The following is a 112,817-nucleotide window of genomic DNA, read 5'->3' on the forward strand; positions in this document are numbered from 1 at the left end:
TTACCGTTCGTCTGGTGCCGGCACCATATAAGGGTTCAGAGAAGGCTTTCAACATCTCTGGAACCCCCGAAAAACCCGCCTTTTGGCGGGTTTTTTCGTTTTTGGAGTTCCGTTGGAATTCAGGAGTGCACGCGACTTAAGGGGCAGTGTTTGGATCAGCCGTCCATTGATCTCCGGCGAGAAATAAATCTGTCCCCTTTTTCCAAATCTGGTCAAGCGATGCCGAGATCTTTCTCGAACAAAAGATTCGAGAACTAGGAGCGCTTGATGAAGAAATCAAGCAAGCTTACGAAAAACAGAAGCTTTCGTTGATAATCAAAGAATTGCAATCTCAGCGCGATAAGCTTTCGGGGGAGCAAAACTCTCTCAACGATACAATTAAATCTCTTGAGCTAGCTCAAGAAAGTCGAAAGCTAGAAGTCGCCAAAGCCGTCGAAAGTAATGTAATTCGACTTCTAAAAAAAGATCTACCACTTCAAGTCGAATTTATAAATACCGAATCAGTAAAATTTGACTTTGAAGAGAATTCTGTTTATGTAAATGGTTCTAGGAACTTTTCGGAAAGCTCAGCGGTAGTTTTACGACACATATTTCACTTAGCCTTGTTAACGACCAGCTTGGAAATTCCTGAGATGAGAGTTCCAAGATTAATGATTTTGGACGGGATTGACGATGGCGGCATGGAAAAAAACAGAAGCCATAATTTACAAAAAATTATTATTGAAGAGTGCGCTAACTATAAATACCAATTCCAACTAATCTATGCGACATCAGAAATCACCCCAGAAATAGAAAGTAGCGCCATGGTAGTCTCACGCGCATTTACTCCAGCTAGCAGATCACTAGATTTGCGATAGAGATGGGCGAGAGTTAATCTGAGACTGGGAGCAGTTTGTGGCCGTCCACCTAAACGGTGGAAGCGAAAAATGATACAAATAGGGATATTCTTCTTTGTACTGGCCAAACTGATTTCTATCAAAGTTTTATAAGCCCGTTCGACTCTTGGTACCACCATATAAGACTCCAGAGAAGGCTTTCAAAATCTCTGCCCCCCGATAAGCCCGCCTTCTGGCGATTTTCTTTTTGGTGCTCCGTCAGATTTCGGTGGCAGCCAGCGCCAATAAGAGTAGCTTAGATGGGCCCATCCCCTTTCTGGTTGTTTCCGGGAGAAAAATAGATCTGTGCTATTTTCTACCTTCTCTCCCATAGCGAAAAAAACCAAAAGTATTTTTGTTGTCCCTTCTTTCTGAGCACCAACTACTGGAATAGCCCCCTATACTCTTTACGTAGGTAACCTCTATAGAAAGGCAGAAGGACGACTATGACGACCGTCTACGTGTTCGAAGATAAAAACAGGACGTTTGGTGCCTTTTGGGAGAACGATGAGGGGGTGCCATTTATGTTTCTGCCTCATTACTCCCGCGTGGCTACAGAGATGTCCAAACTCCATGGGTTTTCGGTCGCAGCCCGTCATAATCTAGATTTGTATGACGTCAATTTTCCAGAACTACACAACCTTGCAAGATGGAATTTTGCGGCACGTGGAATAGAGGTTGATTTAAATTCAGTTTCAGAGCTCCTCACCCCCATTGGATTTTTCAATCCAAGAGTCTGGAGAGGCATTCCAAAATCGCCTGGTTTCGGGGGTTATGAAGGCGCTGTGTCGTCGCCGCCAACTTACTCATCACGCATGCAAGCAACGGTTGCCGCGACTAGCCTCTTCAGCAGTCTGGCCGAGTTTTTTAGATATATCGAGCCTAGCAGCACAAATGATCAGTGCTTCGGGCACCGCGCTCGGGAACTGCTAATTCTTGCGTGCACCGAAGTCGAGTCGCAATGGAAGAGCGTACTGCAACAAAACATGGCAAACCCTCCCGTAAGATTCAAGCCTGCGACGAAGGATTACATAAAGCTTGTCCCAGTCCTACGCCTCAAAGATTGGCGGGTTACCTTAAAGAATTACTTTGGTTATCGAACCATTGCGCCTTTCGAACACTGGGATACGGCTAAGCCATCTCAGAGCCTAGAATGGTATTCCGCCTATAACGCCGTTAAGCATGATCGAGAGGGGAGATTTGAACAGGCCCAACTTCGATTCGTCATAGAGGCAATGGCCGCTGTTCATGTAATGCTCGCGGCCCAATGGGGGCCTGGGATTCACACGGATTCGGTCACAGGTGGCTTTTCGCCGTTCCATATGATCTTGATGCCGACCTATGCTCCAAATGAGCAATATGTTTGTCCATCGATACAAGACAAAATTGTATTGAGCCAGCCGATCCCTTTCGGCATTTGAAGCGTCCCGCTTGACGGTAGCAGTTGCTATTGGCAATAGAGAATTCGTCCATACCCTATCCCCTTTTGCTTTTTGTTCCAGAAGCGATCATTGGCAGCAGATTGAGATTGAACAACGGAGTTAGAAACTAGGCCCCATCAGCCTAGTCGCTGCTGCTACCCATCAAAATCCAACGCTTCCCATTGGCATGAATATCGAAGGAAAACTCCCAGAACACTGGATAAGCCGGATGGCCTTTAGTGATCCTGAATGAAGTAACAACGCTAGCTTGATCGAAGTTAACACGCGTTAATAGAAGCTCTAGAAGCATCAGAATTTCTGAGCGTTTTGCTTCTAATTCTATTGGTCCATAGCCGCCATCTCCCGGATGCAGCAGTTGCTCTGCAATCTCGCTGCGAGCTTCGTTTGCAGTCACGCAAGACTGGCCACCAATAGCTACATCCTTGCCAATGGAATGGGACAGTTGCTCCTCAATTGTTCTGTTTAGGTCAAAAGGTCCGTAGGTATTTATCCAGACGGTATAGTTGAAGCCCTCTAGAAGATGCTCAAGCCTGAGGATTTCGTCTGAGCGAAAATCTTGGACGATACGCATGGTGGCTCCATCGATCAGCGTTTTGGTCAACATCGTGACGGAAATTCTAAAAGAACGGTATGGAGTCCCAAATCTTGCCTCTGTCCCAACCGCTGAGTAGCGCTATTTTTCGGTTTCTGGGGAAAATGGACCGGTACCCTTTTTCCTTGGCATCCACTGACGCTTGCCTTTCACCTCGCCACCAGGGAAGTCACCGGCTATGTCACCGAGGAAGTCGTGATGGTTTTAACGGTGCTCAGGGAGAGGTGAAACGTACTGAGTTACAGCGGTTTGCCTAAGCTGGCGAAAATGGCTTCCACGAAATCATCAGCGAACTTGGCGTTTCAAAGGAGAGGCAGGAGGCTTCGTCGTCCAGTTGGAACAGTTTTCTCCAGCCACTGAACTTGCCTTCTGGCTCCAGCGGCGAGCACGCAGGGCGCTACTTGCTCATCGGTGGCGAGCTTGCCCGCATCGGCTTCTTTCACAGCCCATTCAAGCTGCGCGGTAAGGGTCTTTTCGCGCTCAATGTAATCACGCAGAACACCATCGACAGGCAGCCCATTCTCTCGGGTTTATCGGAACACTCTGCGTTCAAACAAAAAGGCCCACCTCCCGGTGAGCCTTCTTCCTTCACACAGCGCTTTTAACCACTCACCCCCAACCGCCTCATCTCAATCCCGTCCAACACTGCATCCACCAATCCTTTCGCCATTTCCGCCGAATGCATCGGCGCGAGCAGGAGCCCGTTGCTGATGGGCAGGTCTGCGCTTTCAAAGGTTTGCTGGAGGGTGTCGTAGATGCCTTGCATGAGTAGCGAGGCGTGGACCAGGGCGTCTTCTGCGTCTATGTCGGCGCGGACGGTGAACAAGGGAGGATGGCCGGCGTCGCATTGCCCAAAGACCAGGGCGGCCGTTTTGCCGAGGAAGGCCTGCGGTGGATCTGGAACGATCTTCTTCATGATGAATTTCCTTTTCTGTCGATGAAGCCATCACAACCTGCGACCAAACAGATTGGTGACGACCGTACGCGGGTTGGTCGACCGGGACAAAAAGGCAAAACCCAGCAGGCACGAATGCCTCCCGCGCACAGCCGCCATAGCACGGGCCTACGGACGCGAAGCGACCGTATTCGTGAAAGACAGCTTTTGCATTTTTGATAAGCCGGGCGACCAAACCCGATCGCTGATACGCAGCGACCGCGGAAGCCTACAGCCCATCCCCCAGCGAGGCAAGAACACCCTGCCCCCGAACCGTCCCGCTGAAACACGCGGAACTAAATCCCCCACAAACCGGGCTAATCCAGTATCACCCACCAAACCCCACAGGCCCTCGACGTGAGCGATCCCCAAGCCCTTCCCGCCGGTCTGCATTACGTGGACGACACCCTGCCCGGCATCCGCCGGCGCAAGCTGCGCGGCAAGTTCGCGTACTTCGATAGCCAGGGCGAGCGCATCCGCGATGCGAAGGTCGTGGCGCGCATCAATGCGCTGGCGGTGCCGCCGGCCTACACGGATGTGTGGATCTGCGCCGACCCGAACGGGCATCTGCAGGCCACCGGCCGCGATGCGCGGGGGCGCAAGCAATACCGCTATCACCCGCGCTGGCGCGAGGTGCGCGACGCGGACAAGTACGCCAGTCTGCTGGCCTTCGGCAAGGCGCTGCCGGCCCTGCGGGAAACCTTGCAGCAGCACCTCGCCCTGCCGCTGCACAGCCGGGAAAAGGTGCTGGCCACGGTGATCCAGTTGCTCGATGACACGCTGATCCGCATCGGTAACGCCCGGTACGCCGAGCAGAACCGCTCTTACGGGCTGACCACGCTGCGCAATCGTCATGTCGAGGTGAGCGGCAGCACGATCCGTTTTCACTTTCGCGGCAAGAGCGGTATCGAGCATGAGGTCAGCGTGAATGACCGGCGCCTGGCACGCATCATCAAGTGCTGTCTGGAGTTGCCCGGGCAACAACTGTTTCAGTACCTGGATGAAAACGGCGAGCGCCACAGTGTGACGTCCAGCGATATCAACAGTTACTTGCGCGAGCTGACCGGCGCCGAGTTCACCGCCAAGCACTATCGCACCTGGGCCGGCAGCGCCCTGGCACTGACGCTGCTGCGCGAGCTGGAATGGGAGCCTGAAACCACGGCGAAAAAGCATGTGGTGGCGATGGTCGGGGAAGTGGCCGCCGAGCTGCGCAATACGCCGGCGGTGTGTCGCAAGTGCTATATCCACCCGGCGCTGTTTCAGGCGTTTCATGCCGGAGAACTGGCCAGCCTGCGCCAGGCCACGCCGCGCAAGGGGCTGCGCGCTGAAGAGAGCCTGTTGATGCGCTTTCTCGAAAAGCTGTCGGCCAGCGCGGAGCAGGCCGGGATGGTTGAGGTGAGCGGGCCGCCGTCCGCCTCCTGAACCGCCGGTCCGCTTTGTGCGGTCCGCCTCGGCGCAAGGAAATTCACCCCTTGCGCACAACACCCCTCGCCAAGATAATGCGACCGATTACCATTAACGTCCTGGCACCCTCCCCATGTCGGCACTTGATCATTCGGCGCTTCATCGGCTGTACAGCGAGCACAACGGTTGGCTCAAGGGCTGGTTGCGGGTTCGCCTGGGCAACACCGCCGATGCGGCCGACCTGGCGCAGGACACGTTCATCCGGGTGATGACGGCGCGCAATGCCGAGCCGATCCGCGAGCCCCGCGGTTATTTGAGCGCCATCGCCAACTCGCTGCTGATCGACAAGTCGCGCCGTCGCACCATCGAGCAGGCCTATCTGCAAGCCCTGGCGCTGCGGCCCGAGCCGGTGGAGGTGTCGCCGGAGGTACGGCTGTCGATCATCGAGATGCTGATGTCGATCGACGCGATGCTCGATGAGCTGGGCAGCCGCACGCGGGAGATTTTTCTCGCGGTGCAGCTTGAAGGGCTGACCTACGTGGCCGCCGCCGAGCGCTTCAATGTGTCGGTGACCACGGTGAAGAATCATCTGATCCGCGCCATGACCCGCTGCCTGCTGCTGGTCGAACCCGAATGAGCACCGCGCCGGACCTCAAGATTCTCGAGGCCGCTGCCACCTGGTACGTGCAGCTCAATGACGGCGCCCATGACGACGCGCGAACCCTGGCCTGGCAGGCGTGGCTGCGGGCCAGCCCCCAGCACGCTGCGGCGTGGGCCCGGGTGGAATTGCTGCAGCAGCAGTGGACGCAAGTCTCTCCGCACGCCGCCCTCTCCGGCTTGAGCGCGGCGCAGGCTCAGCGGCGGGATGTGTTGAAGGTGCTCGGCATGCTCATCGCCGTCGGCGGCACCTGGCTGGCCAGCGAGCAGGTGCCGTACCGGGCGATGCTCGCGCAGCAGCGCACCGGCTTCGGCGAGCGCCGCGCGCTGCAACTGGAAGACGGCTCGCAGTTGCACCTGAACGTGAATTCCGCGGTGGATATCCGCTTTGACGGGCAGCAGCGGCTGGTGCGGTTGTTCCGCGGCGAGATCATGATCCAGACCGCCAAGGACCCGGCCCAGCGCCCGTTCATCGTGCACACCGACGACGGCAGCGTGCGCGCCCTCGGCACACGCTTTTGCGTGCGGCAACTGGACGGGCGAACGCGGGTCGGCGTGCTGGCGGACGCGGTCGAGCTGCGTCCGCTCGACGAACCCACCCGGGTGTCGCGGCTGAGCGCCGGGCAGCAGGCGAGGTTCGATTTTGCGCACGTCGAGGCGGTCAGCGCGCTGCCCTCCGGCGCCAGCGCCTGGACGCAGGGCATGCTCAGCGTGAACGACTGGCGTCTGGGCGACTTCATCGCGGAACTGGAGCGCTATCGCCCCGGGGTGCTGCGGTGTGCGGCAGCGGTTCGGGACTTGAGCATTTCCGGCGCGTTCCGCGTCGACGACAGCGATACGATCCTGGAAAACCTGGGGCGGACCCTACCGGTACAAGTCCGTTATCTGACGCGCTATTGGGTCAGCATCGAGGCGGTTTGAGCCGCTGTTGCAAATAGTCTGTCCGCGACCTTGCTGATTTTGATTCTCATCCGTCAATGACATACGCCGCGATCACAGCGAGTTTCTGCCATTACAACGGAAGGATCATCCATGCGTCAGTCACCCCTCACCACCACGACCAAGATAAGCCGCGCGGTTCGCCTCGCGGTGCTGGGTGCGTCCCTCGCCACGCTGCCCGGCCTGGCCCTGTTGCCGGCCCAGGCGATGGCGCAAAGCCAGGGCACTTATCAGATCAGCGCCGGCCCGCTGGGCAACGCCCTGACCCAGTTCGGCGTGCAGGCCGGGGTGACGATTTCGTTCGACACCGAACAGACGCGCAACCTCACCACCAACGGGCTCGACGGTGCGTACAGCGTCGATGAAGGCCTGGCGCGCCTGCTCGGCAACAGCGGCCTGCGGGCCGAGCGCCAGGGCAACGGCGGTTATGTGCTGGTCGCGAGCCAGGCGTCCGCGGCGCTGGAGCTGGGCGCCACCGAGGTGACGTCGAACCAGTTGGGCACCATCACCGAAGGCAGCGGTTCGTACACCCCCGGCACCATCGCCACGGCCACGCGCCTGGTGCTGACGCCGCGGGAGACGCCGCAGTCGATTTCGGTGGTGACTCGCCAGGTAATGGACGATTTCGGCCTCACCGCCATCGATGACGTGATGCGCCACACGCCGGGCATCACGGTCTCGACCTACGACACCGAACGTACCAACTACTATTCTCGCGGCTTCTCCATCGTCAACTTCCAGTACGACGGCATGCCGACCCTGCGTGACGCCCAGTACTCGGCCGGGCAGACGCTGACGGACATGGCCCTGTACGACCGCGTCGAAGTGCTCAAAGGCGCCACCGGCCTGCTGACCGGCGCCGGCGGCCCGGGCGGCACCATCAACCTGATTCGCAAGAAACCCACGTCCGACTTCAAAAGCAGTATCGAAGTCGGCGCCGGCTCCTGGGACAACTACCGCACGCAGATCGACGTGAGCGGCCCGCTGACCGACACCGGCAATGTGCGCGGCCGGGCAGTGGCGGCCTATCAGGACAAGAAATCCTTCCTCGACCACTACTCGCGCAAGACCGAGGTCTACTACGGCATTCTTGAGGTGGACCTGAGCCCGGATACCCTGTTGACTCTGGGCGCCGACTATCAGGACAGCGAACCCAAGGGTTCGAGCTGGACCGGCACCCGCACCATCTTCGATGCGGTCGGCAACAAACTCGACCTGCCCCGCGCCTTCAACAACGGCCCGAAATGGAGCAGTTGGGAGCAATACAGCCGCACTGTGTTCGCCACGCTGGAACACAACTTCGACAATGGCTGGGTCGCCAAAGGCCAATACAACCACCAGATAAACGGCTACGACGCGCCCTTGGGCTACATCTCCCAGGATTCGGCCACGGCCAGTTCGATCTACGCCCGCAAGTACACCGGCGAAACCACCAGCGACAGTCTCGACGCTTACGCCAGCGGGCCGTTCGAGCTGTTTGGCCGTGAACACGAGCTGGTGATCGGCCAGTCTCTTTCCATTTCCAAATGGAAGGGCAAGGACTTCTCCAACGCCACTTACTTCGACAACTCCTACGACTTCTACCAATGGCACGGCGAAGCCATCGAACCGCTGTGGAACCAGCCGACCAAGATCAACGACGAGACCACCCGGCAGACCGGTACCTATCTCACCGGCCGCTTCAGCCTGATGGATGACTTGCACCTGTTGCTCGGCTCGCGGATCGCCAATTACCAGGTCACAGGCACCAGCGATACCCAGGAAAGTGGCAAGGTCGTGCCTTACGCCGGACTGGTCTACGACCTCAACGACAACTTCTCCGCCTACGCCAGCTACACCGAGATCTTCCAGCCGCAGACCCAATACCGCGACCGCACACGCAAGATGCTCGATCCCAATGAAGGAAAAAACTACGAGTTCGGGCTCAAGGGTGAATTCTTCGACGGCCGCCTGAATTCGAGCCTCGCCTACTTCGAAGTCCACGAAGAAAACCGCCCGATCGCCGACACCCTGTTCAACTCCACGCCGGGCGCCGAGTACTCCTACGTGGGCACCAAGACCAAGACCAAGGGCTATGAAGCGGAGATTTCCGGCGAGCTCAGCCCTGGCTGGCAATTGCAGGCGGGCTACACCCACAAGGTCAGCCGCAACGATGACGACGACAAGGTCGCGACCTGGGAACCGGAAGATCAGGTCAGCTTCTACACCAGCTACAAACTGAAGGGCAGTCTCGACAAGCTCACCGTCGGCGGCGGCGCGCGCTGGCAGAGCGCCGGCTGGCAGACGGTGTACAACTGGGGCTACGACAACCGCGCCGGACGGTACGAGAAATTCACCCAGGACCCGTACTGGCTGGTGGACCTGATGGCCCGCTACCAGTTCACGGAGAACCTGTCGGCGACCGTCAACGTCAACAACCTGTTCGACAAGAAGTACTTCACCAACATCGGCTTCTACGACTCGGCGTACTACGGCGACCCGCGCAATGTGATGGTGACGACTCGCTGGGATTTCTGATCTCGACGCGTAAAAAGCGGCCTTGTGATTCCGCGTGAGCCGAATACACTTCTTATTCGGCTCACAAAATGAGCCGAATAGATTCCGTATTCGGCTCAGAGGTTTCCCATGACACCCCATTGGATCTGGCAACAACCGCAATGGCCGGCCTTTCACTGGCAGGCGGATCAGCTCGGCGAGTTGCTGCGCCAGTGCGTGCATGAGCAAGGCTTGCTGGCGGGAAAGATGGGGGCGGCGGGCGACGAGCAGAGCCGGCAAAGCATGCTCGATGCGTTGTTGCAGAACATCATCACCTCATCCGCCATCGAGGGCGAAACGCTGAATGCGGGGTCGGTGCGTTCGTCCCTGGCGCGGCGCCTGGGCGTGGATGAGGTAGACACAAGCCAGACCAGCGCGCGTAGCGAAGGTCTTGCCGAGCTGATGCTGAATGCCATCCAACACCCGGAACAGCCACTGACGCAGGAACGCCTGCTGCACTGGCACAACCTGCTGTTTCCGAACCAGGACGCTTCACTGGCGCAGCGCTCGCTGCGGGTAGGCCAGTTGCGCGGCGATGAGCCGATGCAAGTGGTATCCGGCAGACTGGACCGGCCCACAGTGCATTTCGAGGCCCCGCCGCGCGAAGGGCTGGAAACGCAACTGGAGCGTTTCCTCGACTGGTTCAATGGTGACTCGCACGCGCTGCATCCACTGCTGCGCGCGGGCGTGGCGCATTTCTGGTTCGTGACGTTGCATCCCTTCGACGACGGCAACGGCCGGCTGACCCGAGCCCTCACCGACCTGGCCCTGGCCCAGGGCGAACAGCAGGCGATCCGCTTCTACGCCATGTCCGCCAGCATTCTCGACAACCGCGCAGGCTATTACCGCATCCTGGAACAGAGTCAGAAGGGTACGGTGAATATCACTGAATGGCTGATGTGGTTTCTACAAACGCTGTTGGCGGCCATGAATCAGGCGTTGGGAACCATTGATCGCGTGCTGAACAAAGCGCGGTTCTGGCAGGCGCATCGTTTGACACCGCTGTCGGCGGAACAGTTGAAGGTGCTCAATCGACTGCTGGACGGCGGCGCCAAGGGCTTCGAACACGGCATCAGCGCCGCGCAGTATCAGGCGGTAGCGAAGGTGAGCAAAGCGACGGCGACGCGGCATCTGGCGGATTTGCTGGAGAAGGGGTTGCTGGAAAAACTTGAAGGCGGGGGGCGGAGTACGCGGTATCGGGTTGTGGAAGGGTGAGCTATTCAGCGGTCAGGCGCTATCGCATGAGTTGAGCCTCAATTCTGTAGGAGCGGCTGTTAGCCGCTACAGGTTACGCGTCAAGCCATCCTGTCAATTCACCACCACATTCCTCTGCCACCCCTCCGCCACGCTGATATGGCTCAGCCGTCCCTGCCCATCAAACAGCATCCAGTCACTCCCCACGCACCGGACCTGCACATCCGACGCCGGCCAGTCGAGGCTGGCGCAGAGTTGGTCGCTGCCGCGGTGGGTGAAGTAAACGCGGGTGTCTTCGCCAACCAGGGCATAACAAACGACCAGCCACGACCCAGACAGGGTGAGGTTCAGCGGCGTCTCTGTCGGCCAGTTCTCTTCGAAACCGGGCAGTCGATAGCCCTTGCGGTTGCCCTCGCGATCCAGCACGAGAATCGCGTCGGCGCCGGGTTTGAGCTTGAGGCCCACTTCGGTGACGTCGCCGTTGGCCGTCAGCAGCAAGAAGCTGTTTTCATGCTTCAGCCCCGGCAGCGGATCGTTGCCCGCCAGTCGCCGCTCAGGCAGGCGGTAATGCCACACGTGGCCGCTACCGTCGGCACCGTGCAGCCAGATGGATTCGTTGTGTTCATCCTCTTTGAGCGCCAGCACGCGGCCCGGCAAGTCGCTGACATGCCACAGGGTGGTGAAGTCGCGGTCGGCGTCGACCACACGTAACTGGTGGTCCCGGCCAATGGTCCAGCCGGTGCCGTCGAACGAGCAGGCGAAGACGTCGAAACGCAGGACGCCAAGGTCAAGGGCGCTGCGGTTGACCAGGTCGAGCTTGCTGATGCGCCAGACTTCATCGCGCCTGGCCAGCACCAACGCGACCTGACGACTGTGACCGATGACGATGGCCTGGGCGGGCACGGGGAAGTGGAAGACCGTTTTGCCGTGGGCGTCGATCACCGCCGCGCCGGCTTCGCCGAGGGCGATCAGGTAGCGTTGGTCGTCGAGCGGGACGGCATCGAAGATCGGTCGGCTGCCCAGCTCCGGGGCGGTCCATTCCTGCACGGCGTCGACGCTGTCCAGCGGCACCACTGTTGAGTGCGGCGGGGCTTTGTTGGGCAGGTCGGTGAGCAGGAGGTTGTCCTTGCTCATTTTGATCAGGGCCTTGAGTTGATCCTGGGTCAGTTGGCCGTGGCCGCCCGCCTGATCGGCGACGACGGCATTGGCGATGGCGCCAGCCAGCCATGCCAGGGCGCCGCCACGGGTTTTGTGTTCCAGCAGGGCTCGGACCAGCACGGCGCGTTCGGCGTGGCGCTTGGGGTCGTCGCGCAGTTGCTCGACCCAGTCGCTGTAGGCGTCGAGCGTGTCGGGCAACAGGATCGCGCGTTTGACCAGCGCGCCAATCGCCAACTGGCCGCCCGCCGCTTCGGCGTTGAGCAGCCATTGCGCGGCGCGCTCGCGCTCGGCGGGCAGGCTCCAGACTACGTCCACGGCTTGCAGCCAGAGGCCTTTGCCGGTGAGGGCTTCGGCCCATTCCAGGCGCAGGCGGTCGGCGCTTTCCGGCCACTTTTCCTGCAACAGGGCCACGGCGTCGGCAAAGGCGTCGTCGCGGCGGGCCACGAGAATCGCGCGCTGCCAGTCACCCGCCGCACACAGCAGGCGCACGATCATCGCCGGCGCCATGTCCCAGGCGAGGGCCAGCTCAGCGGCCTGGGTGTGTCGGCCGTGGGTTTCCAGATAGTCGAGGGCTTCCTGGCGGGCCTTGAGCAGTTCGGCGAGGACGAAGGCCGCTTCGTCGACCCGGCCTTCGCGGTCCAGGCGCTCGAACGAGTGACGGTAGATTTTCCGCAGGTGATCGTCCATGCCCTCGTCCATGAGCATGCCGCGCGCCGGCCCGCGTTGGCCGTTGAGGCTGAGGTCGTCGCGGCGCTTGGGCGCGCCGAACGCCTGTTCGGTGGTGCCCTGCTCGTCGCCGAGGGGGATGGCGTGACGCAAGGCTTCCTGGAAATCGCCGCTCTCGAACATCTCGAGCATGCGCCGCATGTAGTCGGCCTGGCGTTTGCCGTAGAGGGCCGACAAGCGCGAATTGAGGGTGAGGCGGGTCAGCAGGCGGCGCCACAAGGCGGGGCGGGATTGTGTTGGGCGCGCGCGGCCTGGAAGCGCTGGAGGCTTGGCCGGTGCGTCTTCCGTTCTCGGCGATTGGGGACGTGACGCCGGCTGTGCGCTGTGCCGGCGTTGCAGCAACGCGCGCACCGCCGCCAACAGCAGCGTCACCACGATTGCACCGATGAGCGTCGCGGCGATCATCTTGAGAATCGCGTTCCAGGTGTCCGTGTCGTTGGCCGACGCTGAGCTGACGCCGCCACCGCTCAACCAGCGCAAGGCGATGATGATCGCAATGGCCACCCCCAGCTTCGGCCAGACGGACGATGTCGATTCAGGACGCTGCCACTCATCTTTACCCGCTGCCTCGGCGGAAGCTTTCGGCCCGGCCTGCGCGTTCTGCTGCCGCGCCTGCAGGGCGTTCATCACCCCTTCCCGCTCCGGGCTGACCGGCGCCAGCGCGTCGCCGAAGATTTCCCGCGTGTCGGCGGACGGCGTCAGCAGATCGAGATCCGGTTCCGCCAGCGTGCTGCGGCAGTCGTAGGTGTCCAGCAGGGTGTAGCCGCTGATATCGATCCACTGCTCCGGCGACAGCACTTCGGCGTCGCGCAGGTGCAGGGCCTCGACGTGGCTACCGCGTACCAGCCAGAGGTCCGCCGTTGGCATCGTGCGGATTTCTTCGGGGCTGAGCAGCGCGGAACACAGGGCGCGGCCCTGACGAATCAGCGGCCAGCCGGTCAGGGTTTCGCAGTGCACCGACAGCGGCCGGCGCAAGCGCAACAGGTCGCCATCGACAAAGCGCCAGGCACTGGCGCCGGTCTGCCACTGGCTCAGGATCAGCCGCGCCGCCGCGTGTTCATCGAAGCGTTCGCGGGGCAGCCACAGGCCGTCGATCAATTGGTGCCCGGTCAACACCGGGCGGCGAATCAACGCCACGTTGTCATCAAGCACCCGGTGGCTTCCTCGTGTTTTCCGATGTCTGGTTGCAGCTCACCTGCAGCCGCAATCTGCCTTGCGCCAGCGAGTACACCAACAGCTCGCGGGCGCTGGTGAGGACGGCGATCAGCTCGGTCATCGGGCAGTAGCTGTAGCGCACGATTTCTTCGCTGGTGGTGAACAGCATCCGCTGCTCCCCTTCCTCGTAGAGGGCGACGCTGCGCTGGTTCGGGCCCAGCAGCACCAGGGCGCAATGGTGTTCTTCCTTGCGCTGTCGAAGGCCGATGCCCCTCCAGCCGGGGGCCAGTTCGATGCGCTCCGAACGCACGGGGAAGCTGCTGGCGGTCATCACCGTCCAGCGCTCGCTGCCGTTCTCGACCGAGCACAACGCGCAGCCGCCGAAGCCCACGCGCCACGGCCAGCCGGCTATGAACAGCACTTGGGTGACGTCCTTGGCCGGGCCCACCATGAACGGCCCCACGACACCCGAAACACCTACGGCGCTGGCATACAACTGGCTGCCGTCGCGGCGCACGTAAGCCATGGCGTCCTCGTCGACCTTGGCCATCGCCATCACGTCGTCTGCCAGGTAGCGGGTCTTGCCGTTGTCGGGCCCGGCATCGGTTTTGCCCGCGATGGACCAGCTCGCCAGATGGCCTTTGCTGTCCAGCAGAAGCAGGCGGCTGGCGGTGCTGTTGCGAATCCAGACGGTGGGCAGCAGCGTGGCGGTGCCGGGCGGCAGTTGCAGTTGATCGCGGCTTGGTTTGTCCACTGCCTTCAGGCCGCTCATGTGCCAGAAGCGCAGTTGATCCCCCTCGCTCAACACCGCGCCAATGGAGCGCCCGAGGAAGGTGATCCCCAGCGGCGACGAGCTGCCGCTCCAGACCGAAGTGCGAACTTCCAGCCCCTTTTTCTGGTGATGCGCCGGCAGCTTGATGACCACCATGCCGGGTTGGTCGAGCAGCCTGAGCGCCACGTGGCCGCCGTGGCTGGAGATGATCGGCGCGAGGGTCTGGGCGACGCGCGGCACGGCGCCTTTGACCGGTGCGGCAACCACCTCGCCTTCGAACTGGCCCTTGAGCAATTGAAGTGCCGAACGCTCCTCGGGGATCGGCAGCGACACCCGGCGTTGGCTGCCCGCCAGCAATTCGAACGTCAGGCTTTGGCCGTCGAGGCTACGGTGCAGGTGCACGCGGTGGGAGCAGAACTGGCGGTCGCTGGCGGGCAGGCGCTGTCCCACCAGCCAGCACTCGCCGGCCTGTTGCGACTGTTCGCCGAGCCAGTGACGCCAGGTCTGCCAGTGTTCCTCGCTGACCACGTTCCAGGTGCGCGCGGCGAGCAACGCCTTGAGCTGCGCCGCGCCATCGAAGGGCCGCAACTGTGGCGCGTCCTGAAGAATGCCCCAACACAATTCGGCGCCCGCTTCTTGCGCACGGCGCGCGAGCAGCATCAACAAGGCCAGATGCACCAGCCGCGCCGCGCCCAGTTGCAGCGGACCGGCATCGAACAGCACCACGATCAGGCGACTGGCCTGCCGCGCCTGGTACTGCGGGGCGAGAAACATGTGCTCACCGGAGACCGCCCGGCGCAGGAATTCTTCCGGCACCTCGCCCGCCAGCAGCCATTCGCTGGACAGCAGGCGCTCGTAGGAACCGCGACGCTGCAGGTCGCCCAGGCCGTCGGGCTCGGGCACACCGCCTTCTTGCAGGCCGCGCCACGGACCGAGGATCGGGTTGAGGCGCCCGAGCAGATCGGCGAACAACGGCAGGTGCTCGGGGGCGAACCAGGTCAGCCATTGCCGCCACGGTTGCAGGGAGTCAGGTAATTGCATCAGCGGCCCGTCCAGTGCGCGGCGATGCGCTGCACATGCTGCGACGTCAGCGGCAGTTGTCGATCAAGGGGAACCACCGCCTGCGGCTCACGCCAGAGCAACAGCGGCGCGCGTGAAAAGGCGCGCGACAGCGCCTGACCGAGCAGGTCCAGCGGCACGTCGGGCTCCCAACTGGTGGGCAGCCAGAGGCCGGGCGCGCGCTCATCGGTAGCGGCGTACTCGACGCCATCGACCCACGGCAAATCCTCGGCCGCGCCACACACCACCAGCACATCGCGATTGGCCGTGGCTTGCAGCCGCGTCGCCTGTTCTTCGGGCAACGTCGCCAGACGCGCATGCAGGCGCCGCGCAGCATCGCCCCAGCCCACCGCCGCCTGGGGCGCGGCCGCTTCGGAGCGCGGTCGCCAGCCCCAGCTCATCAGCGGGGCATTCATACAGTGCTGGTCAGCAGGCGGGTCACGCGTCCACGAACGTCCTGCAGTTGGGCCGGCATGGTCTGGCTGTTGAAGTTGGCGTCGATTTCCCGCAGCAGGTTTTCCAGTTGCGCGCTGGCAGGTGGCTCGCTGCGGGCGAGGTAGTCTTCGGCAGTTTCCAGGAGACGGCTGAGCCGCGACATCGGCTGCAATGTCGCCTCTTCCACGGCACTGAACAAATGGCTGTTGCTGGACTGGGCGAACAGATCGCGCAGGACCTCGCGACCGTGCTGCTGAATCTCCTTGGTCGGCAGCACGTACAGCAGCGGCCACAGGTCCGCTTCGCTGGCTTCGGTGCGACCACTGAGCAACGCGGCGGCGGCGATCAGGCGCTGGGACTTGACGATGCGCCGGTCCGACAACTGCACCCCGGCCTCGCGCAGGCGGCGAATGGCCTGGGCCAGCGCGGGACGTACCTGCGCGAGGTCGACATCTTTCAGCGCATGGCCCAGCACATCCAGCTGGCTCAACCCCAGCAGTTGCTGGACCGGGCGCTGCTCGGACTGCCAGCCGCCGGACAGCATCGCTTCAAGCTGGTTGTCCGGCACCGAATCGACGAACAGGTGCAGCAGGAAGCGATCACCGAAGGCCGCCAGCGCTTCATCGTCGGGCAGGCCGTTGGCGGCGCCGACGCACACCCGCAGCGGGCATTGGATCTGGGTGTGACCGCGACGGAAGCGGCGTTCGTTGAGCACGCCGAGCAGCGTATTGAGGATCGCGGTGGAGCCGAGGAAAACTTCGTCGAGGAAAACGATATCGGCTTCGGGCAGCATGCCGCTGACATCGGTTTCCACCGTGCCCTCGCGCAGCTTTTTCAGGTCTACGGTGCCGAACAGTTCGGAGGGTTCGGTGAAGCGCCCGAGCAGGTATTCGAAATAGCGCCCGCCCATACACTGCGCCACTCGGCGCACCACCGCACTCTTGGCGGTACCAGGCGGCCCGACCACCAGAATGTGCTCTTGCGCGACGGCTGCCAGCACGATCAGCTCGGCCAGTTGCTCCCGCCCCACCAACCCCTCGGTGGCGACCCGCACCGCCTGACGAATCTGTGCGGCAGCGCTGTGCAATGACGCGGACATAAGCACCTTCCCTGAGCTGAAACGAAGAATCTTGCCTCAGGAAAAGGCGTAATCACAAGAAGGAAGATGCCGTGATAGAGCGGCTGATTGCCCAGATAACCAAGCCCTGAACTATTGACGCCGCTCATGAACCCTCGAAAAAACCACAGCAGCAACACGATAAAAACAAACGGTATGGCAGAATGATATCGCCGGAGCACTCAATGCTCCTGCGCCTTCATTCTCTTCTTTAAAAGGATTTTCAATGCGTAACAGCATCAAGCTGCTCGGCACTGCTCTGGGTTTCGCCATCCTCACCGGTTGCGCCTCCGTACCGATGGGTTCCACTGAAGCAGACGCCCAGCTCAAGACCTTCTCCGCGCCACCTGCAGACAAGTCTGGCCTGTACATTTACCGCGACAGCTTCACCGGACAAGCACTGAAGAAATCGCTGACGGTTGACGGCGAACTCATCGGCGAAACGGCGAAAGGCGTGTACTTCCACCGCTTCCTCGCCCCAGGCAAACACGTTATCGGCACTGAATCCGAGTTCAGCGACAACACCCTCACCCTGGTTACCGAGCCGGGTAAGAACTACTACCTGCGCCAGTACATCAAGATGGGTGCATTCGTGGGTGGCGCTGGCCTGGAGCAAATCTCCGAAGCCCAGGCGCAGCGTGATCTGAAAGATTGCTGCAAGCTGGCCGCGTCGAAGTAAGGTTTTCGACGCGGTAATCCGAGCCTTCGAATCAAGGTCCGAAGGCTCGGACTGTCACACTCGACGCCCACCCTTGCGCGTCAATTCCAGCCGCCGATAGGTCGCCGGCGAAAGCCCTTCCAGCTTCTCCAGACACGCCGCCGGATCGTTCAGCGGAAGCTTTTTCAGTTCTTCGAAATCCCGCTCCCACCACTGGGTCGCCAGTAGGCGCTCGATCATCTCTTCGGAATAGCGATAGCGAATCACCCGCGCCGGCACGCCGGCAACCACCGCGTAAGGCGGAACGTCCTGAGTGACCAGAGCGCGGGTGGCGATGATGGCGCCGGTGCCGATGTGCACGCCCTCGAGAATCAGCGCCTCATGGCCGATCCAGACATCATGACCAATGGTGGTCATCTCGATCGGCGCATCGTATTCCCAGTCGGTGTCGGTGTACTGGAAGGGATGGGTGCTGAGCCAGTCGGTGGGATGGTTGTGTTTTTCCTGGCCGATGACCACGCCGTTGCCAATAGAACAAAAGCGCCCGATGGCGCCGACGAACTGCAACTGACCTTCGCCGCGAATGTAGGTGTGGGCACCGATGGACAGCGCATGGCTGGCAATCTGCACGTTGCCCATGCGCACACCGTCTTCGAGGGTGAGCACGGACTTTTTGTGGAACTTCGACAAGCGAGTACCCAGCTTGCAGCCCTGGCGGCGGATCCAGCGGTTCCAGTACCAATCAGTGAGGGGCATCCCCGACTCCTGTTGTTGTTCAACGTCCCCCAACCTGACGGCGAGGGGGCGTAATGGTAGTCGCTCAGGTCGGGAAATGCAGCCGGGGGCCGTCAGTTGCGCTCAGTAACTCCACACCAGCAACACCTGCCCATAGAGATTGCCCCGCGACGTTTCCAACTGGCTCCCGCCGTCTTCCGCGCTGCGCCGGGGTTTGTAGTAGCCCACCAGCGGCAGCAGGCTCCAGTGCGAGTCGATAGCCCACTCCGCGTAAAGATCCAGCTCGCGACCGTCGCGATTGCCCAGGCTCGGGTCGAGGGTGTCGAAGGTATAGAACAGCGCACCCACGTTGACGCTATCGCTCACGGCGGCCTTGACGCCGAGATGGTGCACGCGGGTGTTGCTGTTGAACGGGCCGGCATAGTTGGACGCGACTTCGCCCTGGAACCAGGTCCCCAGCGCCCGGCCATTGCCGTAGAACAGCGGGTCGTAGCCTTCGGAAAAGCGGCTGTAGCGGTAGTTGACGCTGGGTTTGCCGGGCAGTTGCGAGAAGGTCCAGCCGGCTTCGAGGTACCAGGCGTTTTCGTTGCCGGCGTCCTTGCGCTCCCAGGCGTGTTCAGCGGCGAGGAACAGGTCGCTGACACCGGCGTTGCCCTGGGCGCGGACGCTGTAAAGCTTCATGCCCTTGCGCTCGGGGTAGAGCAGTTCGGCCAAGGCCTCGTCGGTGTCGGTGACCTTGATGGCGGTCAGGCCGAAGGTGGCGGGCGCAGCGATGTGTTCGAGGGTCGCGACCGCCAGTTCAGGGCTGGCCTGGGCCGGGTTGTCGGACTTTAGCCACATCAGGTCGCCACGCCAGCCCTGATCGCCGCCCAACCGCAGGACGGCGGTCTGATCGAAGGCCTTACGGCCGGTGAGGTAGTAGGCGCCGCCGCGGTTGACCGCGCCGTCGAGCATGCCGCGGCCGATGTTCAGAGCGTCGCCGGAAATCAGGAAGCCGTCACCCACCACCACGTTCTGGCGCCCGCCAGAAAGCTCCAGGCCGTTCTCGCCCAAGGCCGGAAAAAGATCAGCGGAGCGCCAGCCGAGCCAGGCGTTTTCGATTTTCGTGGTGCGCTCGTCGCCGACCGTCCAGCCGGCGGCATCGCCATCGCCGAAGGTGGCGCTGCCGACCCAGTCGAAGGCGCCATGGAGTTCGCCAAGGCCAGTCGTGCGGTGCTTGAAGTCGATGCCGTATTGCAGCGTGGTTTCCTGCCAGTTGACGCTACCGGGCTCACGCTCGCCGGTCTGGCCGTAGCTTTCGCGGCTGTGGAAGAGGCCGGCAGCGCCTTGCAGCCTGGCGGAGATTTCACTGTCGGCGTCCTGATACAGGGTCATCGCCTGCGCCCAGGGTGAAAGAGCCAGCAGCAGCGGGACGGATGCCTGGAGTTGTTGTTTTCGCATCATGACGGTCTCGGAACAGGAAGGAGAATGGCTCCCGCAGGAGCCGGCGACAGGGCTTCAGGCGGGGATCTCACCCTCGGCATACATGTCGGCGATCACCCGCCACTGACCCTCGATCAGCGACCAGACGAACAGGCTCTTCATCGCGAACGCCTCGCCCTGCAGCGGCAGCACGCGCCAGGTGACCCAGGTGTAGGCGGCGCTGTCGCCCAGCGCGGTGAGGCGGTCGATGCGGATCGAGGCACCGCGGGAGTCGGTCACCAGGGCGGTGAGCAGTTCGCGCAGTTGCGCGGTGCCGTGGTACAGCGCGTCGCTGCCGGCGCCGGTGATTTCGGTGGCGTCGGTGTACAGCTCGCGGACGATGGCGTCGGCATCGCGGCGAGCCCACAACGTTTGCAGCAGGTCGAGCCGGGCTTGCAGGGACGTTTTCAGGGCAGCAGAAGGCATGTTCGAATCCTCTCGGTCGAAGGGTGGGTGCCCCGTCAGGGGCGTTTCAGATCGGGTTGGGGTTCAGCGGCGGCCGTTACGGTAGCCGGCGAGTTGGTGACTGACCTTGCCCAGGGTGCAGATCAGGTTGCGCAGGTTGTCCTTGCCGGGAATGCGGGTGCGGGGGATCGCGCTCATCACGTCCCAGTGGCGCGAGCCGCGGGTCATGCCGTCGGCCACCACCTGGCTGATGACGTGGCTCGGGGTCACGCCGAAGCCGGAGTAGCCCTGGACGAAATAAGCGTTGGGCCGGCCCGGCAAGGTGCCGATCTGCGGGAACAGGTTGGCGCTGCACTCCATCGGTCCGCCCCAGGCGAGGTCGATGCGCACGGGTTCCAGGTAGGGGAACACCTTGAGCATCAGCTTGCGGTTCCACTCTTTGAGGTCGTTGGGGATGTACTCAAGCATCCGCGTGGCCGAGCCGAACAACAGGCGGTTTTCGTTGGTTACGCGGTAGTACTCGATCACCGGGCGGATGTCGCTGAAGGCGCCACGGATGGGGCTGATCTGCTGGATCAGCGCGTCCGGCATCGGCTCGGTCACCAACTGGAAGGCGTAGGTATTGACGATGCTCTTGTGCAGGTCGGGTTCCAGGCGGTCGAGGAAGGCGCCGCACGACCACAGGATCTTCTTCGCCCGCACCGAGCCTTTGGCGGTGCGGATGTGAATGGTGTCGCCGTAGGTCACCTCGAGCACCGGAGTGTTTTCGAAGATCCGTCCGCCCTGCTCCATCAGTGCCTTGGCGGAGCCCAGCAGCATGTTCAGCGAATGCAGATGACCGTTGCCCATGTGCTTGAGCGCGCAGGTGTAGACATCCGAGCCGACGATGCCACGGACTTCGCTGCCTTCCAGATAGGCGATCTCATGGTTCGGGCTGAGTTGCTTGAATTCCTTTTCCCACGCCTGCAGCAGCTTGCCCTGGCGCTTATTGAATCCGAGATAGCCGTAGCCGTGACGGAAGTCGGCGTCGATGTCGTATTTGGCGATGCGCGACTGGATGATCGACGCGCCCAGATCGCTGATCTCGAAGACGGCTTGCAGGCCATCGTCGCCAACGCTCTTGCGGATCTTCTCCAGGTCGTGGCCGATGCCGGCCATGATGTGCCCACCGTTGCGACCCGAACCGCCAAAGCCCAGGTAGCGAGCCTCCAGCAGGACGATATCGGTGACACCGCGCTCGGCCAGTTCCAGTGCCGTGTTGACGCCGGAAAAGCCGCCGCCGATGACCACGACCTCGGCTTCCAGGTCCTGCTCCAGGTCGGGGAACCTGAGGTCGTATTTGCGCGTGGCGGTGTAGTAGGTGGTGGGGGTTTCTACGGACAGCATGGGTTCACCTTGTACGTGTCGTGATCGAACCGGTTAACGGGAAAGCGCGCCCGGCGTGGGGTGACGGTCCTGCAGCCGGCGGATGCCGTAGAGCACCAGCGACAGCAGGAGAATGCCCAGGCCGGTGGCGACTTCTTTCAGGCCGCCGTAGCCAGCCAGTTCCGCCGACGCCGTGCCGACCACCACCACGACGGCGGTGAACAGGCTCAGGACCCAGGCGACCGGAATCCAGCCTCGGCCCAGCCGCACCGGACGCGGCAGGTCCGGCGCGTCGTGGCGCAGCAGGAGGAAGCCGGACAAGGCGAAGAAAATCGCCACCAGGTAGCCGATATTGGCCGTCACCAGCATCGCCAGCGGCGAGGACAGCAGGAAGATCATCGCCAGGTTGAGTACCACCGCCACGCTCATGCAACGCCCCGGCACCTGGTGCTTGTTGAGGGTGCCCAACTGGCGGATGGTCAGGCCTTCCAGGGCCATGCCGTAAAGCGCGCGGGAGCCGTCGGCCAGGGCGGCATTGAGGCCCATGAACAGGCCGACCAGCAGGGCAACGATGAAAAAGTCACTGTAGCCGCTGCCCACCACCGCGTTGAAGGCGTCGATGTAGAAGCCGCTCGGGTTGGCCAGCGCGGCTTCGCGGTCCACCAGCCCGCCAAGGCCGAAGGCGACGGCGGCGAACACCAGCACCGTGTAGCCGCCGGAGGTCAGCAGGGCCAGGCGCATATCGCGCTGGCTGCGGTACTCCGGGCCGAAAGCGGCGCACATCTCGGTGCCGTAGGCGCTCCAACTGACCAGGAATAACCACACCAGGGCGGTGCGCCAGAAACTCCAGTCCAGCGCCACCGGCTCGCTGAGGGCGTGGCGGAAACGCTCGACGCTCCAGCCATCGCCGAACACCGGCGACACCGCCAGCACCAGGATCGGCACCAGCAACAACGCGCCCATGTATTTCGACACCGACGCGGCCATATGCACGCCCAAACGATTGAACTGCCAGAACAGCAACAGCAGGCCGGCCCCGATCAATTGCGGCAGACCGACACTCAGCGGGCCGAAGCTGTAGCTCCAGGTCTGGCTGGAGAACCACTGGGCCTGGGCCAGCGCGCCGGCGCTGACACTGACGATGGACAGCACCGCCGACCAGCCCAGCCAGTAGCCGAACGAGGCCAGCGGACCGACCAGCGTGCAACGCCGGCGCCAGCCCTCGGTGGCGATCATGGCGATGCCGCCGGGCTTGTCCGGGAACATCGCCGAGACTTCAAGGAAGATCCAGTTCTGACACGCACCGACGGCAGCCGAGCCGACCCAGAGCGCCAGGGCGCCGACCGGGCCGAGCACGCCGAGGGCGAAACCGAAGGACGCGAAGATGGAACCGGACACCGCCATCGACAGGGCGAAGGCGTCGGTCCAGCGCAAGGTGGGCTGTAGATGCTGGCTATTGTTGTTATTCATGGCCGGATACGCGGTAGTGGGACGAGCCATGATTAAAGACCCTCGCCGCCTGTGCTGAACACGGCTCACAGCGCCAGCCGCTTGCCTTGCCGTGCCATGCGTCGCGACGGCGTCGGCGAACTTGTAAAAACAATTAACATGTTAGTAGATTGTCACGAACTCCCGTTCCACCGCGCGCCCCCACAAGAACAACACCGGCCTCAGCCGGCCCGAGGTAAGCGATGAACCTGCAGCACGCGAATCTGTTTCAAGGGCGCGAAGGCTTCGAAGTCTGGCATGGCGACCTCGCTTCCAGTTGCGGCACCTTCCATGTCGAACCGCCGGCCGACAACCACATCACCAGCTTCCAGGGCGCGGTCACCGCGCTGGACCGCCAGCGCTGCCAGGTCGAAGGTGCGCGCATCACCAGCAATTGCTCCCACGTGCACCGCTCGCAGCGCGACATTCGCGGCGACGGCAAGGACTTCTTCTATCTGGTGCTGCAACTGAGCGGAGAAGCGTTGAGTTGCCAGTCCGACGCCCAGACCCGTCTTGCCAGTGGCGACCTGGTGCTGCTGGATGTGGCCCGGCCGAGCGACTTTCACTTTCGCGGGCTGAGTGATCAGGTCTCGCTGATCCTGCCGCGCCAGGACGTGCTGCGACGCTTTCGCGAGCAGCGCTTGCGGATCAACCAGCGGATCGACGCGGCATCTGCCATAGGCGCGATGAGCGCCATGCTGGTGGGCCAGTTGCTCAACGACACCCGCCTCACCACCGACGAGTCCCTCGCGGTACTCGATGCCCTCCTCGCCCTGCTGCGCCCGGCCTTGACGGCGGAACCGGGCGATCCGTCCGAGGCCTCGCCGCCGGCGGTGATGACCAAGGCCAAGGCCGTGATCGAGCGCTACCTGACGGATGAAAGTCTGTGCCCGGAACGCATCGCCTGCGCGGCAGGCACCTCGGTGCGCAACCTGCATCGCCTGTTCGCGCGGTATGAAACCAGCGTGGGTCGCTACATCCTCGAACGCCGCCTGCACCGCTGCGCCGAGGCGATCCTGCAAAGCGACGTGAAAATCACCCCCATCGCCCTGAGCTGGGGGTTCAAGGACCTGAGCCATTTTTCCAGGGCATTCAAGAGCGAGTTCGGGGTGTCGCCGCGGGAGTACCGGGAGCGGCGGGGGTAGGGTTCAGGCGTGTGAAGGGAACGCCGGAACATCACACTCAGGCACCCGACAATACCCGCAACGCGGCAGATGCCAGAAAGCCGGAACGGCTCTTCTGTTCCGGATGCGTTTTCACGTAGTCATCGATGCGCTGCAACAAGTGCTCAGGCAACGTTGCGTTGAAACGGACGGACTTTCCCAGGTAAGGCGTGATATCGAAGTCGACTACAGCCCATACACCGCCCGCATAGTCCGGGTTACTCAAGTGAGCATCAATCGATCGGCCTTGAGGCAACGTCTCACCGTCAGCCACCAGCGCGTCGAAGTGCAGCGCCAGCGCCTCCTGCACATTGCCCAGAGCGTCCTCGACCGTTTCCCCTGCGCTGAAGCAACCAGGTACATCGGGAACGGTTACGCCGTAGTCGGAGTCGGGGTCTTTGTGAATGACTATCGGGATCTTCACGGGGTCCTCCTGAGGAAGCATGCTGGGGACTACTCCAGCTCATTTGAGGCCAGCGGCCCTGAGTATGCTGTGCAGCGTTCCGGTGGCTATCTGGATTTTAGGGTGTGGGACGGTGACCCTTCCCGGCTTCACTGGATGCTTGAAATGGTGGTGGCTCCCACGAACGCCTATTAACAGCCACCCATCCGCCTCAAGCAGGGTAATGACTTCCCTGCTGCGCATGTTATCAAGCGCCTCCGCTAAGTGTGTACCGTACACATCAATGCACTGGAGGCAAAGATTTTATAGGCATGGCACACACGATGAAGTCAGCCGCCGCGTAACCCACCGTGCAACGCTTCCGAAGGTACAAACAAAAAAGGCCCACCGTCAGGTGAGCCTTTTCGTTACGCAATCAGGATCAGAAGATGCTGATCGGGTACTCAACGAAGATGCGCAGTTCGTTGCCGTCGTCGTTGTAACCGTTCTCACGCACGCTATCCGAAGTACGCAGGAACGAGCTGCGCACTTTCAGGCTCAGGTCCTTGGCAGGGCCTTCCTGTACGACGTACTTGAACTGGTTGAAGATTTCGCGCTCGGTGCCTTCGCCATAACCGTGGGTGTTGATGTTGTCACCACGCACGTAGGCAACGGAGTAGGTCAGACCCGGTACGCCGAAGGCGCCGAAGTCCAGGCCGTAGCCGATCTGCCAGGAACGCTCGTCTTCAGCGTTGAAGTCGGACCAGTAGGAGTTGGCCAGGTAGATGGTCGAACCACCGTCACCCACGCCAGCCCGGTCCTGGTACCAGCCGTACTGGTAGCCGGTGCTGCCGGTGCTGCGCTGGTGAGCGATGGTCACCGAGTGCGGGCCGAAAGCGTAGGTCGCCGCCAGGCTCCAGATGGTGTTGCTGTCGCCAGTCAGGTCGGCCTTCTGGACGAACTTCTTGTCGATGTCCGACTTGTAGCCGTTGAAGTCCAGGGTCAGGGACTGATCCTTGGCAATGGCGTGGACGTAGTTGACGCCCAGGTAGTGCTTCTTCAGCACGTCTTCGACATCGGAGGTGTACAGCGAGGCGGTCAGGTTCGGCGCGAACTTGTAGGTACCGCCGAAGACGTTGATCGACTTCAGAGCGGTGTCACGTTGTTCGGTGGACTTGCGAGCTTCGCGGGTGTAACGACCAGCGTTCAGCTCCAGGCCTTCGATTTCCTTGGAGTTGATCGAAGTGCCGGTGAAGCTTTCAGGCAGCAGACGCGCGTCGTCGTATTGCAGCACTGGCAGCGAAGGCATTTGGTCGCCGTACTTCAGCACGGTGTTGGAAACGCGGAATTTGACCGCTGCGCCGCCACGAGAGATGTCGTGCTGGGCGTTGCCGCTATCGCCACGCTTGAAGAAGTCGATACCGCCGCCTTCGTTGTGACCGCTACCGCCGTCCAGACGCACTGCGTACAGGCCGAAGGCATCAACGCCGACGCCGACGGTGCCCTGGGTGAAGCCCGAGCTGAACTTGCCGATGAAGCCTTGGCCCCACTGCATCTGGTCGTTGGTGTCGTGTTTCTTGTCACGCTTGATGTAAGCGTTGCGCAGCAGCAGCGAGGCGCTGCTGTCTTCGACGAAGCCTTTGGAAGCGGCTTGGTCGTTGGCCATTGCCTGAGTGGCGGCCATAAGACCCAGTGCGAGCAGACTGATCCTGGTTTTCAACATCTTGTTTTCCTTATTACGTGATGGATACGCGCTGCAGCCAAACGCCAGAACCACGCCCCCTGCGTGGGTTGACGCTCACGGACTGGAAATAAAAAGCCCGCGTGCGATCGATCGCAGCGGGCCTTTTATTTTTGAGTCTTGGCCAGTGGGCCTACAGGCGTTGGGCCGAATCCTAGCCGCGCCCGGAACGGCATGTCAAAAATTCGTGAAGGAATGATGTCAAATTTCATGTTTCTCGCCGTTTTAGCTGCGAATTCCTCCCATTGAGCAGCGGATTGTGCTGTTGAAAATGGCTGAAACTGCCCATTTGGACAGGGTTTACCGATGTGCTGAAAAGTTTCACTTCGGATACATTCAGAAACAAATAACCGGAATGGCAAAGACTAAAGAGTTAACGTTTGCAAATGCCAAGCATTATCATTCGCGCGTTTCTCAACCTCTAAAAACCATCCGGATACTTTCCTCACATGCCTGCCCCTTGCCGCCTTTCCCCCTTGTCCTTGGGCCTTTCCCTGTTATTCGGCTCTGGCCTCGCCGTGGCTGCCAGCACCACGCTGCCGGAACTGTCGGTCACCGCCGACAGCGAGCGCGAGCGCGATGATCCACGGGTCAAAGAAGTCACCACGGCCACCCGCACCTCGACCCCGGTGCGCTACGTGCCGCAGGCCATCGACTCGCTGAAGACCAGCAACGTGCTGGATTACGGGACCAACGACCTCGGCAAGGCGCTGAGCGGCATTCCCAACGTCAGCAGTGGCGCCGACACCCGCTTCGACAGCGTGCGGATTCGCGGCTTCGACGCGAGCAACGACTTCTATCTGGACGGTATCCGCGACGACAGCCAGTACGTTCGCGACCTGCACAACATCGAGCGCATCGAGGTACTCAAGGGCCCGGCGGCCGTGCTGTATGGCCGTGGCAGCCAGGGCGGCATCATCAACCGGGTGAGCAAGGCCCCGGAAGCCGGCCGCCGCTCCAGCATCGAAGCCCAGGGCGGCAGCGAAGACATGCGCAGCCTGTACGCCGACCTCAGCGCTGATCCGTCGGACACCATCAGCCTGCGGCTGAACATGGGTAACAGCGACAACAACAGCTTCCGCGACGGTATCGATGGCAACCGCCAGTTGTTCGCCCCGTCGATGAGCTGGCAACTGACCCCGGACCTGAACTGGCTGGTGCAGTACGAGTACAACCGCTACAACCGCACGCCGGATCGCGGCATACCCGGCAATCCGCTGACCGGCCGCCCGGTGGACGTCAGCCGCGACACCACCTACGGCGACACCCATCGCGACTACATCGACGACAAGACCGAGTCGCTGCGCTCGCGCCTGAACTATCAGTTGAACGAGAACTGGCAACTGCGCCACACCCTCGGCCTGATCACCCTGGATAGCGATTTCGACAACACCTACCTGTCCGGCTACACCCCGGCCACCGGCCTGGTCACCCGCCAGCGCTGGCAGCAGGACCTGAACACCCGCAACCTGTTCAACAACCTGGAAGCCGAAGGTCGCTTCGATACGTTCGGCATCGAACACACGCTCCTCACCGGTCTGGAGCTGGGCGAGCAGCGGCGCAATTCGCTGCTGCACACCGCGCAGGCGGTCAGCGCGGGTGGCCAGGCCGTGCCGTCACTCAACGTCTACAACCCCAACCGCGACCTGCAGCACACCGGCCGGATGGTGGTTTCGAGCAACAACCACACCGACGTCAGTAGCCGCGGCCTGTACCTGCAGGACCAGATTCGCCTGAACGATCAGTGGCAAGTACTGGCCGGCCTGCGTTTCGACCGCTTCGAAGTCGAGACCACCAGCAAGGTCACCGGCAGGAACGAAAAGCAGGACAGCAATAGCACCAGCCCGCGTCTGGGCGTGGTCTACACACCGTGGAAAGAACACTCGTTCTACGCCTCCTGGAGCAAGACGTTCTCGCCAGTGGGCGGCGGCCTGATCGGCATCACCCCGGGCGCTGCGGGCAACACCAACGAGGTGGGCCCGGAGCACACCAGACAGAAGGAAGTCGGGGTCAAGAGCGACTGGCTGGACGAGCGCCTGAGCACCACGCTCGCGGTGTATGAGCTGGAACTGTTCAACCGCCGCAACCTCGATCCGCTGGACCGCAACCGGGTGATCCTCACCGGCCTGCAACGCTCGCGCGGTATCGAACTGACCGCCAGCGGCAAGCTGGGTGGCAACTGGTATGTGCGTGGCGGTATTGGTGTGCAGGACGCCACCATCGTCGACGACAGTGAAGGCAACGCCGGCAACCGCATTGCCGATGTGGCCAAGCGCAACGCCAGCGTGTTCCTGACCTGGAAACCGGAAATGGGCTGGTACGCCGAGACCGGCCTGACCCTGGTCGGCCAGCGCTATGCCGATACCCGCAACACCATCGCGCTGCCAGGTTATGGCACCTGGGATGCGCTGGCCGGCTACCGAACCAAGGACTGGGACCTGCGTGCGGCGCTGAGCAATATCGCCGACAAGACCTATTACGCGTCGGGGACCAGCGCATCGCAGATCCAGTTTGGCGATCCGCGCAGCCTGGTGGTGACCGGCACTTACAGCTTCTGATCAATGAAAAAGGGCGGCACCGTTAACCGGTGCCGCCCTTTTTCTCTTTCAGCCGTCGCCCCATCAGCCGTGCCAGATACCCACCAGAGCATCGAGCTCCGCGTCGGTAATCAGGCCTGCTGGATAGCGTTCTACCAGCATGCGCCGTGGATCGGTCTTCCTGACCCGGGTTGGTCCATTGTGTTTCAACCACCGCGCCAATACCTGGAGCGCTTCGTGGTTCATCACTGTCGGGTGCGAAGCCAACTCACGTGCTGCATTCATTTCACACGTACTCCCCCAGAGGCGTGAGCGGCAACCTTACTCAAGCTTTATGACAGATCCGTGCGGGGCACGACCGTCCGTCCACTTGGTAACAAGTGAATCAAATACAAGAGCTGTGCCATCCAGGGGTGCCGACTGTCGTCCTGCCAATAAAAAAGCCCGTCACAGGACGGGCTTTTTTTTGACGTCAGATCAACGACTTGCGGGTGCAGGCTGCTGCTGGGTCAGGCAGTGAATATTGCCGCCGCCGAGCAGTAGCTCACGTCCGGGCACCATGACCACTTTGTGGTCCGGGAACAGGCGCGCCAAGATCGCTCTAGCTTCAGCATCCGCCGGGTCGTTGAAGCTCGGCGCAATGATGCCGCCATTGACGATGAGGAAGTTCACATAGGAACCGGCCAGGCGCGAGGACGGGCTGCGCTCCTGGCTGCCGGCGACCGGATCGACGCCATCGCACTCTTCCTCGGTGGCGAACATCGGGCCCGGAATCGGCATTTTGTGCACCACGAATGTGCGCCCCTTGGCGTCGCGCTGGCTTTCCAGCACCGCCATGGCCGCGCGGCAACGCGCGTAGTTGGGGTCATTGGAATCATCGGTCCAGGCCAGTAACACTTCGCCCGGGCTGACGTAACAGCAGAAGTTGTCGACGTGGCCGTCGGTCTCGTCGTTGTACAGGCCGTCCGGCAGCCAGACGATGGTGTCCACGGCGAGGTTCTCGCGCAGGATTTCTTCGATCTGCTCGCGGTTCAGGTGCGGGTTGCGGTTGGCGTTGAGCAGGCATTCCTCGGTGGTGATCAGGGTGCCTTCGCCATCGACGTGGATCGAGCCGCCTTCGAGCACGAAGCCTTCGGTGACATAGCGCGCGTTGCGCTCGATACCGAGGATCTTGCCGGCCACTTGCTCGTCACGGTTCCAGGGTGCGTACAGACCGCCAAGGAAACCGCCCCAGGCGTTGAAACCCCAATCCACGCCGCGCACATCGCCGTTGTCGTTGTCGTTGATGACGAAGGTCGGCCCGGTGTCGCGGACCCAGGCGTCGTCGTTGCTGATTTCCACCACGCGGATGTTCGGCTCATCGGCCAGGCGCGCGAGGGCGTTCTCGTACTGGCCGGCGGAAACGCCGACGGTCACCGGCTCGAAGCGGGCGATCGCCTTGGCCACGGCAACGTGCGCGGCCTGCGCCGGCTTGCCGCCCAGGCGCCAGTTGTCCGGACGCTCCGGCCAGATCATCCAGACCTGGGTTTGTGGCGCCCATTCGGCGGGCATGTGGAAGCCATCGGCACGGGGGGTAGAGGTCAAAGTCTTCATGGTCGAACCTGGGTTGTGCCCGGGGCGGGCCGGTGGTTGTACAGAAAGGGTGGGTAATCAGTGATTGCCTTTATAGCCGATAAATATCTGCATTAGAAGTGACAAATAAAATACTACGACCAATAAAAAGCCGGTTAATTCGATAACAATCGAATTGACCGGCTTTTTGCGTTTCAACGCTTACAGGTCTTCCGACAGCACCTTGGCCACGCTGTCGACGAAGAAGTCCACGCTTTCGCGGGTCGTGCACATCGGCGGCTTGATCTTCAGGATGTTCAGGTAGTCGCCGGTCGGTTGCATGAAAATGCCCAGGTCACGCAGGCGATTGCACAGGGCGGCGGTTTCTTCGGTGGCCGGTTCCAGGGTTTGCGGATCGCGCACCAGTTCCAGGCCGAGGTAGAACCCGGACCCGTGCACCGCGCCCGCCAGCGGATATTCATCGATCAACGCCTGCAGACGCGCCTTGAAGTAGCCGCCGACTTCCCGGGCCTTTTCCCACAGCCCTTCTTCGGCCATCACGTCGAGCACGGCCATACCGATCCGGCAACTGACCGGGCTGCCGCCCGCGGAGGAGAAGAAATAACCCTCGGCTTCCAGCGCCTCGGCGATTTCCCGGCGGGTGATCACCGCGCCCAATGGCTGGCCGTTGCCCATGCCTTTGGCCATGGTGATGATGTCCGGCACTACGCCCTGCTCTTCGAAACCCCAGAACCATTCACCCATGCGTCCATAACCGACCTGCACTTCATCGGCGATGCACACCCCACCGCGCTCGCGGACACGGCTGTAAACCTGCTCCAGATAACCGGCTGGTAGCGGAATGCCACCCGCATTGCCGTAGACCGGTTCGCAGATGAAACCGGCGAGCTGGCGGCCGGTAGCGTCGACCTGTTCCAGAACGCTGTCCACATCGTTCACATAATCAACCGTGCTGTCGGCGCCGCGGTACTTGCCGCGATAGGTGTTCGGCGCCGTCACCGGGTGCACCCATTCCGGCCGCGTGCTCAGCGCTTGCGGGTTATCGGCGATAGAGGTGGACACCGCGTCGGCGGCCACCGACCAGCCGTGATACGCCTCGAGCACGCTGAGCATGTCGCGCCCGCCGCTGTAGGCCCAGGCTAGACGGATCGCCAGGTCGTTGGCCTCGGTGCCGCTGTTGACCAGGAACACCCGGTCCATGCCCGTGGGCGCCAGCGCCAGCAGGCGTTCGGAAAACTCGGCGATGGCCGCGTAGTGAAAACGCGAGTTGGTGTTGAGCAACGACCATTGCCGCGCCGCCTCGCTGACCATGCGCGGGTGACCGTGGCCGAGCACCGCGACGTTGTTGAGCATGTCCAGGTAGGAGCGGCCTTGCAGGTCGATCAGGTAGTTGCGCCAGCCGCGTTCGATCTGCGGCGGCTGCTGGTAATAGTGCTTCTGCGAGCGGGCGAAGCTGGCCTCGCGACGCTCCAGCAGGGCTTGGGCATCGCTCAGCGGCGCGGCATCGCAGTCGAAGCCGAGCAGCGCTGCCGGCGACGGACACAGCACCCGCCAGGCCTGCGCGCGGGACGGCACGACAAAGGCCGGCGGACGCAGCCCCGGCACCCGGCACAACTGCACCGTGACGATCTCGGCACTTTGCGCCAGTAACTGGCCTTGCTCGATCACCTGGCCATCGGCCGGACCCGCGTCGATCCCGGACAGCCAGAGCGTGACTTGCCCGCCTTCCAGACTGCCGCTGCCCGCCGCGTCCTCACGCCAGGTGCCGGCAAACGGCGCCCGCAGTTCGCTGCCGGGCGTCAGGTGCAGCTCGACGTGCAAGGCGAAGGTCTGCGGCTCTTGCGGGTTATCGATATGGGTTTGCGACAGCCGATACTCGCCATACAGCGACGCCGCCGGGGCCGGGTGCTGACGCAACAGTTGCTGATCGATACCCGGCGCCTCCCAGTTGCCGGCGCTGAAATGCTCGCTGAGCACACCCAGATCGACCCGCGCCACCGCCTGCTCGCGCAAGGCCGGCAGCAGGTTTGCGCAAGCGCTCAGGTCCGGCGCCGTCGGCGTGATCCCCGCCACCTGCAAAATCGCCGCCTCCATCAGGGCGAACGGCACGCTGTCGGCGACCTCGAAGATCTCCCACTCGTGCGCGAGATTTGCACGGCTGTATTGATTGTCCGGATCGATGCTCACCTGTTGCTCGCCACTGAGCACCAGCACTGCGGCGCGGGCGACGATCAGCGGCCAAAGCGCCTTGAGCTCGGCCTCGGTCAGCGGGTTGACCGCATGATAGGCCGCGACTGCGGGGAGGATACGCAGCGGATCACCCTCGGCATGGTGCAACAAGGCCGCGCAAGTCACCGACAGGTCGGCGATTCGCCAGGTGTGCAGCAGATCGCCGAAATCGATCACGCCTTGCAGTTGCCACTGCCGGTCGGCATCGCGCTGCCAGACGGCGTTGTCGTCGGTGATGTCGAGGTGCACGGCCTGCATCGGCAGGTCCGCCTGGATTTCAGCCAGCGCCTGCTGCGCCTGGGCCGCGGCGGACTGCACGCGCGCCTTGCGCGGCCCCTCGGCGAGCACCGGCAGCAGGTGCGCGATCAGCGCCTGGGCGTGTTGCGGGTCCCATTGCAGGGTGCGCGTCAGGCCCGGATGGCTGAAATCGGCCAGGGCCTGGTCGACCCGCGCACACAGGGCGCCCAGTTCGGCCATCAACCGCGGTTCCATGTGCTTGAGGCGGGTCAGCGTCTGCCCGTCGATGTAGTCCAGCAGCCGCGCACGTACGGCCTGACCCTCGATATCCAGCGACAACAACTGCTCGCCCGAGGCCGCCACCTGCACCGCCGGCACCGGCACACCGCGCTCGCGCAGGTAGCCGAGGGCCGCGTGCTGGGCCTCCAGTTCCTGCGCCGAGTAACTGCCGTGGCAGACTTTCAGCACATAACGGCCCTGGCCGGTGTCGAGGCGAAAGTTCAGGTCCTGCTGGCTGCCCAGCGCCTGCAAGGTGCCCGCCAGCCCGTAGTGCTGATCGAGCAGGACACGAGCCTGTTGCTCGCTGAGGGTGGGGCACGGTTGGCTTGCGCGGTGGATAAGGGTACTGAGGGGCATCGCGGGGACCTCGGTTTTTTTGAGGTTATATCGCCATCTGTCCGGCGCTAACGCAAGTGCATCGATAAAAATTCTGCACAGTTGGCCTAAAGTTCGTTGCATAAAGCATGACAAACAACGTATCCGGCACAATCCGCTTGCACCGTCTGCGACGGCACACAAGTATGTAGCCGTTGCTCAATGCAAGTTACGGAATAAAGGCGGCCCCGACATGCGAATTCTCATCACCGGTGGAGCTGGATTCATCGGCTCGGCGCTGGTGCGCCACCTGATCGACAAGACCGACCACGAAGTGCTCAACCTGGACAAGTTGACCTACGCCGGCAACCTGGAGTCGTTGCACAGCGTCGCGACGAATACCCGCTATGAGTTCGTCCAGGCCGACATCGTCGACCAGGCAACCGTCAGCGCTGTCCTCGCACGCTTCCAGCCGCACGCGATCATGCACCTGGCCGCTGAATCCCATGTCGACCGTTCCATCGACGGTCCGTCGGACTTCATCCAGACCAACATCGTCGGCACCTACAGCCTGCTGGAAGCAGCCCGCGCTTACTGGACGAAACTGCCGGCCGGCGAGCGTGAAGCGTTCCGCTTCCACCATATCTCCACCGACGAAGTGTACGGCGACCTGCACGGTGTCGATGACCTGTTCACCGAGACCACGCCTTACGCGCCAAGCTCGCCGTACTCGGCCAGCAAGGCTGCATCCGACCATCTGGTCCGCGCCTGGCACCGTACCTACGGCCTGCCGGTGCTGCTGACCAACTGTTCGAACAACTATGGTCCGTTCCACTTCCCGGAAAAACTCATTCCGCTGGTGATCCTCAACGCCCTGGCGGGCAAGCCGCTGCCGGTCTATGGCAATGGCCTGCAAGTCCGCGACTGGCTGTTCGTCGAAGACCACGCCCGCGCCCTGCTCAAGGTCGTGAGCGAAGGTGTGGTGGGCGAGACCTACAACATTGGCGGTCACAACGAACAGAAGAATATCGATGTCGTGCGCGGCATCTGCGCCCTGCTCGAAGAACTGGCGCCGCAACGTCCGCAAGGTGTTGCCAGCTATGCCGACCTCATCACCTTCGTCCAGGACCGTCCTGGCCACGATCAGCGCTACGCCATCGACGCCGGCAAGATCGAACGTGAACTCGGCTGGGTTCCCGAAGAAACCTTCGAGAGCGGCCTGCGCAAGACCGTCCAGTGGTATCTGGACAATCTCGAATGGTGCCGCCATGTACAAGACGGCAGCTACCAGGGACAACGCCTGGGCAACTCCGATTTCAAGGACCTGATTGCATGACCAAAGGTATTGTCCTGGCGGGCGGCTCCGGCACCCGCCTGCACCCCATCACTCTCGGTGTGTCCAAGCAGCTGCTGCCGATCTACGACAAACCGATGATCTACTACCCGATTTCGGTACTGATGCTTGCCGGGATCCGCGAAATCCTGGTGATTTCCACTCCACGCGATCTGCCGCAATACCGCCAGTTACTCGGCGATGGCAGCCAGTTTGGCATCGATATCAGCTACGCCGAGCAACCCACCCCGGACGGCCTGGCCCAGGCTTTTCTGATTGGTGAAAAGTTTATCGGAGACGATTCCGTGTGCCTGGTGCTGGGCGACAACATCTTCCATGGCCAGGGCTTTACCGCGCAGTTGCTCAAAGCGGCCAGTCATGGTCACGGTGCGACGGTATTCGGCTACTGGGTCAAGGGGCCCGAGCGCTTCGGCGTGGTCGAATACGACGCTGACGGTCGCGTGCTTTCCATTGAGGAGAAGCCGGCGGTACCGAAGTCCAACTACGCAGTGACCGGCTTGTATTTCTACGACAACGATGTGGTGAGCATCGCCCGCTCCGTCAAACCCTCGGCACGCGGCGAGCTGGAGATCACTGACGTCAACAACGCCTACCTGAAGCGCGGCGACCTGCGCGTGGAGCGATTCGGCCGTGGCTTCGCCTGGCTGGACACCGGCACCCACGACAGCCTGCTTGAGGCGTCTCAGTATGTGCAGACCATCGAGCATCGTCAGGGTCTGAAAGTCGCCTGCCTCGAAGAGATCGCTTTCCAGCAGGGCTGGATCAACGAGGCAGAGCTGACCGCTCGGGCCGAAGCCCTGAGCAAAACCGGCTATGGCCAATACCTGCTTGGACTGATGAGCAAAACACAATGAAGGTAACTGCCAGTACCCTGCCGGAAGTTCTGATTCTGGAGCCCACGGTTTTCGGAGATGCCCGGGGTTTTTTCTACGAGAGCTTCAACGAACGCGTGTTTGCTGAAAAAACCGGCGTAGCCGCTCATTTTGTTCAGGACAATCATTCACGCTCGCAAAAAGGCGTGCTGCGTGGCCTGCACTACCAGATTGAAAATGCCCAGGGAAAAGTGGTGCGGGTCACCGCGGGCGAGGTGCTCGATGTGGCCGTCGACTTGCGCCGTAGCTCGGTCAACTTCGGACGCTGGACCAGTATTCACCTCTCGGCGCAGAACAACCGCCAGTTGTGGATTCCGCCAGGCTTCGCCCACGGGTTCTACGTGCTGAGCGACCACGCCGAGTTCCTCTACAAGACCACCGACTATTACAACCCGGCCGCCGAACGCTGCGTCCTCTGGAACGACCCGACCCTGGCCATCGACTGGGAACTGGACGGCGAGCCACAACTCTCGGCCAAGGACCAGAACGGCAAACTGCTGCGCGACGCGGACCTGTTCCCGTGAACATCCTCGTCATTGGCCGTAATGGTCAGGTCGCCCAGGCCCTCCAGCACGCGCTGGGCAAGCTTGGCCAGTTGCACATCCTCGGCAGCGACCAACTCGACCTCACGCACCCGGAGCGGATTGCCGAGCAGGTCCGCGCCATCGCCCCGGACCTGATCATCAACGCCGCCGCGCACACGGCGGTGGACCAGGCCGAGAACGAGCCGGAGCTGGCCTTCGCGATCAACGCCACGGCGCCTGGCATCTTCGCTGAAGAAGCCGCGCGCCTCGGCGTGCCGCTGATCCACTACTCCACCGACTACGTCTTCGACGGCAGCAAGGCCGGGCCTTACACCGAAGAAGACACGCCAAACCCGCTGGGCGTCTATGGACACAGCAAGCTGGCCGGCGAACAGGCCATCGCCGCGGTGGGTGGGCAGCACCTGATCCTGCGCACCAGTTGGGTCTACTCGACCCACGGCCGCAACTTCCTGCTGACCATGCAGCGTCTGCTGCAAGAGAAGCCGGAACTGCGCATCGTCGCCGATCAGATTGGCGCGCCGACCTGGGCCGGGACCATCGCCGACAGCACCCGTCAGTTGATCGAGCGCTGGCAAGCCGGCCAGGCCGGCGCCTGGGGCGTCTACCACCTGACCGCGCAGGGTGAAACCTCGTGGTTCGGTTTTGCCCAGGCGATCGGCGAGCAGCTCAAGGCCCACGGCAAACTCTGCGCCAATCTGCTGCCGATCCCGTCCAGCGAATACCCGACGCCGGCACGCCGGCCGTTGAACTCGCGCCTCGACTGCGGCCGCCTGCAACGCGAGTGGAACGTCAGTCAGACCGACTGGCATCAGGCGCTGATCGACTGCCTGAAGTAGCGCATAATGCGCCAGATCTTTCTGGCGCTTTGTTGCGATGACCATGACCCCCAGCACTCCCCGCCGTCCCCGCTGGCGCAGCCTGGCCCTGTTGGCCCTGTGTCTGGCGCCGCTGCTCTGGCCACTCAAGCACCTGGCCGAACACTATTACCAGGAAGAGCTGGCCAGCCAGAACCGCCAGACCCTCGACCTCTACGTCGCCAACCTGCTGGGCATCCTGCACCGCTACGAAGCCCTGCCGCAGATTCTCGGCGACCTGCCGACCCTGCGCGCCGTCCTGGCCGATCCCTTTCGCCTGGAATACCTGACCAACGCCAACCGCCGGCTCAAGGAAATCAGCAGCCAGACCGGCGCCGAAGTGATCTACCTGATGGACGCCAAGGGCAACACCCTGGCCGCCTCCAACTGGGACAAGAAAGACAGCTTCATCGGCCGCAATTTCGCCTTCCGCCCGTACTTCAGCGAAGCCACCGCCGGGCGCCTGGGGCGCTTCTTCGGCCAGGGCACCACCTCGGCCAAGCGCGGCTACTTCTTCGGCGCGCCCGTGTGGCAAGGCGAGGAGGTCATCGGCGTGCTGGTGGTCAAGGTCGACCTGGACCACACCGAAACCCTCTGGGGCAAAACCCCCGAACAATTGCTGCTGACCGACAGCAACGGCGTGGTGGTGCTGACCTCGCGTCCCGACTGGCGCTTCCGTGCCACCCGGCCGCTGACCGATGAAGAACGCCAGGCGATCACCGCGATCCAGCCCTATCCGACCCAGGAGCCCAAGCCGCTGAACCTCAACCGCCAGGCCTGGCTCGTGCAGACCCGGCCGATTCCGGAAACTGGCTGGGAGGTGAACATCCTCGCCCCGCGGGCACTGGTGGACCGCTCGGTGAGTACGGTGCTGGCCGTCGGTGGCGCCACCCTGCTGGCGGTGATGCTGCTGGTCGGGCTGGTCATGCAGCGGCGCCGGCATTACATGGACCGTATCGACTTCGAAGCCCGCGCCCGCCACGACTCGGAAAAGCGCGTGGCCGAGCGTACCGCCGATCTCGAAGGCCTCAACAGCCGCCTGAAAAGCGAAGTGCTGGAGCGTGAGCAAGCCCAGCAAGAAGCCGCCCGCGCCCAGGACGAACTGGTCCAGGCCGGCAAGTTGTCGGTGCTCGGCACCATGTCGGCGAGCATCAGCCACGAACTCAACCAGCCGCTGGCGGCCATTCGCAGCTACGCAGAGAACGCCGAAGTGCTGCTCGACCACCAGCGCATCGACGACGCCCGCGGCAACCTCAAGCTGATCAACGAACTGACCGGACGCATGGCCTCGATCATCGCCCACCTGCGCGCCTTCGCCCGCCGCGACCGCCACGCGCCGGAAAGCGTGGCCCTGCAACCGGCGCTGGACGACGCACTGGCGCTGTTGGCCAAGCGCCGCCGGGCAATGGCCGTCGAGCTGATCCGCGACCTGCCCGAAGCCACGTTCTGGGTGCAGGCCGGTGAAACCCGCCTGCGCCAGGTGCTCGGCAACCTGCTGGCCAACGCCCTCGACGCCCTCACCGAAAAAGCCAATCCCCGCAAACTGTGGATAAGTGCCGAGCGGCGTGAAGACTACGTCTACCTGACCATTCGCGACAACGGCCCGGGCTTCACCAGCCAGGCCATGGCCCGTGCCCGCGAACCGTTTTTCACCACCAAGACCCGCACCCAGGGCCTTGGCCTGGGCCTGGCGATCTGCGACACGCTGATGCGCGCGCTGGGCGGTGAGTTGCTGCTGGCCAACCACCCCGAGGGCGGCGCGCTGCTGACCCTGCAACTGCGCGTGGCCAAGCCCGGCGCCAATCTTAAGACTTCGGAGGACCACTCGGCATGACCACCGAGACGCTGATCGACAGCCGCATCCAGGTAATCCTGGTCGACGACGACCCGCACCTGCGCCAGGCCCTGAGCCAGACCCTCGACCTCGCCGGCCTGCGCGTGCTGCCGCTGAGCGACGCCCAGGGCCTGGCCCAACGCATCGAAGCCGACTGGCCGGGCGTGGTGGTCAGCGATATCCGCATGCCCGGCATCGACGGCCTGCAACTGCTGGAGCAACTGCACGCCCAGGACCCGGAACTGCCGGTGCTGTTGATCACCGGCCACGGCGATGTGCCGCTGGCGGTGCAGGCGATGCGCGCCGGCGCCTATGACTTCCTGGAAAAACCCTTCGCCAGCGATGCCCTGCTCGACAGCGTGCGCCGCGCCCTGGCCCTGCGCCGCCTGGTGCTGGACAACCGCAGCCTGCGCCTGGCCCTCAGCGACCGCCACGAACTCAGTGCCCGGCTGGTCGGCCAGTCGGCGCCGATCCTGCGCCTGCGCGAACAAATCGGCGCCCTCGCCGCGACCCGCGCCGACGTGCTGATCCTCGGTGAAACCGGCGCAGGCAAGGAAGTCGTGGCCCGCGCCCTGCACGACCTGTCCAGCCGCCGCGACGGTCCGTTCGTGGCGATCAACGCCGGCGCCCTGGCCGAGTCGGTGGTGGAAAGCGAGCTGTTCGGCCATGAGCCCGGCGCCTTCACCGGCGCGCAGAAACGCCGCATCGGCAAGTTCGAATTCGCCAACGGCGGCACGCTGTTCCTCGACGAAATCGAAAGCATGAGCCTGGATGTCCAGGTCAAATTGCTGCGCATGCTGCAGGAGCGCGTGCTGGAACGTCTTGGCGGCAACCAGCAGATTCCGCTGGATATCCGTGTCATCGCCGCGACCAAGGAAGACCTGCGCCAGGCCGCCGACCAGGGCCGCTTCCGCGCCGACCTCTACTACCGCCTCAACGTCGCGCCGCTGCGCATTCCGCCGCTGCGCGAGCGTGGCGACGACGTGCTGGTGCTGTTCCAGCACTTCGCCGATGCCGCCAGCGAGCGCCACGGCCTGCCGCCGCACGCGTTGCAGCCGGCGCAACGGGCGATGCTGCTGCGCCACGGCTGGCCGGGCAATGTGCGTGAACTGCAGAACGCCGCCGAACGCTTCGCCCTCGGCCTTGAGCTGGCGCTGGACGGCCAGGTCGAGAGCACCGCCGCGCCACAGGACCTGCCACCGGCCAACGGCAACCTCAGTGAACAGGTCGAGCACTTCGAACGTTCGCTGATCGCCGCGGAACTGGCGCGCACGCACAACTCCATGCGCAGCCTCGCCGAAGCCCTCGGCATCCCGCGCAAGACCCTGCACGACAAGCTGCGCAAACACGGCCTGAGCTTCGCCGACAGCAACACCAGCGCCGCTGACGATCTCGAGGAAACCCGCTGATGAGCAGCGACAGCCACTACCTGGAAAACGTCCTGCACCAAGACATCCCGCTGACCCGCGACATGGGCCTCAAGGTCCTCGACTGGCAACAGCAACGCCTGCGCCTGCAATTGCCGCTGGACGCCAACGTCAACCACAAGAGCACCATGTTCGGCGGCAGCCTGTACTGCGGCGCGGTGCTGGTGGGCTGGGGCTGGTTGCACCTGCGCTTGCGCGAGGCGGGGATCGATGACGGGCATATCGTCATCCAGGAAGGCCGGATCAGTTATCCACTGCCGGTGACCGGCGCGGCCATCGCGGTGTGCGAGGCGCCGGAGGAGAAGGTCTGGCAGCGTTTCGTCAGCACCTATCAGCGCTATGGCCGGGCGCGCCTGAGCCTGCACACCCAGGTGTTCAACGAGAACAGTGAAGCGCCCGCCGTGGCGTTCGACGGGCAGTACGTTCTACATCGCTGACGCCAGTGCCAGCAGCTTGCCGCGCCACGGCGCGGCGGCGGGCAGGCCAAGGAAGAACGGGTTGAGCAGCGATTCCCGCGGTGGATAAACGAAGGCTTCGCCGTCCAAGCCGAGCACTTCACCGCCCGCCCCTTCCAGCACCCCTTGCGCGGCCGCAGTGTCCCACTGCGAAGTCGGCGCCAATCGCGGGTAGCAATCGGCGGCGCCTTCGGCCAGCAGGCAGAACTTCAGCGAACTGCCGATATTGGCCAGTTCCAGCGCCCCCAGCGCTTCGCCGAGGCCGGCCAGCAAACGCTCCTGCTGCGGGCTGGAATGACGGCGACTGGCGACCACGGTGAACGACTCACCCACCGGCGGCGCCAGGCGAACCTTGATCGGCTGCACCTTGCCATCGGCTTCCGCGCGCCAGGCGCCGAGGCCCCGGCCACCGTAGTAGCAACGGCCAGTGACCGGCATCACCACCACGCCGAAGACCACACGGCCTTGCTCGACCAGGGCGATATTCACGGTGAACTCTTCAGTCCCGGCGATGAACTCCTTGGTGCCGTCCAACGGGTCCACCAGCCACCAGCGCTGCCAGCGCTGGCGCTCTTCGAGGGCGATGTCGCAGTCTTCCTCGGACAGCACCGGAATATCCGGCGCCAGTGCCTGCAAGCCCTCGGCGATGACGTCGTGCGCGGCGAGGTCGGCGGCGGTGACCGGCGATTCGTCGGCCTTGGCCGTTACCGCCACGTTCACGCGCCAGAACGGCAGGATCGCGGTGCCGGCGCGGCGCGCCAGCGCCACCACGTGGGGCATCAGTTCGAGATCGTTCATGCCGGGAACACTCCACGCTGGGTCAGCAGGTCGCGCACCAGATAAAGCGCCGCCAGCGCCCGGCCTTCGGAAAACTGTGGATGCTGGGCCAGCGCCGACAGCTCGCGCAGGCTGACGCGATCGACACGCATCGGCTCCGGCTCATCGCCTGGGAGGTGTTCTTCATAGAGGTCGGTGGCCAGGACCACCTGGATCTTCTGGCTCATGTAGCCAGGGGACAGCGACAGCTCGGTGAGGTGTTCCAGCTGACGGGCGCCGAAGCCGGCTTCTTCCTTCAACTCGCGGTTGGCAGCCGCCAGCACGTCCTCGCCCGGCTCGATCAGGCCCTTGGGCAGGGACAGCTCGTATTCGTCGGTGCCGCCGCAGTATTCCTCCACCAGCACGGCGTGCTCGCTGTCGAGCATCGCCACGATCATCACCGCGCCGTAGCCATTGCCGCGCCCGACCAGCCGTTCGTAGGTGCGCTCGGTGCCGTTGGAGAAGCGCAATTGCACGGCTTCGACACGGAACAGGCGGCTGCTGGCGACGATCTCGCGGGAAAGGACGGTGGGTTTCTGGCGCATGAGGGGGCGGCTCCTTGGCGGTAACGGGTTACTATACCGCCCACGATAGCCTGACCGAACGAGAATATTTCACATGCCTGCCCTCGCCTGGCGCGACATCGACACGGTCCTGTTGGACATGGACGGCACCTTGCTGGACCTCCACTACGACAACCACTTCTGGATGGAGCTGCTGCCCCAGCGCTATGCCGAGCACCACGGCATCAGCCGGGCCATGGCCGAGCTGGAAATCCAGCCGCTGTTCGAGCGCAACGCCGGGTCGCTGAACTGGTATTGCCTGGACTTCTGGACCGCCGAACTCAAGCTGCCGATCCGCGAACTGAAGCAGGAAACCGCCAACCTGATCGCCCTGCGCCCGGACGCCGACACCTTCCTCGCCGCCCTGCGCGACGCCGGCAAACGGGTGATCCTGATCACCAACGCGCACCGCGACTCACTGTCGCTGAAACTGGAGCGGGTAGCCCTGGCGCCCTACTTCGAGCGCATGATCAGTTCCCACGACTACGGCTTCCCCAAGGAAAACCAGCAGTTCTGGACCGCCTTGCAAGCCGACACCGGCTTCGACCCGGCACGCAGCCTGTTCATCGACGACACCCTGGCGATCCTGCGCAGCGCCCGCACCTTCGGCGTCGCCCACCTGCTCGCCGTGCGCCAGCCAGACAGCCGCAAACCTGCGCGCGATACCGAAGAGTTCGCGGCGCAGGAGGATTACCGGGTTCTGTTGGAAGGACTGTGAATCTGCGGGCTTATTCTGGAATACGCAGCGTTTGCCCCGGATAGATCTTGTCCGGATGGCTCAACAGCGGCTTGTTGGCTTCGAAGATCTTGTTGTACAGGTTGGCGTTGCCGTAGACGGTCAGGGAGATGGCGCTGAGGGTGTCGCCCTTCTTCACCACCACGAAGCGGGAAGCAGCGACAACCTGCCCGGTCACCGTGAGTTGATCATCGACGGAGGCCACGCCGGCAATATTGCCCAGCGCCAGCAGAATCTTCTCCTTCTCTTCCTGACTGCTCACCTCGCCCTTCACCGTGACCTTGTCACCGTCCACCGTGGTCTCGATGTTCGGGTTGCCCAGCCCGACCTTGGCCACGTGATCCTTGAGTTGCTCGCTGGCATTGGCGTTACCCGGCGTCAGCAGGTCGATAAGTTTCTCGCCCGCCTCTTTCACGAAACTGAAAATGCTCATGCCACTCTCCTAGTGATGAATCTCGGAGCAGGGAGTCTAGGTCAGGTTAGAATGCTTCGCCCGCCAACCCCGAGACGACGATGGACATCAAACAGCTCAAGTTCCTCATCGCCCTGGATGAAACCCGTCATTTCGGCCAGGCCGCCGCGCTTTGCCACGTGACCCAGCCGACCCTCTCGATGCGCCTGCGCAACCTCGAGCGCGAGCTGGGGCTGGAGCTGGTCAATCGCGGCCAGCGCTTCGAAGGCTTCACCGCCCAGGGCGAGCGGATCCTGGCGTGGGCACGCTCGGTTCTCGCCGCCTACGACGGGCTGCAGGCCGAGGCCGCCGCCTGTCGCGGGCATCTCGCCGGCACGCTGCGGCTGGGGATGGTGCCGCTGTCGAGCTTCGACCCACTGCCGCTGTTGCAGCGCCTGCACCGCCAACACCCGGACCTGAGTTTCGAACTCAGTGCCCTCAGTTCCGAACAGATCCTCGAACAGCTCACCAGCAATCGCCTCGACCTGGGGCTGTCCTACCTGGAAAAACTCGACCACGACCGCTTCGAAGCGCTGCCACTGGGCGAGTCGCGCATGGGCCTGCTGTACGACCCGGCGCACTTCCGTTTCGACGATCAGCCGCTGCACTGGGAAGCGTTGGCCGAGCTGCCGCTGGGCCTGCTCACTGCGGGCATGCACTTTCGCCAGTCGGTGGACCACAACTTCCACAGCCGCGGCCTGAACCCGCGTCTACTGTTGCAGACCGATGCCGTCCATCAGTTGATCCAGGCCGTGCACGGAGGCCTGTGTTGCGCGGTGATGCCGTTGGGCACCGGACTGGAAGCAGTCACCGGCAAACTGCGCCTGCACCCCATCGAAGCGGCCTGCACCCTGGCCCCGCTGGGCCTGATCATGCGCCGCACGGCACCGCGCTCGGCACTGGCCGAAGCCTGCATGGCCGAATACCGCAAATTGCTCGAAGAGGCATGATCGACGGCCTCTATGGAGGCATCAGCAGAAGCGATTAGACGATACCCGAGCGTGGGCCTAGGCTTAAGACTGATCAGCCTGCGGGTATCTAATAATGAGCAGCAAACCCCCGGCCTGTGCGGCTTCCACGCTTCTGGACGCCCCAGCCGCCAGCGTGCGTTACGACTACAGCCAGCTCGAAGACAACGCTCCCGCCAGCGCCGACCTCGCCGAAGAGGTGGCCCTGGCCATCGCCTTCAACGGCATCAGCCAGGCGGTCATGCTGGTAAGCCCTACCGATCTGGAAGACTTCGTCGTCGGTTTCAGCATTGGCAGCGGCATCGTCGAGCACATCGACGATATCTATGACGTGAAACTTGCCGGCAGCGGTTCGGCGCTGCACGCCCAGGTGGAAATCGCCAGCCGCGCCTTCTGGAACCTCAAGACCCAACGCCGACAGATGGCCGGCACCAGCGGCTGCGGCCTGTGCGGCGTGGAAGCCGTGGAACAGGCGCTGCCCGACCTCAAGGCCTTGCCCGGCGCGCCATTGCCGCCCGCCGAGTGGCTGGCCGGCCTGCGCCAGCGCATCAACACGTTCCAGCCGCTGGGCCAGCACTGCGGCGCGGTACATGCCGCGCTGTTCATGGATGCCCATGGTGAATTACTGATGGGCCGCGAAGACATCGGCCGACACAACGCCCTCGACAAGCTGATCGGCGCCCTGCTGCGCCAGCGCATCGACACCACCGGCGGCCTCGCCGTGGTCACCAGCCGCTGCAGCCTGGAACTGATCCAGAAAGTCCTGCGCGCCGGCATCCAGACCCTGGTCAGCCTGTCCTCGCCCACCGGCCTGGCGCTGCAATGGGCCCGCCGGCACAACCTGAACCTCATCCACCTGCCACAACACAGTGCGCCGAGGGTCTACAGCCCTGCACGGGAGAATCGATCGTGAGCCTGCATCATCAAGCCGACCAGAAACCCGTCCCGCGCTACAAACCCTACAACGGCGCCGCCGGTGGCTGGGGTGCGCTGCGCAGTGTGGCGCAGGCCTGGATCGGCAGCGACAACGCGCTGAAGAACATCCGCGCCCTGCTCAAGACCAACCAGAACGGCGGCTTTGACTGCCCCGGCTGCGCCTGGGGCGACTCGCCGGAAAGCGGCATGGTCAAGTTCTGCGAGAACGGCGCCAAGGCGGTGAACTGGGAGGCGACTAAGCGCCGCGTCGACAAGTCGTTCTTCGCCCGCCACAGCATCAGCTCGCTGCTGAGCCAGAGCGACTACTGGCTCGAATACCAGGGCCGACTGACCGAGCCGATGGCCTATGACCCGGCCAGCGACCGCTACAAACCGATTTCCTGGGATGAGGCCTTCGCCGTCATCGCCCGTCACCTCAACGCGCTGGAAAGCCCCGACCAGGCCGAGTTCTACACCTCGGGCCGGGCCAGCAACGAAGCGGCCTACCTGTACCAGTTGTTCGTTCGTGCCTTTGGCACCAACAACTTCCCGGACTGCTCGAACATGTGCCACGAAGCCAGCGGCGTGGCCCTGGGCCAGAGCGTCGGCGTCGGCAAGGGCACCGTGACCTTCGATGATTTCGAACACGCCGACGCGCTGTTCGTCTGGGGCCAGAACCCCGGCACCAACCACCCGCGGATGCTCGAACCGCTGCGCGAAGCGGTGAAACGCGGCGCCCAGGTGGTCTGCGTCAACCCACTCAAGGAGCGCGGCCTGGAACGCTTCCAGCACCCGCAGCACCCGATCGAAATGCTCACCAACGGCGACCGCCCGACCAACACCGCCTACTTCCGCCCGGCCTTGGGCGGCGACATGGCGATGATGCGCGGGATGGCCAAGTTCCTTCTGCAGTGGGAACGCGAAGCCCAGGCCAGTGGCGCCGAACCGGTGTTCGACCACGCCTTTATCGCCGAACACACCGCCACCGTGGACGACTACCTGGCGGCGGTGGACGCCACCTCGTGGGAACAGATCGAGTCGCAGTCAGGGCTGCCCCTGGCCGATATCGAACAGGCCGCGCGCATGTATGCGCGGGCGAAGAAAGTCATCATGTGCTGGGCCATGGGCATCACCCAGCACCGCCACTCGGTGGCGACCATCCAGGAAATCGCCAACCTCATGCTGCTGCGCGGCAACCTCGGCCAGCCGGGCGCCGGCCTGTGCCCGGTGCGCGGTCACAGCAACGTGCAGGGCGACCGCACCATGGGCATCAACGAGCGTCCGCCGGTGACTTTGCTGGACTCGCTGGAGCGTCATTTCGGCTTCAAGGTGCCGCGCCACAACGGCCACAACACCGTCGAAGCCATCCACGCCATGCTCGAAGGCAAGGCCAGGGTCTTCATCGGTCTGGGCGGCAACTTCGCCCAGGCCACGCCCGACACCGAGCGCACCGCCCAGGCCCTGCGCAACTGCGACCTGACCGTGCAGATCAGCACCAAGCTCAACCGCAGCCACCTGATTCACGGCAAGGAAGCGCTGATCCTGCCGTGCCTCGGCCGCACCGACATCGACCAGCAGGGCGAAGGCCCGCAGGCGGTGACCGTGGAAGACTCGTTCAGCATGGTCCACGCCTCCAACGGCCAATTGCAGCCGCTGTCGCGGCAGATGCGCTCGGAGCCGGCGGTGGTCGCCGGGATCGCCGCAGCGACCCTGGGCAGCCATCCGGTGGACTGGAACTGGCTGATCGCCGACTACGGACGCATCCGCGACCTGATCGCCCAGACCATTCCCGGTTTCGACCAGTTCAACGAACGCCTGCTCAACCCCGGTGGTTTCTACCTGGGCAACAGCGCCGGGCAGCGCATCTGGAAGACCGCCACCGGCAAGGCCAACTTCAAGGCCAATCGCCTGCCCGACGACCTGCTGCACGAAGGCGTGCGCGCCACTGGCCAGGTACCGGACCTGATCATGCAATCGATGCGCTCCCACGATCAGTACAACACCACCATCTACGGCCTCGATGACCGCTACCGTGGGGTCAGGGGCCAGCGTGACGTGCTGTTCGCCAACGAAGCCGACATCATTCGCCTGGGCTTCAACCCGGGCGACAAGGCCGATATCGTCTCGCTGTGGGGCGACGGGCTGGAGCGCCGGGTCAAGCGTTTCACCCTGCTGGCGTTCGACATCCCGGCGGGCCAGGCGGCGGCGTATTACCCGGAAGTGAACCCGCTGGTGCCGCTGGAAAGCGTAGGGGATGGGAGCCATACGCCGACGTCGAAGTTTGTGGCGATTCAGTTGCAGCGGGCGACGCCTGAGGCGCGGATCCTCTAAACACGCACACTCCTTCCGGGCGCTTTCCTGCGCCCACAAAAAAGGCCCTGACATCACTGTCAGGGCCCCGTTCAAGTAGCGTATGACCCACCAAAACACGATAAGTTTCACCCAGAAAACAACAACTTAGAAATATGTGTTGCAGTCGTGTTACTCGTCGGATTTACGTTGTCAGCCACACCTCAAGGAACGCAGGATCGCGGCGTCATCCCTTTGAGGCTCTCGTATGAAGTACTCCTCGATTCTCGTGTTGTCCCTCAGCCTGCTCAGTGGCGTTGCCAGTGCAGGCGGCACCACCGAAGCCGGTATTGGCGGCGCATTGGGTGGGGTATTGGGCTCGGTGGTCGGTCAGTCGCTCGGTGGCAGCACCGGCTCGGCGATCGGCGCAGGCCTCGGTGGCGCGGCCGGTAGTGCCGTCGGCGCCGACAAGCGCAGCCGTGGCGAAGCCGCCATCGGCGGTGCCCTGGGCGCAGCAGGCGGCAACGTGGTGGGCCGCAGCATGGGCGGCAACACCGGCAGCCTGATCGGTGCCGCAGCCGGCGGTGGCGCGGGCGGTGCACTGGGCAACTACATGGGCAACAAGGCCGATGAAGACGACCGTCGCTACAACGACCGCGGCCGTGGCTACGATCGCCGCTATGTGCATGACCGCGGTCATCACTACGGCCATCGCAAGCACAAGCGCAACTGGCGCCATTGATTGATGCCTGCGTATTCCGCCTCCCCCCCGGGGGCGGGATACGGAAAGCCCCCACAGTCCTTGCACCATTGGCTTATCAAGCCAAACGCCATCACACTTTTGGCTTACGCCATACACCTACGTTTCCTACCCTCTCCTAAGCCACGCCGGAATCTGCCGCTGCGCGGGCCCTAAAGCGTTTCAGCCAAAAATCCTGTCCACGCGGTCAGCGCGTACCCCACCTGTTTTTCCAAGGCACGCTCGTGACTGACCAGTCGGATTAAGGGGCGTCCCGATTTTGACGTCAAATGACTACCGCTACCATGCGAAGCCTTCAAAAGGACAGTAGGCGTAAGGGATGCGGATGTACTTGGGAATCGGGATAGGAATCGCCCTCTGCGCCGGTGGCATGTTCTTCGGCCAGCCCTGGGCGAACATCGCCGGGCTACTGCTGATCGCCCTGGCCGCCACGCTCTGGGGACCGCGCAAGATCGTCTCGCCAACCCCGTCCCACCTTGAACACCACCTCCCCCTCGAACAACCACCGCATCCGCTGGAGCAACTGCTGCCGGTGGTGATGCCGTCCTGGACCGACAGCCTGCAACAGAGCCGCCGCCTCCTTTCGGACAACATCGGCGGGCTGCTCGGACGCTTCACCGACATCAGCCAGCGCCTGCAGGCCAGCCTCGACCAGAGCGAAGACGTGCTGACCAGCGGCGGCCTCGGCGAGAACCTGCGCGACGCCAACCAGCGCCTGCAAGGGGTGACCGAAGCCTTCGCCGCCGGCAGCCGCCGCCAGCAGGAATTTCTCGCCACCATCGGCCACCTCGGCAGCTACACCGGCGAATTGCAGCAGATGGCCCGCCACGTCCAGGAAATCGCCAGCCAGACCAACCTGCTGGCGCTCAACGCCGCCATCGAAGCCGCCCGTGCCGGTGAGTTCGGCCGCGGCTTCGCGGTGGTTGCCGACGAGGTGCGCAAGCTGTCCCGGCTGTCCGCTGAGACCGGCCGTTCGATGGACAGCAAGGTCGGCGAGATCAACCAGGCGATCCAGTCCAGCATTGAAGCTGCCAACGAACTCAGTACCGAAGAACAGCAAAACCTGGCCCGCCTTGAACAGGTGCTGAGCGAAGTCATCAACGGTCTGGGCGACAACCTCGACGCCCTCGATGCCGCCTCGCGCAACCTGCAAGGCAACGCCCGTTCGACCCAGGACGACATCCACGCCGTGATGGTCGCCCTGCAGTTCCAGGACCGCGCCGACCAGATGCTCGACCACCTTCAGACCGATTTGCTGCAACTGCTCGACGCCGTCGAGCGCCGCGACCAGCGCCTGCACGATGCCCAGGCGTGGCTCGCCCGCCTGCGCGAGCGCTTCACCACCAGTGAAGAACGCGCCGGCCACAGCCAGGCGGCCACTACCAGCGACGTCACCTTTTTCTAACTGCAGAGTGCCCTGACATGGCCAAGACCATCCTGATCGTCGATGACTCCGCCTCAATGCGCCAACTGGTAAAGATCAGCCTCAACGGCACCGGTCACCAGATCATCGAAGCAAGCGACGGGCGCGACGCCCTGAGCAAGCTGAACGGGCAAAAGATCAACCTGATCATCAGCGACGTGAACATGCCCAACCTCGACGGCATCGGGCTGGTCAAGGCGGTCAAGGCCAAGCCTGAATACCGCTTCACGCCGATCATGATGCTCACCACCGAAAGCGAGCAGGCCAAGAAAGCCGAGGGCCAGGCCGCAGGCGCCAAGGCCTGGATCGTCAAGCCGTTCCAGCCGCAGCAACTGCTGGCGGCCGTCGAAAAGCTGATCGGCTGATGGCCGCCCTCACGCTGCATCCGGCCAGCGACCGGGAACCCGCACGGCTGAGCATGCAGGGTGACCTGACGATCTACGAAGCGAGCGAGACGCAACAGGCACTGCTCGCCCTGCTGCCCGACGACCCCGGCCCCTGGACCCTCGACCTGAGCGGCCTGGACGACCTCGACAGCGCCGGCGTCCAGGTGCTGCTGGCCTTGCAAAAGACCCTGACCGAGGGCGCGCAGGTCACCGCGCTGTCCGAGCGGGCCCTCGCGCTGGTGCAGTTGTTGCGCCTCGAAGCCCTGTACCCGGCGAGCAAGGAGTGAGCGATGTTCGATAGCGATCAATGGAGCCAACTGCTCGAAGGCTTTCTCGAAGAAGCCCGCGACCTGCTCAAGGAAGCCGAGGACAACCTGCTGCGTCTGGAACAGACCAGCGATGACGCCGAGGCGATCAACGCGCTGTTCCGCGCCGTGCACACCCTCAAGGGCTCGGCGGGGATTTTTTCACTTGATCCGCTGGTGTCGCTGGCCCACCAACTGGAAAACCAGCTAATGGGCGTGCGCGACGGCCAGCGCAGCCTAAACCCGGCGCTGGTTTCGCTGATGCTCGAGTGCATGGACGAGCTCAACGGCATGGTCGAAAGCATCGACCCGCACAGCGCCACCCTCGCCCCGCACACGCCGCGCCAGGCGCAACTGTTGCTGGCGCTCGGCGGTGTCGCGTCGGAAACCGGCGAAGCAATCGCTAGCCACACGGCCGAGGCTGCGGGCGAGATCAACGAGTGGTTCCTGTCGATCCGCTTCGACAACGAGCTGCTGCGCAACGGTTTCGAGCCAAGCAGCTTCCTGCGTTACCTGGACCGGCTGGGCAAGGTCACCTCACTGCAAACCCTCGCCTGGGCCGTGCCGGACCTCCACGCGCTGGACGCCGAAGCCTGCTACCTCGGCTTCGAACTGACCCTGATCAGCGCCGCAAGCCGCGAGGAACTGGAAGATGTCTTTGCCCTGGCCGCAGACTTCTGCACCTTGCGCCTGCAAGTCCAGGAGGACGCCGACAGCCCCGCAGCGGACCCTGTTGTCACCCCGACGCAAACGTTAGCGCCCGCCCCGCAAGCGCCGGAACCGACGGTTGCGCCGGCCGCCAGCAGCGAGCCGCGCAACGGCAACGGCAGCAGCCTGGTCAAGGTCGCCGCGCACAAGCTCGACGAGTTGATCAACCTGGTCGGCGAGTTGGTCATCAGCACCGCCGGGGCGCAGATGCAATCGCTGCGCAGCGGCTCCACCGCCTGCATCGAGAGCGTCCAGGCGGTGCAGCAGCACGTCGAGCAGATTCGCGAACTGGCGCTGAAACTGCGCATGGTGGAAATCGGCGAAACCTTCAACCGCTTCCACCGCGTGGTCCGCGATGTCAGCCAGGCGCTGAACAAGAAGATCCAGCTCACCCTGTCCGGCAGCGAAACCGAACTGGACAAGACCCTCATCGACCGCATCGCCGACCCGCTGGTGCACTTGGTGCGCAACGCCATCGACCACGGCATCGAACCTTCCAGCGAGCGCCGCGCCGCCGGCAAGCCGGAACAGGGCAGCCTGCGCCTGAACGCCTTTCACGACTCGGGAATGATCGTGCTGGAAGTCAGCGATGACGGTCGCGGCCTGAACACCGAGCGCATCCGCGAGAAAGCCATCGCCCGCGGCATGCTCGATGCCGACGCGCAACTGAGCGATCAGGACATTCATCTGCTGATCTTCGAGCCGGGCTTTTCCACGGCCGATGCGGTGTCCAACCTGTCCGGTCGCGGGGTCGGCATGGACGTGGTGCGCAGCGCCATCGACGAGTTGCGCGGGATCATCGAGATCGAGTCGCAGCCCGGCCAGGGCTGCACCTTCCGTATCCGCCTGCCACTGACCCTGGCGATCATCGACGGCTTTCTGGTCAGCGTCGGCGGCGACCACTTCGTCATCCCGCTGGACATGGTCACCGAGTGCATGGAAGAGCGCACAGACGCCCTCGATGCCAGCGGCCACCTCAACCTGCGGGGCAAGCCGCTGCCCAGCGTCGATCTTGGCCGGCACTTCGGCTTGCGCGGTGATCCGCGCGTGCGCCGCAACATCGTCGTGGTCAGCCAGGGCCGGCAGCAGGCCGGGCTGATCGTCGAGCAGTTGCTGGGCGAATTGCAGACCGTGATCAAACCCCTGGGGCAGATGTTCCAGCACCTGTCCGGCATCAGCGGCTCGACCATCCTCGGCTCCGGCCAGGTCGCGCTGATCCTCGATATTCCCAGCCTGTTCCGCCACTTGCAGCAACGCGCCGAGAGCGAACCGCGCCTCGCCACGTCACCGAGCATGCTCAGCCCCTTTGGAGAGTCACCATGCAAATGATCAGCAACATGAAAATAGGTGTGCGCCTGACCCTGGGCTTTCTGCTGGTGGTCGCGCTGACGGCGATCATCGGCTTCATCGGCATCCGCAACCTGAGCCAGGTCAACGACCTGTCCGACCGCATGTACGACGTCGATGTGGTGGGCCTGACGACCTTGCAGGAGGCCAATATCCAGTTGCTCATGGCCAACCGCGCGGTGCGCCGCAGCCTGATGTCGGCCACGGTCGAAGAGCGTGACGAGGCGGCCCGCGTCGCCCGTGAAGCGATGGACAAGACCCGCGACCTGCTGACCCGTTCGCGGCAGTACTTCCTGACCCGCGAAGGCCAGATCCAGGTCGAGGCCATCGAAGCCCCACTGCAGAAATACATCGCGGCCGCCAATCAGGTGCTGACGGTCCACCAACAATCCGGCGCCCTGCAGCCGATGACCGAGACCCTGGCGCTGATGCCAGGCAACACCGAAGCGGCCAACGAAGTCGATCGCCTGCTCGGCGACGCCAGCACCGCCAAGCAGGCGCGCGCCGGCGAAGCCAATGCGGCGATCAGCGAGATCGCCGAAAACTCGCGCACCCAGATGATCATCCTGGTGGCGGTCGCCACCCTGCTCGGCATGCTGGTCGGCGTGCTGGTCACCCGCAGCATCACCCGTCCGCTGCTCGGCGCGGTACAGGCTGCCGACCGCATGGCGGCCGGCGACCTCAGCCAGGACCTGCAGATCGACCGCAAGGATGAAACCGGCCGCCTGCTCGGCGCGATGCAGAACATGACCGAGCGCCTGCGCAGCATCCTCGGCGATGTGCGCAGCTCCGCCGACGCGCTGTCGTCGGCCTCCGAGCAGGTCAGTTCGACGTCCCAGTCCCTCAGCCAGGCGGCCAACGAACAGGCCGCCAGCGTCGAACAGACCAGCGCCTCGGTGGAAGAAATGTCCGCCTCCATCGCGCAGAACACCGAAAGCGCCAAGATCACCGACGGCATCGCCGGCAAGGCCGCCAATGACGCGGTGCAAGGCGGCGGCGCGGTGGGCGACACCGTGCTGGCGATGAAACAGATCGCGGACAAGATCGGCATCATCGACGACATCGCCTACCAGACCAACCTGCTCGCCCTCAACGCCGCCATCGAAGCCGCCCGCGCCGGCGATCACGGCAAGGGCTTCGCGGTGGTCGCCGCCGAGGTGCGCAAGCTCGCCGAGCGCAGCCAGGTGGCCGCGCAGGAAATCGGACAAGTGGCCTCCAGCAGCGTGCGACTGGCCGAACAGGCCGGGCAACTGCTGGGCGAAATCGTGCCGAATATCCAGCGCACCTCTGACCTGGTCCAGGAAATCACTGCCGCGTCGCAGGAGCAGAGCAGCGCCGCCGGGCAGATCAACATCGCTATGGGCCAGATGAACCAGATCACCCAGCAGAACGCCTCGGCCTCCGAGGAACTGGCAGCCACCGCCGAGGAAATGAACGCCCAGGCCAGCCAGTTGCAGGAACTGATCGGTTATTTCCGCTTCGAACAAGGCAGTGCACCGCTGCGCGCCACGCGGGCCGGCGACAGCCTGCCAGCACCGGTGCGCTCCGGCCCCAAGGCCCTGATCGATGAAGGCCAGTTCGTCAGCTTCACTTGAGCGAGGTGCCCATGAACCAGCCACAACGAATCGAAGCGCAAGCCGACGCCATCCAGCACCTGAGCTTTCGCGTGCGCGAGGCCGGCTACGCGCTGCCCATCGATCTGGTGCGGGAAATCATCGAGTACGCCGAAGTCACCCGCGTACCGATGATGCCGAGCTACATCCACGGCGTGATCAACCTGCGCGGCAACGTGGTGCCGGTGCTGGACCTGGCTGCGCGTTTCGGCCTGAGCCTGACCGATCCCGGCAACCGCACCTGCATCGTGATCATCGAACTGGCGCTGGACGCCGGCCTGCAACGCATCGGCCTGGTGGTGGACGAGGTGGACGAAGTGCTGGAGATCGACCCGCGGCAGATCATGCCGCCACCGGCCTTCGGCACCGCGATCCGCTCGGACTTCATCGCCGGCATGGCGCAGCACGCCCAGGAGTTCCTGATCATCCTGAACATGCTGCAAGTGCTGTCGCTGGATGACATCCGTCACCTCAGCCAGGCATCGAAGGTCCACTGACATGTCCGCCATGCCTTCGCTGCCGGTACTCGGCGAGCAGAACTTCCGCCAGTTGCAGCAATTGATGCAGGACGCATCGGGCATCCACCTGTCCAGCAACAAACGCTCACTGGTGGCCGGGCGCCTGTTGAAGCGCCTGCGCCACTTCGACCTCGACAGCTACGACGACTACCTGAACCGCCTGACGCACCCGCAATACGCCAGAGAGCGGCGCCTGGTGGTCGATCTGCTGACCACCAACGAGACCTACTTCTTCCGCGAGTTCGCCCACTTCGAATTCCTCGGCCAGTGGCTCAAGGGGCGCGGTGGTCCGCTGCGCCTGTGGAGCGCCGCTTGCTCGTCGGGCGAGGAGCCTTACAGCCTGGCCATGACCGCCGCCGAACATACCCGCGGCAACGAGTGGTCGATCCTCGCCAGTGACCTCAGCCTGAGCATGCTCGGCCTCGCCGAACAGGGCATCTACGACATGGCCCAGGCGCGCTACTTTCCTGACGGCTGGTTGCACCGCCACTGCCTCTGCGGCGTGGAGGACATGGAGGGCCGCATGCGCGTGCAAGGGTGGCTGCGGGCCAAGGTGCAACTGCGCGAGATCAACGTGGTGCAGCCGCTGCCGGAATCGATCGGCCAGTTCGACGTGATCTTCCTGCGCAACCTGCTGATCTATTTCGACACCGCGCAGAAGCAGCGCATCGTTCGCAGCCTCAGCGACAAACTGCGCCCGGGTGGCCTGCTGTTCATCGGCCACGCCGAAAGCATCCACGGCTTCGACCTGCCGCTGCGTCCGGTCAGGCCTTCGGTGTTCGAACGCCTATGATCGAGCGTGATAGACCGATTCGCGTATTCATCGTCGATGACTCGGCGCTGGTCCGCCAGGTGCTCAGCCAGTTCCTCGGCAATCATCCCGGCATCCAGGTGATCGGCATGGCCGCCGACCCGATCTACGCGATCAACAAGATGCGCCGCGACTGGCCCGACGTGCTGGTGCTGGACGTGGAAATGCCGCGCATGGACGGCCTGACCTTCCTGCGCCAGATCATGGCCGAGCGACCGACGCCCACCATCATTTGCTCGACCCTCACCGAAGCCGGCACCGACCTCAACCTGGAGGCGCTGGCGGCGGGTGCGGTGGGCGTGTTCACCAAGGCGAAGCTGGGTTTGCGCCAGAGCCTGGAGAATCTTGCCGGCACCCTGGTGCGCTGCATCGAGGACGCGGCGAAGACCCGGCCGGTCGCCCGGCACACGCTGCCGCCGCTGGAAAAAAAAGACCTGCCGCCCAGCCCCGCGCTGCGCCAAACCACTGATCGAATCGTTACACTTGGCTGCTCGACCGGCGGCACCCAGGCGCTGGAATTCCTCTTGCGGCAATTGCCGCGCGATTGTCCGGGCCTGGTGATCGTTCAACACATGCCGGAGAAGTTCACCGCCGATTTCGCGCGCCGCCTCAACGGGCTTTGCCAGATCGAAGTACGCGAGGCCAGGCACCTGGATCGCGTTCACTCCGGGCTGGCATTGCTGGCACCCGGAGGCCTGCACATGCAGCTCAAGCGCAGCGGTGCGCACTACCTGGTCGAAGTGCTCGACGGCCCCGCCGTCAACCGGCACAAGCCCTCGGTCGATGTCCTGTTCCGTTCCGCCGCTCGCCATGCCGGCAGCAATGCCCTGGGCATCATCATGACCGGCATGGGTGACGACGGAGCCCGTGGCCTGCTGGCCATGCGCGAACAGGGTGCCCACACCGTGGCCCAGGACGAGGCCAGTTGCGTGGTGTTCGGCATGCCCAAGGAAGCCATTCGCCTCGGCGCGGCCCAGACCATCGAGCCGCTGGATCGCCTGCCGACGCTGATCAACCAGTTCAGCGCCAGCGTTCGCAATGGCTGAGCATTTCCAGATCAGACCACCCCCACAGCCGCCTTTTTCGCGCCGCCGCTGAGCGGTGCACGACACGCAGGCATTCACCGCAAGGGAGCAACACAGCGCAGCGACGATTCGTTCCACATCAACGTCCAACCCTACGCGACACGGGCTCAAACCTATGCTTTGCCGTTTACTGATTGCCGACGACTCGCCCCTGTTCCGCGCAGGCCTGCGAGCGTTGCTCGAACAAAAACAAGAATACGCTGTGGTCGGAGAAGCAGGCGACGCGGTTACCACCCTCGAGCTGTCCGAACAGCTCAAGCCCGACATCATCCTGCTGGATATCGCCCTCGGCACGCTGACCGGCGAGGAGTTGCTGCGCGAGCTGTACCTGCGCGTGCCGGCCTGCACGGTGCTGATGTTGTCGTCGCGTTCGGAACTGGAATTCGTCATGCACTGCCTGCAACAGGGCGCCCACGGGTTCCTGCTGAAAAGCGCGACGGTGCAGGAGCTGGAGCTGGCTCTGCAGTCACTGCGTGGCGGCGGGCAGTACCTGTCCTCGGCGGTGCTACCGCTGGTGATCGGTCAGGCGGTAAAACAGAACCGCCGCCGCCCCCAGGTCAGCACGGCGATGCAGCTCACCGCGCGGCAACTGGAGATCCTGCGGCTGATCGCCCGTGGCGAATCGACCCGCTCCATCGCCGACGGCCTGGGCCTGAGCGTGAAGACCGTCGAAGCGCATCGTTCGCAAATCATGCACCGGCTGCAGATTCACGACGTGCCGGGGCTGGTGTTGTTTGCCGTACGTGAAGGGATTATCCGGCTCAACGACTGAGCCCGACGGCCTTTAGTTCAGCGAGAGCAGCGCCATCTTCAGAGTGTCGGGAAAGGTCGCAGGCGTGCCTGTGGCGCGCTCGATGAACACCTGCACCACCCGGCCAAGGGCATAGAGCTGCTTGCCGGCGTAGTCGAACAGGGCCACCTCGAACTCCACCGTGCTGCCGGCGATACGCTCGGCCCGGATGCCCACCTGCAACAGATCGGTGAAGCCCGCCGAGGCGTAGAAATCGCAGGAGGAACTCACCACGAATGCCACCACCTCGCCTTCCTGCGGATCGATTTCACCGTGGGTGACGAGGTACGACTGGATCACGGTGTCGAAAAAGCTGTAGACCGCGGCGCTGGCGATCTGACCGTTGATGTCCGCGTCCTGCCAGCGGGTGGAGATGAATTCAGCGTGGGGGAAATGTTCAATCTGCAACGGATCGGACACGGGTGCTCTCCATGGAGTGAAGTGCCGATGCTGAAGGATTGTGTCGCTGATGGCCAATAGAAAAGGTTGTTTACGGGGGCCAGGATCCGGTGATGGCCACCCTGTACTAGCCGACAGGTGTTTAGCGCCCTTGAGATCGAGCGCCGCCCACGCGGCGCATCGCGACGGTTCGGCGCCCCGACAAGATTTTCCATAAAAAAAGCCCCGACTCTCACGAGCCGGGGCTTTTTTTCAGTCTGCGGTCAGCAGCAACTTACAGTTGCGGACCAGCCGCCTTGATGGCATCGGAAACTTCGAATTTCTTGAAGTTCTCGATGAACAGATTGGCCAAGCCTTTCGCCGCTTCGTCGTAGGCAGCCTGGTCAGCCCAGGTGGTACGCGGGTTCAGCAGCTCGGTATCAACGCCTGGAACCGACTTCGGCACGTCCAGGTTGATGATGCCCAGGTGTTCGGTTTCAGCGCCGATCAGAGCACCGCTCTGGATGGCCGCGATCACCGCACGGGTGGTCGGGATGCTGAAACGCTTGCCGACGCCGTAGCCACCACCAGTCCAACCGGTGTTGACCAGGTAGACCTTGGAGCCGAAGCCCTTGATGCGCTTGATCAGCAGCTCGGCGTATTCGCCAGCCGGACGCGGGAAGAACGGTGCGCCGAAGCAGGTGGAGAAGGTCGACTTGATGCCGCCGCCCGAACCCATTTCGGTGGAACCGACCAGCGCGGTGTAGCCGGACAGGAAGTGATACGCAGCCTGCTCGTTGTTCAGGATCGACACGGGTGGCAGTACGCCGGTCAGGTCGCAGGTCAGGAAGATGACCGCATTAGGCTCGCCGCCCAGGTTCTGCTCGGAACGCTTCTCGACGTGCTCCAGCGGGTACGCGGCGCGGCTGTTCTGGGTCAGGCTGCCATCGGCGTAGTCAGCGTGCTTGGCATCGTCCAGGACGACGTTCTCCAGGACTGCTCCGTGCTTGATGGCTTTCCAGATGACCGGCTCGTTCTTCTCGGACAAGTCGATGCACTTGGCGTAGCAGCCGCCTTCGATGTTGAAGACAACGCCTTCGCCCCAACCGTGCTCGTCGTCACCGATCAGGTAACGGCTTTCGTCAGCCGACAGGGTGGTCTTGCCAGTGCCCGACAGACCGAAGAACAGGGTCACGTCGCCTTCTTCACCGATGTTGGCAGCGCAGTGCATTGGCAGCACGTCAGCGGCCGGCAGCAGGAAGTTCTGCACCGAGAACATGGCTTTCTTCATCTCACCGGCATAGCGCATGCCAGCGATCAGGACTTTTTTCTGAGCGAAGTTGAGGATGACGCAACCATCGGAGTTGGTGCCGTCACGCTCTGGAACGCATTCGAAGTTGGCGACGTTCAGGACCTGCCACTCTTGCCGGCCAGCAGGGTTGTACTGGGCCGGGTTGATGAACAGGCAACGACCGAACAGGTTCTGCCAGGCAGTCTGGGTGGTCATCTTGACGGCGAGGTAGTGATCCTCGGCAGCGCCTACGTGAACGTGGGAAACGAAGTGCTCCTGGGCGTTGTTGAACGCCTCGACGCGAGCCCACAGGGCATCGAACTTGTCGGCGGGGAACTTGCGGTTGATCGGGCCCCAGGCGATTGCGTCCTGGGTGCTCGGCTCTTCGACGATGAAACGGTCAACTGGCGAACGACCAGTGCGGTGACCGGTTTTCACGACCAGCGCGCCAGTATCGGCCAGTTCGCCTTCACCGCGTTGCAGCGCTTCTTGTACCAGCTCGTCGACACTCAGATCGGTGTACACGGCGTTATTGGCTTGCGTCATGAGATTCCCCATCCGGCCTGCGGCCGAGTGCTCCAAACGATTTGTAGTAGATTCTTACAAGCTACTACAGCGAAAAAAGTGGCCGGATTATGCCAGAAACGCCCAAAAAAAGTAGAGCCCTCCTGTCAGAACTGCGCCTTCGGCGGATTCGACAGGAGATTTCCCTGAGCAGAAACGTTTCAGTGACGAGTATCTGACGGCGCGTCCACGCCACCGCCACCAAACAATTGCTCAACATCCGCAACATCGAAGCGATAGCGCTCGTTGCAGAACTGGCAATCGATCTCGATGTGACCGCCGTGCTCGACCACCAGCGCCCGCGCATCTTCCAGCCCGAGGCTGGTCAGTGCACTGCCGGAGCGCTCACGCGAGCAACTGCAACGGAAGCTCAGCGGCTGGACATCGAACAGGCGCACGGCGTCTTCGTGGTAGAGGCGATGCAAGAGGGTCTCGTTGTCCAGGCCCAATTGCTCTTCGCGGCTCAAGGTGCCCGCCATCATGGTGACGTGCGCCCAGCTTTCGGCGCGGTCATCGGCGTCCGGCTGGCTCGCGACCGGCAGTTGCTGCAACAGCAGGCCGCCCGCGCGGTGACCATCGGCGCTGAGCCAGAAGCGCGTGCCGAGCTGCTCGGACTTGACGAAGTAATTGGTGAAGCACTCCGACAGATCGGCACCGTCCAGATCGACAATGCCCTGGTAACGCTGGCCACGACGCGGGTCGACGGTGAGCGCGAGCATGCCGTTGGGCATCAGGTCGTGCAGGCCGGCATCGTCGCTGATCGCGGCGCTGTCGTAGTGGGCGATGCCGCGCAGCTCACGCTCGCTGGAGCATTCGACCATCAGCAGCGAGACCGGGCCTTCGGAGCGCGCCTGGAGAATCAGCAGGCCGTCGAATTTCAGCGTGCCGACCAGCAGCGCCGCAGCGGCCATCAGTTCACCGAGCAGTTGCGCGACCGGCTGAGGGTAGGCGTGTTTGGCCAACACTTCGGCGTAGCTGTGCTCGAGCGAAACCAGTTCGCCGCGCACGTCGCGGTCGTCAAAGAGGAAGCGTTGGGTGAAATCGGTATCCGCAATATCGAGCATGGCTAAAGGCTTTCTTTGAAGAGGGAAAAGGACAAGGGGCCAGTTGGGCGCCGGTACCGCCACACCGCGCAGGCGTGATCGGTTTTGTCACGAAAGACCGTTAGTTTATGGCCATTTCGCTCCCCGATCCAAGGACCGGGGGTTCTGCCCATTACTCTGGTGCCATCGGCTACCCGCTGACCAGTCCCCGTGCGACGAATGGCCGCTCAGCCCACCGAATCGTGGAATTGATGAATCTGCCGGCGCTGCTTCTTGGTCGGTCGCCCATCGGTGGTGACACCCAAGGCACCGGCCTTGCGCAAATCGGCGGCCTTTTCGCGGCGGGCGATGCTTTCTTCGGTCTCGGCATACAGCGCCTGTGCTTCGGGCGCCCCACGGCGAACCACAGAGAGCGCCTTGACCACTATGGTGCGCTCGTCAAAGCCGGTGCGCAGCACGAATTCCTCACCGACACGTGGCTCCTTGCCAGGCTTGCAGCGTTCGCCGCGACAGTGCACCTTGCCGCCTTCGATCGCGGCCTTGGCCAGGGCGCGGGTTTTGTAGAAACGAGCGGCCCAGAGCCACTTGTCCAGACGAACCTTGTCGTCTTCCGGTTGTTGTGCCATTGCACTGCTCCGATTCATAGCGGTCATGGAACTGTACTACCGTAACTGGCGGATGCAAAAAGTCCGCAGCCTGCTTACAGTTCACCGACTTTTTCCGGGTTGTGCATCGTGAAGACATTTGATCATTTGAGCGTTATCGGTTTGCGCGAGTGGGTGGCCCTGCCAGACCTCGGCCTGGCCGGCCTGCGCGCCAAGATCGACACCGGCGCCAGCACCTCCAGCCTGCATGCCACCGAGGTCGAACCGTTCATGCGTGACGGCGAGCAATGGGTGCGTTTCAACGCTCATCTGGGTTCGGTCGTGCAGTTGCGCCACCGCCGCTGTGAAGCGCCACTGGTCACGATGAAGACCATCAAGAGTTCCAACGGCCAGGCCCAGGTCCGCTACGTGATCCGCACGCCGCTGGCGCTCGGTGACCGGGTCTGGGAAGTCGAATTCACCCTGGCCTGTCGCAAGGCCATGCGTTACCGCCTGTTGCTCGGCTCCAAGGCACTGGTGCATGGCCAGTTGGTGGTCAACCCAGGCGTCAAATACGTTCAGGACAAGCCGGTGTTCCCGGCCACCATTACCCCTTCCACAGGTGTTGCATGAAGATCGCTGTGCTGTCGCGGAACCCGCGTCTGTATTCCACCCGTCGCCTGGTCGAAGCCGGCACGCAACGGGGCCATGAAATGGTTGTGGTCGACACCTTGCGCGCCTACATGAACATCGCCAGCCACAAGCCGCAGATCCACTATCGCGGCAAGCCGCTGGAAGGCTTCGACGCGGTGATCCCGCGCATCGGTGCCTCGGTAACGTTCTATGGCTGCGCCGTGCTGCGTCAGTTTGAAATGATGGGCGTGTTCCCGCTCAACGAATCCGTCGCCATCGCCCGCTCCCGGGACAAACTGCGCTCGCTGCAGTTGCTGTCGCGCCGCGGCATCGGCCTGCCGGTCACCGGCTTCGCCCACTCCCCGGACGACATCCCCGACCTGATCCAGATGGTCAATGGCGCCCCGCTGGTGATCAAGGTGCTCGAAGGCACCCAGGGCATCGGCGTGGTGCTGTGCGAAACCACCAAGGCCGCCGAGTCGGTGATCGAAGCGTTCATGGGCCTGAAGCAGAACATCATGGTCCAGGAATACATCAAGGAAGCCGGCGGCGCCGATATCCGCTGCTTCGTGGTCGGCGACAAGGTCATCGCCTCGATGAAGCGTCAGGCCAAGCCGGGCGAGTTCCGCTCCAACCTGCACCGCGGCGGCACCGCCAGCCTGATCAAGGTCACCCCCGAAGAGCGCATGACCGCGATCCGCGCCGCCAAGGTCATGGGCCTGAGCGTCGCCGGTGTGGATATCCTGCGCTCCAATCACGGCCCGCTGGTGATGGAGGTGAATTCCTCACCGGGCCTGGAAGGCATCGAGGTCACCACCGGCAAGGACGTTGCCGGGATGATCATCGAGCATCTGGAAAAGAACGGCGGGCCAAATCTGACCCGCACCAAAGGAAAGGGTTAAACAGCGTCCCGAGGCAGCAGAAGCCCCAACGGCAACCGCACTCGGGCTTCGATGCCGCCGCCGGAGCGGTTGCGCAACTCGACGTTGCCGCCGTGCTGGGCGGCGATCCGCTTGACGATCGCCAGGCCCAGGCCGGTGCCCTTGCCGCTACGGGCGCGGTCACCGCGAATGAAAGGGTTGAAGATGGCTTCCAGTTCGCCGGGATCAATCCCGGCCCCGCGGTCCAGCACGCTCAGCACGACGTAAGGCGCGCTGGTGTCGCCGGAAACGTAGGCCGCCACTTCGACGCCCTGCCCTGCATGGTGCAGGGCGTTGCCGATCAGGTTGTTCAACAGACGCTTCATCGATACCCGGCGCAGCGGAAACGGCGGGATCGGCTCAAGGCACAGGCGCACCTGCTCCTCAGGCTGGTTGAATGGCGCGACCACCTCGCGGACCAGATCGCTCAGGTCCACCTCCTCCACCGGCTCGTCCCGACCGTCGCGAATGAAGGCGAGGAACTGGTCGAGGATCGCATCCATGTCTTCAATGTCGCGGACCATGTCGTCGGTCAGGTCGCTGTCGTTGGCCATCAGCGACAGCGACAGCCTTAGCCGGGTCAGCGGCGTGCGCAAGTCATGGGAAACCCCGGCGAGCATCAGTTCACGCTCGCGCCCGGCCTGCTCGACGTCCTCGGCCATCTGGTTGAAGGCGCGATAGACCTCGGTCATCTCGCTGGGCGTATCGCTGACCGGCAAACGCACACTGCGGCCCTGGCCAAGTTGCCGCGCGGCGAACACCAGGCGCTTGAGCGGCTGGTTCAACTGACGTACGAAGATCCAGGCCGAGGCCGTGGAAAGCAGGCCGATGGCGAGAAACCAGCCAAGCACGTTCCAGATTTTCTGGCCGCGCAACGGATGTGGGTAGAGCGGGACTTTCAGCCAGTCGTCGCCAAGGCTCGGCGCCCTCACCCACAACGCCGGCGGCGAATGCACGCGCAACCGGACTTCGGTATCGGCGCCCAGCTCGGCCTGCATCTGGCGCTGGTAGATCTCGCTGTAAGGCCAGTGCTGCTCGCCCTCGGGTACGCCGTTGCCGGTCACCCGGATCAACCCGGCGGCCTCGGCGACCTTTTCCCGGTCCGACTCGTCCGCCGCCCAGTAGGCACGCAGGGTCAGGGCGACGCCGTGGCTGTACTGGCGATCAACCAGCACATCCTCGTTCATCAGCAGATAGACCAGGGTGAGCGCCTTGGAGAACAGGACGACGATGAGCACCAGCCACAGGGTGCGGGCGAAAAAGCTTTGCGGGAACCACAGCGGGGTTTTCATGGACAACGGCTACACACTAGGCAGGCACGAGCGCGGCTCGCGGGCTTTACGGCTTTCGTTTCATGCAAAAGCAGGGCAACCCTGCGGTGGCCCTGCTGTTGATGACTCACTCCCTGAAACGAGGGGTCACTTGCCGGCATTACCGTCCGGCACGAACACATAACCGACGCCCCAGACTGTCTGGATGTAACGCGGCTTGGAAGGATCCGGCTCGATCATCCGGCGCAGGCGCGAGATCTGCACGTCGATGGAACGCTCCAGCGCATCCCATTCACGACCACGGGCCAGGTTCATCAGTTTATCGCGGGTCAGCGGCTCGCGAGCGTGCATGACCAGCGCCTTGAGCACCGCGAATTCGCCGGTGGTGAGCATATGTACTTCTTCACCCCGCTTGAGTTCGCGGGTGGCCAGCGACAGCTCGTAGTCGCCGAACGTGACGGTTTCATCCTCGCTGCCCGGAGCACCCGGTACCGAAGGCGTCTGCCGACGCAACACCGCCTTGACCCGCGCAACCAGCTCGTCGGGGTTGAACGGCTTGGCCAGGTAATCGTCGGCGCCCAGCTCCAGGCCCTTGATCCGGCTCAGCTCGTCGCCCTTGGCGGTGAGCATGATGATCGGGACCTGATTGTTCGCCGCGCGCAGCCGGCGGCAGGCTGAAAGGCCATCTTCGCCGGGAAGCATCAGGTCGAGGACGACCAGGTTGAAGACTTCACGCGCCAGCAGGCGGTCCATCTGCTCGACGTTCGGTACAGCCCTCGCGCGGTAGCCTTTGCTGGTGAAGAATCGCTCCAGCAGGCTGCTCAGGCCAGGGTCATCGTCGACGATGAGGATTTTTTCGCCTTCGGCTGTTTGTGCAGTGCTGCTCATGGGTCGCTCCTTTAATCTCGGCGCGCATTATGGCTTAGCCGCCATTTGACAGTGCCGTGTGCATTGTTAGCAGATTTTTCCCCATGTGCCAGTAGAACGGTCCTGCAAGCTGGCCAGCGGCTATCACCGCAAGCCCGGTGCGCTGGGTATAATGCGCCGCTTTTCACCGAGAGCCGCCTTGCTCCGGCGCCCCTGCGGCGCGGGCTCCGCGGCCCAAGCATTCACAATTTGTCAGGTGGTTTTATGGACAGCATCAACAGCCGCATCGCCGAAGAACTCGGCGTCCGCCCGCAACAGGTCGAGGCGGCCGTGGCTCTACTTGATGAAGGCTCCACGGTGCCTTTTATCGCCCGTTACCGCAAAGAAGTGACCGGCAGCCTGGATGACACCCAACTGCGCAACCTCGAAGAGCGCCTGCGCTACCTGCGCGAACTCGACGATCGCCGCGCCAGCATCCTGGCCAGCATCGAGGAACAGGGCAAGCTGACCCCCGAACTGGCCCGCGAAATCAAGCTGGCCGACACCAAGACCCGCCTCGAAGACCTCTATCTCCCGTACAAGCAGAAGCGCCGCACCAAGGGCCAGATCGCCCTGGAAGCCGGCCTCGGCGAACTGGCCGACGGTCTGCTGAACGACCCGCAACTGTCCCCGGAAACCGAAGCCGCGCGCTTCGTCGATGCCGAAAAGGGCGTCGCCGACGTCAAGGCCGCGCTGGAAGGCGCCAAGTACATCCTCATGGAGCGCTTCGCCGAAGACGCCACCCTGCTGGAAAAACTGCGTACCTTCCTCACCCAGGAAGCCACCCTCAGTGCCCGCCTGGTGGCCGGCAAGCAAGAGGAAGGCGCCAAGTTCCGCGACTATTTCGAACACGACGAACAGCTCAAGAGCGTGCCGTCGCACCGTGCCCTGGCGATTTTCCGCGGGCGCAACGAAGGCGTGCTGTCCGCTGCGCTGAAGGTCGGCGAAGAACTGCCGGGCACCTTGCACCCATGCGAACTGATGATCGCCGAGCGTTTCGGCCTCAACAACCAGGGCCGCCCGGCCGACAAATGGCTGGCCGAAGTGGTGCGCTGGACCTGGAAGGTCAAGCTCTACAGCCACCTGGAAACCGACCTGTTCGGCGAGCTGCGTGACAACGCCGAAGGCGAGGCGATCAACGTCTTCGCCCGCAACCTGCACGACCTGCTGCTCGCCGCGCCGGCCGGCCCGCGCGCGACCCTGGGCTTCGACCCGGGCCTGCGTACCGGCTGCAAGGTGGCCGTGGTCGACTCCACCGGCAAGCTGCTGGACTACACCACGGTGTACCCGCACGCACCGAAAAACGACTGGGACCGCACCATCGCCGTGATTGCCGCGCTGTGCGCCAAGCACTCGGTGGAACTGATCGCCATCGGCAACGGCACCGCCAGCCGTGAGAGCGACAAGCTGATCGCCGAACTGGTCAAGAAGTACCCCGCTCTCAAGATCACCAAGATCATGGTCTCCGAGGCCGGCGCCTCGGTGTACTCGGCGTCCGAGCTGGCCGCCCGTGAATTCCCCGACCTGGACGTAACGATCCGTGGCGCGGTGTCCATCGCCCGCCGTCTGCAGGATCCGCTGGCAGAGCTGGTGAAGATCGATCCGAAGTCCATCGGTGTCGGCCAGTACCAGCACGACGTTTCGCAATTGAAACTGGCCCGTGGCCTGGACGCGGTAGTCGAGGACTGCGTGAACGCCGTCGGCGTCGACGTCAACACCGCCTCGGTGGCACTGCTGGCGCGCATCTCCGGCCTCAACGCGACCCTGGCGCAGAACATCGTCAGCCACCGTGACGCCAACGGCGCCTTCAAGACCCGCGCGGCGCTGAAGAAAGTCAGCCGCCTGGGCGAGAAGACCTTCGAACAGGCCGCCGGCTTCCTGCGCGTGATGAACGGCGACAACCCGCTGGACGCCTCCGCAGTTCACCCGGAAGCCTACCCACTGGTGCAGCGCATCGCCGCCGAGACCGACCGTGATATCCGCTCGCTGGTTGGCGACAGCGGTTTCCTCAAGCGCCTGGACCCGAAGAAATACACCGACGAAACCTTCGGTCTGCCCACCGTCACCGACATCCTCCAGGAACTGGACAAGCCGGGCCGCGACCCGCGTCCGGAGTTCAAGACCGCCGAGTTCCAGGAAGGCGTCGAAGACCTCAAGGACCTGGAACCGGGGATGATCCTCGAAGGCGTGGTCACCAACGTCACCAACTTCGGGGCCTTCGTCGATATCGGCGTGCACCAGGACGGTCTGGTGCACATCTCGGCGCTGTCGGAGAAGTTCATCAAGGACCCGCGTGAAGCGGTCAAGGCCGGCGACGTGGTCAAGGTCAAGGTCATGGAAGTGGACATCCCGCGCAAACGCGTCGGCCTGTCGATGCGCATGAGCGACACCCCAGGCGAGAAAGTCGATGGTGCCCGTGGCAGCCGTCCGGGTTCCGCGCCGCGCCAGCAAGGTGCGCCGGCACGGGTCAAGGAAACCCCGCCGCCTGCCAATAACGCCATGGCCTCGCTGTTCGCCAACGCCAAGCAGTTGAAGAAGAAGTAAATGGAAGCGCCTGAAGACATCGTTCAGAGCGCCTTCAGCCAGTTGCTGGGCTGCCGCCTGCAACGCCTTGAAGAAGGCGTCGCGGAGGTGGCCCTGGCGCTGGAGCCGCACTTGCGCAATCGCGGCGGCTTCCTGCATGGCGGCGCGATCTTCAGCCTGGTCGACATCGCCATGGGGCTGGCCTGCTCCAGCAGCCATGGCTTTGATCGGCGCAGCGTGACGCTGGAATGCAAGATCAACTACGTGCGAGCTGTCAGCGAGGGCGAGGTGCTGTGCATCGCCCGGGTGTTGCACGCCGGGCGGCGCACGCTGGTGCTCGACGCCGACGTCTTCCAGGGCGACAAACTGGTGGCGAAGGCACAAGGAACCTTCGCCGCGCTGTAAAAACTTTGCCCGCCATCACGCGGGCGCTTTTCCTACAGATCTAGCCGAAAACTCCCAATTTGCGGTACTTTCGGCAGTGCGCGGGCGCTGCCGACTCCCTGCGAAAACCAGGCGACAACGCCAGTTCCTCTGTCCACCCTTGTAGACCGTCACCTCCACCCCCATATTGCGGCGACTGACGTGTGAAGGAATCCATCTTGAGCGAACTTCTCAACCGCCGCCTGAGCCTGCTCGGCCAGGGCGACAACCTCTCTCTGCTCAAGCAGTGCCTGCACGGCATCGAGCGTGAATGCCTGCGCGTGACAGAGGACGGTCGTCTGGCCCAGACGCCGCACCCCGAGGCCCTGGGTGCCGCCCTGACCCACGAACAGATCACCACCGATTATTCCGAGTCGCTGCTGGAGTTCATCACGCCAGCGCTGGCCGATCCCGCGAAGACCCTCGAAAGCCTGGAAAACATCCATCGCTTCGCCTACAGCAAGCTCGGCAGCGAGTACCTGTGGAGTCCGTCGATGCCGTGCCCGTTGCCGGCCGAGGAAGACATCCCGATCGCCTGGTACGGCACCTCCAACATCGGTCAGCTCAAGTACGTCTACCGCAAGGGCCTGGCCCTGCGCTACGGCCGCACCATGCAGTGCATCGCCGGTATCCATTACAACTTCTCGCTGCCGGAAAAACTCTGGCCGCTGCTGCGTGAAGCCGAAGGCCGCGACGGCGACGACCGCGAGTTCCAGTCGTCGGCCTACATCGCCCTTATCCGCAATTTCCGTCGCTATAGCTGGCTGCTGATGTACCTGTTCGGTGCGTCGCCAGCGCTGGACGCGGGTTTCCTGCGCGGTCGCCCGCATCAACTGGAAGCCTTCGACGCCGACACCCTGTACCTGCCCTGGGCCACCAGCCTGCGCATGAGCGACCTCGGTTACCAGAGCAACGCCCAGGCCGGCCTGACCCCTTGCTACAACGATCTGAGCAGCTACACCGACAGCCTGCGCCGTGCCGTGGCCACGCCGTATCCGCCGTATGTCGAGATCGGCACGCACCAGGATGGTGAGTGGGTGCAGCTCAACACCAACATCCTGCAGATCGAAAACGAGTACTACTCCAACATCCGCCCCAAGCGCGTGACCTACACCGGCGAACGGCCGATCCAGGCATTGGTGTCCCGCGGCATCCAGTACATCGAAGTGCGCTGCCTGGACATCAACCCGTTCCTGCCGACCGGCGTCGAACTGCCGCAGGCGCGTTTCCTCGATGCATTCCTGCTGTTCTGCGCGCTGGAAGAAAGCCCGCTGCTGGGAAATGGCGAGTGCGGCCAGTGCACCGACAACTTCCTCAATGTGGTCAAGCAGGGCCGCCGCCCTGGCCTGGAACTGCAACGCGACGGCCAGCCGGTCAAGCTGAACGTGTGGGCCAGCGAGTTGCTGGAACGCATCGCGCCATTGGCCGAACTGCTCGACCGTGCCCATGGCGGCGACGAGCACGCCCGTGCCCTGCAAATACAGGCCGCCAAGGTCGACGATCCGTCGCTGACGCCGTCGGCGCAGGTGCTGGCGAGCATGACCGAACATCAGGAAAGCTTCGCCCGCTTCTCCCTGCGCCAGAGCCAGCTCCACGCCGAGTTCTTGCGTAGCGAGCCGCTGCCGGCGGACGAGCAAGCGCGTTTCGAAGCGCTGGCGCGCAAGTCGCTGGAAGAACAGGCCGAGCTGGAGAAACAGGAAGTCGGCGACTTCGACCTGTTCGTCGGCGCCTACCAGGCCAGCATCCTGGCGATCAGCAACTGATATGAGTCGCGGTACCACACCTCGCAAACCCCGCGCCCGCAGCCAGGCGCGGATCGACTCGATCCTCGACGCGGCCCGCACCCTGCTGGCCAGCGAAGGTGTGGCCAGCCTGTCGATCTACAGCGTGGCGGAGCGGGCGCAGATCCCGCCTTCGTCCGTGTATCACTTCTTCGCCAGCGTCCCGGCGCTGCTCGAAGCCCTCACCGCGGACGTGCACAGCGCCTTCCGCGCCTGCCTGCAAGCGCCCATCGACCCGCAGACCCTGCACAGTTGGCGGGACCTGTCGCGGCTGGTGGAAATGCGCATGCTGGAGATCTACCACGAGGACGCCGCGGCGCGGCAGTTGATCCTGGCCCAGCATGGTTTGAGCGAAGTGACCCAGGCGGACCGTCAGCACGATATCGAGCTGGGCGATCTGATGCACAAGCTGTTCGAGCAGCATTTCCGTTTGCCGGAGCTGCCGCGTGACGTGGACGTGTTCGCCCTGGCGATGGAACTGGGGGATCGGGTGTATGCCCGGTCGATGCAGTTGCACGGGCAGATCACGCCGCGGATGGCGGAGGAAGGGATGCGGGTGTTCGAGGCGTACCTGGGGCTTTATCTGCCGCCGTTTTTGCCAAAGCGTTAGGCAATCGCGAGCAAGCTCGCTCCTACAGGGGATCGGTGTTCCCAGTCTCTGTAGGAGCGAGCTTGCTCGCGATATGCCACACAAATCACAGCTTGGCGATGGAAACCTCGGTGGATTTCACAAAGGCAATCACTTCGCTACCGATGGTCAGTTCCAGTTCTTTTACCGAACGGGTGGTGATCACCGAAGTGACGATGCCCGAGGCGGTCTGTACGTCGATTTCCGACAGGACTGGACCTTCCAGAATTTCTTTAACGGTGCCCTTGAACTGGTTACGCACGTTGATCGCTTTGATAGTCATCTGCTTGCTTCCTTTGTAGGTTCTGAGGTCAATGAGCCCAGCGCAGTTGCGTAGGCAAGGGTGCTACGGGTTCGGGCTCGGGCGGGATGCCCGGGACCGAAAGAACACGGTTCAATACTTCGGTTTCCAGCGCGGCCAGGCGGTGCGATCCACGCACCCGCGGCCGTGGCATGTCCACGTGCAGGTCGAGGCCGATTTCACCGTCCTCGATCAGGATCACCCGGTCGGCGACCGCGACGGCTTCGGCGACGTCGTGGGTCACCAGCAGCACGGTGAAGCCATGCTTGCGCCAGAGGTCTTCGATCAGTTGCTGCATTTCGATCCGGGTCAGGGCATCCAGCGCCCCCAGCGGTTCGTCCAGCAGCAGCAGGCGTGGCTGGTGGATCAGGGCGCGGGCCAGGGCCACACGCTGTTTCTGTCCACCGGACAATGCCGCCGGCCATTCATTGGCGCGGTCGGCCAGGCCGACCGCCTCCAGGGCCTTGCGTGCCTGTTCCTGCCAGTTGCCTTGCAGGCCCAGGCCAACGTTGTCGATCACCCGTTTCCAGGGCAGCAGGCGCGCTTCCTGGAACATCAGGCGGGTGTCTTCGCGGGCCTCGGCGAGCGGCGCGCTGCCGGCCAGCAGTTGCCCGGCGGAAGGCTGGTCGAGGCCGGCGAGCAGGCGCAGCAAGGTACTTTTGCCGCAGCCGCTGCGACCGACGATGGCGACGAATTGTCCGGCCGGAATGTGCAGGTCGATGTCACGCAGCACCTTGCGCTGACCGAAAGTCTTCTCGACGTTGCGCACGGCCAGCGGAATACCGCGCAGCAGCCGTGGCGGTTGCTCCTTGAGAATGGTCATGCGCCGTCTCCCTTGCTCGGTTGATAGGCCGGGTGCCAGCGCAACCAGACGCGCTCCAGGCCACGGGCAGCGAGGTCGGCGAGCTTGCCGAGCACCGCGTAGAGAACGATGGCCAGGACCACCACATCGGTTTGCAGGAATTCACGGGCATTCATCGCCAGGTAGCCGATGCCGGCGTTGGCCGAGATGGTCTCGGCCACGATCAGGGTCAGCCACATGAAGCCCAGGGCGAAGCGCACACCGACCAGAATCGACGGCAGCGCACCCGGCAGGATCACCTGACGGAACAGGGAGAAACCGCTGAGGCCGTAGCTGCGGGCCATTTCCACCAGCGCCGGATCGACGTTGCGAATACCGTGGTAAGTGTTCAGGTAGATCGGGAACAGCGTGCCGAGGGCCACCAGGAAAATCTTCGCCGACTCATCGATGCCGAACCACAGGATCACCAGCGGGATCAGCGCCAGGTGCGGCACGTTGCGGATCATCTGCACCGAGCTGTCGAGCAGGCGCTCGCCCCAACGGGACAGGCCGGTGATGAAGCCCAGCGCCAGGCCGATGCTGCCGCCGATGACGAAGCCCAGGCCGGCACGCCAGCCGCTGATCGCCAGGTGGGTCCAGATCTCGCCGCTGCGCACCAGTTCGACACCGGCGGTTATTACCGCGCTCGGTGCCGGCAGGATGCGCGTCGACAGCCAACCGGCGCTGACCGCCAGTTGCCAGATCGCCAGCAGCGCGATCGGCAAGGCCCACGGGGCCAGGCGCTGCGTCCACGGGGTTGAGGAAGAACGACTCATGCTGCGCTCCTCAACCCTGTGCCGCGGCTTTGGGCAGGATGTCGTTGGCGACCATCTCGCCGAACGGGCTGACATAGCCCCGCTCTTGCGGCAGCGACGGACGCGCGATATCCAGGTGCGGGAACAGCAGTTCGGCGACGCGGTACGACTCTTCCAGGTGCGGGTAGCCGGAGAAGATGAAAGTGTCGATGCCCAGGTCAGCGTATTCCTTGACCCGTGCCGCCACGGTCGGACCGTCGCCGACCAGTGCAGTACCGGCACCGCCACGCACCAGGCCGACGCCCGCCCACAGGTTCGGGCTGACTTCGAGGTTGTCGCGGTTGCCGCCATGCAGCGCGGCCATGCGTTGCTGGCCAACGGAGTCGAAACGCGCCAGGGAGGCCTGGGCGCGGGTGATGGTGTCGTCGTCCAGGTGCGAGATCAGGCGCTCGGCGGCTTTCCATGCTTCATCGTTGGTTTCCCGCACGATCACGTGCAGGCGGATGCCGAAGCGGACGGTGCGGCCCAGCTTGGCGGCCTTGGCCCGGACTTCCGCGATTTTCTCGGCGACCGCGGCCGGCGGCTCGCCCCAGGTCAGGTACAGCTCGACCTGCTCGGCGGCCAGGTCTTGGGCAGCCTCGGACGAGCCACCGAAATACAGCGGCGGACGCGGTTGTTGAATCGGTGGATAGAGCAGCTTGGCGCCTTTGACCTGGATGTGCTTGCCGTCGTAATCGACCGTCTCGCCTTCCAGCACCCGACGCCAGATGCGGGTGAACTCCACGGAGGCCTGATAACGCTCTTCATGGCTGAGGAACAGGCCGTCGCCGGACAGTTCTTCAGGGTCGCCACCGGTCACCAGGTTGAACAGCGCACGCCCGCCGGACAGCCGGTCGAGGGTCGCCGCCTGACGCGCCGCCACGGTCGGCGAAATGATCCCCGGGCGCAGGGCCACGAGGAATTTCAGCCGCTGGGTCACCGGGATCAGCGATGCCGCCACCAGCCAGGAGTCCTCGCAGGAACGCCCGGTGGGGATCAGCACGCCGCCGAAACCCAGGCGATCCGCTGCCTGGGCGACCTGCTGCAGATAACCGTGATCGACGGCGCGAGCGCCTTCGGCGGTGCCAAGGTAATGGCCGTCGCCATGGGTCGGTAGAAACCAGAAAACGTTGAGGCTCATTGGAGTTGTCTCCTAAGGGTGGCTCAGACCGGGGCGGCGCCCCGGCTCGGGCAAAACGTCAAGGCGCCGTGGCGACCTTGGCCGGTGGCGTCCAGATCACGTCCTTGATGCTCAGCGGCTTTGGAATCAGCTTGAGGGTCTTGAAGGTGTCGGCGATCTTCTGCTGCGCGGCGACCACTTCCGGGGTCAGGAACTGCGCGCCGTAGCCTTGGCGCTTGACCGAGGTCAGGGTGATGTCGGCCGGCAGGCCGAGCAGCGGCGCAACCTGATCGGTCACTTCCTGCGGGTTGGCCTTGGACCACTCGCCAACGGCACGAACCTCGTCCACCAGCGCGCTGATCACTTCAGGGTGCTGTTGTGCGTAAGGCTTGGTCGCCAGGTAGAACTGGTGGTTGTCGACGATGCCCTGGCCGTCGCGCAGGGTGCGGGCCTGCAGTTGCTGTTCGGCGGCAGCCTGGTACGGATCCCAGATGACCCAGGCGTCGACACTGCCACGCTCGAAGGCGGCACGGGCGTCGGCGGGCGGCAGGAATACCGGCTGGATGTCGGTGTATTTCAGGCCGGCGTCTTCCAGGGCGCGGACCAGCAGGTAATGCACGTTGGAGCCTTTGTTCAGGGCGACTTTCTTGCCCTTGAGGTCTTTGACCGACTGGATGGCCGAACCCTTCGGCACAAGGATCGCTTCGCTGTGCGGCGCTGGCGGCTCATAGGCGACGTAGAGCAGGTCGGCGCCGGCGGCCTGGGCGAACACCGGCGGGGTTTCGCCGGTCACGCCGAAGTCGATCGAACCGACGTTGAGGCCTTCCAGCAGTTGCGGGCCGCCGGGGAATTCAGTCCATTGCACCTGCACGCCCTGGGCGGCGAGACGCTTTTCCAGCGTGCCCTTGGCCTTGAGCAGCACCAGGGTGCCGTATTTCTGATAACCGATACGCAGGGTTTCGGCTTGAGCTTGAGTAATGGCGCCGAAGGACACAGCCGCAGCAAACAGAGCGACCAGGCCACGACGCAAAATGACAGTGCGCATTGCGCTCTCCTTATTTTGCTGTTGGGTTCAGGCTGCACCTGCTTGCCTCGTTATCGGGCGAGTAAGGTGAAGGGTGACGCGATGAAACGGGTGTCGCGGCTCAGATGCTCCAGCGGGCGCTGAGCAGGCGTTCGTTCAGGACGCCAGGAGCCACCGGCCGTGGCCGACGGGCCAGGGCGCTGTGAAACGTGTCGAGCGATTCGTGCAGGCGCTGCTCCAGGGCAGGCGCCAGGTGGGCCGGGGAATTGCCCTGGCCGTAGGCGATCTGGCTGTCGTCGGCGAAGATCCCTTGCAGGGTCTCCTGCGCCTTGAGGGCCGAGAGCACCGGCTTGAGTGCGTAGTCCACCGCCAGCATGTGGGCGATGCTGCCGCCGGTGGCGATGGGCAGGACAACCTTGTGGTGCAGGGCGCGTTCGGGCAGCAGGTCGAGCAGGGTTTTCAGCGCGCCGGAATAGGACGCCTTGTACACCGGGGTAGCGACGATCAGGCCGTCAGCCTGTTCCACCAACTGCTGGAAGTGCTGCACGTGCGGACTGTCGAAGCGAGCGTGAAGCAGGTCCTCGGCCGGGAAGTCCCGTACCTGGAACGTCACCACTTCCACACCCTGGCCTTGCAGCCAGTCCCGGGAGCGATCGAGCAGCACACCGGAACGTGACCGCAGGCTGGGGCTACCACCAATAGAAACGACCAACATGGAAAGCGCTTCCTTAGAACTGTTCTGAAGGGCCGCGAGTTAGTGTGCTCGCTGGAATGGGGTGACCTTAACAGGTGGGTATATATATCGATAAATCATATTTTTTCATTTGTTTATGTGATTTAGAGATATGGGCTTTATGCCAGACCGCGAGTTGTCACTGCTGTACCTGTGCACACTCTATCGTTCTGAATAAGGAACGCTAAAGCCAGTTTTCACTAGCTACCGCGCCAAAGGTTCTGAATTTAATCTTCTCCCATCAACGCGAAACACCACCCCTTACGAAGATCAGAACCTCAGGAGCAACGACCATGACCGCATTCAAATACAACCGCCTGAACAAAGACGACGCCGCTGTCCTGCTGGTGGATCACCAGGCTGGCCTGCTGTCCCTGGTGCGCGATATCGAGCCGGACCGCTTCAAGAACAACGTCCTGGCCCTGGCGGATCTGGCCAAGTTCTTCAACCTGCCAACCATCCTCACCACCAGCTTCGAACAAGGCCCCAACGGCCCGCTGGTACCCGAGCTAAAAGAACTGTTCCCGGATGCCCCGTACATCGCTCGCCCTGGCCAGATCAACGCCTGGGACAACGAGGACTTCGTGAAAGCGGTGAAAGCTACCGGGAAGAAGCAACTGATCATTGCCGGTGTGGTAACCGAGGTGTGTGTGGCGTTCCCGGCGCTGTCGGCTCTGGAAGAAGAATTTGAAGTGTTTGTGGTGACCGATGCTTCCGGCACCTTCAACGAGATGACCCGTGATGCAGCGCTGAATCGTGTGAGTTCGGCGGGTGCGCAACTGATGACCTGGTTCGGCGTGGCCTGTGAGCTGCACCGCGACTGGCGCAACGATGTCGAAGGGCTGGCGGCACTGTGCTCGAATCACATTCCGGATTACCGGAATTTGATGACCAGCTATAACGCGCTGACTGCCAGCAAGTAAGAGCTGGGGCCGCTTTGCGGCCATTCGCGAGCAAGCTCGCTCCTACAGATTCATCACCGTCTCTGTAGGAGCGAGCTTGCTCGCGAAGGGCCCGAATTGGTTTCTTCAGGCAAAAAAAAGGGCCGTCGAAACGGCCCGAAAATCCCTGCGATGGCTAAAGCACTACGATGAAAACGGTCTGTCAGCGGTTGGGCTGTGGGGTCAGGCGCAGGTAGGGCTTGACCGCGCGATAGCCCTTCGGAAAGCGGCGTTTGATCTCTTCTTCGTCCTTGAGCGACGGCACGATCACCACTTCATCACCGTCCTGCCAGTTGGCCGGGGTCGCGACCTTGTGGTTGTCGGTGAGCTGCAACGAGTCGATCACCCGCAGGATTTCGTGGAAGTTGCGGCCGGTGCTGGCCGGGTAGGTGATGGTCAGACGGATCTTCTTGTTCGGATCGATCACGAACAGGGAACGCACCGTCAGGGTGTCGCTGGCGTTGGGGTGGATCAGGTCATAGAGGTCGGACACTTTGCGATCGGCGTCGGCCAGGATCGGGAAGTTGACCGTGGTGTTCTGGGTTTCGTTGATGTCTTCGATCCAGCGGTGATGGGAATCGACCGGGTCGACGGACAGCGCGATGGCCTTGACGCCGCGCTCGGCGAATTGCTCTTTCAGCTTGGCGGTAAAGCCCAGTTCCGTGGTGCACACCGGGGTGAAGTCGGCCGGGTGCGAGAACAACACGCCCCAGCTATCGCCGAGCCACTCGTGGAAGCGGATCTTGCCGGCGCTGGAATCCTGTTCGAAGTCGGGGGCGATATCGCCGAGTCTGAGGCTCATGGTGCGGCTCCTTGGGCTAAGTGCGTTATGGCTTCACTGTGCCTGTGGTTGCGCCGAATTAAAAAGAATAAATATTGATTTATTTAGACCTGAAAGAAATAACGAATTGCAGACAAAACAACGCCCGCGCGGCGTGAAGCCGGGCGGGCGTTGATGTATCTCGCGGCGGGTTACAGCAGCGGGATGGAGTAGCTGAGGATCAGACGGTTTTCGTCTTGAGCGTGGTTGGCGCTGGTCAGGTCGCTACGCCATGCGGCGTTTTTCCACATGACGCCCAGACCCTTCAGGGTGCCTTCCGGCACTACGTAGGCCAGGGTGATATCGCGTTCCCACTCTTTGCCGTTACCAGCACGGGTCTCGAAATCGTCGCCTTTGAGGTACGTGACACCAGCGGTTGCACCCGCCAGACCGACCTTGGCGAAATCGTAGGAGTAGCGAGCCTGCCAGGTACGCTCACCGGCACGACCGAACTTCTGGATCTGCGAGTCGGTGATGGTGTAGTTGGACGAGCCGTCACCCTGGTTCAGCCAAGGGAAGTCACTGTCGCCTTTGCTGTACTGGTAGCCACCGCCAAAGGTGTGGCCAGCAACGGTGTACAGGAACAGGGCGCTGTACAGGTCGTTATCGACCTTGCCCTTGATGACGTTATTGCCGTACCAGCCATTGGTGTAATAGGCAGAGTCATGGCCGTTGGCACCATCATCGGTGCTGTGGAAGTAGCGGAAGTCAGACTTCAGTACGCCAGGGCCGATTGCCCAGTTATGCACGGCACCCAGGAAGTGCTGTTTGTAGAAGTCTTCCAGGTTGCCGTAGTAGTACTGCAGCAGCAGGTCTTTGGTGACCTTGTAGTCAGCACCGGCATAGCGGAACTGGTTGCTGAACTCACCGGTACGTGCGTTGTTGGCGCCAGCGATGGACAACCCTTCGTTGTTCGAGGAGTTACGGCCCTTCACGTGCTCGATCTGGCCGGCGATCAGGGTCAGGTCCTTGATCTCGTTCGAAGTGATCTGGCCACCTTCGAAGGTTTGCGGCAGCAGACGACCATCGTTGTAGGAGATGACTGGCAGCTTCGGCAGCAGGGTGCCGTAGCGCAGTTCGGTCTGGGAGATCTTGACCTTGGCGGCAGCGCCCAGGCTGGCGAAGTCGTTTACGGCCTCGCCGTTGCTCTCGGTCGGGAAAACAATACCGCCGTAGTTGGCGCTGGTCGGGTTGCCGTGATGAGCCTTGCTCGAATCGAGACGGACCCCGTACAGGGCGATCGCGTCGACACCAAAGCCGACGGTCCCTTGAGTGAAGCCGGAGGTGTAGTCGAGCTGGAAGCCTTGGCCCCACTCGCGCTGCGTGTTGCCGCCATCGGTATCGCGGTTGTTGCTGTCGATATAGAAGTTACGCAGCTTCAGAGTGGCTTTGCTGTCTTCGATAAAACCGGCAGCGCCTGCTTGCTGGGCCAAAACCCCAAGGGCCACGGCAAGAGTCAGGGTCGACTTCTTCATAGATGAATTGCTCCTATCGTTTCTAATTCTTGTGGTTCGTTGACGGCAGGATCTGTCGTCCTGCTCGCCGTCGATGGTCGATTAGCACCAAAGGGTGACTATCAAGTCAATCGTAACTATTCGTTTCGCGACTTTGGTCTAATGCGTCGCGCTGGGGTCGAAGGATAATGACAATTTGATAAATCCAAAAAGAATTATTTGTGTTTTTTTAAGATTTTTTCGGAATATCTCACGAAATTTTCACAAAGCATTCATACATAAGCTAATTACCAAAACGTATTTATCTAAAGCTTTTTAGATCAATTAGTTTTATGGCCTTCCCTCTCTGGAAATGGCCATCATGAAGCCCTCGCTCCCGCTCCGATTATTTACCGCCCTCGCCCTCACCGGCTTGACCCTGGTCAGCCACGCCGCCGGAATCACCGTCGGCTACCAGACCGGCATCGATCCCAGTAAAGTCCCCCAGGCTGACGGCGCCTACGAGCAGGCCATCGGCGAGAAAATCGACTGGCGCCGCTTCAACAGCGGCCCGGAAGTGGTCACCGCCATCGCCTCGGGCGACGTGCAGATCGGCAACCTCGGTTCCAGCCCGCTGGCGGCGGCAGCGTCACGCAAGCTGCCGATCGTGGCCTTTGTCGTCTCGGCGCAGATCAACGCCGCTGAAGCTCTGGTGGTGCGCAACGGCAGCGGCATCAACAGCCCGCAGGACCTGGTGGGCAAGACCATCGCCACGCCGTTCGTGTCCACCTCGCACTACAGCCTGCTCGGCGCGCTGAAGCACTGGAACCTCGATACCCGCCAGGTGAAGGTGGTGAACCTGCAACCCGCAGAAATTGCCGCGGCGTGGAAGCGTGGCGACATCGACGGCGCCTTTGTCTGGTCGCCCGCGCTGGGCGAAATCCGCAAGACCGGCAAGACCCTGACCGACGCCGCCGAAGTGGGTGGCTGGGGCGCGCCGACGTTCGAGGTGTGGGTCGCGCGCAAGGACTTCGCCGAGAAGCACCCGGACGTGGTTGCCAAATTCGCCAAGGTCACCTTGCAGTCCTTCGCCGACTACACCGCCAACAAGGCGCAGTGGACGGCGGATTCGCTGCCCGTGCAGAAGATCGCCAAGCTGACCGGCGCCAACCCGGCGGACGTTCCTGAGTTGCTCGCCGGCTCCGCGTTCCCCGATGCCCAGGCACAACCGGCGCTGCTGCAGAACCAGACACCTGCCGCCATTGCCGAGACGGCGAAATTCCTCAAGGAGCAAGGCAAGGTGGAGACGGTGCTGCCGGATTATTCGCCGTTTGTGAGTGCGAAGTTCGTGCAGTAAGCCCGGCCAGCTTCCCATAGAAACGGCTGACACCTGATTCCAGGCCCTTCGCGAGCAAGCTCGCTCCTACAGATTCAGCGCTTTGTAGGAGCGAGTTTGTTCGCGAAGGGCGCCTCCCTTTCTTTGTCTCCTAAGCTAATTCGAAAAAGTTATTTATTTACGATTTCTTAGATCAATTAGTCTTTCACCACTTCCCACCCTATTCCGCCTGACCAGGAGTTCAACATGACCTTCTTTGCCCCACTGCGCCTGTTCTCCGCCCTGGCCCTGGCCGGTGCTGCGTTTTTCGTCCAGGCCGCGGACCTTACCGTCGCCTACCAGACCACCGTCGATCCGGCCAAAGTCGCCCAGGTCGATGGCCGTTATGAGCAAGCCAGCAAGGCCAGCATCGACTGGCGCAAATTCGACAACGGCGCTGACGTGATCACCGCCGTAGCCTCCGGAGACGTGCAGATCGGCTACCTCGGTTCCAGCCCGCTGGCCGCCGCAGCGACCCGCAAGCTGCCGGTGGAAACCTTCCTGATCGCCACCGAAATCGGCGCCGCCGAAGCCCTGGTCGCCCGCGATGGCGCCGGCATCAATTCGCCCCAGGACCTGGTCGGCAAGAAGATCGCCGTGCCCTTCGTGTCCACCGGTCACTACAGCCTGCTGGCCGCGCTGAAGCAGTGGAACATCGACCCGGCCAAAGTGCAGATCCTCAACCTCGCGCCACCAGCAATCACTGCTGCGTGGAAGCGCGGCGACATCGACGCCACCTACGTCTGGGATCCGGCCCTGGGCGTGGCCAAGGAGAACGGCAAGGTGCTCATCACCTCCGGCGAACTGGCGAAGAAAGGCGCGCCGACCTTCGACGCCTGGATCGTGCGCAAGGACTTCGCCGCCAAGCACCCTGAAGTGGTCAAGGCCTTCGCCAAAGTGACCCTCGATGCCTACGCCGATTACCGCAAAGACCCGCAAGCCTGGCTCGCGGACAAGAGCAACGTCGACAAGCTGGTGAAGCTGTCCGGCGCCAAGGCCAGCGACATTCCGGCCCTGCTGCAAGGCAACGTGTTCCCGCTGGCCGCCGACCAGGTTGCCGCCCTCGGCGCGCCGACCACCAAGGCCATCACCGACACCGCCACCTTCCTCAAGGAACAAGGCAAGGTCGAGGCCGTGCTGCCGGATTACTCGCCGTACGTCAGCGCGTCGTTCATCACCAACTGAGTCACGGAGTCGTCATGGCCCTGTTACAACTGGAGCGCATCAGCGCACAGTACCCCGGCGCCGCCGAGCCTGTGCTGTCCGACATTTCTCTGAGCCTGGGCCCGCAGCAATTGCTGGTGGCCCTCGGCCCGTCCGGCAGCGGCAAGACCTCGCTGCTCAACCTGATCGCCGGCTTCGTCAGCCCGAGCGCCGGGCGCATCACCCTCGACGGCGTGCCGGTGCAAGGGCCGAGCGCCGAACGCGGCGTGGTGTTCCAGGACGACGCCCTGTTGCCCTGGCAGGATGTGCTGGCCAACGTCGGCTTCGGCCTGGAACTGGCCGGCGTGTCCCGTGCGCAGCGGGACCAGAAGGCGCGGGAAATGCTCGCCCTGGTGGACCTCGCCGATTTCGCCGCGCGGCGTATCTGGCAGTTGTCCGGTGGCCAGAAACAGCGCGTCGGCCTGGCCCGCGCGCTGGCCGCCGATCCACGGGTGCTGCTGATGGACGAGCCCTTCGGCGCCCTCGATGCCTTCACCCGCGAACAGATGCAAGAGCTGCTGTTGCAGGTCTGGCAACGCACCGCCAAGCCGGTGTTCCTGATTACCCACGACATCGAAGAAGCGGTGTTCCTCGCCACCGACCTGATCCTGCTGGCGCCCAACCCCGGCCGCGTGGTCGAGCGTCTGCACCTGGACTTCGGCCAGCGCTACGCCGCCGGTGAATCAGCGCGTTCGATCAAGTCCGATCCACGCTTTATCGAAACCCGCGAGCACGTGCTGTCGCGGGTCTTTTCTCAACGCAGCGCCGCCGGGCGGCAGGAGTTCGCATGAGCAGTCTGGAACTGCCGGTGACGGCCAAACCTTCCACCGCGTCGCGCCCGCTCAAGGCACGGCGCTCCCTGAGCACCCGCTGGATCAGCGGCCTGACCCTCGGCGCCCTGCTGCTGGTGTGGTGGCTGGTGACCGCCGCCGAATGGATCGAGCCGCTGTTCCTGCCCTCGCCCGAAGCGGTGGCGGGCAAGGCCTGGCTGTTGCTGACCCAGGGCTACATGGAATCGACCTTGTGGCAGCACCTCGGTGCCAGCCTGAGCCGTATTGGCCTGGCGCTGGGCGCGGCGATCCTCACCGCGATCCCGGTCGGTATCGCCATCGGCAGCAACCGTATCGCCCGCGGCATTCTCGATCCGCTGATCGAGTTCTACCGCCCTATTCCACCGCTGGCGTACCTGCCGCTGATCGTGATCTGGTGCGGCATCGGCGAGCTGTCGAAAGTGCTGCTGATCTACCTGGCGATCTTCGCCCCGATCGCCATCGCCACCGCCACCGGCGTGCGCACGGTCGATCCGGCCAAGCTACGCGCGGCGCTGTCGCTGGGCGCGAGCAAGGTGCAACTGATTCGCCACGTGATCCTGCCGAGCGCCCTGCCGGACATCCTCACTGGCGTGCGCATCGGCCTTGGTGTCGGCTGGTCGACCCTGGTTGCCGCCGAGCTGATCGCCGCCACCAGCGGCCTGGGCTTTATGGTCCAGTCGGCGGCGCAATTCCTGGTCACCGACGTGGTGGTGCTCGGCATCCTGGTCATCGCCCTGATCGCCTTCGCCCTGGAAATGGGCCTGCGCGCCCTGCAACGCAAGCTGGTGCCCTGGCACGGCCAGAGCCACTGAACAACCGTATTAGTGAGACAGACATGAGCCTGATCATTACCCCGCTGAGCCCCGCGCTCGGTGCCCAAATCAGTGGCGTTGACCTGAGCCGCGATATCAGCGCCGAGGCACGCGATGCCATCGAGCAAGCGCTGCTGACCCACCAGGTATTGTTCTTCCGCGAACAACCGATCACCCCGCAGCAGCAGGCGAATTTCGCCGCGCAGTTCGGCGACCTGCACATTCATCCGATCTACCCCAACGTGCCGGAAACACCACAGGTGCTGGTGCTCGACACCGCCGTCACCGACGTGCGCGACAACGCCATCTGGCACACCGACGTGACCTTCCTGCCGACTCCGGCACTGGGCGCAGTACTGGCCGCAAAACAGTTGCCGGCCTATGGCGGCGACACCTTGTGGGCCAGCGGCATCGCCGCGTTCGAAGCGCTGTCGGAACCGCTGAAGATCCTGCTGGACGGACTGACCGCGACCCATGACTTCACCAAGTCCTTCCCGCTGGCCCGCTTCGGTTCCACGCCGCAGGACCTGGAGCGCTGGGAAGCGACCCGCCGCGCCAACCCGCCGATTTCCCATCCGGTGATCCGCACGCATCCGGTGAGCGGACGCAAATCGCTGTTCGTCAGCGACGGCTTCACCACCCGCATCAACGAACTGAGCGAGGCGGAAAGTGAGGCGCTGCTGAAATTCCTGTTTGCCCACGCCACCCGGCCAGAGTTCACCATTCGCTGGCGCTGGCAGGAAAACGACGTGGCCTTCTGGGATAACCGCGTGACCCAGCATTACGCGGTGGATGATTACCGCCCGGCGCGGCGGGTGATGCATCGGGCGACGATCCTGGGGGATGTGCCGTTCTGATGGGTTATCCACAGCCCATGGGGTGTGGATCGATCTGAATGCCGTGCTGTTGGTGATGGTCTCATCGCCGGCAAGGCCGGCTCCCACAGGTTCTGTGACCAACCTGGTTCCTGTGGGAGAAACCCTGACTCAGGGCAGCGCCTTCCTCACATCCAGTTTCTTCGGCAACAACCGGTTCTCATAGAACAGATCCGCCGTCGCCTGCTGCGCCTTGATCACCTCATCGGTAATCGGCAGCACCGGCGATGGCGGGCGGTTATCCACATAGCGGGCGACCACCGCTTCGGGCAAGCCCATCGAGTTGCTCAGCACCTTCAGGCTGGCGTCCCGCTCACTGCGGGTCAGGTCTTCGGCAGCGGTGAGCTGGTCCAGCAGGCTGTGGATAAACTCGCCGTTCTGCGCCGCATAGTCGCGCCGCGCGGTGTACACCGGACCGGATAATCCCAGCCCTTCGCCATCCGCCAACTTGCGGCTGTGCCCTTCGCTCAACGCCAGCGAAACATACGGATCCCACACCGCCCAGGCATCGACGCTGCCGTGCTCGAACGCCGCGCGGGCATCCGCCGGCGTCAGGTACACCGGCTGGATATCCTTGAAGCTCAAGCCCGCCTTGTTCAGCGCCCGCAGCACCAGGTTGTGCGAGCTGGAGCCCTTCTGCAGCGCGACCTTGCGACCCTTGAGGTCGGTCACCTGCTGGAGCGGGCTGTCGCTGCGCACCAGGATCACTTCCGCCGACGGCTTGGCCGGCTCGGCGCCGATGTACACCAGATCGGCGCCCGCCGCCTGGGCGAACAGCGGCGGGATATCACCGGTCGAACCCACGTCCAGGCTGCCGATGTTCAGTGCTTCAAGCATCTGCGGCCCGGCCGGGAATTCGATCCATTGCACCTTGGTCCCGGCGAAGCGTTTCTCCAGCAGGCCATGTTCCTTGGCCAGCACCAACGCGATGGAGCCCTTCTGGTAGCCGATGCGCAATTCCTGCGGATCGGCGACCGCTGCCGTCGCCAGGCCCAACAGGGCCAGGCCGGCGCTCAGCATTGCAATCGCCTTCATTCGTCACTCCGCCAGCGAGGGTTTTTCCCAGAGGTTGATGCCACCTTCAACGGCATGACGGTCGATCAGCGCCAGCTCTTCAGCACTGAACGTCAGGTTGTTCAGCGCACCGACGTTCTCGATGATCTGCTCAGGCCGGCTGGCACCGATCAGCGCCGAGGTCACCCGCGGGTCGCGCAGGGTCCAGGCCAGCGCCAGTTGCGCGAGGCTCTGGCCACGGGCGATGGCGATTTCGTTGAGGGCGCGAACATGAGCCAGGTTGGCCTCGGACAAGTGCGTCGGCAGCAGCGAACCACCGCCCGGCTTGTTGACCCGCGCGTCCTGCGGCACACCGTTGAGGTACTTGCCGGTGAGCAAGCCCTGGGCCAACGGGGTGAAGGCGATCACGCCGGCGCCCAGCTCATCGGTGACGTCCAGCAGGTCCTTTTCCACCCAGCGGTTGAGCAGGTTGTAGGCCGGCTGGTGGATCAGCAGCGGGACTTTCCACTCCTGCAACAGACGCGCGATTTCGCGGGTCTTGACCCCGGAGTAAGACGAGATGCCGACGTACAGCGCCTTGCCCTGCTGCACTGCGGTGGCGAGGGCGCTGGCGGTTTCTTCCAGCGGGGTGTCCGGGTCGAAGCGGTGCGAATAGAAGATATCCACATAGTCCACGCCCAACCGCGACAGGCTCTGGTCGAGGCTGGCGAGGATGTGTTTGCGCGAGCCGCCGCCCTGGCCGTACGGGCCGGGCCACATGTCCCAACCGGCCTTGCTGGAGATTATCAGCTCGTCGCGGTAGCCCTTGAAGTCTTCACGCAACAGGCGACCGAAATTGATCTCGGCGCTGCCGTAGGGCGGGCCGTAGTTGTTGGCCAGGTCGAAGTGGTTGATGCCCAGGTCGAAGGCCGTGCGCAACAGCGCGCGCTGATCGCTCAGCGGCGTGCTGTCACCAAAGTTGTGCCACAGGCCCAGCGATAGCGCCGGCAGCACCAGGCCGCTGCGGCCCACGCGACGGTAAGGAATGGAGGTGTTGCGGTTTTCCGCAGCGACGTAGGTCATCGGTGTCTTCCTCAGGAGAAATAGGGGTTGTTCGGCCGGCTCAGGCCGAGGTGCTCGCGCAAGGTGCGCCCTTCGTAATGGGTGCGGAACAGGCCGCGCCGCTGCAGTTCGGGCACCAGGTGTCGGGCGACGTCTTCAAGGCCACCCGGCAGGTGCGGCACCAGCACGTTGAAGCCGTCGGCGGCTTCGTTTTCGAACCATTCCTGCAATTGATCGGCGATCTGCGTCGGGGTGCCAATCAGGCTGTGGTGCCCGCGACCGCCGGCAATGCGCCGTCCCAACTGGGCTAGGTTGAGGTTTTCGCGCACCGCCAGTTCGCTCAGCAGTTGCTGGCGGCTGCGCTGGCCGCTGTCGGTGAGCGGCAGCTCGGGCAGCGGGCCGTCCTGTGGATAACCGGACAGGTCGAAGTTGCCGAGCATGCGCCCGAGCAACGCGATGCCGACCTGCGGCTCAACCAATTCCTGAAACGCGGCGAACTTATCCTCGGCTTCGGCCTGGGTCTCGCCGACCACGATAAAGGCACCCGGCATGATCTTCAGCGAGTCGCGGCTGCGCCCGTAGGCGGCCAGGCGACCCTTGAGGTCGGCATAGAACGCCTGCGCTGCGGCCAGCGACGTCTGCGCGGTGAACACCACGTCGGCAGTGCGCGCGGCCAGGTCGAGACCGGCCGGCGACGAACCGGCCTGGACGACCACCGGGCGGCCTTGCGGAGTGCGAGCTACATTCAAAGGGCCCCTGACTTTGAAGTGTTCGCCCTGGTGATTGAGCAATCGTACTGAATCAGGCTTGTAGTACGTACCGGATTTCTTGTCGCGAACGAAGGCATCGTCGGCCCAACTGTCCCATAGCCCGACAACCACTTCATGGAACTCTTTGGCGCGAACGTACCGATCTGAGTGGCCAACGTGCTCGTCTCGGCCAAAATTCAGCGCTTCGGCGGCCGCATCGGACGTCACCAGATTCCAGCCTGCGCGCCCTCCAGACAGATGATCCAGCGAAGCGAATTTCCGTGCCACATGGTATGGCTCGTTGTACGTTGTAGTAGCTGTGGCCACCAATCCGATGCGCTCCGTGACCCCGCTCAAAGCGGATAGCAATGTCAAGGGCTCGAAGTGGTCGGAGCGTGCCATTCGGCTGGCAATTTCACCTTCGGCGGCGGCAACGCTGTCGGCGACGAAAATCGCATCGAAACAGGCGCCTTCCGCGACCTTGGCCAAGTGCCGGTAGTGCTGGATATCCAGTCCAGCATCTGCCGGAACATCGGGGTGACGCCAGGCGGCCACGTGATGCCCTGTTGCCATCAAAAAGGCGCCCAGACTCATTTGCCGTGGGGTTGTGCTCATGTCAGAAGTCCTTGCGAAGCTGGATGCCGAAGTAACGTTCGTCATCGCGCGGAACCGCGCGGTAGACGTAGTTGCCCCCGGTAGCCAGAAGAGGTGAGTAGGATTTGTCCGCAAGGTTTTTGGCCAGCAGCGCCACGCGCCAGCCTTCGTTGTAATCGGCCAGGGCGACGCTGGCATTCCAGATGCCGTAAGCGCCCTGAACCGTGTCGGCGTTCTGGGAAATGTCGTACTGCACTTTGCTCTGCCAACTGAAATCGGTGCCCAGTTCGATATCCAGGCCGTTGTCCAGCGGGATGCTGTAGTCGGCGCGCACGTAGCTCTTCCAGTCCGGGCTGTAAGGCAGTGGCTTGCCGTTGACGTTGCACGACGCCGCGGCGCCCGCCGGGCAGGCGAATTCATCGATGCGCGCCTTGGTGTAGGCCACGGCGCCGGAGAATTTCAGTTGCGAGGTGGCCTGCAGGGCGAAGTCCAGTTCCACGCCTTCGCTGCTGACGCTGCCGGCGTTGATCAGGCGGGTCACCACTTGCCCGGCGACGCTGTCGAAGAAGTTCGCCTGGTAGTTTTCGTACTCGGTATGGAACACCGCGACGTTGGTGGTCAGGCGGTTGTTCCACAGGCTGGCCTTGAGGCCGGCTTCCCAACTGTTGGAGGTCTCCGGCTTGAGCGCGTCGGTGTCACGCGGCTGCATGTTGAAGAACACGTTGTAGGCCGGGCCTTTGTAGCCACGGGAGTAGGTCAGGTAGCTGGTGATGTCGTCGGTCAGGTCGTATTGCAGGCCCAGGCGCCCGGACCAGCCGTCCTCGTCCACCGAGCCGGAACTGCTGGTGCCCGGTTGGATACCGTTGACCGCCACGGTTGAGGTGGAAACGCGGCGGTGGTCGTATTCGAGGTCGTCGTGGGTCCAGCGCAGGCCGGCAATACCGCGGAACGTCGGTGTGAAGTTGAGGGTGCTTTCGCCAAACACCGCGTAGCTGTCGTTGGTGGTGCTGTAGTCGGCGACGCCCTGCTGGGTGACGGTGGTGGTCTTCAGGGTGCGGCGGTAGGTTTCCTCGTCCTTGCCGTGCATGTAGAACAGGCCGCCGACGTATTCGAGGAACTCACCTTTCGGCGAGGCCAGGCGTAGTTCCTGGGAGTACTGGTCGTAGGCCAGTTCGCCCTTGTCCTCGATGCCGGGGAAGGCCGCGCTGATGGTCGAAAGGCGGTCGCCGTCCTGCCACTGGGTGTTGTCCCAGCCGCGCCAGGCGGTAATCGATGTCAGGGTGTAATCACCAAGGTTCCAGTCGAGCTGGGCGGACAGGCCCTTGTTGATGTCTTCGACGTGGCTGCGGTAGTCACTGACGATATCGCGGTTGTCACCGTCGGCGCGCACCGGCGCCAGCGCGTTGGAAAACGCCGGCAACAGCGACTTGCTGACTACGCCGTTGGGCGCGTCGTCATGGGATTGCAGGTAGTCGGCGGCGAGGGTCAGGCTGAGGTCGTCGCTGGGGGTGAACACCAGCTTGCCGCGCACGCCCTTGCGGTTGTAGCCGTTGACTTCCTGGCCGTTGGCCTTGTTGTCGACGTTGCCGTCGTAACTGCCGAACAGCGTGGTGATCGAGCCCTTGAGGGTGTCCGGGATCAGCGCGCCGCCGATGCCGAAACGGGTGCGGCTTTCGTTGCCGCTGAAGTACGACTGCTCGACGAAGCCATGGGTTTCTTCGGTCGGTGTGCGGGTGGTGATGTTCAGTACGCCGGCCGAGGCGTTCTTGCCGAACAGCGTGCCCTGCGGGCCGCGCAGCACTTCGAGGCGCTCGATATCCAGCAGGTCGAGGGTGGACTGGCCCGGACGGCCGAAGACCACGCCATCGATCACCGTCGCCACGGTCGGCTCGACGCCCGGCGAGGTGGAAATGGTGCCCACGCCGCGAATGAACAGCGAGGTGTCCTTGTTCGAGGCGCCGGTGCGGAAATTCAGGCTCGGCACCTGCTGCACGATGCTCGCCACGCTGTTGCGGTTTTCCCGCTCCAGTTGCTCGCCATCCACCACTGAAACCGCCACCGGCACCTGTTGCAGCGAGGCTTCGCGGCGAGTGGCGGTGACCGTCACGGCCTTGAGGGTCGGGCTGTCGCTCTGAGCGGCGGGCGCCGTGTCAGCGGCCATGGCCGGCGCCAGCGGCAAAGCGCTGAGGGCGACCAGGCCGAGGCTCAGACGTTGACGACGGATGGCCTGGGCCAAGGGTGAGGTTGGGGTGTTGAACGCGGCGCGTTTGTGCATGGTGTGCTACTCGAAGAATGCCCTGTCCACCGCGATCGCTGACCGCGGCGCCCTGATGAAACGTCAGCGCGGGGTCCTTGGGCATTCGCTCGTGCGAGTAGCAGACAAACCACTTTGTTAGCGCTAACATCGCCAGTATCATCGGGCGCTAAATAGATCGTCCAATAATGAAAAATTACTTTTATATGTCTTTTTGTTTGTAGGGATATGCACCGTGAGCGATGAGAAAGCCCCCGTCCGCAAACGTCGCGGCGCCGGCCGCGTGACCCTGCAGGCGGTGGCCCGGGCCGCTGGCGTCTCGGCGATCACCGTGTCGCGCTACTTCAACCAGCCGGAATCGGTTTCCCCGGAACGCCGCGAGCGCATCGCCGAAGTGGTCGCGGAACTGGGTTACGTACCCAACCTCGTGGCCGGCGGATTGGCCTCGGCGCGGGGGCGCATCGTGGGCATGGTCATCCCCAACATTTCCGGGCCGATCTTCGCCGACACCATTCAAGGCTTCAGCGACACCCTCAGCCACCACGGCTACCAACTGCTGCTGGCCTCCAGCTACTTCTCCACCGAGCAGGAAGAAAACGCCGTGCGCGCCTTCCTCGGCTGGTCACCGGCGGCGCTGGTGCTGACCAGCCACTTCCACAGCGCGGCCACGGAAAAGATGCTCGCCGAGGCCGACATCCCGCTGGCGGAAACCTGGGACTACCGCCCGGAACGGTCGCCAATCCAGATCGGTTTTTCCCACCATGAAGTCGGCGTCGTCGCCACCCGCTACCTGCACGACAAAGGCTACCGGCGCATCGCCTTTGTACAGAACAGCGCGGCCGGCGACTTCAGCGCGCTGGAGCGGCGTGACGGCTATATCGAAACGTTGAAGAGCCTGGGTGGCGAGCCGCGGGTATTCGCACCGGACACGGGCCTGGCGCCGTTCGAGGCGGGCAAGCAGGCGATGCTGTCACTGATGGACGCCGAGCAACGCCCCGACGCGATCATCTTCGCCAACGACAACCTCGCTGCCGGCGCGTTACTGGCGGGCCAGCGCGCGGGGCTGAAGATTCCGCAAGATTGCGCGGTGATGGGGTTTGGTGATTATCCGTTCGCGGCGATGCTGATGCCGGGGCTGACCACGGTGAAACCACCGGCGTTGCAGATGGGGGTGTTGGCAGCGGAGCGGGTGTTGCAGCAGTTGGGGGTGATTGAGGGGGAGGCGGAGCAGTTGAATTTGTTGGAGTGTTTGGTGATTGGGCGGGAGAGTGCTTGAAGCCCACCAGAGAACATCCCTGTAACGACCGGCGCCCTGTTCAAGCGTGCAGTAGCTGGACCCTGTGGGAGCCTTCGCGAGCAAGCTCGCTCCTACAGGCCCAGCCCGACAATGATCAACGCACCAGATGCAAATACTGCAAATGCCTTTCGTACTGGTCGAGGAATGTCGTTGATGATCGGTTCCTTGCTGGAGCCCATCAGCAGTGTGCATCTACAAGACTTTTCGCCTTATTCGAAACAAACGCCAAGGTTCCCACGCTGTAGGAATAGCAAAACAATGTAGAAAAATGCAGATAAGAGAAATCAATGCAATTACAGGATAGTCATCTTCAAGCCGGGGGAAGCACTTGTAAAATAGCATGCATTCTTTTTGCGTGAGCTCCATATGGAAAAAGCCACAAAAGAGGTTGAACACAACAACTGCCAAAGCTGATCCTGTTGTGTAATTTATACCCGAAAACCTAAACTTCAAATAATAAGAAACAGCCACAGCCAACACCGCAAGAAAGACAAATACAACCGTGATCATTCATCCACCTCTTTAACCACCTGACTTGTCGCCCACAACCCCATAATAATTTCAAAAGTCTATCTCCGTTCCCAACGTCAGAATTTCGGCTTTTTCCGAAAAATCCACCTTGGCTCACTTTCCACCGGAAAAGCGAAGCAATGAAGAAAAACGCAGGCAAACGCAAACCAACTTAGAACTGGATAATCAAAATGCAGATTTGGGAAACAGCCAATAAACTTAATGGAGCTATTCGCTATTATTTCCAGATGAAAAATCCCAAAAGGAAAATTGCAGGCCACACAGAGTAAGAAATGTCCCCCCGTAAAATTTTTTCCGGAAAACCTTCGGCGCAACCAGTAAGACACAAAGAGAATCAGAGAGGAGGAAAAAATAAATGCCGCCGTAATCACTTATCAACCTCCTCCATAAGCTGAAGAGAGGTGAGCCAGGCTATATACGCTTCAAATATAAGCGCCCCACTGCCCATCAGTTTGTAGGCCGGAACATGGTCAGTTTTCATTCTGTAAAAAAGTTTCCACGAGCCTGGCTTAAGAACAGGACGTACCAGTCCATAGCCAGCTAACCCCATATCTGCCAGCCAATAGGCAACGCTGCCTTGGCTCTTAGTGCCTCCGACAGCGACTGCAGCGTTCTGATACATACCTCTAACAGGCCCGACCACATCAGACCCGTCGGTCCAGAGATTGGCGCCATTAACTCTTAACAATTAACACCCCAGAACTAATTTGAATTTCTCGCACGAAAAACCCAGCGCTTAATCTTAAAGTTCACGGGAAACCTGCCGCACGTAATACGCCATCGTCCGATTGAACCGCCCCCGCAACACCCCATCCTTGATATGCCGGGAGCTGCGAAAAAATCACTTGAACGTTCTGAAACCCCGCCGAAGTCTAAATTTAGGAGTCCATTCCATAGGGTGAGCAACAGCATGCAACAAAAAGCAGATTAGCGATATCCAAACTATGGCTGGATATTCTTTTTCAAGGTTTGGAAAGCAACCATAAAAAGCAATGCAGTTATACTTGGCCAGCTTCAAGTAAGAAATGCAAAATACAAGATTATAACCAAGGCACCCCAACGCATAGCGAAGCTTTAAATCTTCCCCTGAATATCTATCACGCAGGAAAAATGCGAAACAAACGCTGCACACCGTAAACACAAGGAATAAAAATGTAATCATTCTTCCAATTCCTCACGCAATTTGTTAATTGTAAGCCCCGTTGCAGAAACATCGCCGATTAAAGCCCCTTTCCCCATTTGTTTGTAAGCACGCTCAAGGTCTGCGGGCATTCTCCTGAATAGCTTCCAAGAGCCTTTTTTGGGAATTCTTCTCAATAGAGCGTAGCCCGACAGAAAAATATCAACCGAGCCATACGCAATGTCACCTTCAATCGCCTTTCTCCCGAGGCTTTCAGCCGCACTTCGATACAACTTGCGGACAGGCCCGACAGCGTCTGCCTTACCTGTCCACAGGTTGCTTCCATTTTCATATACGTTATTAGCACCATGAATTGCTGCTGGCAGACCATAAACACAGGTCGCGACTGAACGACATATACTTGCACCGTCCGCAAACTGATAAATGCCCGCTCTAAGCCCTATGAGAGCCTCGGTGGTCTCGACTTGTGTAAGCCCTTTATGCTCCACCTCAATCTGCGCTAAACCCTCATCCGCCCTGATCTTCCCGTTCCTAACATCCGCCAAAATCTGCCGCACGTAATACGCCATCGTCCGATTAAACCGCCCCCGCAACACCCCATCCTTGATATGCCGGGAACTGACAATGCAGGCGTATCGCGTCAGGTTCGCCGCACTTTGATGAAGCTCCGAGAGCTGGTTATCCAGACGATAGGGCGAGGGCCGCGTGCTCATTCGTTCATGCCCCAGAAGGCGTAGCCACTGGTGCTGGCGGCGTGATGAACCCAGGTGATGCTGTCGTAGCGCAGCACCACCTGCTCGGTGGGCTCGGCATCGTTGAACATGAGTACGTCAGGGATATCGAGGGTGAGGCCGACGATCCGCGCGCCTTTGAGCTCTAGGGTGAAGTACTTTTGCTGGGTCGCGTCGGCGGTTCGATAGAGATCGATCTCGCAGGACACTTCTTCCCGATCAGCCAGTGCCTGCGCCAACAGCGGGCTGGATTTGTCGAGGAGCTTGTGGAGGACGAGGGGATTGTGAACAGCGTCGGAGAGGTTGCTGACACTGGTCATCGCATGATTCAACGCCAGTATGAGGATCTGGTCGGTGTGCCCGGCCTGGCATTTGTTGCCGATGGAGGCCTGGGTGGAACATCCGGCAGAAATCAGCCCCATTTTCTTGCCGGTGATGCTCAGGTAGCTGTGGCTGGCCATCGTCGAACTCCTTGTAGGTTGGAGTTCGCAGCCTAGAGAGGTGACACGGCAGCGTCTGTGAGACGTTTCTGAAAGAGCTTGGGGAAATTAAGCAAGTTCGCGGAAGGGCCGAGCGGCCATCCCGCGAACTCGTGTCCTCAACGCACCAGATGCAAGTACTGCAAATGCCGTTCGTACTGGTCGAGGATGTCGTTGATGATCTGCTCCTTGCTGTAGCCCATCAGGTCGTAATCCTGGCTGCCTTCGCTCAGGTGCACTTCGGCGCGGTAGTAGCGACGGTTCTTCTGCTCCTGGGTGCCCAGCCCGGCGAGGGCGAAGGACGGAGTGAAGTAGCCGCGCATCTGCACCTGGTAGATGAACGGCTGCTCTTCGCCGTGACCGATCTTCAGGCTGACGTTGTCATGGCTCGGGTCTTCCTGGGTGATGACGTTCAGACCCTTCTCGGCATACACCTCGGTCACTTCGGCAATCGCCGGACGCACCACGTCGTCCATGAAGCGGTACACCTCATCGCGTGACGGGAAGTGCACGGCCTGGCTCAGGCGCTTGCGCCAGCCGCCGCGACCGCGCCGCGACTCGGCGAACGGCGCCAGCGAGTGCATCTGCGCAATCTGTCGCTGCGATTCCAGGTAGAACGCCTTGTGCAGCCCCCACATCATCGCCAGCAGGATCAGCGAGAACGGCAGCGAGGTCAGCACCACCGCAGACTTCAGCGAGTCGATGCTGCCGGCGAACAACAGGCCGCTGGTGACCAGCGCGGTCATCACGCCCCAGAACACCCGCAGCCAGTTCGGCCCGTCCTCGTCGGTGCTGCCGCCCTTGGCCGAGAGCGTCGAGAGCACCACGGTGCCGGAGTCGGCCGAGGTGACGAAGAACACGAAGCTGATGAACACCGTGACGGCGATCACCACCTTGCTCCACGGGTAGGTTTCCAGCAGCAGGTAGAGGGTCATCGACGGGTTCTCGATGGCCGAGTCGGCCAGCGCGGTCATGCCGTGGTCGAGGACCTGGCTCAGCGCGCTGTTGCCGAAGATCGACATCCACGCCAGGGTGAAGCCCAGCGGGATCAGCAACACGCCAAAGACGAATTCGCGGATGGTTCGACCACGGGAAATTCGCGCGATGAACAGCCCCACGAACGGTGCCCAGGCAATCCACCAGGCCCAATAGAACACCGTCCAGTTGCCCAGCCAGTCATTGGCCTGGGTGTAGGCGTAGACGTCGAAGCTCTTGCGCGGCAACACGGCGAGGTAGTCGCCGAGGTTCTGGATCAGGGTGTTGAACAGGTGCTGGGTCGGCCCGGCGAACAGCACGAACAGCAGCAGCGCGCAGGCCAGGAACAGGTTGATATCGGACATGACCCGCACGCCCTTCTCCACCCCGGCCACCGCCACCATCACCGCCGCGCCCATCATCAGCGCGATCAGCGCCACCTGCACCCACTGGCTATGGGGGACGCCGAACAGGTAGTCGAGGCCGGAATTCAGGTGCAGCACGCCGAAGCCCATGTCAGCGCCAAGGCCGAACACCGTGGCGATGATGCCGAAGCCGTCCACCGCGTAGCCAATGGGCCCGTTGATGCGTTTGCCGATCAGCGGATACAACGCCGAACGCAGCGCCAGCGGCAGGTTGTGGCGGTAGGCGAAGTAGGCCAGGGCCATGCCGACGAAGGCGAACACGCCCCAGCCATGCAGGCCCCAGTGCAGGAACAGCAACTGCATTGCCTGGCGCCCCGCCTCCACCGTGCCGGCCTCGCCCTGGGGCGGTTGCATCAGGTGGGTGAGCGGTTCGGAAACGCAGAAGAAAAACAGGGTGATGCTGATGCCCGCGGCGAACAGCATGCCGGCCCAGGACAGGTAACTGAACTCGGGCTGGTCGTGGTCGGCGCCGAGCTTGATCTTGCCGTAACCCGACAGCGCGGTGACCACCACGAACACCAGGTACAGGGTCATCGCCAGCATGTAGTACCAGCCGACGGTGTGCGCCGCCCAGTTTTGCGCAGCCAGCAGCCACTCGCCCGCGGCTTGCGGGTTGGCGATCACGATCAGGGCGAAGAGCAGGATGAAGCCGGCGGCGAAGTAGAACACCGGTGGGTTCATGCGGATTTTGTCGCGGGAATTGTTTGACGGCGCACTCATGGGCGGTGCACCTCGCAAGGCGGGAAAGTGGTCGGATTGAACGGGTTCAGCAAAGGCTAATCCTCCTGATGAACACCGGCAGTTCACCAGCGTTTAATTTGAACAAGCGTTCAAGTTAAACATGGATACGAATTTGAAGCGACCGATAGCCGACCGTTAGCGTTGGTTTTTGGGGCCTGATCGCGAGCAAGCTCGCTCCTACAAATCGGGCGTTTATCACAACGCCTGTAGGAGCGAGCTTGCTCGCGATCAGACCTCCAAGCGACCTCTTACTTCTGCGCCCCATCCGCATGCTGCAACAGGTTCGCCTGGGTCAGGTTGCTCTCCGCCGGCACGCTGCGGGTCAGCCAGACGTTACCGCCGATGGTCGAGCCCTTGCCGATGGTGATCCGTCCCAGAATGGTCGCGCCGGCATAAATCACCACATCGTCCTCGACGATCGGGTGACGCGGATGGCCCTTCTGCAGCTTGCCGCATTCGTCTTCGGGGAAGCGCTTGGCGCCGAGGGTCACGGCCTGGTAGATGCGCACCCGCTCGCCAATGATCGCGGTCTCGCCGATCACCACGCCGGTGCCGTGGTCGATGAAGAAACTCGGGCCGATCTGCGCGCCAGGGTGGATGTCGATACCGGTCGCCGAGTGCGCCAGCTCCGAGCTGATCCGCGCCAGCAACGGCAGGCCGGCGCGGTACAGGTGGTGGGCGAGACGGTGGTGGATGATCGCCAGCACGCCCGGGTAGCACAGCAGCACTTCGTCGACGCTGCGCGCCGCCGGGTCGCCGTGGAAGGCGGCCAGAACGTCGGTGTCGAGCAGGACACGCATGGCCGGCAAGGCGGCGGCGAATTCCTGGATCAGGCGCAGGGCGGTGGCGTCGACATTGGCGTCCTCGGCCTGGCCGTGCCGCGCCGCATAGCGCAGTTCCAGGCGGGCCTGGGCCAGCAGTGAAGTCAATGCCGCGTCGAGGGTGTGACCGACGTAGAAGTCTTCGCTTTCTTCACGCAGGTCCACCGGACCCAGACGCATCGGGAACAGCGCGCCACACAACTGTTCGAGGATCTGTCGTACGGCCTCACGCGACGGCAATTCGCGCCCGCCCTGCTCGCCGCTGCTGCGGCCATTGCGGGTGCGCCACTGATCGCGGGCCGAACGAAGCTGGCCGACGATGGACTGAAGTTGCCAATACCCGGATTGCGCGTTGTCGCTCACGGTTGTTTCTCCTGCTCGGCGGCGTGGGACTGGAAGGGGAAGGCCGCTCTCTTGAACCGCACTCTACGACATGAAACGGGGGGGAAAAAAATAATGGTTTATGCCGGTTGGCTATATAGATGGCATAAGCCGATTAGGCCTGCCTCAGGCGGCCATCGCGAGCAAGCTCGCTCCTGCAGAATTCATCCGGTCCTGCTGCCAGGCACGGTTGCCCATGCCCGAATGCCTGCCTATGCTCGAATTTTCCTACAACCGACTTCCGCCATGATCGAACGACACCTCGCCCGCTTCAATCGCCTGGAACTGCTCGCCACGCCCACCCCGCTGGAAAAACTCCAGCGGCTTTCCGACTGGGCCGGGCGCGAGATCTGGATCAAGCGCGATGACCTCACCCCGCTGGCCCTCGGCGGCAACAAACTGCGCAAGCTCGAGTACCTCGCCGCCGACGCCCTGGCCAATGGCGCCGACACGCTGATCACCGCCGGCGCGATCCAGTCCAATCACGTGCGCCAGACTGCCGCCCTCGCCGCTCGCCTCGGCCTCGGCTGCGTGGCACTGCTGGAAAACCCGATCGGCACCGACTCGGCCAGCTACCTGGAAAACGGCAACCGCCTGCTGCTGGGCCTGTTCGACGCCAAGGTCGAGTTGGTGGACAACCTCGACAACGCCGACGACCTGCTGCAAGCCCTCGCCGTGCGCCTGCACGCCAGCGGCCGCAAGCCGTACTTGGTGCCCATCGGCGGCTCCAACGCCCTTGGCGCGCTGGGTTATGTACGCGCCGGCCTGGAACTGGCCGAGCAGATCGAACAGAGCGGCCAGACTTTCGCCGGCGTAGTGCTCGCCTCAGGCAGCGCCGGCACCCACAGCGGCCTGGCCCTGGCGCTGGCCGAGCGCTTGCCGGACCTGCCGGTGATCGGCATCACCGTGTCGCGCAGCGAAGAGGCGCAACTGCCCAAGGTCCAGGGCCTCGCCGAGCGCACCGCGGAGTTATTGGGCGTCCGTTTGCCGGACGCGTTCAAGGTACGTTTGTGGGACGAGTACTACGCTCCACGCTATGGCGAAGCCAACGCTGGCGGCCTCGCGGCTATCCGTTTACTGGCCAGCCACGAAGGGCTGCTGCTCGATCCGGTCTACACCGGCAAGGCCATGGCCGGCCTGTTGGACGGCATCGCCCGGCAGCGATTCGATGACGGTCCGCTGATTTTTCTGCACACCGGCGGAGCCCCGGCATTATTCGCCTACCCTGATGTCTGTAAACGCTGAGACAGGCGTCGGTTTATAGGTCAAACCGCTATAGGAAAATGCTTTTTTATTATTTTTTGACTCTATGAATCGCGCCCTATAGTCACCACCACTTTCACAACAAGACTGGGGACAGGGCATGACGATTTCCGTTTTCACCAAACGCATTCTGGGTATCGGCGCCGGCATCGTTCTGGGCGCCAGCGTGCTCAGCCAGGCCATCGCCGGCGAGCAATTGCAGACCATCAAGGACAAGGGCGTCATCAACATCGGCCTGGAAGGCACCTACCCGCCGTTCAGCTACGTCGATGCCGACGGCAAGCTCACCGGCTTCGAGGTGGAACTGTCCGAGGCCCTGGCCAAGCAATTGGGGGTCAAGGCCAAGGTGCAGCCGACCAAATGGGACGGCATCCTCGCCGCCCTGGAATCCAAGCGCCTGGATGTGGTGGTCAACCAGGTGACGATCTCCGAAGAGCGCAAGAAAAAATACGACTTCTCCAAGCCCTACACCGTGTCCGGCATCCAGGCACTGATCCTGAAGAAAAAGGCCGCGGAACTGAACATCAACGCCGCCGCCGACCTGGCCGGCAAGAAAGTCGGCGTCGGCCTGGGCACCAACTACGAGCAATGGGTCAAGCAGGACGTGCCGAAGGCCGACGTGCGCACCTATGAAGATGATCCGAGCAAGTTCGCCGACCTGCGCAACGGCCGCATCGACGCCATCCTGATCGACCGCCTCGCCGCCCTCGAATACGCCCAGAAAGCCAAGGACACCGAACTCGCCGGCGCCGCCTTCTCGCGCCTGGAATCGGGCATCGCACTGCGCAAGGGCGAGCCGGAACTGCTCGACGCCATCAACCAGGCACTGGACAAGCTGCGCGCTGACGGCACGCTGGCCAAGCTGTCGGAGAAATACTTCGGTGCTGATGTCACGCAATGATCGCTGAAAGCCTGCAACTCGTTGCCGACTCCGCGCCCTTCCTGCTGAAGGGCGCTGGCTACACGGTGCTGCTCAGTGTCGGCGGCATGTTCTTCGGTCTGGTGCTCGGCTTTGCCCTGGCACTGATGCGCCTGTCGAAGACACCGCTGCTGGACTGGCCGGCGCGCATCTACGTGTCGTTCTTTCGCGGCACGCCGCTGCTGGTGCAGTTGTTCGTGATCTATTTCGGCATGCCGCAGATCGGGATCGAACTCGACCCGATCCCGGCATCGCTGATCGGCCTGTCGCTGAACATGGCCGCGTACATCTGCGAAATCCTCCGCGCGGCGATCTCGTCGATCGACCGCGGCCAATGGGAAGCTGCGGCCAGCATCGGTATGACCCGCACCCAGGCGATGCGCCGGGCGATCCTGCCGCAAGCCTTGCGCACCGCGCTGCCACCGCTGGGCAACAGCTTCATTTCGCTGGTCAAGGACACCGCCCTGGCGGCCACGATCCAGGTGCCCGAGCTGTTCCGCCAGGCGCAACTGATCACCGCGCGCACCTTCGAAGTCTTCACCATGTACCTCGCGGTGGCGGTCATCTACTGGGTGCTCTGCAGCGTCCTCGCCCACGTTCAGCAGCGCATGGAAACCCGGGTCAACCGGCATGACGAGGAGCCGCGACGATGATCCAGGTACAACGGCTGAACAAGCAGTTCAACGGCCAGACCGTGCTCAAGGACATCGACCTGACCGTCGAGCCCGGCGAGGTCATCGCCATCATCGGCCCCAGCGGCTCGGGCAAGACCACCTTCCTGCGCTGCCTGAACCTGCTGGAAACCCCCGACAGCGGGGTGATCCGCGTCGGCGATATCGAGATCGACGGCAGCCGCCCGCTCAGCCAGCAGTCGGGACTGATCCGGCGCTTGCGCCAAGAGGTCGGTTTCGTCTTCCAGAGCTTCAACCTGTTCCCCCATCGAACCGCCCTGGAAAACGTCATCGAAGGCCCGGTGGTGGTGAAGAAGACCCCGCGCGACAAAGCAGAGGCCCTGGGCCGGGCCTTGCTGGCCAAGGTCGGCCTGGCGGGCAAAGAGGATGCCTACCCACGCCGGCTCTCCGGCGGCCAGCAGCAGCGGGTCGCCATCGCACGCGCGTTGGCGATGGAGCCGCAAGTGATCCTTTTCGACGAACCCACCTCGGCGCTCGACCCGGAGCTGGTGGGCGAAGTGTTGGCGACCATCCGCGGCCTGGCCGAGGAAAAGCGCACCATGATCATCGTCACCCACGAAATGAATTTCGCCCGCGACGTCGCCAATCGGGTGATCTTTTTCGATAAGGGTGTGATCGTCGAGCAGGGCGAGGCGAAGGCGCTGTTTGCCAATCCGCAGCATGAGCGGACACGGCAGTTTCTCGGCAAGATTCTCGGGTCGGCCTGAGCATTCTCGGGACTCATCGCCTATGCAGCGATGAGCCCCGCAGCCCCGTCAGATGTTCTCGACTTTCTGCCAGACCTTCGGCTTGAAGAACAACGTCTCGCCCCGCGCCAGCCCGGTCAGGCTGTCGTGGTCCTTGACCACTTCGGCTTCGATCAGCTCGCTCTGCCCTTCCACTTTCAACGTCACCCGGGTGGTGGCGCCCAGTGGGCGGATGTCGCGGACTTCGGCGACGTGGTGGCCTTCCACTTCATGCCGCGACAGCGACACTTCATGCGGACGGAACAGGACGTGGTGGTTCTCGCTCAGGTGCAGGCGGTTCGAATCGCCCAGGAAGTGGTAGACGAAATCGCTGGCCGGGTTCTCGTAAACCTCGCCCGGCGAGCCGATCTGTTCGATCACGCCCTTGTTCATCACCACGATGCGGTCCGCCACTTCCATGGCTTCTTCCTGGTCGTGGGTCACGAACACCGAGGTCAGGTTGATGTCTTCGTGCAGCCGCGCCAGCCAGCGGCGCAGTTCTTTACGGACCTTGGCGTCCAGCGCGCCGAACGGTTCGTCCAGCAGCAGCACCTTGGGCTCGACCGCGAGGGCACGGGCCAGGGCGATACGCTGGCGCTGACCACCGGAAAGCTGCTCCGGATAACGATCAGCCAGCCAGTCGAGCTGGACCATGTTCAGCAGCTCGTGGACCTTCTCGGCAATGCGGCTTTCGTTCGGGCGCTCGCCCTTGGGCTTCATGCGCAGGCCGAAGGCGACGTTGTCGAACACGCTCATGTGACGGAACAGGGCGTAGTGCTGGAACACGAACCCGACGTTGCGATCACGCACGTCGTGGCCGGAAACGTCCTCGCCGTGGAACACGATATTGCCGTCGTCCGGGGTTTCCAGGCCGGCGATGATGCGCAGCAGGGTGGTTTTGCCACAGCCGGACGGGCCGAGCAGGGCCACCAGCTCGCCGCTGTGGATATCCAGGTTGATGTTGTTCAGGGCCTGGAAGGCATTGAAGCGCTTGCTGACATTACGAACTTCGATCGACATGAATTATTCCTCCGCTGCGCTTTGGCGCAGACGGTTAATGCGGTTCTCGCTCCACTGCTTGAGCAGCAGGATGAAGAGCGCCAGGATCAGCAACAGGCTGGCCACGCTGAAGGCCGCGACATGGTTGTATTCGTTGTAGAGGATCTCGACATGCAGCGGCAAGGTGTTGGTCACGCCGCGGATGTGGCCGGACACCACCGACACCGCGCCGAACTCACCCATCGCCCGCGCGGTACACAGCACCACGCCGTAGATCAGGCCCCATTTGATGTTCGGCACGGTCACGTGCCAGAACATCTGCCAGCCGTTGGCGCCCAGCAGGCGCGCGGCCTCTTCTTCCTGGGTGCCCTGCTCCTGCATCAGCGGGATCAGTTCACGGGCAACGAAGGGCACGGTGACGAAGATGGTCGCCAGGACGATACCCGGCAGGGCGAAGACGATCTGGATATCGTGGTCCTGCAGCCATGGGCCAAGGAAGCCCTGGGCGCCGAACATCAGCACGTAGACCAGACCGGCGATCACCGGCGAGACCGAGAACGGCAGGTCGATCAGGGTGACCAGCACGCTTTTGCCGCGGAAGTTGTACTTGCTCACGCACCAGGCTGCGCTAACCCCGAACACCAGGTTCAGCGGCACCGAGATGGCCACGGCGATAAGGGTCAGTTTCAGCGCGGACAGGGCGTCGGCTTCGAAAATCGCCTCGAAGAACGTGCCCAGGCCCATTTTCAGGCCCTGGGACACCACGATGACCAGCGGCAACAGCAGGAACAGGGCGAAGACCAGCCAGCCCAGGCCGATCAGGATACGCCGCGCGGAATCGCTGCCACGGCGGGCGGCATTGGCCGAAGCGGCTACGCCAACAGAAGATGCAGACATGCTCAGGCCTCCTTCAAGGGGTTTCGATACGCCGCTGCAGCAAGTTGATCAGCAGCAGCAGGATGAAGGAAACCACCAGCATCAGCACGCCGATGGCAGTGGCGCCGGTGTAGTCGTACTGGTCGAGCTTGACCATGATCAGCAGCGGCAGGATCTCGGTCTTCATCGGCATGTTGCCGGCAATGAAGATCACCGAACCGTACTCGCCGACCCCACGGGCGAAGGCCAGGGCGAAGCCGGTCAGCCACGCCGGCAGCAAGGCCGGCGCCAGCACATAACGGAACACCTGCAGCGGCTTGGCGCCGAGGCAGGCGGCGGCTTCTTCGACTTCACGCGGGATGTCGGCCAGCACCGGCTGCACCGTGCGCACCACGAACGGCAGGGTGACGAAGGTCAGTGCCAGGGTGATGCCGAGCGGGGTGTAGGCGATCTTGAAACCGAGGTCGGTGGCGAACTGGCCAACCCAGCCGGACGGCGCGTACAGCGCGGTGAGGGCGATACCGGCCACGGCGGTGGGCAGAGCGAACGGCAGGTCGATCATCGCGTCGATGATCTTGCGGCCGGGGAAGGTGTAGCGCACCAGCACCCAGGCCAGCAACGTGCCGATCAGGCCGTTGATGATGGCGGCGCAGAGGGCGGTGCCGAAGCTCAGCTTCAGTGCCGCGAGCACCCGCGGTGCACTGACGATGGCCCAGAACTGCTCCCAGGTGAGCTGGGCGGCATGCACGAACATGGCCCCCAGCGGTATGAGCACAATCAAGCTGAGGTACACCAAGGTGTAACCCAGCGTCAGCCCGAAGCCGGGTATGACGGGGGATATACGACGAGACATAAAGGTCCTTGGTTGAACGCATTGAGCCCGGGACTATGCCCGGGCCCATGCTGGCTACGAAACGGCTCCTGCTCTATCGGGCAACAATCACTGCGCCGTGTAGATCTGGTCGAAAACGCCACCGTCATTGAAGAACTTGGGTTGGGCAGTTTTCCAGCCGCCGAAGTCTTTGTCGATAGTCACCAGGTCCAGTTTCGGGAACTGCTTGGCGTATTCAGCGGCCACCTTGGCGTCACGCGGACGGTAGAAGTTGTCGGCGGCGATCTTCTGGCCAGCCGGGCTGTACAGGTGCTTGAGGTATTCCTCGGCGATCTGCTCGTTGCCTTTCTTCTCGGCGTTCTTGTCGACCACGGCCACTGGCGGCTCGGCGAGGATCGACAGGGACGGCACGACGATTTCGAACTTGTCGGCACCGCCGTCTTCTTTCAGCGCCAGGAAGGCTTCGTTTTCCCAAGCCAGCAGCACGTCACCCTGACCGTTGTTGACGAAGGTGATGGTCGAACCACGGGCGCCGGTATCCAGCACCGGTACGTGCTTGAACAGTTCTTTCACATATTCCTGCGCCTTGGCATCGCTGCCACCGGCTTTCAGGCCGTAGGCCCAGGCGGCGAGGAAGTTCCAGCGAGCGCCGCCGGAGGTTTTCGGGTTCGGGGTGATGACCGAAACGTCTTTCTTGATCAGGTCGCCCCAGTCTTTGATGCCTTTCGGGTTGCCCTTGCGGACCAGGAACACGATGGTCGAGGTGTACGGGGTGCTGGCGTCCGGCAGGCGGGTCTGCCAGTTCTCCGGCAGGGTCTTGCCGAGCTTGGCGACTTCGTCGATGTCGCCGGCCAGGGCCAGGGTCACCACGTCGGCGCGCAGGCCGTCGATCACGGCACGGGCCTGTTTGCCCGAACCGCCGTGGGACTGCTGGATCTTCACTTTGTCGTCCGGGTGAGCCTGCTGCCAGTGCTTGATGAACTCGGCGTTGTACTGCTGATACAGCTCGCGGGTCGGGTCATAGGACACGTTCAACAGCTCGTAGTCCTTGGCGATGGCGGAACCGGCAAAAACGGCGCTGGCGAGTGCAGCCAGGGCATAACGGCGGATAGACATGGTGAAGCTCCCGATTGGCATTTTTTTCTAATGTGTTGGTGCGGCTGGCAGCGCTTCAGCTTGGTTTGTTGCTGGAGTTCTGCAGGCGGAATTTTTCCTTGCGTTCGATCTGTACAACTTGGGCGTTGTGCACAGTGATTTCCACCGCGCCGAATCGCAGGTCACGCAATGCGCTCTGGATTTCACGCAGGATGGTGGCTTCGTCCTGACCGTCAACGCTACGCAGAGATGCGCTCATGCTCGTGCTCCTGTGAATAAGGGGGCCCGGGAGCAGCGTTTAGGAAGGTGACTGCGCCTGGTGTAGGGGCAATCTTAGAGAGGGCTGAATATTCTTAAAAATACTATTTAAGAATGTTTATATAACTGAAAAATCAACTGCAAGCTTGAAGCGGCAAGCTGCCAGAAAAAGCGGTAGCAACGGCGCGGATCTGCTGTGACTTGCAGCTTGTAACTTGCAGCGTGCGGCTTAGAAGCGCAGATCCTGTGGCGGCACCGGCCGCCCGTACCAGTAGCCCTGGCCCATGTCGCACTGGTGCTCCAGCAGGAAGCGCGCCTGCTCGGACTGCTCGATACCCTCGGCATGGATCTGCATCCCCATGCTGCGCGCCAGGGCGATGATGACCCGGACGATCGCCACGTCATCGTCATCATTGGGCAACCCGGCGACGAAGCCCTGGTCGATCTTCAGCTTCTGCACCGGCAAGCGCTTGAGCCGCAGCAGCGACGAGTAGCCGGTGCCGAAGTCGTCGATGGCCAGGCGCAAGCCCAGTTCACGCAGGCGATGCAGTTGTTCGAGGGCGACTTCGGGGTCTTCCATCACCGCGCTTTCGGTCACTTCGACCTCCAGCCGCGACGGCTCCAGCCCGGTTTCGTCCAGCACCCGGGCGACCTGCTGGTACATGTCGCGGTTGGCGAACAACCGGCTGGAAACGTTCACCGCGACGAACTCCAGCGCCCGCCCTTGCGCCAGCCACTCCACCATCTGCGAACAGGCCTGGCGCATGACCCAGGTGTCGATATCGGCGATCAGCCCGGTGCGCTCGGCAATCGGGATGAACTCCCCCGGCGGCACCAGCCCGCGTTCGGGATGCTGCCAGCGCACCAGCGATTCCAGGCCGATCATCCGGCCGCTGAACAGGTCATGCACCGGCTGGTAGTAGACCCGTAGTTCGCCCTGCTCCAACGCGCGGCGCAGTTCGATGGCGGTTTCGACCCGCTGCTGGGCGTGAGCAGTGAGTTCTTCGGTGTACAGGGCATAGCCGGAACGGCCGTTGCTCTTGGCCTTGAACAACGCGGCATCGGCGTTGCGCAGCAGTTGCTCGGCGCTCTGCGCATCGCTGGGGAACAGGCTGATGCCAATGCTCGCGCTGCTGAACAGGCGGTGGTTTTCCAGTTCGTAGGGCTCTTTGAGCACATCGACGATCAGTTGCGCGAGGTCCGCAGCCTGGCCGACCTGAGAGCAGTTTTCGCTGAGGATGGCGAATTCATCACCGCCGAGGCGCGCCAAGGTGACGCCGGGGTCGATCACCAGTTTGAGACGATCGGCCACGGCCTTGAGCAACTGGTCGCCGATGTTGTGGCCGAGGCTGTCGTTGATGCTCTGGAAGTGGTCCAGGTCGAGCAGCAGCAAGGCGCAGCCGCGCTTGTTGGCCTGCGCCGTGGCCAGCGCTTGCTGGGCGCGGTCGTTGAACAGCAAGCGGTTGGGCAGGTCGGTCAGGGGGTCGTGGTGGACCAGATAGGCCAGCTCGCGTTCGGTGTGCTTGATCACGCTGATGTCGCTGAACACCGCAACATAGTGGGTCAACATCCCGCCATCGTCGCGGATCGCGCAAATGGTCTGCCACTGCGGGTACACCTCGCCGCTTTTGCGCCGGTTCCAGACCTCGCCGCTCCACTCGCCCTTGTCGTGCAGGGTCTGGTACATCTGCTGGTAGAACTTCTGGTCGTGGCGGCCGGACTTGAACTTGTTCGGTCGCTGACCGATGACTTCGTCCTTCTGGTAGCCGGTGATGCGCATGAAGGCGCGGTTCACATGGACGATGATGCCATCGGCGTTACTGACCAGCACGCCTTCGAGGGTGCTGTCGAACACCGCCGCGGCCATGCGCAGGCGTTCGCGGTCTTCGCGGCGCAAGCGCGCACCAAGGCCGATGAAATTGAGCAAACGCACGCGGGAAACGAAGATCAGCAAGGCGCTGCAGGCGGCCCATGTGTAGGCATTGATAAGCTGCCAGCGCGCCATCTGGGCCGGATCATCGAAAACATTGCTTAATATTTGATCAGAAACCACCAGCCAGAGAATTGACAGCACCAGGTAAAACGCGGCCATTCTCAGGGCGTCTCGTGCAGAAACAGACATAGGGTCACAGATGCCCACATCAAAAGATGGGGCATTATAGGGCAGAATTCCTCGTTGACCTCCTATCAAAAAGGCCGACTGGTTTTATTTAACATGCCAGTGATAATACTCATCGCTGTTTTTCCGCTCTAAGAGGGCATATCCACCTATGTGGTACTACGGTTTACTCGACCTGTCGGCCTGGCAATTGCTGGCGGTCACCCTGCTGATGACCCACGTGACCATCGTTGCGGTCACGGTCTACCTGCACCGCTATTCGGCGCACCGTTCCCTGGAACTGAACGCCGGCCTCAAGCATTTCTTCCGTTTCTGGCTGTGGCTGACCACGGCGCAGAACACCCGCGAGTGGACCGCCATCCACCGCAAGCACCACGCCAAATGCGAAACCGTGGACGATCCCCACAGCCCGGTGATCAAGGGTCTGTCCACGGTGCTGCGCAAGGGCGCCGAGCTGTACCGCGCCGAAGCGCAGAACCCGGAAACCCTGCGCATCTACGGCAAGAACTGCCCCGAAGACTGGATCGAGCGCAACCTCTACTCGCGCTACAAGCTCGGTGGCATCGCGCTGATGGCGGTGATCGACCTGCTGCTGTTCGGCACCATCGGCATCACCATCTGGGCGATCCAGATGATGTGGATTCCGTTCTGGGCTGCCGGCGTGGTCAACGGCCTTGGCCACGCGGTGGGCTACCGCAACTTCGAATGCCGCGACGCCGCGACCAACCTGGTGCCATGGGGCATCGTGATTGGCGGCGAAGAGCTGCACAACAACCATCACACCTACCCCAACTCGGCCAAGCTGTCGGTCAAGCGCTGGGAGTTCGACATGGGCTGGGCCTGGATCAAGCTGTTCACCTGGCTGCGCCTGGCCAAGGTGCAACGCGTCGCGCCGATCGCCCACCGGGTCGAAGGCAAGGGCCAGTTGGACATGGACACCGCCATGGCGATCCTCAACAACCGCTTCCAGATCATGGCCCAGTACCGCAAGTTGGTAATCGGCCCGCTGGTCAAGCAGGAGCTGGCCCGGGTCGATGACTCGGTGCGCCATCAGTTCCGCCGCGCCAAGCGCCTGCTGTCGCGCGAGACCAGCCTGCTGGAAGATCGTCATCACCAGCGCATCCAGACCATGCTGGAGCACAGCCAGGCGCTCAAGACCATCTACGAGAAGCGCCTGGCGCTGCAGCAGATCTGGGCCCGCACCAGCGCCAACGGCCACGACATGCTCGCCGCGATCAAGGACTGGGTCCACGAGGCCGAGGCCAGCGGTATCCACTCGCTGCGCGAGTTCGCCGCGCAATTGAAAACCTACTCGCTGCGCCCTGCCCTGGCCTGATGGCCACTGATCGGAGCGCCCCGCCAGCGGGCGCTCCGCCTGGAACTTCCCCCCTTCATTTCGCTCTTACCAACATGTCGCCCGCCAGCCTGGCGGGTCGGGTCGTGGCCGCACGTCCCCGCCTTACAAGAAGTACTGCGAACATGGTCAATAGCACCCCACCGTTCAATCCGCCTCCCGAGGCGGCTCAGGTTTTGCTGGCGCTCATGCATGCTCAGGGCGAAGTCGCCCGCCTGAGCGAGCGCGAGCAACTGATCAGCTCCCTGCTCGACAGCGTCAACGCCATTCTCTGGGCCTTCGACTGGGAATCCCGGCAGATGCTCTACGTCAGCCCGGCCTACGAGCGCATCTTCGGCCGTCCCGCGAACCTGCTGCTGGCCGACTACAACCAGTGGCGCGACAGCATCTACCCCGACGACCTGGACTACGCCGAACGCAGCCTCGCCGAGGTGCTGGTCAAGGGCGCGGTAGAAGATCGCGAGTACCGCATCATCGCCGCCGACGGCCAGGTGCGCTGGCTCAGCGACAAATGCTTCATCAACCAGCAGGCCGACGGCCAGCGGCTGATCGTGGTGGGCATGGCCGAGGACATCACCGAGAAGAAACTGCTCGAAGGCGAGCTGCAACGCCTGGCCACCACCGATGTGCTGACCCAGAGCAGCAACCGCCGGCACTTCTTCGACTGCGCCGGCCAGGCCTTCGATAAGGCCCGTCAGGATGGTGCGCCGCTGTCGTTTCTGCTGCTGGACATCGATGACTTCAAGCAGGTCAACGACACCTACGGCCACCCCGAGGGTGATCAAGTCTTGCAGCGCATCGCCGACAGCGGCAAGGCGGCGCTACGCCGGGGCGACCTGTTCGGGCGGATTGGTGGCGAGGAGTTCGCGGCGGTGTTCCCGGGTTGTACGCCAGAGCTGGCGATGCAGGTGGCGCAGCGGCTGCAGCGGGAGATTCAGCGGCTGAGTTTCAGCCATGAAGGGCACACGTACGGCGTGACGGTCAGTCAGGGACTGACCGGCATGATCGAGGACGATGAAGTGCTCGATAACCTGTTTGCCCGGGCGGATGCGGCGATGTATGAGGCCAAGCGCAAGGGCAAGAATCAGATCGTTTTGGGGTGATTTCAATGGCCTCATCGCTGCATGGGGTATCTATCCATCTCGGAATTGTGTGGCGACCACGAGTTGCCTGTCAGAGGATCTGGCCATGGCCACCAAGTGCTACGCGATAGCTCTTCAGCGCTCTCAAGATCGAGCGCCGCGCGGGCGGCGCATCGCGAGCAAGCTCGCTCCTACAGACAGAGGTTTGCAACGTGCCTATGTCTGTCAGGCCATGGTTGGCCGCCTTGTTTGTACGACGCGGTATCGAGTCGACCTAAACAGCTTCCCCGCGACTCATCGCCAAACGCCAAGGGCGGACAACACCTCTCTGGCAGGCCATGGCACGTTGCAACACATGTAGGAGCGAGCTTGTCGGGGCGCCGAACCGTCGCGATGCGCCGCGCGGGCGGCGCTCGATCTCAAGGACGCTGAAGACATATCGGCTGACACATGGCAGCCACGACTTGACCATGAACTGTGTAGATATCTATGCAGCGATGAGGCCCTGAAACCTCACACCTTCCGCAACCGCTCCAACTCCGCCCGCCCCACTTTCAGCAACCGCGCCGTCTTCCCCGCCGCCAGCTCATCCAGCCCCTCTTCCGGCGCCAACCGCGCCAGTTGCCCGGCGAGGTTCATCACCAGGTCTTCGCGGGAATACACGCCACCGCCCAACTGGTACACCGCTGCGATCAACTCACGCAACTCCAGCGGCAAGCGCCAGCGCGTGCGCAGCGCCGAGCCGTAGCCCGCGCCGGATTGGCTCAGCGACAGTTCGATTTCATTTTCGTCCAGCTCGCCACCCGCCAGGCGCCACTCCTGCAGGCAACGCAGCAGCGCCAAGTCGCCCAGGCAATGCAGCAAGCCGGCGCAGTAGCAGCGCTCCAGGTCGAGTTCGAGCATTTGTGCCAGAGTCCGGCCGTACTCCGCCGTGCGCAGCGACAGGTTCCAGTACTGCTCGGCATAACGCGCCAGCACCGGGTCGCTGAGACGGGCGCTGCGCTTGAGCGCGAGGCCAAGGATGAGGTTCATGCTCTGGGTGGTCCCCAGCTTGTTCAGCGCCTGCAGCAGGGTCTGCACGGCGCCCTCGCGGTGCAGCGCGGCGCTGTTGGCGGCGGCGATCAGCACGGCGGTGATTTGCGGATCGGAACGCACTTCTTCTTCCAGAACCCGCAGGTCCAGCCCCTGCGGATTAAGCGCGCGCTTGATCGCCTGCTGCACATCGGCGAACAACGGGCCACCATCGGCGGTAGCGCGGTGTTCTTCGATAAAGCGCGCCAGCGTCAGCCCCGCGCGCAGCGGCGGCACTTCGCAGGAGACCGCCTCGCCGAGCTTGAGCAGTTGCTCTTCAAGGCGCTGGCGCAGCGAGTCGAGGTTCAGCGGTTTGCTCAGGTAGGCCGTGGGTGCCAGCGGCAGGGCTTCGCGCACGCTGGCCACGTCGGCACGGCTACTGATGAGGATGAACGGCAGCACCGGCGTCCGCGGTCGCGATCGGACCTTGCGCAGCAGGTCGAGGCCGTCGAGGCCCGGCAGTTCACGCGCAGCGATGATCAGGTCCGGTTGCCCGGTCAGTCCTTCCAGCGCTTCGTTGCCATTGGCGCAGACCTTCACCTTGGCGTCACAGCGCACACTCAGCAGCATTTGCGTGAGCATGTCGCGCACCCACGGATCACCTTCGGCAATCAACACCTTGGGTGCAGCAGCGGGTGGATCTACAGCAGTCATCAGGTTCTCCTTACAGCCATCACACGCAGTCCGGTGCACCTTCCAAGGTGTCTCCTATGGAAACCTTAGCGCTCAACCTGTTCCCTGGGACGAAAAAAAACCCGCCGAAGCGGGTTTTTTTCTAGCGGATCACAGTTTACGCGAGTTCAGCGAAGCACTCTTCGATGATCGCCAGACCTTTGTCCAGCAGCGCGTCTTCAGCGGTCAGCGGAACCAGGATACGCAGGACGTTACCGTAGGTGCCGCAGGACAGCAGGATCAGACCCTTCTCGCGACCCTTGGCCACAACCTGGGCAACGGCGGCAGCGTTCGGGGTGTGAGTGCCTTTCTCGAAGACTTCAACAGCGATCATCGAGCCCAGGGCACGGACGTCACCGATGATCGGGTGCTTGGCCTGGATTTGCTTCAGACCGGCAACCAGACGCTCGCCAACAGCCTGGCTGCGCTCCAGCAGTTTCTCTTCTTCGAACACTTCCAGAACGGCCAGGGCCGCGGCGCACGCAACCGGCGAACCGGCGTAGGTGCCGCCCAGGCCGCCCGGGGCGATGGCGTCCATGTACTCGGCCTTGCCGCACACACCGGCCAGCGGGAAGCCGCCAGCGATGGATTTGGCGAAGGTGGTCAGGTCAGGCGCAACGCCCATCTGTTCCATGGCGAAGAAGGTGCCGGTACGGCCAGCGCCGGTTTGTACTTCGTCGGCGATCAGCAGGATGCCGTGCTGGTCGCACAGGGCGCGCAGACGCTTCATCAGCTCTTTCGGAGCAGGCAGGAAACCGCCTTCGCCCTGAACTGGCTCGATGATGATTGCGGCGATGTCACGTGGCTCGGCGTCGTTCTTGAAGATGCGCTCGATGGAAGCGATCGACTCGTCGATGCTCACGCCGTGCAGCTCGTTCGGGAACTGGGCGCGGAAGATGCCGCCTGGCATCAGGCCCATGCCTGCGGAGTAAGGCACGACTTTACCGGTCAGGCCCAGGGTCATCATGGTGCGACCGTGGTAGCCGCCGGTGAAGGCGATGATGCCAGCGCGGCCAGTGGCAGCACGGGCGATCTTCACGGCGTTTTCAACGGCTTCGGAGCCGGTGGTGACCAGCAGGGTCTTCTTGTCGAAGTCGCCTGGAACGCGGGCGTTGATTTTCTCGCACAGCTCGACGTACGGCTCGTAGGCCAGTACCTGGAAGCAGGTGTGAGTCAGCTTCTTGAGCTGGGCTTCAACGGCAGCGATGACTTTCGGGTGCAGGTGACCGGTGTTCAGTACCGCGATGCCGCCGGCGAAGTCGATGAACTCGCGGCCTTCAACGTCGGTAACGATGGCGTTCTTCGCGCTTTCAGCGAAGATCGGGTGGATCTGGCCAACACCGCGTGGAACAGCGGCGACACGACGTTGCATCAGGGATTCGTTGGTCTTGCTCATAAAGTCCTCAATTCGCCAGCGTGGTGGCGAGATTCAAGATGGCGCCGGTATTCAACTGCAGTCAGCATTCGTTGATCGACTGCTGCAGGGGCCCGGTGGCCGGATGTATCTATGTAAAAAAGGCCAGCGAGGCGTCGCTCTCGCGCCCCGCTGGCAGAGGTAAAGCCTTAACCGTGGATCAGACGCTGATGCACAGGTATTTGATTTCGAGGTAGTCCTCGATGCCGTACTTGGAACCTTCACGGCCCAGGCCCGACGCCTTGATCCCGCCGAATGGCGCGACTTCGTTGGAGATCAGGCCAGTGTTGATGCCGACCATGCCGTATTCCAGCGCTTCAGCAACACGGAACACACGGCTCATGTCACGGGCGTAGAAGTACGAAGCCAGACCGAATTCGGTGTCGTTGGACATGGCGATGACTTCGGCCTCGTCCTTGAAGCGGAACAGCGGCGCCAGTGGGCCGAAGGTCTCTTCTTTAGCGACAGCAGCGGTCTTCGGCACGTCGATCAGGATGGTCGGCTCGAAGAAGTTGCCTTCGATCAGTTTGCCGCCGGACAGCACCTTGGCACCTTTGGAAACGGCGTCTTCGATGTGTTCCTGAACCTTGGCAACAGCCTTGCCATCGATCAGCGGGCCGGTGGTGGTGCCCTCTTCCAGACCGTTACCGATCTTCAGCTTGGCGACCGCGGCTTTCAGCTTCTCGGCGAAGGCCTCGTAGACACCGTCCTGCACGTAAATGCGGTTGGCGCAGACGCAGGTCTGACCGTTGTTGCGGTACTTGGAAATGATCGCGCCTTCGACGGCCTTATCCAGGTCCGCGTCGTCGAACACGATGAACGGCGCGTTGCCGCCCAGTTCCAGGGAAACTTTTTTG

General features: G+C 62.8%; 102 protein-coding genes and 3 pseudogenes (1 of these 105 running past the window's edge). 51 read left to right on the forward strand and 54 right to left on the reverse strand.

Features of this window, described 5'->3' with window-relative positions:
* The first annotated feature begins 308 nt into the window (after positions 1-308).
* Together NTD88_RS07360 and NTD88_RS07365 are read left to right on the forward strand one after the other, a co-directional pair.
* Positions 309-857: a hypothetical protein gene (locus tag NTD88_RS07360; protein ID WP_262153846.1), complete on the forward strand. Its 549-nt coding sequence runs from the start codon at positions 309-311 to the stop codon at positions 855-857.
* Between the two features lie 464 nt (positions 858-1,321).
* Positions 1,322-2,296, forward strand: coding sequence for a hypothetical protein (locus tag NTD88_RS07365; protein WP_262153847.1), 975 nt, complete (start codon positions 1,322-1,324; stop codon positions 2,294-2,296).
* 142 nt (positions 2,297-2,438) lie between these two features.
* On the opposite strand, the gene NTD88_RS07370 is transcribed toward NTD88_RS07365, so the two are convergent.
* The 3 genes and pseudogenes from NTD88_RS07370 to NTD88_RS07380 form a co-directional block, all read right to left on the reverse strand.
* Complete coding sequence (locus NTD88_RS07370; protein WP_262153848.1) at positions 2,439-2,888, reverse strand: hypothetical protein; 450 nt, start codon at positions 2,886-2,888, stop codon at positions 2,439-2,441.
* 306 nt (positions 2,889-3,194) lie between these two features.
* Positions 3,195-3,409 (reverse strand): annotated as a pseudogene (locus tag NTD88_RS07375) (hypothetical protein); the annotation flags it as partial.
* Between the two features lie 101 nt (positions 3,410-3,510).
* Entirely contained in the window at positions 3,511-3,825 is a 315-nt protein-coding gene (locus NTD88_RS07380) for a DUF3077 domain-containing protein (RefSeq protein ID WP_262153849.1), read from the reverse strand.
* A 375-nt stretch (positions 3,826-4,200) separates the two neighbouring features.
* Between NTD88_RS07380 and NTD88_RS07385 the strand changes: the two genes are divergently transcribed.
* From NTD88_RS07385 to NTD88_RS07405, 5 genes are all read left to right on the forward strand, one after another.
* A complete protein-coding gene (locus NTD88_RS07385) occupies positions 4,201-5,265 on the forward strand; it encodes a DNA topoisomerase IB (protein WP_262153850.1) in 1,065 nt (354 codons plus the stop codon).
* 115 nt (positions 5,266-5,380) lie between these two features.
* The gene (locus NTD88_RS07390) at positions 5,381-5,884 is read left to right on the forward strand and encodes a sigma-70 family RNA polymerase sigma factor (protein ID WP_262129796.1); all 504 of its coding nucleotides are present in this window, start codon (positions 5,381-5,383) and stop codon (positions 5,882-5,884) included.
* Positions 5,881-6,825, forward strand: a complete 945-nt coding sequence (locus NTD88_RS07395) for a FecR domain-containing protein (protein ID WP_262153851.1) — start codon at positions 5,881-5,883, stop codon at positions 6,823-6,825. Before NTD88_RS07390 ends, NTD88_RS07395 begins: the two co-directional genes overlap by 4 nt.
* Before the next feature lie 111 nt (positions 6,826-6,936).
* Complete coding sequence (locus tag NTD88_RS07400; RefSeq protein ID WP_262153852.1) at positions 6,937-9,360, forward strand: TonB-dependent siderophore receptor; 2,424 nt, start codon at positions 6,937-6,939, stop codon at positions 9,358-9,360.
* Positions 9,361-9,468: 108 nt separating this feature from the next.
* Complete coding sequence (locus NTD88_RS07405) at positions 9,469-10,593, forward strand: Fic family protein (protein WP_262153853.1); 1,125 nt, start codon at positions 9,469-9,471, stop codon at positions 10,591-10,593.
* Between the two features lie 93 nt (positions 10,594-10,686).
* Here the strand turns inward: NTD88_RS07405 and NTD88_RS07410 are convergent, their stop codons facing one another.
* From NTD88_RS07410 to NTD88_RS07425, 4 genes are read right to left on the reverse strand one after another with little or no spacing between them, the layout of a single operon-like run.
* Complete coding sequence (locus NTD88_RS07410; RefSeq protein ID WP_262153854.1) at positions 10,687-13,608, reverse strand: bpX6 domain-containing protein; 2,922 nt, start codon at positions 13,606-13,608, stop codon at positions 10,687-10,689.
* Positions 13,601-15,424, reverse strand: coding sequence for a hypothetical protein (locus NTD88_RS07415; RefSeq protein ID WP_262153855.1), 1,824 nt, complete (start codon positions 15,422-15,424; stop codon positions 13,601-13,603). Before NTD88_RS07415 ends, NTD88_RS07410 begins: the two co-directional genes overlap by 8 nt.
* Entirely contained in the window at positions 15,424-15,858 is a 435-nt protein-coding gene (locus tag NTD88_RS07420; RefSeq protein WP_262153856.1) for a hypothetical protein, read from the reverse strand. The genes NTD88_RS07415 and NTD88_RS07420 overlap by 1 nt, the downstream gene beginning before the upstream one ends.
* Positions 15,855-16,976 carry an AAA family ATPase gene (locus NTD88_RS07425; protein WP_262153857.1) on the reverse strand — a complete coding sequence of 374 codons (1,122 nt, stop codon included), beginning with the start codon at positions 16,974-16,976 and terminating at the stop codon, positions 15,855-15,857. The genes NTD88_RS07420 and NTD88_RS07425 overlap by 4 nt, the downstream gene beginning before the upstream one ends.
* Before the next feature lie 244 nt (positions 16,977-17,220).
* Here NTD88_RS07425 and NTD88_RS07430 point away from each other — a divergent pair, with 244 nt between their 5' ends.
* A complete protein-coding gene (locus NTD88_RS07430; RefSeq protein WP_262129785.1) occupies positions 17,221-17,673 on the forward strand; it encodes a DUF2846 domain-containing protein in 453 nt (150 codons plus the stop codon).
* Positions 17,674-17,727: 54 nt separating this feature from the next.
* Here the strand turns inward: NTD88_RS07430 and NTD88_RS07435 are convergent, their stop codons facing one another.
* The 5 genes from NTD88_RS07435 to NTD88_RS07455 form a co-directional block, all read right to left on the reverse strand.
* Positions 17,728-18,408, reverse strand: coding sequence for a CatB-related O-acetyltransferase (locus NTD88_RS07435; protein WP_262153858.1), 681 nt, complete (start codon positions 18,406-18,408; stop codon positions 17,728-17,730).
* A 102-nt stretch (positions 18,409-18,510) separates the two neighbouring features.
* Complete coding sequence (locus NTD88_RS07440; RefSeq protein ID WP_262153859.1) at positions 18,511-19,830, reverse strand: alginate export family protein; 1,320 nt, start codon at positions 19,828-19,830, stop codon at positions 18,511-18,513.
* Positions 19,831-19,884: 54 nt separating this feature from the next.
* Positions 19,885-20,274 (reverse strand): nuclear transport factor 2 family protein, encoded by a 390-nt coding sequence (locus NTD88_RS07445; protein WP_262129782.1) that lies wholly within the window; start codon positions 20,272-20,274, stop codon positions 19,885-19,887.
* A 63-nt stretch (positions 20,275-20,337) separates the two neighbouring features.
* Positions 20,338-21,639 carry an NAD(P)/FAD-dependent oxidoreductase gene (locus NTD88_RS07450; RefSeq protein ID WP_262153860.1) on the reverse strand — a complete coding sequence of 434 codons (1,302 nt, stop codon included), beginning with the start codon at positions 21,637-21,639 and terminating at the stop codon, positions 20,338-20,340.
* A 33-nt stretch (positions 21,640-21,672) separates the two neighbouring features.
* On the reverse strand, positions 21,673-23,088 hold the full coding sequence (locus tag NTD88_RS07455) for an APC family permease (RefSeq protein ID WP_262129780.1): 1,416 nt from the start codon (positions 23,086-23,088) through the stop codon (positions 21,673-21,675).
* 221 nt (positions 23,089-23,309) lie between these two features.
* Between NTD88_RS07455 and feaR the strand changes: the two genes are divergently transcribed.
* Entirely contained in the window at positions 23,310-24,251 is a 942-nt protein-coding gene (gene feaR / locus NTD88_RS07460) for a transcriptional regulator FeaR (protein WP_262153861.1), read from the forward strand.
* 37 nt (positions 24,252-24,288) lie between these two features.
* On the opposite strand, the gene NTD88_RS07465 is transcribed toward feaR, so the two are convergent.
* The 3 genes from NTD88_RS07465 to NTD88_RS07475 form a co-directional block, all read right to left on the reverse strand.
* Positions 24,289-24,693, reverse strand: a complete 405-nt coding sequence (locus tag NTD88_RS07465; RefSeq protein ID WP_262153862.1) for a type II toxin-antitoxin system HicB family antitoxin — start codon at positions 24,691-24,693, stop codon at positions 24,289-24,291.
* Positions 24,694-24,732: 39 nt separating this feature from the next.
* Positions 24,733-24,915, reverse strand: coding sequence for a type II toxin-antitoxin system HicA family toxin (locus tag NTD88_RS07470; protein WP_262129778.1), 183 nt, complete (start codon positions 24,913-24,915; stop codon positions 24,733-24,735).
* 178 nt (positions 24,916-25,093) lie between these two features.
* A complete protein-coding gene (locus NTD88_RS07475) occupies positions 25,094-26,374 on the reverse strand; it encodes an OprD family porin (protein ID WP_095159508.1) in 1,281 nt (426 codons plus the stop codon).
* A gap of 467 nt (positions 26,375-26,841) precedes the next feature.
* Between NTD88_RS07475 and NTD88_RS07480 the strand changes: the two genes are divergently transcribed.
* Positions 26,842-28,950, forward strand: a complete 2,109-nt coding sequence (locus tag NTD88_RS07480) for a TonB-dependent receptor (RefSeq protein WP_262153863.1) — start codon at positions 26,842-26,844, stop codon at positions 28,948-28,950.
* A gap of 63 nt (positions 28,951-29,013) precedes the next feature.
* Here NTD88_RS07480 and NTD88_RS07485 read toward each other — a convergent pair whose 3' ends face one another.
* The 3 genes from NTD88_RS07485 to NTD88_RS07495 form a co-directional block, all read right to left on the reverse strand.
* Positions 29,014-29,214 (reverse strand): hypothetical protein, encoded by a 201-nt coding sequence (locus NTD88_RS07485; protein ID WP_110972025.1) that lies wholly within the window; start codon positions 29,212-29,214, stop codon positions 29,014-29,016.
* Between the two features lie 192 nt (positions 29,215-29,406).
* A complete protein-coding gene (gene aguA / locus NTD88_RS07490; RefSeq protein ID WP_262153864.1) occupies positions 29,407-30,522 on the reverse strand; it encodes an agmatine deiminase in 1,116 nt (371 codons plus the stop codon).
* 180 nt (positions 30,523-30,702) lie between these two features.
* Positions 30,703-33,603, reverse strand: coding sequence for an aminotransferase (locus NTD88_RS07495; RefSeq protein ID WP_262153865.1), 2,901 nt, complete (start codon positions 33,601-33,603; stop codon positions 30,703-30,705).
* A gap of 211 nt (positions 33,604-33,814) precedes the next feature.
* Here NTD88_RS07495 and rfbB point away from each other — a divergent pair, with 211 nt between their 5' ends.
* Genes rfbB through NTD88_RS07530 form a run of 7 tightly spaced genes read left to right on the forward strand, consistent with a single transcriptional unit; the run spans position 33,815 to position 40,884 of the window.
* Complete coding sequence (rfbB, locus tag NTD88_RS07500; RefSeq protein WP_262153866.1) at positions 33,815-34,897, forward strand: dTDP-glucose 4,6-dehydratase; 1,083 nt, start codon at positions 33,815-33,817, stop codon at positions 34,895-34,897.
* Positions 34,894-35,769 carry a glucose-1-phosphate thymidylyltransferase RfbA gene (gene rfbA / locus NTD88_RS07505; protein WP_262129773.1) on the forward strand — a complete coding sequence of 292 codons (876 nt, stop codon included), beginning with the start codon at positions 34,894-34,896 and terminating at the stop codon, positions 35,767-35,769. Before rfbB ends, rfbA begins: the two co-directional genes overlap by 4 nt.
* A complete protein-coding gene (gene rfbC / locus NTD88_RS07510) occupies positions 35,766-36,311 on the forward strand; it encodes a dTDP-4-dehydrorhamnose 3,5-epimerase (RefSeq protein WP_262153867.1) in 546 nt (181 codons plus the stop codon). The genes rfbA and rfbC overlap by 4 nt, the downstream gene beginning before the upstream one ends.
* Positions 36,308-37,168, forward strand: a complete 861-nt coding sequence (gene rfbD, locus NTD88_RS07515) for a dTDP-4-dehydrorhamnose reductase (RefSeq protein ID WP_262153869.1) — start codon at positions 36,308-36,310, stop codon at positions 37,166-37,168. The genes rfbC and rfbD overlap by 4 nt, the downstream gene beginning before the upstream one ends.
* Before the next feature lie 37 nt (positions 37,169-37,205).
* A complete protein-coding gene (locus tag NTD88_RS07520; RefSeq protein ID WP_262129770.1) occupies positions 37,206-39,020 on the forward strand; it encodes an ATP-binding protein in 1,815 nt (604 codons plus the stop codon).
* Positions 39,017-40,429: a sigma-54-dependent transcriptional regulator gene (locus NTD88_RS07525; RefSeq protein ID WP_262153870.1), complete on the forward strand. Its 1,413-nt coding sequence runs from the start codon at positions 39,017-39,019 to the stop codon at positions 40,427-40,429. Before NTD88_RS07520 ends, NTD88_RS07525 begins: the two co-directional genes overlap by 4 nt.
* Positions 40,429-40,884, forward strand: a complete 456-nt coding sequence (locus NTD88_RS07530) for a thioesterase domain-containing protein (RefSeq protein WP_262153871.1) — start codon at positions 40,429-40,431, stop codon at positions 40,882-40,884. The genes NTD88_RS07525 and NTD88_RS07530 overlap by 1 nt, the downstream gene beginning before the upstream one ends.
* On the opposite strand, the gene cysQ is transcribed toward NTD88_RS07530, so the two are convergent.
* Both cysQ and nudE read right to left on the reverse strand, forming a co-directional pair.
* Complete coding sequence (gene cysQ, locus NTD88_RS07535) at positions 40,873-41,700, reverse strand: 3'(2'),5'-bisphosphate nucleotidase CysQ (protein ID WP_095159496.1); 828 nt, start codon at positions 41,698-41,700, stop codon at positions 40,873-40,875. The two genes, NTD88_RS07530 and cysQ, sit on opposite strands and share 12 nt — an antisense overlap.
* Positions 41,697-42,263 (reverse strand): ADP compounds hydrolase NudE, encoded by a 567-nt coding sequence (nudE, locus tag NTD88_RS07540; protein ID WP_095159495.1) that lies wholly within the window; start codon positions 42,261-42,263, stop codon positions 41,697-41,699. The genes cysQ and nudE overlap by 4 nt, the downstream gene beginning before the upstream one ends.
* A gap of 73 nt (positions 42,264-42,336) precedes the next feature.
* On the opposite strand from nudE, the gene yrfG reads away from it, so the two are divergent.
* The gene (gene yrfG, locus NTD88_RS07545) at positions 42,337-42,999 is read left to right on the forward strand and encodes a GMP/IMP nucleotidase (protein WP_095159494.1); all 663 of its coding nucleotides are present in this window, start codon (positions 42,337-42,339) and stop codon (positions 42,997-42,999) included.
* A gap of 10 nt (positions 43,000-43,009) precedes the next feature.
* On the opposite strand, the gene lysM is transcribed toward yrfG, so the two are convergent.
* Complete coding sequence (gene lysM, locus NTD88_RS07550) at positions 43,010-43,450, reverse strand: peptidoglycan-binding protein LysM (protein WP_095159493.1); 441 nt, start codon at positions 43,448-43,450, stop codon at positions 43,010-43,012.
* A gap of 80 nt (positions 43,451-43,530) precedes the next feature.
* Here lysM and NTD88_RS07555 point away from each other — a divergent pair, with 80 nt between their 5' ends.
* The 14 genes and pseudogenes from NTD88_RS07555 (at position 43,531) to NTD88_RS07615 (ending at position 57,368) form a co-directional block, all read left to right on the forward strand.
* Complete coding sequence (locus tag NTD88_RS07555; protein ID WP_095159492.1) at positions 43,531-44,418, forward strand: LysR family transcriptional regulator; 888 nt, start codon at positions 43,531-43,533, stop codon at positions 44,416-44,418.
* 94 nt (positions 44,419-44,512) lie between these two features.
* Complete coding sequence (gene fdhD / locus NTD88_RS07560; RefSeq protein ID WP_175652919.1) at positions 44,513-45,349, forward strand: formate dehydrogenase accessory sulfurtransferase FdhD; 837 nt, start codon at positions 44,513-44,515, stop codon at positions 45,347-45,349.
* Positions 45,346-47,682, forward strand: coding sequence for an FdhF/YdeP family oxidoreductase (locus NTD88_RS07565; RefSeq protein ID WP_262153873.1), 2,337 nt, complete (start codon positions 45,346-45,348; stop codon positions 47,680-47,682). The genes fdhD and NTD88_RS07565 overlap by 4 nt, the downstream gene beginning before the upstream one ends.
* 226 nt (positions 47,683-47,908) lie before the next feature.
* Positions 47,909-48,382 carry a YMGG-like glycine zipper-containing protein gene (locus NTD88_RS07570; protein ID WP_095159489.1) on the forward strand — a complete coding sequence of 158 codons (474 nt, stop codon included), beginning with the start codon at positions 47,909-47,911 and terminating at the stop codon, positions 48,380-48,382.
* Between the two features lie 556 nt (positions 48,383-48,938).
* Positions 48,939-49,805: a methyl-accepting chemotaxis protein gene (locus NTD88_RS28990; protein ID WP_256587887.1), complete on the forward strand. Its 867-nt coding sequence runs from the start codon at positions 48,939-48,941 to the stop codon at positions 49,803-49,805.
* A 17-nt stretch (positions 49,806-49,822) separates the two neighbouring features.
* Positions 49,823-50,188 (forward strand): response regulator, encoded by a 366-nt coding sequence (locus NTD88_RS07580; RefSeq protein ID WP_095159487.1) that lies wholly within the window; start codon positions 49,823-49,825, stop codon positions 50,186-50,188.
* Positions 50,188-50,496 (forward strand): STAS domain-containing protein, encoded by a 309-nt coding sequence (locus tag NTD88_RS07585; protein ID WP_262153874.1) that lies wholly within the window; start codon positions 50,188-50,190, stop codon positions 50,494-50,496. The genes NTD88_RS07580 and NTD88_RS07585 overlap by 1 nt, the downstream gene beginning before the upstream one ends.
* A 3-nt stretch (positions 50,497-50,499) precedes the next feature.
* On the forward strand, positions 50,500-52,551 hold the full coding sequence (locus NTD88_RS07590; protein WP_095159485.1) for a chemotaxis protein CheA: 2,052 nt from the start codon (positions 50,500-50,502) through the stop codon (positions 52,549-52,551).
* Between the two features lie 8 nt (positions 52,552-52,559).
* A pseudogene (locus tag NTD88_RS29145) lies at positions 52,560-53,081 on the forward strand (MCP four helix bundle domain-containing protein); the annotation flags it as partial.
* 12 nt (positions 53,082-53,093) lie between these two features.
* Positions 53,094-54,164: a methyl-accepting chemotaxis protein gene (locus NTD88_RS07595; protein WP_410017069.1), complete on the forward strand. Its 1,071-nt coding sequence runs from the start codon at positions 53,094-53,096 to the stop codon at positions 54,162-54,164.
* A gap of 11 nt (positions 54,165-54,175) precedes the next feature.
* On the forward strand, positions 54,176-54,679 hold the full coding sequence (locus NTD88_RS07600; protein ID WP_262153875.1) for a chemotaxis protein CheW: 504 nt from the start codon (positions 54,176-54,178) through the stop codon (positions 54,677-54,679).
* 1 nt (position 54,680) lies between these two features.
* Entirely contained in the window at positions 54,681-55,493 is an 813-nt protein-coding gene (locus NTD88_RS07605; RefSeq protein ID WP_095159482.1) for a CheR family methyltransferase, read from the forward strand.
* Positions 55,490-56,557 carry a chemotaxis response regulator protein-glutamate methylesterase gene (locus NTD88_RS07610; RefSeq protein ID WP_095159481.1) on the forward strand — a complete coding sequence of 356 codons (1,068 nt, stop codon included), beginning with the start codon at positions 55,490-55,492 and terminating at the stop codon, positions 56,555-56,557. Before NTD88_RS07605 ends, NTD88_RS07610 begins: the two co-directional genes overlap by 4 nt.
* A 154-nt stretch (positions 56,558-56,711) precedes the next feature.
* Positions 56,712-57,368 carry a response regulator gene (locus NTD88_RS07615; protein WP_095159480.1) on the forward strand — a complete coding sequence of 219 codons (657 nt, stop codon included), beginning with the start codon at positions 56,712-56,714 and terminating at the stop codon, positions 57,366-57,368.
* Between the two features lie 12 nt (positions 57,369-57,380).
* On the opposite strand, the gene NTD88_RS07620 is transcribed toward NTD88_RS07615, so the two are convergent.
* The 4 genes from NTD88_RS07620 to NTD88_RS07635 all read right to left on the reverse strand — a co-directional run bounded on the left by NTD88_RS07620 (position 57,381) and on the right by NTD88_RS07635 (position 61,288).
* Positions 57,381-57,806 carry an acyl-CoA thioesterase gene (locus NTD88_RS07620; protein ID WP_095159479.1) on the reverse strand — a complete coding sequence of 142 codons (426 nt, stop codon included), beginning with the start codon at positions 57,804-57,806 and terminating at the stop codon, positions 57,381-57,383.
* Positions 57,807-58,059: 253 nt separating this feature from the next.
* The gene (locus tag NTD88_RS07625; RefSeq protein WP_262153876.1) at positions 58,060-59,601 is read right to left on the reverse strand and encodes a phosphoenolpyruvate carboxykinase; all 1,542 of its coding nucleotides are present in this window, start codon (positions 59,599-59,601) and stop codon (positions 58,060-58,062) included.
* A gap of 179 nt (positions 59,602-59,780) precedes the next feature.
* Positions 59,781-60,683, reverse strand: a complete 903-nt coding sequence (gene hslO, locus NTD88_RS07630) for an Hsp33 family molecular chaperone HslO (protein WP_262153877.1) — start codon at positions 60,681-60,683, stop codon at positions 59,781-59,783.
* A 206-nt stretch (positions 60,684-60,889) separates the two neighbouring features.
* Positions 60,890-61,288 carry an RNA-binding S4 domain-containing protein gene (locus NTD88_RS07635; protein ID WP_095159476.1) on the reverse strand — a complete coding sequence of 133 codons (399 nt, stop codon included), beginning with the start codon at positions 61,286-61,288 and terminating at the stop codon, positions 60,890-60,892.
* A 108-nt stretch (positions 61,289-61,396) separates the two neighbouring features.
* On the opposite strand from NTD88_RS07635, the gene NTD88_RS07640 reads away from it, so the two are divergent.
* Positions 61,397-61,879 carry an ATP-dependent zinc protease gene (locus tag NTD88_RS07640; RefSeq protein WP_175652931.1) on the forward strand — a complete coding sequence of 161 codons (483 nt, stop codon included), beginning with the start codon at positions 61,397-61,399 and terminating at the stop codon, positions 61,877-61,879.
* On the forward strand, positions 61,876-62,781 hold the full coding sequence (gene rimK, locus NTD88_RS07645) for a 30S ribosomal protein S6--L-glutamate ligase (protein ID WP_095159475.1): 906 nt from the start codon (positions 61,876-61,878) through the stop codon (positions 62,779-62,781). The genes NTD88_RS07640 and rimK overlap by 4 nt, the downstream gene beginning before the upstream one ends.
* Here rimK and NTD88_RS07650 read toward each other — a convergent pair.
* Entirely contained in the window at positions 62,778-64,091 is a 1,314-nt protein-coding gene (locus NTD88_RS07650; RefSeq protein WP_095159474.1) for an ATP-binding protein, read from the reverse strand. The genes rimK and NTD88_RS07650 overlap by 4 nt on opposite strands.
* Before the next feature lie 126 nt (positions 64,092-64,217).
* The gene (ompR, locus tag NTD88_RS07655) at positions 64,218-64,958 is read right to left on the reverse strand and encodes a two-component system response regulator OmpR (RefSeq protein ID WP_095159473.1); all 741 of its coding nucleotides are present in this window, start codon (positions 64,956-64,958) and stop codon (positions 64,218-64,220) included.
* 243 nt (positions 64,959-65,201) lie between these two features.
* Between ompR and NTD88_RS07660 the strand changes: the two genes are divergently transcribed.
* The 4 genes from NTD88_RS07660 (at position 65,202) to NTD88_RS07675 (ending at position 70,313) form a co-directional block, all read left to right on the forward strand.
* Positions 65,202-67,520 (forward strand): Tex family protein, encoded by a 2,319-nt coding sequence (locus NTD88_RS07660; protein ID WP_262153878.1) that lies wholly within the window; start codon positions 65,202-65,204, stop codon positions 67,518-67,520.
* The gene (locus NTD88_RS07665; protein ID WP_262153879.1) at positions 67,521-67,904 is read left to right on the forward strand and encodes a PaaI family thioesterase; all 384 of its coding nucleotides are present in this window, start codon (positions 67,521-67,523) and stop codon (positions 67,902-67,904) included. It abuts the gene before it with no gap.
* 197 nt (positions 67,905-68,101) lie between these two features.
* On the forward strand, positions 68,102-69,685 hold the full coding sequence (gene gshA, locus NTD88_RS07670) for a glutamate--cysteine ligase (protein WP_262153880.1): 1,584 nt from the start codon (positions 68,102-68,104) through the stop codon (positions 69,683-69,685).
* Position 69,686: 1 nt separating this feature from the next.
* Positions 69,687-70,313: a TetR/AcrR family transcriptional regulator gene (locus tag NTD88_RS07675; RefSeq protein ID WP_095159470.1), complete on the forward strand. Its 627-nt coding sequence runs from the start codon at positions 69,687-69,689 to the stop codon at positions 70,311-70,313.
* Between the two features lie 85 nt (positions 70,314-70,398).
* On the opposite strand, the gene NTD88_RS07680 is transcribed toward NTD88_RS07675, so the two are convergent.
* The 6 genes from NTD88_RS07680 to ssuE form a co-directional block, all read right to left on the reverse strand.
* Entirely contained in the window at positions 70,399-70,614 is a 216-nt protein-coding gene (locus NTD88_RS07680) for a molybdopterin-binding protein (protein ID WP_009400132.1), read from the reverse strand.
* A 28-nt stretch (positions 70,615-70,642) separates the two neighbouring features.
* Entirely contained in the window at positions 70,643-71,455 is an 813-nt protein-coding gene (gene ssuB / locus NTD88_RS07685; RefSeq protein ID WP_262153881.1) for an aliphatic sulfonates ABC transporter ATP-binding protein, read from the reverse strand.
* On the reverse strand, positions 71,452-72,249 hold the full coding sequence (gene ssuC / locus NTD88_RS07690; RefSeq protein WP_095159469.1) for an aliphatic sulfonate ABC transporter permease SsuC: 798 nt from the start codon (positions 72,247-72,249) through the stop codon (positions 71,452-71,454). The genes ssuB and ssuC overlap by 4 nt, the downstream gene beginning before the upstream one ends.
* A gap of 10 nt (positions 72,250-72,259) precedes the next feature.
* A complete protein-coding gene (ssuD, locus tag NTD88_RS07695) occupies positions 72,260-73,408 on the reverse strand; it encodes an FMNH2-dependent alkanesulfonate monooxygenase (RefSeq protein WP_095159468.1) in 1,149 nt (382 codons plus the stop codon).
* Positions 73,409-73,466: 58 nt separating this feature from the next.
* The gene (locus NTD88_RS07700; protein ID WP_095159467.1) at positions 73,467-74,432 is read right to left on the reverse strand and encodes a sulfonate ABC transporter substrate-binding protein; all 966 of its coding nucleotides are present in this window, start codon (positions 74,430-74,432) and stop codon (positions 73,467-73,469) included.
* Positions 74,433-74,532: 100 nt separating this feature from the next.
* The gene (gene ssuE, locus NTD88_RS07705) at positions 74,533-75,126 is read right to left on the reverse strand and encodes an NADPH-dependent FMN reductase (RefSeq protein ID WP_095159466.1); all 594 of its coding nucleotides are present in this window, start codon (positions 75,124-75,126) and stop codon (positions 74,533-74,535) included.
* Positions 75,127-75,437: 311 nt separating this feature from the next.
* On the opposite strand from ssuE, the gene ycaC reads away from it, so the two are divergent.
* Entirely contained in the window at positions 75,438-76,067 is a 630-nt protein-coding gene (gene ycaC, locus NTD88_RS07710; RefSeq protein ID WP_262153882.1) for an isochorismate family cysteine hydrolase YcaC, read from the forward strand.
* Positions 76,068-76,248: 181 nt separating this feature from the next.
* On the opposite strand, the gene NTD88_RS07715 is transcribed toward ycaC, so the two are convergent.
* Positions 76,249-76,887, reverse strand: coding sequence for a peroxiredoxin (locus NTD88_RS07715; RefSeq protein WP_095159464.1), 639 nt, complete (start codon positions 76,885-76,887; stop codon positions 76,249-76,251).
* 170 nt (positions 76,888-77,057) lie between these two features.
* Complete coding sequence (locus NTD88_RS07720; protein WP_262153883.1) at positions 77,058-78,380, reverse strand: OprD family porin; 1,323 nt, start codon at positions 78,378-78,380, stop codon at positions 77,058-77,060.
* A gap of 340 nt (positions 78,381-78,720) precedes the next feature.
* On the opposite strand from NTD88_RS07720, the gene tauA (NTD88_RS07725) reads away from it, so the two are divergent.
* The 5 genes from tauA (NTD88_RS07725) (at position 78,721) to tauD (ending at position 83,397) form a co-directional block, all read left to right on the forward strand.
* Positions 78,721-79,695, forward strand: coding sequence for a taurine ABC transporter substrate-binding protein (gene tauA, locus NTD88_RS07725; protein WP_095159522.1), 975 nt, complete (start codon positions 78,721-78,723; stop codon positions 79,693-79,695).
* Between the two features lie 225 nt (positions 79,696-79,920).
* A complete protein-coding gene (gene tauA, locus NTD88_RS07730) occupies positions 79,921-80,898 on the forward strand; it encodes a taurine ABC transporter substrate-binding protein (RefSeq protein WP_175652940.1) in 978 nt (325 codons plus the stop codon).
* A 14-nt stretch (positions 80,899-80,912) separates the two neighbouring features.
* The gene (tauB, locus tag NTD88_RS07735) at positions 80,913-81,707 is read left to right on the forward strand and encodes a taurine ABC transporter ATP-binding subunit (RefSeq protein WP_262153884.1); all 795 of its coding nucleotides are present in this window, start codon (positions 80,913-80,915) and stop codon (positions 81,705-81,707) included.
* A complete protein-coding gene (gene tauC / locus NTD88_RS07740) occupies positions 81,704-82,540 on the forward strand; it encodes a taurine ABC transporter permease TauC (protein WP_262129752.1) in 837 nt (278 codons plus the stop codon). The genes tauB and tauC overlap by 4 nt, the downstream gene beginning before the upstream one ends.
* Positions 82,541-82,563: 23 nt before the next feature.
* The gene (tauD, locus tag NTD88_RS07745) at positions 82,564-83,397 is read left to right on the forward strand and encodes a taurine dioxygenase (protein WP_262153885.1); all 834 of its coding nucleotides are present in this window, start codon (positions 82,564-82,566) and stop codon (positions 83,395-83,397) included.
* A 129-nt stretch (positions 83,398-83,526) separates the two neighbouring features.
* Here tauD and NTD88_RS07750 read toward each other — a convergent pair whose 3' ends face one another.
* Genes NTD88_RS07750 through NTD88_RS07765 form a run of 4 tightly spaced genes read right to left on the reverse strand, consistent with a single transcriptional unit; the run spans position 83,527 to position 88,974 of the window.
* Entirely contained in the window at positions 83,527-84,450 is a 924-nt protein-coding gene (locus NTD88_RS07750) for a sulfonate ABC transporter substrate-binding protein (protein ID WP_262153886.1), read from the reverse strand.
* A 3-nt stretch (positions 84,451-84,453) separates the two neighbouring features.
* Positions 84,454-85,491, reverse strand: a complete 1,038-nt coding sequence (gene mgrA, locus NTD88_RS07755) for an L-glyceraldehyde 3-phosphate reductase (RefSeq protein ID WP_262153887.1) — start codon at positions 85,489-85,491, stop codon at positions 84,454-84,456.
* Between the two features lie 11 nt (positions 85,492-85,502).
* Complete coding sequence (locus tag NTD88_RS07760; RefSeq protein WP_262153888.1) at positions 85,503-86,834, reverse strand: LLM class flavin-dependent oxidoreductase; 1,332 nt, start codon at positions 86,832-86,834, stop codon at positions 85,503-85,505.
* A 1-nt stretch (position 86,835) separates the two neighbouring features.
* Positions 86,836-88,974 carry a TonB-dependent receptor gene (locus NTD88_RS07765; RefSeq protein ID WP_262153899.1) on the reverse strand — a complete coding sequence of 713 codons (2,139 nt, stop codon included), beginning with the start codon at positions 88,972-88,974 and terminating at the stop codon, positions 86,836-86,838.
* 328 nt (positions 88,975-89,302) lie between these two features.
* Here NTD88_RS07765 and NTD88_RS07770 point away from each other — a divergent pair, with 328 nt between their 5' ends.
* Positions 89,303-90,343 carry a LacI family DNA-binding transcriptional regulator gene (locus NTD88_RS07770; RefSeq protein WP_262153889.1) on the forward strand — a complete coding sequence of 347 codons (1,041 nt, stop codon included), beginning with the start codon at positions 89,303-89,305 and terminating at the stop codon, positions 90,341-90,343.
* 115 nt (positions 90,344-90,458) lie between these two features.
* Here the strand turns inward: NTD88_RS07770 and NTD88_RS29150 are convergent.
* The 6 genes and pseudogenes from NTD88_RS29150 to epsC all read right to left on the reverse strand — a co-directional run.
* A pseudogene (locus tag NTD88_RS29150) lies at positions 90,459-90,546 on the reverse strand (hypothetical protein); the annotation flags it as partial.
* 716 nt (positions 90,547-91,262) lie between these two features.
* On the reverse strand, positions 91,263-91,538 hold the full coding sequence (locus NTD88_RS29155) for a DUF4225 domain-containing protein (RefSeq protein ID WP_410017267.1): 276 nt from the start codon (positions 91,536-91,538) through the stop codon (positions 91,263-91,265).
* Between the two features lie 515 nt (positions 91,539-92,053).
* Complete coding sequence (locus NTD88_RS07775) at positions 92,054-92,749, reverse strand: DUF4225 domain-containing protein (RefSeq protein WP_262153890.1); 696 nt, start codon at positions 92,747-92,749, stop codon at positions 92,054-92,056.
* Positions 92,746-93,228 carry an Hcp family type VI secretion system effector gene (locus NTD88_RS07780; protein WP_262129741.1) on the reverse strand — a complete coding sequence of 161 codons (483 nt, stop codon included), beginning with the start codon at positions 93,226-93,228 and terminating at the stop codon, positions 92,746-92,748. Before NTD88_RS07780 ends, NTD88_RS07775 begins: the two co-directional genes overlap by 4 nt.
* A gap of 137 nt (positions 93,229-93,365) precedes the next feature.
* Entirely contained in the window at positions 93,366-95,366 is a 2,001-nt protein-coding gene (betT, locus tag NTD88_RS07785; protein ID WP_095159452.1) for a choline transporter BetT, read from the reverse strand.
* Positions 95,367-95,635: 269 nt separating this feature from the next.
* The gene (gene epsC / locus NTD88_RS07790) at positions 95,636-96,571 is read right to left on the reverse strand and encodes a serine O-acetyltransferase EpsC (protein ID WP_175652950.1); all 936 of its coding nucleotides are present in this window, start codon (positions 96,569-96,571) and stop codon (positions 95,636-95,638) included.
* A gap of 264 nt (positions 96,572-96,835) precedes the next feature.
* On the opposite strand from epsC, the gene NTD88_RS07795 reads away from it, so the two are divergent.
* From NTD88_RS07795 to tcyN, 4 genes are all read left to right on the forward strand, one after another.
* A complete protein-coding gene (locus tag NTD88_RS07795; protein WP_262153891.1) occupies positions 96,836-97,834 on the forward strand; it encodes a D-cysteine desulfhydrase in 999 nt (332 codons plus the stop codon).
* 124 nt (positions 97,835-97,958) lie between these two features.
* Positions 97,959-98,753: a cystine ABC transporter substrate-binding protein gene (gene tcyJ, locus NTD88_RS07800; protein WP_371864345.1), complete on the forward strand. Its 795-nt coding sequence runs from the start codon at positions 97,959-97,961 to the stop codon at positions 98,751-98,753.
* Positions 98,750-99,424 (forward strand): cystine ABC transporter permease, encoded by a 675-nt coding sequence (gene tcyL / locus NTD88_RS07805; RefSeq protein WP_262153892.1) that lies wholly within the window; start codon positions 98,750-98,752, stop codon positions 99,422-99,424. The genes tcyJ and tcyL overlap by 4 nt, the downstream gene beginning before the upstream one ends.
* Positions 99,421-100,170, forward strand: coding sequence for an L-cystine ABC transporter ATP-binding protein TcyN (gene tcyN / locus NTD88_RS07810; RefSeq protein ID WP_095159447.1), 750 nt, complete (start codon positions 99,421-99,423; stop codon positions 100,168-100,170). Before tcyL ends, tcyN begins: the two co-directional genes overlap by 4 nt.
* Positions 100,171-100,218: 48 nt before the next feature.
* On the opposite strand, the gene NTD88_RS07815 is transcribed toward tcyN, so the two are convergent.
* From NTD88_RS07815 to dibA, 6 genes are all read right to left on the reverse strand, one after another.
* Complete coding sequence (locus NTD88_RS07815) at positions 100,219-101,208, reverse strand: sulfate/molybdate ABC transporter ATP-binding protein (protein WP_095159446.1); 990 nt, start codon at positions 101,206-101,208, stop codon at positions 100,219-100,221.
* A gap of 3 nt (positions 101,209-101,211) precedes the next feature.
* The gene (gene cysW / locus NTD88_RS07820; protein WP_095159445.1) at positions 101,212-102,084 is read right to left on the reverse strand and encodes a sulfate ABC transporter permease subunit CysW; all 873 of its coding nucleotides are present in this window, start codon (positions 102,082-102,084) and stop codon (positions 101,212-101,214) included.
* Between the two features lie 13 nt (positions 102,085-102,097).
* Entirely contained in the window at positions 102,098-102,916 is an 819-nt protein-coding gene (gene cysT / locus NTD88_RS07825; RefSeq protein WP_095159444.1) for a sulfate ABC transporter permease subunit CysT, read from the reverse strand.
* Between the two features lie 87 nt (positions 102,917-103,003).
* Positions 103,004-104,011, reverse strand: a complete 1,008-nt coding sequence (locus NTD88_RS07830; protein WP_262129732.1) for a sulfate ABC transporter substrate-binding protein — start codon at positions 104,009-104,011, stop codon at positions 103,004-103,006.
* A 55-nt stretch (positions 104,012-104,066) separates the two neighbouring features.
* Positions 104,067-104,249: a sulfur starvation response protein OscA gene (oscA, locus tag NTD88_RS07835; RefSeq protein ID WP_095159442.1), complete on the reverse strand. Its 183-nt coding sequence runs from the start codon at positions 104,247-104,249 to the stop codon at positions 104,067-104,069.
* 228 nt (positions 104,250-104,477) lie between these two features.
* Positions 104,478-106,370, reverse strand: coding sequence for a phosphodiesterase DibA (gene dibA / locus NTD88_RS07840; RefSeq protein WP_262129731.1), 1,893 nt, complete (start codon positions 106,368-106,370; stop codon positions 104,478-104,480).
* Between the two features lie 148 nt (positions 106,371-106,518).
* On the opposite strand from dibA, the gene desA reads away from it, so the two are divergent.
* Positions 106,519-107,703, forward strand: a complete 1,185-nt coding sequence (desA, locus tag NTD88_RS07845) for a delta-9 fatty acid desaturase DesA (protein WP_095159440.1) — start codon at positions 106,519-106,521, stop codon at positions 107,701-107,703.
* Positions 107,704-107,846: 143 nt separating this feature from the next.
* Positions 107,847-108,824, forward strand: coding sequence for a GGDEF domain-containing protein (locus NTD88_RS07850; RefSeq protein WP_095159439.1), 978 nt, complete (start codon positions 107,847-107,849; stop codon positions 108,822-108,824).
* 492 nt (positions 108,825-109,316) lie between these two features.
* Here NTD88_RS07850 and NTD88_RS07855 read toward each other — a convergent pair whose 3' ends face one another.
* From NTD88_RS07855 to gabD, 3 genes are all read right to left on the reverse strand, one after another.
* Entirely contained in the window at positions 109,317-110,528 is a 1,212-nt protein-coding gene (locus NTD88_RS07855) for a response regulator (protein WP_095159438.1), read from the reverse strand.
* Positions 110,529-110,664: 136 nt separating this feature from the next.
* Entirely contained in the window at positions 110,665-111,942 is a 1,278-nt protein-coding gene (gabT, locus tag NTD88_RS07860) for a 4-aminobutyrate--2-oxoglutarate transaminase (protein WP_262153894.1), read from the reverse strand.
* A 178-nt stretch (positions 111,943-112,120) separates the two neighbouring features.
* Positions 112,121-112,817 carry the 3' end of an NADP-dependent succinate-semialdehyde dehydrogenase gene (gene gabD, locus NTD88_RS07865; protein ID WP_095159436.1) on the reverse strand. It continues 746 nt past the right edge of the window, so the window shows 697 of its 1,443 coding nt (coding positions 747-1,443); its start codon lies off the right edge, out of view — the gene reads right to left on this strand; it ends in the stop codon at positions 112,121-112,123.

Source organism: Pseudomonas sp. 20P_3.2_Bac5 (assembly GCF_025466035.1).
GTDB lineage: Bacteria > Pseudomonadota > Gammaproteobacteria > Pseudomonadales > Pseudomonadaceae > Aquipseudomonas.

What these genes read in the sequence shown, in the direction of transcription:
- NTD88_RS07365 (WP_262153847.1), top strand. Translation starts at nt 1,322, where the DNA reads ATGACGACCGTCTACGTGTTCGAAGATAAAAACAGGACGTTTGGTGCC.
- NTD88_RS07370 (WP_262153848.1), bottom strand. Translation starts at nt 2,888, where the DNA reads ATGCGTATCGTCCAAGATTTTCGCTCAGACGAAATCCTCAGGCTTGAG.
- NTD88_RS07380 (WP_262153849.1), bottom strand. Translation starts at nt 3,825, where the DNA reads ATGAAGAAGATCGTTCCAGATCCACCGCAGGCCTTCCTCGGCAAAACG.
- NTD88_RS07390 (WP_262129796.1), top strand. Translation starts at nt 5,381, where the DNA reads ATGTCGGCACTTGATCATTCGGCGCTTCATCGGCTGTACAGCGAGCAC.
- NTD88_RS07395 (WP_262153851.1), top strand. Translation starts at nt 5,881, where the DNA reads ATGAGCACCGCGCCGGACCTCAAGATTCTCGAGGCCGCTGCCACCTGG.
- NTD88_RS07400 (WP_262153852.1), top strand. Translation starts at nt 6,937, where the DNA reads ATGCGTCAGTCACCCCTCACCACCACGACCAAGATAAGCCGCGCGGTT.
- NTD88_RS07405 (WP_262153853.1), top strand. Translation starts at nt 9,469, where the DNA reads ATGACACCCCATTGGATCTGGCAACAACCGCAATGGCCGGCCTTTCAC.
- NTD88_RS07415 (WP_262153855.1), bottom strand. Translation starts at nt 15,424, where the DNA reads ATGCAATTACCTGACTCCCTGCAACCGTGGCGGCAATGGCTGACCTGG.
- NTD88_RS07420 (WP_262153856.1), bottom strand. Translation starts at nt 15,858, where the DNA reads ATGAATGCCCCGCTGATGAGCTGGGGCTGGCGACCGCGCTCCGAAGCG.
- NTD88_RS07425 (WP_262153857.1), bottom strand. Translation starts at nt 16,976, where the DNA reads ATGTCCGCGTCATTGCACAGCGCTGCCGCACAGATTCGTCAGGCGGTG.
- NTD88_RS07430 (WP_262129785.1), top strand. Translation starts at nt 17,221, where the DNA reads ATGCGTAACAGCATCAAGCTGCTCGGCACTGCTCTGGGTTTCGCCATC.
- NTD88_RS07435 (WP_262153858.1), bottom strand. Translation starts at nt 18,408, where the DNA reads ATGCCCCTCACTGATTGGTACTGGAACCGCTGGATCCGCCGCCAGGGC.
- NTD88_RS07440 (WP_262153859.1), bottom strand. Translation starts at nt 19,830, where the DNA reads ATGATGCGAAAACAACAACTCCAGGCATCCGTCCCGCTGCTGCTGGCT.
- NTD88_RS07445 (WP_262129782.1), bottom strand. Translation starts at nt 20,274, where the DNA reads ATGCCTTCTGCTGCCCTGAAAACGTCCCTGCAAGCCCGGCTCGACCTG.
- NTD88_RS07450 (WP_262153860.1), bottom strand. Translation starts at nt 21,639, where the DNA reads ATGCTGTCCGTAGAAACCCCCACCACCTACTACACCGCCACGCGCAAA.
- NTD88_RS07455 (WP_262129780.1), bottom strand. Translation starts at nt 23,088, where the DNA reads ATGAATAACAACAATAGCCAGCATCTACAGCCCACCTTGCGCTGGACC.
- feaR (WP_262153861.1), top strand. Translation starts at nt 23,310, where the DNA reads ATGAACCTGCAGCACGCGAATCTGTTTCAAGGGCGCGAAGGCTTCGAA.
- NTD88_RS07470 (WP_262129778.1), bottom strand. Translation starts at nt 24,915, where the DNA reads ATGCGCAGCAGGGAAGTCATTACCCTGCTTGAGGCGGATGGGTGGCTG.
- NTD88_RS07475 (WP_095159508.1), bottom strand. Translation starts at nt 26,374, where the DNA reads ATGTTGAAAACCAGGATCAGTCTGCTCGCACTGGGTCTTATGGCCGCC.
- NTD88_RS07480 (WP_262153863.1), top strand. Translation starts at nt 26,842, where the DNA reads ATGCCTGCCCCTTGCCGCCTTTCCCCCTTGTCCTTGGGCCTTTCCCTG.
- NTD88_RS07485 (WP_110972025.1), bottom strand. Translation starts at nt 29,214, where the DNA reads ATGAATGCAGCACGTGAGTTGGCTTCGCACCCGACAGTGATGAACCAC.
- aguA (WP_262153864.1), bottom strand. Translation starts at nt 30,522, where the DNA reads ATGAAGACTTTGACCTCTACCCCCCGTGCCGATGGCTTCCACATGCCC.
- NTD88_RS07495 (WP_262153865.1), bottom strand. Translation starts at nt 33,603, where the DNA reads ATGCCCCTCAGTACCCTTATCCACCGCGCAAGCCAACCGTGCCCCACC.
- rfbB (WP_262153866.1), top strand. Translation starts at nt 33,815, where the DNA reads ATGCGAATTCTCATCACCGGTGGAGCTGGATTCATCGGCTCGGCGCTG.
- rfbA (WP_262129773.1), top strand. Translation starts at nt 34,894, where the DNA reads ATGACCAAAGGTATTGTCCTGGCGGGCGGCTCCGGCACCCGCCTGCAC.
- rfbC (WP_262153867.1), top strand. Translation starts at nt 35,766, where the DNA reads ATGAAGGTAACTGCCAGTACCCTGCCGGAAGTTCTGATTCTGGAGCCC.
- NTD88_RS07520 (WP_262129770.1), top strand. Translation starts at nt 37,206, where the DNA reads ATGACCATGACCCCCAGCACTCCCCGCCGTCCCCGCTGGCGCAGCCTG.
- NTD88_RS07525 (WP_262153870.1), top strand. Translation starts at nt 39,017, where the DNA reads ATGACCACCGAGACGCTGATCGACAGCCGCATCCAGGTAATCCTGGTC.
- NTD88_RS07530 (WP_262153871.1), top strand. Translation starts at nt 40,429, where the DNA reads ATGAGCAGCGACAGCCACTACCTGGAAAACGTCCTGCACCAAGACATC.
- cysQ (WP_095159496.1), bottom strand. Translation starts at nt 41,700, where the DNA reads ATGAACGATCTCGAACTGATGCCCCACGTGGTGGCGCTGGCGCGCCGC.
- nudE (WP_095159495.1), bottom strand. Translation starts at nt 42,263, where the DNA reads ATGCGCCAGAAACCCACCGTCCTTTCCCGCGAGATCGTCGCCAGCAGC.
- yrfG (WP_095159494.1), top strand. Translation starts at nt 42,337, where the DNA reads ATGCCTGCCCTCGCCTGGCGCGACATCGACACGGTCCTGTTGGACATG.
- lysM (WP_095159493.1), bottom strand. Translation starts at nt 43,450, where the DNA reads ATGAGCATTTTCAGTTTCGTGAAAGAGGCGGGCGAGAAACTTATCGAC.
- NTD88_RS07555 (WP_095159492.1), top strand. Translation starts at nt 43,531, where the DNA reads ATGGACATCAAACAGCTCAAGTTCCTCATCGCCCTGGATGAAACCCGT.
- fdhD (WP_175652919.1), top strand. Translation starts at nt 44,513, where the DNA reads ATGAGCAGCAAACCCCCGGCCTGTGCGGCTTCCACGCTTCTGGACGCC.
- NTD88_RS07570 (WP_095159489.1), top strand. Translation starts at nt 47,909, where the DNA reads ATGAAGTACTCCTCGATTCTCGTGTTGTCCCTCAGCCTGCTCAGTGGC.
- NTD88_RS28990 (WP_256587887.1), top strand. Translation starts at nt 48,939, where the DNA reads ATGCCGTCCTGGACCGACAGCCTGCAACAGAGCCGCCGCCTCCTTTCG.
- NTD88_RS07580 (WP_095159487.1), top strand. Translation starts at nt 49,823, where the DNA reads ATGGCCAAGACCATCCTGATCGTCGATGACTCCGCCTCAATGCGCCAA.
- NTD88_RS07585 (WP_262153874.1), top strand. Translation starts at nt 50,188, where the DNA reads ATGGCCGCCCTCACGCTGCATCCGGCCAGCGACCGGGAACCCGCACGG.
- NTD88_RS07590 (WP_095159485.1), top strand. Translation starts at nt 50,500, where the DNA reads ATGTTCGATAGCGATCAATGGAGCCAACTGCTCGAAGGCTTTCTCGAA.
- NTD88_RS07600 (WP_262153875.1), top strand. Translation starts at nt 54,176, where the DNA reads ATGAACCAGCCACAACGAATCGAAGCGCAAGCCGACGCCATCCAGCAC.
- NTD88_RS07605 (WP_095159482.1), top strand. Translation starts at nt 54,681, where the DNA reads ATGTCCGCCATGCCTTCGCTGCCGGTACTCGGCGAGCAGAACTTCCGC.
- NTD88_RS07610 (WP_095159481.1), top strand. Translation starts at nt 55,490, where the DNA reads ATGATCGAGCGTGATAGACCGATTCGCGTATTCATCGTCGATGACTCG.
- NTD88_RS07615 (WP_095159480.1), top strand. Translation starts at nt 56,712, where the DNA reads ATGCTTTGCCGTTTACTGATTGCCGACGACTCGCCCCTGTTCCGCGCA.
- NTD88_RS07625 (WP_262153876.1), bottom strand. Translation starts at nt 59,601, where the DNA reads ATGACGCAAGCCAATAACGCCGTGTACACCGATCTGAGTGTCGACGAG.
- hslO (WP_262153877.1), bottom strand. Translation starts at nt 60,683, where the DNA reads ATGCTCGATATTGCGGATACCGATTTCACCCAACGCTTCCTCTTTGAC.
- NTD88_RS07635 (WP_095159476.1), bottom strand. Translation starts at nt 61,288, where the DNA reads ATGGCACAACAACCGGAAGACGACAAGGTTCGTCTGGACAAGTGGCTC.
- rimK (WP_095159475.1), top strand. Translation starts at nt 61,876, where the DNA reads ATGAAGATCGCTGTGCTGTCGCGGAACCCGCGTCTGTATTCCACCCGT.
- NTD88_RS07650 (WP_095159474.1), bottom strand. Translation starts at nt 64,091, where the DNA reads ATGAAAACCCCGCTGTGGTTCCCGCAAAGCTTTTTCGCCCGCACCCTG.
- ompR (WP_095159473.1), bottom strand. Translation starts at nt 64,958, where the DNA reads ATGAGCAGCACTGCACAAACAGCCGAAGGCGAAAAAATCCTCATCGTC.
- NTD88_RS07660 (WP_262153878.1), top strand. Translation starts at nt 65,202, where the DNA reads ATGGACAGCATCAACAGCCGCATCGCCGAAGAACTCGGCGTCCGCCCG.
- NTD88_RS07665 (WP_262153879.1), top strand. Translation starts at nt 67,521, where the DNA reads ATGGAAGCGCCTGAAGACATCGTTCAGAGCGCCTTCAGCCAGTTGCTG.
- NTD88_RS07675 (WP_095159470.1), top strand. Translation starts at nt 69,687, where the DNA reads ATGAGTCGCGGTACCACACCTCGCAAACCCCGCGCCCGCAGCCAGGCG.
- NTD88_RS07680 (WP_009400132.1), bottom strand. Translation starts at nt 70,614, where the DNA reads ATGACTATCAAAGCGATCAACGTGCGTAACCAGTTCAAGGGCACCGTT.
- ssuB (WP_262153881.1), bottom strand. Translation starts at nt 71,455, where the DNA reads ATGACCATTCTCAAGGAGCAACCGCCACGGCTGCTGCGCGGTATTCCG.
- ssuC (WP_095159469.1), bottom strand. Translation starts at nt 72,249, where the DNA reads ATGAGTCGTTCTTCCTCAACCCCGTGGACGCAGCGCCTGGCCCCGTGG.
- ssuD (WP_095159468.1), bottom strand. Translation starts at nt 73,408, where the DNA reads ATGAGCCTCAACGTTTTCTGGTTTCTACCGACCCATGGCGACGGCCAT.
- NTD88_RS07700 (WP_095159467.1), bottom strand. Translation starts at nt 74,432, where the DNA reads ATGCGCACTGTCATTTTGCGTCGTGGCCTGGTCGCTCTGTTTGCTGCG.
- ssuE (WP_095159466.1), bottom strand. Translation starts at nt 75,126, where the DNA reads ATGTTGGTCGTTTCTATTGGTGGTAGCCCCAGCCTGCGGTCACGTTCC.
- ycaC (WP_262153882.1), top strand. Translation starts at nt 75,438, where the DNA reads ATGACCGCATTCAAATACAACCGCCTGAACAAAGACGACGCCGCTGTC.
- NTD88_RS07715 (WP_095159464.1), bottom strand. Translation starts at nt 76,887, where the DNA reads ATGAGCCTCAGACTCGGCGATATCGCCCCCGACTTCGAACAGGATTCC.
- NTD88_RS07720 (WP_262153883.1), bottom strand. Translation starts at nt 78,380, where the DNA reads ATGAAGAAGTCGACCCTGACTCTTGCCGTGGCCCTTGGGGTTTTGGCC.
- tauA (WP_095159522.1), top strand. Translation starts at nt 78,721, where the DNA reads ATGAAGCCCTCGCTCCCGCTCCGATTATTTACCGCCCTCGCCCTCACC.
- tauA (WP_175652940.1), top strand. Translation starts at nt 79,921, where the DNA reads ATGACCTTCTTTGCCCCACTGCGCCTGTTCTCCGCCCTGGCCCTGGCC.
- tauB (WP_262153884.1), top strand. Translation starts at nt 80,913, where the DNA reads ATGGCCCTGTTACAACTGGAGCGCATCAGCGCACAGTACCCCGGCGCC.
- tauC (WP_262129752.1), top strand. Translation starts at nt 81,704, where the DNA reads ATGAGCAGTCTGGAACTGCCGGTGACGGCCAAACCTTCCACCGCGTCG.
- tauD (WP_262153885.1), top strand. Translation starts at nt 82,564, where the DNA reads ATGAGCCTGATCATTACCCCGCTGAGCCCCGCGCTCGGTGCCCAAATC.
- NTD88_RS07750 (WP_262153886.1), bottom strand. Translation starts at nt 84,450, where the DNA reads ATGAAGGCGATTGCAATGCTGAGCGCCGGCCTGGCCCTGTTGGGCCTG.
- mgrA (WP_262153887.1), bottom strand. Translation starts at nt 85,491, where the DNA reads ATGACCTACGTCGCTGCGGAAAACCGCAACACCTCCATTCCTTACCGT.
- NTD88_RS07760 (WP_262153888.1), bottom strand. Translation starts at nt 86,834, where the DNA reads ATGAGCACAACCCCACGGCAAATGAGTCTGGGCGCCTTTTTGATGGCA.
- NTD88_RS07765 (WP_262153899.1), bottom strand. Translation starts at nt 88,974, where the DNA reads ATGGCCGCTGACACGGCGCCCGCCGCTCAGAGCGACAGCCCGACCCTC.
- NTD88_RS07775 (WP_262153890.1), bottom strand. Translation starts at nt 92,749, where the DNA reads ATGAGCACGCGGCCCTCGCCCTATCGTCTGGATAACCAGCTCTCGGAG.
- NTD88_RS07780 (WP_262129741.1), bottom strand. Translation starts at nt 93,228, where the DNA reads ATGGCCAGCCACAGCTACCTGAGCATCACCGGCAAGAAAATGGGGCTG.
- betT (WP_095159452.1), bottom strand. Translation starts at nt 95,366, where the DNA reads ATGAGTGCGCCGTCAAACAATTCCCGCGACAAAATCCGCATGAACCCA.
- NTD88_RS07795 (WP_262153891.1), top strand. Translation starts at nt 96,836, where the DNA reads ATGATCGAACGACACCTCGCCCGCTTCAATCGCCTGGAACTGCTCGCC.
- tcyL (WP_262153892.1), top strand. Translation starts at nt 98,750, where the DNA reads ATGATCGCTGAAAGCCTGCAACTCGTTGCCGACTCCGCGCCCTTCCTG.
- tcyN (WP_095159447.1), top strand. Translation starts at nt 99,421, where the DNA reads ATGATCCAGGTACAACGGCTGAACAAGCAGTTCAACGGCCAGACCGTG.
- NTD88_RS07815 (WP_095159446.1), bottom strand. Translation starts at nt 101,208, where the DNA reads ATGTCGATCGAAGTTCGTAATGTCAGCAAGCGCTTCAATGCCTTCCAG.
- cysW (WP_095159445.1), bottom strand. Translation starts at nt 102,084, where the DNA reads ATGTCTGCATCTTCTGTTGGCGTAGCCGCTTCGGCCAATGCCGCCCGC.
- cysT (WP_095159444.1), bottom strand. Translation starts at nt 102,916, where the DNA reads ATGTCTCGTCGTATATCCCCCGTCATACCCGGCTTCGGGCTGACGCTG.
- NTD88_RS07830 (WP_262129732.1), bottom strand. Translation starts at nt 104,011, where the DNA reads ATGTCTATCCGCCGTTATGCCCTGGCTGCACTCGCCAGCGCCGTTTTT.
- oscA (WP_095159442.1), bottom strand. Translation starts at nt 104,249, where the DNA reads ATGAGCGCATCTCTGCGTAGCGTTGACGGTCAGGACGAAGCCACCATC.
- dibA (WP_262129731.1), bottom strand. Translation starts at nt 106,370, where the DNA reads ATGTCTGTTTCTGCACGAGACGCCCTGAGAATGGCCGCGTTTTACCTG.
- desA (WP_095159440.1), top strand. Translation starts at nt 106,519, where the DNA reads ATGTGGTACTACGGTTTACTCGACCTGTCGGCCTGGCAATTGCTGGCG.
- NTD88_RS07850 (WP_095159439.1), top strand. Translation starts at nt 107,847, where the DNA reads ATGGTCAATAGCACCCCACCGTTCAATCCGCCTCCCGAGGCGGCTCAG.
- NTD88_RS07855 (WP_095159438.1), bottom strand. Translation starts at nt 110,528, where the DNA reads ATGACTGCTGTAGATCCACCCGCTGCTGCACCCAAGGTGTTGATTGCC.
- gabT (WP_262153894.1), bottom strand. Translation starts at nt 111,942, where the DNA reads ATGAGCAAGACCAACGAATCCCTGATGCAACGTCGTGTCGCCGCTGTT.